The following is a 110,019-nucleotide window of genomic DNA, read 5'->3' as shown; positions in this document are numbered from 1 at the left end:
TCTTCCGGCTCTTCCTCTGCGGCGGTGTCCTCCACCACCGGCGTATCGTCCGCCGTATCGGCGGGCTGCGACATGCAGCCTACGAGGGCGAGCGTCCCGACCAGCGCCACTGCCGCGATTTGCCTTTTCATCAGATTCCATCCTCCTTCTCAGCCTGGAACCAGACCACGACACCAACAAGCCTCACGGGGTCATCCCCGGTCAGAATGATGTCCTCGTACTCGGAAAAGCTGTCAGCCGTGAGCATGAGCGATGACTGGCCGCGATAGTAGCAACGGAGCACGCTGCGACCGTCCTCGAACTCGGCGACCACCGCGCGCCCGTTCGACGGCTCGGCGTCGGGGTCTACGAGCACGTGGCACCCCTCCGGGTAGCGGCGGTTCATGCAGTCTCCCTCGACCTTGAGGGCGAAGCACCTCGGGTGCCGCGACACGACGCCCTCGGGGAACTCGGCCTCGTAGTCGCTCTCGTGCTCGTCCATGCGCTCGCCCGCGTGGGTGCGACCGAGCACGCGGACGGGAACCATCGCGGAGGTGCCGCGCACGGGGATGGCGTTGGCAGGGAGGGCCCTATTCGTTACGAGCATCGAGTCGAGGGTCGTGTGATATAGCTCGGCCAGCTTCATCAAGGAGCCCATGTCGGGATCATTTTGCCCCTGCTCCCACCTTCTGAGCGTTCCGAGCGGGATATCAGCCGCTTCGGCTGCCTGTTTCTGCGTGAGGCCAGCCCTCCTGCGCATCTCTCCCATGTTGTTCTGCGGGGTCTTCTGATTTGACGGCATGGTAATCACCTCGCGCTTTCTCTGTTTGAGTACATATAACCATAAATCGGAGACATTTTTCTCAATTTGGGTTGAAAATATCCGCAAACTGGTTACTATGGTCATCAGTAACCACGCAGTGAGTACTCAGAGGGAGGTGAAGCCGATGAACAACATCGCTTCCGAGCGAGTGAAGCACAACCTCACCCAGGAAGGTCTTGCTGAGCGTCTTGGCGTTGTGTCAAGAACCATTCGAAGCTGGGAGAAGGACGAGACTTCCGTCCCGTCCAGCAAGGCCTGCGAGATGGCGCAGATGTTCGGCTGCTCCGTCGACTACCTGTTTGGTCTGACTGACGAGCGGCTGTCAACCGCCTAAGCACATACCACCACCAAAGACAGACCCCGACCGACGCAAGAGGCGAAGTCCGTGGGCAGGGGCGGATGAATCAGGGCTTGTCGGCTCCCCCAAAGAAGGGAACCGTCGGTGCGGGCTCCGTTGCGACGACCCGCACGAGTCGAGAGCGTCTGGATGGGCGCACGGGCGTTCCCACCACAAGGTGCCGTGCGCCGACCCCGGCGCTCTCGAAGGCGAGAGTGGCGAGGCGGGCGATGGGGATTCGCGCTGACCCACACAGCGCGGCAGGTCATGGCGACGGCCAAGACCGGGGCGTCAGGTACAAGACAAACATCTGTCTCTGCGCGCGCAGCCGTCTCCATCGTCCACCTCGCCGCTCTCGCAAGAACTGCGCGCGCCCGCCACGCTGGCGGCTTGCGGGCGTCGGGTGCATGGATACTGCCATGTCCTCTCCCGCCCGGCGTCACCCCCGACTCGGCGAGCCGTCGGCGTGGTGGGCGCGCAAGGGCGCTACAGGGTGCCCTCCTCCATCGACCACTGCTCGGCGACGGCGCCTAGCGCGCACACGGAGGCCTGCAGGGCCGACCTGCGCAGCTCCGTCACGAGCCAGGAGTGGTAGGCGCGGAGGAGCGCAAGGGCGCCCTCGTCGCGATCAGCGTCGTCGACGAGCGACGCCACGAAGTCCTCGAAGTCCGGCATGGGTTCCCCTTTCTACGTGTCCATCGGACGAGACGAGGCTATCGCAAGACCGGCCCCGCCATCGTCGCCGCCATGGCTCCGCAGTCGCGGGAAATAGGCTTCACGAGACCGGGGCGCGCCGCAACGGCGCTGCGAAGACGGCATGACAAGGGATGCCACCAGCAACGATGGGGACTACTCCTTTCGCCCATCGGGCGCGCGTGACCCGTGGCGGCGGCGGTGGCCGGGCCGGGAGGGCTTGACCAGATTTTCTGTTTATCGATGTAGAGAGCAGAGCGCCCCCGTGGTGCCGGAATCACCACGAGGGCAAAGACCAACGGAGGTCACACATGAGTATACCAGCAACGGAGTGGGGGTGCCCTCCGCCCAAGGACGGCGAGCACCCGGTCAGCGTGGCCGAGGCCGCGCGCCTGACCGGATACAGCAGGGACCGCATCCAGAAGCGCATCAGGCGGGGCATCCTGCCGTCCGTCATGCCGCTGGGCTACCAGCGCGGGCGGATGGTCTTCGTCTCGCAGCTGCGCTACGTCATGGAGAGGCCGGTGGTGGTCAATGTCTAGCGGAGTCGACGCGTTCTTCGAGCGCCACCCGGGCGCCGCGCTCGCCTTCATGCTGCTCTGCGCGCTGGCCGTCATGACGGCGGACGGGTGGTGGTAGCGATGGCGGGGTGGAGGAAGCCTCCCGCCTGCACGACGGGAGAGCCGTTCGAGCGCTGGGCGCACGAGATGCTTCGGCGCGGCTTCACGGCGTGGCAGGTGGCGAGCAAGGCTGGGGTTCCCGAGACGCGCGTGACGCAGGCCTATCACCGCGAGGAGGCGAGGCGCGATGCAGAGCGAGGCTGAGGCGGTGCGCGCGGCGGAGTCGTGCGTGTTGGGCGCGGCGGAGCGGCACATGTGCGCGCAGGATTCGCGCTGCGGCGGCAAGTGCTGGGAGTGCGACAACTACCACGAGATTCAGGTGAGCGACGAGCTGCCACCGGGACTGGCGCGCCAGCTGAGCTTCTGCGGCGCGTGCGTCGCGGACGGCTGCGTGACCGTCGTGGACAGGAGCGAGTGGCACTCGGCAGACGAGTGCTGGGAGGAGGACCGATGGAGCTGACGGACATCCAGCGCCTCGCCGTGGCGGAGGCCATGGGCAAGGCAATCAAGGACATGACCAACCCGCGCGGCGGCGCCCACGGCGCGCCAACGCTGCGCACCGAGTGCGACGACGCGCTCAGGCAGATGTACGAGGCTGAGGGCGTGGACCGCAAGCGCATCGTCATCAACGGCACGGAGGTCGGCACGCTCTCGGCGCGCCTCTCCAAGCCCGAGAGCGGGACGCGCGTCTCCATGAGCGACACGGGAGAGTTCGTCCGCTGGCTGCGCGAGTCCGACGGTGGCTTCGACGCGCTCTGGCGTCTTGTCACTTCGAGCAAGACGAACCAGGCCGTTATTGACGCCGCGACCGCAGACGGCGAGCTGCCGGACGGGTGCCGCGTGGAGGACTACGAGAGGCCGGCGACCTGGCTTGGGACCACCCTGCGCATCTCCGTCCCCAAGGTCGGCGCGGCGCTCGGAGCGGAGCTGCCGTCAGCGGTGATGGGTCTTCTGGGAGGTGGTCAGGAGTGAGCGATAGGCTTATCGGTCAGGCCGAGCGGGACATGCTCGGCAACGACCTGTTCTGGAGATTCCTCAAGTACGACAATGACATGCCCGGACACTTCATAGACCTTAGATGGACCGGCTACAACGACCACGACTGGTGGACGAAGTGGTCCAAGGGCGAAGAGGTCAAGGATCAGGCAGGGCGGAGGTTCCGCATCGACTTCTCGAACTGCAACGTGTACGAGGTGACCGATGCCCAAGACTAAGCCCAAGGCGCTCGGCACCTCGTGGGAGACCGACGTCGTGCGCTACACCAGGGCACAGCTCGACGACGACCGCATCGAGCGCCGCGCGCTCCACGGCTCCAAGGACATGGGCGACATCCACGGCCTCTACGCCCACGGCTTTGAGGGCATCATCGAGTGCAAGCGCGTCCGCGACATGGGAGCCAAGGCGCTCGCGGAGTACCAGAGGCAGACCATCGACGAGCGGGAGAACGCAGACGCCGACTTCGCGCTGCTCGTGGTCAAGAACTTCAACCACTCGGTGGGCGAGGCCTTCTGCTGGGTGACGCTGCGCGACCTCGCGCGCATCGCCCTGCCGCTCATGGTCTGCGACGGGTGGCTCGACGCCGCCGACGAGACGTGGGTCTGCATGCCGCTCTCGACGGCGTGCGCCCTCATGCGGGGCGACGCATGAGCGCCGAGAGCTGGCAGGCCGCGCTCAAGCGACAGGCGAGCAAGCTCCGCGAGAGGGACGCGAGACAGCCAGCCCCGTGGTGGGTGCGCTTCGACGCTCCGTCCAAAGGCATCTTCGCGCAGGGGAATGACGCGCACGTGATCAACCGCACGCTTTACGCCATGCGCGTGCCAGTGCGCCCGGCGCCCACCGACAGGGACGGCGTCACGTTCTACCCGCTGGACGACGCGGAGTTCGTCGTGGCGGAGGAGTCAGACATGCTCGCCGTGATGCGGTGCGTGCGGCTCACCGGGCTGCACGGGAGCTACCGCAAGGCGGGCGAGACAAAGGAGTACAGATTCTGAAAGGGGGAAGGCATGGGAGTACCCGTGCTCATCATCGGGGCGTCAGGCTCCGGCAAGTCAACGAGCCTCCGCAATTTCACGGAGGACGAGATTGGGCTTTTCAATGTCAGCGGTAAGCCGCTGCCGTTTCGCGGCGGCATGAAGTTCGCGCGCATAACCGATGCCGCGAAGATTCGCGCGCAGCTCGCCAAGGGCTCGCGACGCTGCTACGTCATTGACGACGCGCAGTACATCATGAGCTTCGAGGAGATGGACTCCAAGCTCACGGGCTTCGACAAGTGGAACAGCATCGGATACGGCTTCATCGGCCTCGTCCGCAGCGTGCTCGACCTGCCGGGGGACACCATCGTCTACTTCCTCATGCACAGCGAAGTCGGAGACGACGGAAGGCTCAAGGCCAAGACGCTCGGAAAGCTCATCGACAACCACTACACGCTGGAGGGCCTGTTCCCGGTCGTACTCATGGCAAACAGCACCAAGGAGCGCCACTGGTTCACGACCGTCAACGACGGCGGCTCGACCGTCAAGGCCCCCATGGGCATGTTCGAGCAGGCGGAGATTGACAACGACCTCAAGGCCGTTGACGCCGCGATCAGGTCTTACTGGGGGCTCGCGCCCCTCACCGACAACGAGAAGAAGGAGAGCTAGACATGCCCAAGATTTCGTGGAACGACGTCACCGAGAGCCGTGGCGGCGTCGTGAGCACGCTGCCTTCCGGCGCGTACAAGTGCCAAATCACCAAGGCCGAGTTCGTCACGACCAAGAAGGGGGCCGCCGCGCTCGTCGTGGTCTGGGACGTGGCCGAAGGCGAGCACAAGGGCCACTTCTCGGAGGCCTTTTTCGAGGGCAAGGACTTCCGCCACAACGACTACCTCATGCTGGAGGGCAAGGCGCTCGGCATGACCAAGCACAAGCTCCACGCGCTCGCCGACGCCAACCCAGGCTTCAAGCCGACCGCAGCCATCGACTCCGACCAGGCGCAGCCGTTCGTCGGCAAGACGTGCTACCTGCTCCTGCAGGAGCGCAAGTACACCTACAACGGGCGCGACCAGTCCGAGGTCAACGTCGTTGACTGGCTCAGCCCCGACGAGTTCCGTGCGGGAGACTTCAAGGTGCCGGAGACGCTGGACGAGCGCGAGGCGCAGGCAGCGCCCGCGACCATTGCTGCCCCGCAGCCTCCACAGCCAGACCTCTATGACGAAGACGTTCCCTTCTAGCAGGGTAAACACAACCGACTGACGGGGCCTCTTCGGAGGCCCCTCCCATGCCGCGAGGAGGTGCGAGTGGGCGGCTTCTACAAGTTCCGCGAGAGCGACGTGGAGGGCCTGACCCTCATGCTCTCGCACATCCCGCAGCAGAGCTTCGACAGACGGTGCCGGATGGCGCTCACATGCCTTGCCAATACGTGGGCTGACCCGGCTCGCTGCCCAGTACCGTTCTTCTCGCTTGGGCAGAGGACGCTCTCCGAGAGGACTGGCGAGACCCCGCGCGCGTGCCAGAAGTTCTTCGAGCAAATGGAGCGAGACGGATGGATCGTCCGCGTCGGCACGGAGACGAACCGAGGTGGGAGGTTCGTGCTGCGCACGTTCTCGTGGATGGCCGAGTCTGAGGGGGTCAAACCCCAGCACGAGGAAAAAGGGTTTGAGGGGGTCAAACCCTCAAGGGTTGCACCCCTAGCTGAAAGCCCAGCAAAAAGGGTTGCACCGGTCAAACCCTACGCAAGGAAAAAGGGTTGCACATCAGAACTCTCAGAAGAGAGTTCAGAAGGTGGCGGTTCCCCGGCTGACGCCGGGGACCGCCCGACCGTACGAGACACGCTCGCGGAGATCATAAGCGCGAGAGAGAGGGGTGAGGAGCCGGAATGGCTGAGGTAGGGAAGGAGTGGGAGAGGTTCGCCGCGTCCCTGTACGACCCTGAGCAGGACGAGCTGGACTTCGCCGACCCGCCAACCGTGGTGGGGACCGGCGTGCCGTCGCTCGACTTGGTGCTCATGGGAGGGCTCGCGCCTGGGTGCCACGTCCTCATGGCGCAGCCCGGGGCGGGCAAGAGCGCGCTCGCCCTCCACGTGGCAATGTGCGTCGCCGCGCAGGGTGGGCGCGTGCTCTTCGCGTCAACCGAGATGACACGCCAGCAGTGCCTTGCGCGACTGTCGGCTGCCGTTGCGCACTCTACGCCGGGGATACCCGACTTCTACTGGTCGGCATGGGAGCAGATGGGCCGCAACGCCAGGCGCGAGATGGCCTCGTTCGACCTCGACGCGCAGGGGAGGCTCGACTATCTCGGCAACTTCGCCGCGATACGGGCGCTGCGCGAGCTGAGGCGCGCCTGCCCCGGACTCGCCGTCTCGGACGACGGTCGCGTCGCGTCCGTGGCGGCGCTGCGCGAGACGTGCGCGGACGGTCGAGCCGCCGGGATGGACCTGCTCGTCGTTGACTACCTCCAGCGCCTGCGCCCGCCAGAGGGTTGCGAGCGCGAGGACCAGTACAGGCAGGTGACGGAGACGAGCCGCGCCCTCATGGACATGGCGCGCGAGCTCTCGCTGCCGGTGCTCGTCATATCGAGCATGAACAGAGAGGCGATGCGCTCGAAGGAGGCGTCCATGAGCGGGGGCCGTGGGTCGGGTGACATCGAGTTCGACGCCGTGAGCATCTGGCAGCTCATGCGCGACGGCGAGGACGAGGGCGGGTTCCAGCGCGTTTCGCTCCACGTGACCAAGAACCGGCGCGGGCCGACCACGGGCGAGCGCCCGCTGCGCCTGCTCTTTGACACGAGGCACAACACGTTCTCGGAGGTGGGCGAGTGATCAAGCGAAAGAGATTGACGGACGAGGGCCAGCACGGCATCTTCTGCCCGATGCGCTACGAGGGCGAGGGCAAGTGCATGGGCCAGGCGTGCGCGTGGTGGGTTGACGAGGACGAGCGGAGCGGCCACTGCGCCGTGCTCGACTGGGGGAGGCGCGATGGCAGGGATGCCGACTGACCCATTCGCCCGCCGCCGCCAGCGCCAGCGCGACGAGTTCGAGCGGACGTGCTGGGAGATGGCGTCCAAGGGCTACTCGTGGCGTCTCGTGGCAGAGCGCACGGGAGCCACGCCAGACGAGTGCCGCCACGCCGCGCGCTGCCACGAGAGGCGTGAGCGGCGTGGCAGGTGATGGCAGGGCGCGCCGCCGCCACGGCGAGCCGGACTGCATGGGCCTCTACGAGGGCGGCGAGTGCGAGCTGTGCCTCTTCCGCCGCGAGTGCCGCCTCAGGGCGTGGGAGGTCGAGGACGCGCGGGAGCGCGCGACCGAAGCTAGCGAGAATGGCCCTGAGAGCCGCGAGAGCGACCGTAGGGGCGACGAAACGACATAGGCGGCGCGGATTGCCCGCACAGGAGCACAGAGAGCGTCTGACGGGCCTCTAGGCACCGCAGAACACATTTCACCTGATGGAGGTACAAATGACCGGAATCGAGCGCCTGCGCGAGTTCGCCAAGGGATGCAGGCTCATAGGGCAGAGAGCTTACAGCAACGCCATCGGCGACATCGCCGACCAAATTGCCAGCGAGAACATCGAGGACACTGAGGCCGTCGCGTGGGTGCGCGAGCACGGCGGGCTGGATAGCGTCAAGAAGCGGCTCGACTGGGTGGTCGGTCACTGCTCGACTGAGCAGCAGCTCGACTTCGACTTCTGGCTGTCTGGTCGCGTGATGCACGAGCTTGGCTTCGATGAGGACATGGCCGGCCGCGACGAGGTCGAGCGCAGGCTTCTCTCCCGCCTCATGCCCGAGGACAAGGAATGGCCAAGGTACAAGGACGGCGCTCCCGTCAACTTCGATGACGACGTCGTTGACGCGGAGGGCTTCGAGCTCAAGGTCAAGTCGTTCGAGTTCCACCCGAACGGATTCACGCTGCACGGTGAGTTCGATGAGTCGCACTGGTACGAGGAAGACGACCGACTCGACTATCCCGCGCCCAAGGTGCTCGACGCGGACGGGGTGGAGATTCGCGTGGGGGACACGGTGTGCGGCACGCGAGACATGGAGCCTATGCGGGTCGTCGATACCGACTACCGCGAGTGCGGGTTCAAGCGCATCAAGTGCGAGAAAGAGGGCGAAGGGTTCTTTTTCTACTACGCGGACGAACTGACGCACAAGCTGCCCATCCTCGCCGTCGACGACAAGCCGCTGCGCGAGGGGGAGACGGTGTGGAAGCTCGACGATGACAGGCCCTACACGCTGAAGCGATTCGATGGCGAACACGTGTACATCAACGCGGGAGGCAGCTCCTTCGACACTTGGACGTTCCCGAACAAGCTCACCCACGAGCGCCCCGTCGTGGGCACATGGGAGCGGCTGGAGGAGGACGTGGCCGGGGCCTCGTGCCCGGACGTCTACTGCGTGAATCACCACGTCGACGCGAGCGACACGAGCTACGAGTGGGCCATGGCCCGCGACATCGTGCGCCGCGCGAGGGAGCTGGCGGGGCGTGATGCGTCATGAGGGTGCTCTGCGCCTGCGAGGAGTCGCAGGCCGTCACGTCCGAGCTGCGCAGGCTCGGCCATGAGGCGTACAGCTGCGACCTGCTCCCCTGCGGGGGGGGGTTCCCGGAGTGGCACGTCCAAGCGGACGCCCTGGAGGTGGCGAAGCTGGCGTGGGACATGGTCATCGCGTTCCCGCCCTGCACGCACCTCAGCAGCAGCGGGGCGAGGTGGTTCCCGGAGAAGCGTCGGGACGGGCGGCAGCAGATGGGCATAGGGTTCTTCCTCGCCTTCACCGCGCTCGACCACGTACCGAGGGTTGCGATCGAAAACCCTGTTGGCATCATGTCCAAGCTCTATCGCAAGCCAGACCAGATCATCCAGCCGTGGCAGTTCGGGCACCCCGAGACGAAGGCCACGTGCCTGTGGCTCAAGGGGCTCCCGCCGCTGAGGCCGACGAACGACGTGAGAGTGGAGATGGATGCGATGGACGACAGGGACAGGCACCGAGTGCACCACATGCCACCGGGCCCGGAGAGGGCGCGCATGAGGAGCAGGACGTACCCCGGCGTCGCGCGGGCCATGGCCGAGCAGTGGGGTGCGCTGGCGGAGAGTGGGCAGTGATGTGCGAGTTCTGCGAGCAGGGCGAGCACGTCAAAGCTATGACTGGCACTACGACTGGCACCTACAAGTTCGACGTGAGCCTCGTGTGGGAGGGCGGAAAGTGGCGTCTCGTCACCATTGCAAGGACCAATATCGCAGCGCTCTTCACTGAGGTAGAGGCTTCGTTCTCGATTGAGTACTGCCCCATGTGCGGGCGCAGGCTGGCGGAGAGTGGGCAGTGATGGCCGACATCCTCATCGACGACCTTGACATGTCCGAGTGCGGCCTCAGCGTGTGGGACCAGGACAAGAGCAGCTGCCACATGCTGCTCCGCCCGCCGCACACCATGACCCTCACGATCGCGAACGGGCGAAACAGGAAGCCCGGCCCCTGGTACTACGGAATCGAGTTCACGAGCAGGGAGCAGTGGTTCAAGTTCGTGAGGCTGGTCAACGCCATGAACCGGCGAGTCAAGAAGCTGCCGAGGGACGAGCACGGGTTCCCGATTCTCGAGGGGGCGAGCGAGTTATGAACGCCGAGTACGTCTGCCTCGCCGTGCCGCTCATAGAGGTTGACACCGGCCTCATCCACACCGAGTACGTATCGCGCGAGCGCGTCGTGCGGTGCTGGGACTGCAAGCACGCGGAACCGTGCCCGCTCGCGGACAGCGAGAAGCTGATTTGCGCCTTCCACGACGAGATGCTTGTGAATCCAGATGACTTCTGCGCGTGGGGAGAGCCGAGAGTCAAGAGAGACAAGGAGTGAAGCATGGAGCATGTGGTCCAGCTTGGAATCAACATCGACGACGAGGCGATACGCAGGGCAATCGTAGCAGACGCGAAGTCGCAGGTAATCGGCAGAATCGAGAAGGACGTCAGGGCGGAGCTCGGGGTCAAGGGCTCGTCATGGACCCGCTCGCAGTTCGCGGACGAGGTCGCCGACGCCATCATCGAGAGGGCCGGGGGCGACATCGTCGAGCAGACGGTGGCCGCGCTCGTCGACAGGCTCCCGCGCCGAAAGTGGTTCCGCGAGGCCGTGGGCGAGGACGCCTCCAGGGCGATGGCATCCGGGGGCAGCGATGGGGACTAACCACTACCTTCGGCGCGTGAGGCCGCGCGAGGTCCACGACGAGTACCACATCTGCAAGACGTCCGCCGGGTGGGTCGTCCACTTCCAGGACAGCACCGAGTACCAGGACGAGTGGTGCGACGACGGCGAGTGGGCGCCCCCGAGCTTCCACAGCGTCGCCGACATCCGCAACCTCCTCGGGACGGGGGAGTGGCAGATAAGCGACGAGTACGGGCGCGTCTGCGAGCCCGGAGAGGAGAGCCTGATGGAGTTCGACCGGCTGTGCGCGTGGCGCGGCGGCAAGAGCTTCGAGTGCAACCCGCCCAACCAGCGCTACCCGGAGGGCGACCCTCCCTACGAGAACGTCATGCTCCGGGGCACGTACCGCGACCCAGAGGGATACCTGTTCACGACGGGGGAGTTCTCGTGACCGCCGTGGACGCTCGCGAGCGCGTGGGCGAGATACGCGCCGAGCTGCGGCGGGCGATGAGGCTGCTGTGCAGGCGAGACGTGGACTGGGACGCTGCGGCGGGGTGGCTCTACCGCGCCGAGCGGGACTGCCGCGGGCTCGCGACGGACTGCGTGAGACAGGGAGTGGAGGAGGACGAGAGTGGCTACTGACGAGACCACCGTGACGATACCGCCCGTGCGCGCCTTCGCGGGCGTCAAGGCGGACAAGGCGCACGCGCTCAAGCCGCTGGAGGAGGCGTCGGAGGTCCACGGGGCGTGGCAGGCGATGGCCTCTGCCGAGCTGGCGCACGGTGGCGACTGCGTGCTCGCGCGGCTCTGGCGCAAGAGACTCCTCGACGAGTGCGCCGACGTCATCCAGGCCACGATCAACCTGGTGGCCGCGCTGGGCGTGGAGGACTTCCGGCCGTGGATGAAGGCGTGCGAGCGGCGCAACCGGGAGAGGGGGCGGATCACCGATGGCCGATGAGCTGAGGCCGTGCCCGTTCTGCGGGGGAGAGGCCGAGTTCGAGACCTACGGAGGCACCGCCTGCGCCGTCACGTGCCGGAAGTGTCGCTGCGGCACGCCGACCGTGAGACTCGACGACGGCGAACGGGCCGTGGAGGCGTGGAACCGCCGCGCGGAGCGCACGTGGCACGACTTTTCGGACGAGCTTCCTCCGGCCGGTGTAAGCGTCCTATGCAGGGGCAAGAACGGCGCGCTGTACGTCGGCAAGCCCGTGACGTTCAAGGGCAACGGGACGCGCAAGGTGTGGGTTCCTAGGGGCGACCAGTACCGAACGCCCGAGAATTGGATGGAGGTGAGCACATGAGCCACACGAACCTGCTTCTCGGCCACAACTGGGAGCCGAGCGAGTGGCCCGACCACGTCGACGTGAGCCACGAAGGCACCAGAGACAGCGTGCGCTACGTCCCGGAGCTGGGGCGTCGTGACACCTGCACCGTCGAGTCGTCTCACCCCGCATGGGGCGAGGCCGAAACGTGGTACGAGGTCGAGCTGAGCTGCGGCGACAGCTTCCCGTGGTGGGACAGCTGCCCGCCCGACTTCTGCCCATATTGCGGATGCGAGGTGATTATAGATGCCGACTGACACCGAGCGCCGCGAGGTGGCGCAGAACATGAGAGACGGCGTTAAGAGTAAGACCGAGTGCGAGCTGCTGTCTCTCAACGGAAGCAGCGCGGCGATAAGGTGGCTCATCTCCTACGCTGTGTTCGGAGACAAGAAGTATCACAGCGGAGTTGACCTGCTGGACCGCCTCGCCGACCTCATAGAGCCGCCCACGCAGTGCCCGTACTACCACAGCGACCGGCATTACTGCTCGGTGCATGACGACGTGGTAGACCGCGACGCGCTGCTGGCGCTGGCGGAGGAGATGGACGATTTAGCCGAGGCGTGGGGCGGCAAGTACCCGACGAACCGGGTTGCAGCCTACGCCCGCAGCATCCGCGAGGCGTGCAACGTGGTCGATGCTGGTTGAGGGTTCCGCGACATGCCGCCCCACGTGCTACGATGCTCGAAAGCCTAAAGCGGAGGTGGAGGGTTTGGATACGCCGTCATACACGGACTACGCCAGCGCCGAGGACTTCTTCGAGGCCGTCCGCCACGCCTCCCGAGAGGCCGAGCGGACGCGCCTCACCCTGCTCCAGATGGAGGCCCGCGAGGGCGTGCGCGCGCAGGGATACGAGCCGCGCGTGACGGTAGGCGGCGAGCGCGACCGGATGGCCGCGACCGACTCCCGCATCGACTACGAGGCGCGCATGTCCGATCGCATCGAGCAGGACTACCGGCTCCTCGACATGGCGTGCGCGGCGCTCTACGGCCGCGAGTCCGGCAAGGGCGGCGTGGACGCGCTCATGGGCTCGGCGGTGGCGGACTGCATCAGCTTCCGCTACGTGGACGCGCGACCGTGGTCGGAGGTGGCGGCGCTCCTCGGCTACAGCCGGTGGTCGCGGCGCTCGCTGCGCGACCTGTGCCAGCAGGGCTTCGACGCCATCGACTTCTTCGGGTGGGACAACGTTCTGGGAGGGGTGGGTGACGCGACATGACGAAGAGCTTCGAGACGCACCGATGCAGCGCGATGCCCGACGGATTCTCGCTGCGCAGGTACGAGCCGGACGGCTGGGCGCACCAGTACCCCGAGCCGGGCGGGTGGGTGCTCGCGATGCACGACTACGACTGGGAGTGGATGACCGACTTTCTCAACCATCTGACACCGTTCCGAAGCCAGTCCGTACACTTCTGCCCGTGGTGCGGAGAGAGGCTAGATTGACATGAGCCGCAAGCATCCCGACGGATACGAGCGCCGTCTGCCCAACCGCAGGCGCTGGCTGATTCAGATGGTCGAGACTTTGGCAGACTACTGCGACGATCCATACGAGTTCGCCGACTGGTGCGAGTACATGGACGAGCTTGACGATGTGGAGCGCCAGATGCACATCCGCCCGCGCAAGCGGTACAAGAACAGACTGACGCGAGGTGAAGCGACGTGAGCCAAGAGCTGCACCACCTCGTCGTGGAGGTGGACGGTGAGCGCGTGCTCGAGTGCGACGCGCTGCTCGTCAACATCAGGCCAGACGTTGACCGAGAGTTCGTGCGCGAGGCGTTCGGAAGTTTCGAGGGCTACGAACTCGTCTCCAAGCGCGTCGTCATCGAGGCAGAGTGCCCCGGCGAGATTAACCGAGTCGAGAACCTTTTCATCTAACTCATCGCCCCGTTCGGCTTGCCGTTCGGGGCGTTTTTCGTGCATAAGGGACGCCCCGCGCGCGAGCGCGCCATGGCGCAGTACAATCAAATGACCAGTTCCCTCGGCATCTCGCCGAGAGGCCCCGCTGGATGCGTCCGGCGGGGCTTTTTTCATGCGCCGGCTCGCTGCGCTCGCCTGTCCCCCACCTCCACCTCCACGTGGTCGGGGCGCGCGAGGGGCGAAAAATCAGCACCACGCGGAACCATGCGGAACCATCGAACCCCGTATCCCGTGTGATACATATAGGCTGCGCGTGATGCGCGAGACGATGGGGGGCGCGAGGTGTCTGCCAACCGCTACGCCAACGGCGCGCGCCGCCGCGCGCTCGTCGCCCGCGTCCGCGCCATGGGCGAGCCGTGCCACATATGCGGCCTGCCCATCCCGCCCGACGCGCCGCCCGGCACGCCGCTGGCATTCGAGCTTGACGAGCTGGTGCCCGTGAGCAAGGGCGGCTCGCCTATCGACCCTTCCAATGTGGCCCCAAGTCATAGGTGTTGTAATGCATGGCGCGGCAACAAGCCAATGAATCGCGTCGCTTCCATCCGCGCCGAGGTGCGCGCCCGATTCGGGCCGTGGCCGTCGGCGCTGGCGTTCTGCGAGGGCGCGAGGGCCGTTCTGAGGGGCGCAAAGGGGCGCATGGGGCAAGCGCCCGTGAGACACCCAAAGCGCTCGTCAGGCGCGCTCTGAGAAGGCCAGGGGGGCATCCCCTCCCCGTGGGACGACGGCGTGCCCCGCGGCATAGCGCCGATTCACACACAAAGGCATACCAGCAAGGGGGTGGTCCCCACGAAGGACCTCCGCGTCAAGTACGTGCCCATCGGTGACGTGCGCCCGTACGAGGACAACCCGCGCCGCAACGACGGGGCGGTGCAGGCCGTGGCGGCAAGCCTCCGCGAGTTCGGCTGGCGCCAGCCCATCGTGGTGGACGCCGACGGCACGATCGTGGTCGGCCACACGCGCTACAAGGCCGCGCTCGCGCTCGGGATGACCGATGTGCCCGTGGTCGTGGCATCCGACCTCACGCCGGAGCAGTGCGCCGCGTACCGCCTCGCGGACAACCGCGTGGGCGAGCTGGCGGAGTGGGACAGCGAGCTGCTGGCGCAGGAGCTGGACGGGCTGGCCGACCTCGACATGAGCGCCTTCGGCTTCACCGAGCGCGACATGGAGCGGGCATCTGGCGGCGGCGTAGACTTCTCAAACCTCGACGCCATGAGCGGCGAGGGCGACGATGGCTACGACGAGTTCGTGGAGAAGTTCAAGCCAAAGAAGACCACGGACGACTGCTACACGCCACCCGAGGTGTACGAGGTCATAAGGGACTGGGCGTGCAAGGAGTACGGCATCGACCCCGCGAAGGTCGTGCGCCCGTTCTATCCTGGCGGCGACTACGAGAAGTTCGATTACGGCGGCGGCAAGGTGGTCGTGGACAACCCGCCGTTCTCCATCCTCTCGAAGATCGTCCGGTTTTATCTGGACAGCGGAATCCCGTTCTTCCTTTTCTGCCCGTCGCTCACCGCCCTAGGCTCGGCGAGCACCTGCATGGACTGCTGCCACGTCCTGACATACTGCGACATCGAGTACGAGAACGGCGCGGTGGTCCACACGTCCTTCGTCACGAGCTATGACGAGGGAATCGTGGCGCGGACGGCCCCAGACCTCACGAGGCAGGTCAACGACAAGGTCGCGGAGCTTCGACACGAGAAGGCGCGAAACCTCCCGAAGTACGAGTACCCGCGTGAGGTGCTGACAGCCGCAATGCTGTCGAACATGGCAAAGGCCGGAGTCGAGCTGAAGGTGCCAGCGTCCCAGTGCGTGAGAATCGGGCGGCTCGACGCTCAGGAGGAATCTGGCTCGTCGATTTACGGCGGCGGCCTGCTTGTCTCCGAGAGAATCGCCGCCGAGCGCAGGGAGGCAGAGAGAATCGCCGCCGAGCGCAGGGAGGCAGAGAGAATCGCCGCCGAGCGCAACCGCGAGCAAGGGGGGGCGCTGGCAGCGCCTCTGGTATGGGAGCTGAGCGACCGAGAGCGCGAGATAGTGAGGTCGCTCGGTGAGTGCCATGAGTGACGCCCGCCCCCGCGCCGAGGCCATCTGCGCGTCCCTGCAAGAGCCGACCCGCGCCCGCGCGGTGGAGCTGGCGGAGAACGTGCTGTGGATGGAGCAGAAGCTCGCCAACGCCCGAGAGGTCATAGGCCGCAGCTCCGTGGCAATCCCCTACGACAACGGCGGCGGGCAGCGCGGCATCAGGAAGAACCCCGCGTTCGACGGCTACAACTCGCTTATGTCGAGCTACACGAAGGCCCTCAAGCAGCTCTGCGAGATGCTGGGCGTGCAGGAGGTGGATGATGGCGATGACGGCCTCGATTCCATCATCGCCGGCGCCTCTACGACGAGGCCGCGTCGAGCCGGTTAGGTTCATACAGCCTCCGTCGGTCTCCAACCGCTTCGCGGAGATGGAGGCCTTCATGGGCGCTGGCGGCTTCCGCTTCCTAGACTGGCAGCGCATCGTCTGCTCGTCGTGGCTGGGCGTCGACGCCTACGGGCGCTGGGCCGCCAAGTCGTGCGGGGAGCACGTGCCGCGCCAGAACGGCAAGACGCTCGGCACTACCGCCCCGCGCATGGACTACGGCGCGTGCGTGCTGAACGAGCTGGTGCTCTACACGTCGCACCTGCAGAAGACCTCAACCGAGACCTTCGAGGACGTGGCATCCTTCTTCGACCAGCGGATGTTCCACAAGTACCTCAAGGCCATCCGCACCGCGCTTGGCCGCGAGGCGGTGGAGTTCAAGGCGGGCGGCAAGATTAAGTTCCTCGCCCGCACGCGCAACGGCGGGCGCGGCCAGCACGCTGACCTGCTCGTGTTCGACGAGGACCAGGAGCTGACCGACGAGCAGCAGGCATCCTTCATGCCGTGCCTGTCGGCGTCGAGCAACCCTCAGATTCTCTACACCGGCACGCCACCCGACGAGAGCGCTCCCGGCATGGTGGCGCGCCGCATCCGCGACCGAGCGCTGTCCTGCGCGGAGGGCATCGCCTACGCCGAGTGGTCGGTGCCCGAGGTCGGGGACATCAACGACCGCGAGCGCTGGTACGAGACGAACCCCTCGCTCGGCGTCCTGATACTGGAGTCCACCATCGAGGCTGAGGCGCTGGACATGGCCCCAGACAAGTTCGCCCGCGAGCGCCTGGGGTGGTGGAGCCCGACCGAGAGCGCCGTCGAGCACGTCATCGACGTCGAGGCGTGGGCGCTCTGCGAGACCGACGAGCCGCCCGAGCCGTGCATCACGTGCGCGGGCGTCAAGTTCGGTCCCGACCGCGCGACGCTTGCCTACTGCCTGCGCCCCTCCGAGGGCGCGAGCTACGTGGAGTGGGTGGACACCCGCCCGCTCTCCGAGGGTGTCGGCTGGGTGGCCGCGTGGCTGGACGCGCGCCGCGACAAGGTCGCGACCGTCGCCATCGACGGCGGCAGCACGGCGGCACTGATCACGAGGCTCGCGGACGCGGGCTTCCCGAAGAGGGCAATCGTCACGGCGGGCCCGCGCGACATGGCCAAGGCCGTGTCCATGCTCACCAACGCCGTGGCCGAGCACGACCTCGCGCACTACGGACAAGAGGAATTGACCGCCTCCGCGACCCTCACCGCCCGCCGCCGTATCGGGCAGGACGGAGTTGGCTTCGAGGACGCGGGAGGCGCCGACGCGACATTGATTGAGGCCTGCGCGCTCGCGCTGTGGCAGGCCAAGACCACGAAACGCAACCCCGCGAGGAAGCTGAGGATTGGCTGATGAACCTTCCGGGAATCACGAACGCAGCGGGACTGGACGCCGCCGACAGGAACGCGCTCAACGAGCTGGTGGAGGTGGCGCAGGCCGTGGAGCCGCGCAACCACACGCTCGACGCCTACTACGAGGGCGAGCAGAAGACGCCGGACATCGGCATAGACAACATCCCGGACAGCGTGGACCCCAGCGTGCGCAGCGACTGGGCGCGCAAGGCCGTCACCAGCGTCTCGGAGCGCGTCCGCATGGACGGCTTCACCTTCGCCGGGGACTACGAGGACGAGGACTTCGGCCGCATCGAGCTCGAGAACGACCTCTCCGGCGCCTTCAACCGCACCGTGGCGAGCGAGCTGACCCACGGCTGCATGTTCGCCACCGTCCAGCGCGTGAGCGACCGCGCCGTGGTGCGGATGCACAGCGCGGAGAGCGCCGTCGCGACGTGGGACGTGGCCGAGCAGCGCGTTGGGAGCGGCCTCGTTGTCGCCGACATGCGCCGCACGGACTGGGGAGGGCTCAAGCCGGTTCCGGTGCAGGCCAACCTCCACCTGCCGGGGCGCGTTGTCGTGCTCCGGCGCGTCCTCAGCACGTCATGGGTCGCCGAGACCCTGCCCACCCCGCTCGACCGCCCCATGATGGAGGCGTTCTGCTTCCGCCCCACTGGCACCAAGCCGTTCGGGCAGACCAGAATCACCCGCGCGGTACGCTACCTCGTTGACGAGGTGGAGCGGACGCTGCGCTACATGGCGGTGTCGGGAGCCTTCTACGCCGTGCCGATGATGGCCGCGACCGGCCTCACCGACGAGCAGTTCGATGCGATGGCCAAGAGCAAGTGGCTGATGCGCGTGGGCAGCTGGTTCCTCGCCACGAGGGACGAGGACGGCAACGTGCCGAACCTTCAGCAGTTCCCCGGAGTCTCGCCGCAGCCCTACATCGACGCAATCATGACTTACGCCAAGCTCTTCTCGGGCGCCACGGGCGTGCCACTGAACAGCCTGGGCATCGTCCAGGACAACCCGAGCTCGGCGGAGGCGATAGCGGCCCAGCGCGAGGACATATGCGTGGCCGCCGAGGACTGCATCGAGTCCAACCGTGCCTCCATGCGAAACGTCGCCCTCATGGCGATGGCGGTGGCCGGGAACACCACGATCGACGGCCTCACCGACGAGCAGCGCAGCGTCATCCCGCACTTCCGCAACCCCATGCGCCCGTCGCTGGCGTCCACGGCGGACGCCATGACCAAGATCGCCGCCGTCGTGGACGGATTCACCATGACGCGTGAGTTCTGGGCGGGCCAGGGCTTCGACACCGCCGAGGTGGACAGCATCCTCTCGCAGGTCAACGCCAACAGGAACTCGGCCGCCATCATGAGCATCATGGCTGGCGGCACCTCCGGTGGCCCCGGTGCTTCGCAGCAGGCGGAGTAACGCATGGCCGCGACCATACCGCGCGCCGTGCTCGAATTCGTGACCGAGGAGGTCAACGGCATCTCGGCGGACGCGCAGGCGCGGGTGCTGGCGGTGCTGGAGTCCATCACGTGGACGCCCGAGAACATCGCCGAGTGCCGCGACATCGTGATCCAGGCGCTCGCGGCCGTCATGCCCACCTATACCGACTCCGCCGCCCAGGTCGGCGCGGACATGTACGACGCCGTGCGCGAGGCCGCGGTGGGGGAGGCGATGGGGGCTACCGCCATCAGCGGGTACGAGCCTGACGCCACCATCGGGGCCATCAAGGCGTTCGTCCAGGACATCGTGGATGGAAAGCCCGTGGGGCAGTTCAACCGCAAGGTGCTCGCCCGCGTGGACCGCGACATACGGCGCGCCGAGAACGTGAGCGTGGCGGAGAACGCGAGGCGCGACCCGATGAAGCCGAAATACGCCCGCGTGCCCAGCGGCTCAGAGACGTGCGGGTTCTGCCTCATGCTCTCGTCGTTCGGGTTCCACTATTCGGACAAGAGCGCGGCGAGTCATGCGCACGAAAACTGCGACTGCCGCGCGGTGGCCCGGTTCGACAAGTCGGGGGTGGAGGACTACGACCCTGACGAGATGTATCGGCACTACAAGCAGTGCCTCGACTCGCTCGGTGGCACCTCTGGGATACGGAAGCAGTGGAACAGTCTTCCAGAGGGGGAGCGGAAAAGGCTCATCGAGAAGCGCGGGGGCAAGGAGTCCGATGCGTTCCAGGCGTTCCTCAACAGGCGCATGGCGGCGGAGATTGAGACGCGAGACCCCGAGTGGTTCAGGACCGGAAAGGTCCCAGCATACCGTGAGGAGAGCGGGGCGTCCCCTGATAAGTTCGAGAGGGCATGCGGAGAGCTGCTGAGGTCCAACGGGCTTCCTGTCGAGTTCCGAAAGACGAGGGGAGACCAGCCGGGCGGATTCAGGCGCCGGACATCAGACACGTTCATAAAGGGCGTTGCATGGGAGATGAAGAACCCCGCAGGCAACGGCCACCTGACCGTCTGGAACCAGTTCAAGAGTGCTGTATACGGAAACGACAAGAAGACCCCGAACCCGCAGAGCGACAAGCTGATCATCAGCAACGTAAGGAGCGAAAAGACCTTCGGGCAGATGGTCGATGACGCTCGGAAGGTTCTCGATGACGGGGAATTTCCTGAGATAACCGAGGTCATCATCGTCGGGAGGGATGGGTCCATGAGAAGGCTCGAGAGATAGCGAGAAAGCCGACGGTCGTTCCGGCACACTGGCCGGCGCGCATCGGCTTCTCATGAGAAGTATACCCCAGCGGGGCGTGGCGGGAACGGCAGAAGCGCCGGTCTCAGGAACCGGTGGAGGAATCCGTGCGGGTTCGAGTCCCGCCGCCCCGACCAACCATTTTTCAGAAATCAGCCCCGCACGGGGCTTTTTTCATATCTGGCCGCAGAAGTGCGGCCTTTTTCATGCCGCGGCCCCGCACGGGGCTAAGACACGCGCCGCACGGCGCGGGAAGGGGACCTGAATGGCCGAGAACGAACAGGGCGCGCAGCCCACGGAGCAGACGGAGACCGAGGCTGCACAGCCGACGCCCGCCGAGCCTGAGCGCGACTGGAAGGCCGAGTACGAGAAGGTGCTCGCCCAGTCACGCAAGTGGGAGCAGCGCAGCAAGGACAACGCCGCAGCCGCGAAGGAGCTGGAGGCGCTGAAGGACGCCTCCAAGACCGACGCGGAGAAGCTGGCCGACGCCACCAAGCGCGCCGAGAAGGCCGAGGAGAAGCTCGCCGAGTACGAGCGGAAGGCCGAGCGAGCCGCAATCGTGGTAGAGGTCGCGGCGGCCAAGGGCGTGGACGCCGAGTGGCTGGGCCGCATGGCCGGCGATGACCGCAAGGCCATCGAGGCGAACGCGGACTACATCGCCACGAAGCTCAGCGGCGCGCCCATCTACCCGAGCGTGCTCGACAACGGCCACAGCAAGGCCCCAACGAAGAGTGACCCGAAGCACTCGTTCATGGAGTTCGTAAACAAGTCGCTTTCTTAGGAGGCAACAATGGCACTTTCCACCACCGACATTGACGTTTATCGCGGTACCACCGGCGTCGTGACGCCCCAGGACGTCTCCGAGCAGGTCTGGCAGGGCATCCGCCAGAACTCTTTCGTCATGGCCCACGCCAACCGCATCAACCTTCCCGGCACCGGCGTCAAGGTGAACATCATCACCGGCGACCCGACGCCCGCATGGGTCGAGGAGACGCATGAGAAGACCGTCTCCAAGCCGGCCTTCGAGAACAAGACCATCGTCCCGTACAAGCTGGCCGTCATCGTGCCGTTCTCCAACGAGTTCCGTCGCGACGAGGACACGCTCTACGCCGCCGTCATCGACCGCATGCCCTACGCGATGGCCAAGATGCTCGACCAGACCATCTTCTTCGGCACCGCCCCCGGCGCCAACTTCGACACGCTCACCGGCGCCGACGCCGTTGACCTTCAGGCCGACCCCGCCGGTGCCATCAACTCCGCCATCACCGCCATCGGCGTGGCTGGCGGCACGGCCAACGCCATCGCCGTCTCCCCGCAGGGCTACGGCATCCTGACCGGAGCCAAGGACGATTCCGGCTCTCTCCTCTTCGGCGGCTACAACTCCACCGGCAACCCGACCCCGTACGGCCTGCCCACCGAGACCGTCCACGCCGCGTACAAGGCTGGCAGCTCCGCCGCCAATACCGTCGGCTTCATCGGCGACTGGGCGAAGGCCCACATCGGCGTCGTTCAGGATCTCAACATGACGGTCACCGACCAGGCGTCCCTCAACGACGGCACCAACACCATCCACCTGTGGCAGCGCAACATGTTCGCCGTCCGCATGGAGATGGAGGTCGGCTTCGCCACCGAGGGCGATGACTTCTTCCAGCGCCTGACCGACACCTACCCGGCGGTGTAGCCATGCCGCGCATGAGGATGCCCTACACGGGCACCGTCTACGAGGTGGCGCCGCAGAACGTGGCGGCGCGCCTTGCGCGCGGATACGTGCTTATGGAGGACTTCGAGCCGCCCGTCGAGGTGGCCGACGAGCCGGACGAGGAGCTTCCCGAGCCCGAGCCCGTCCACGAGGACGCCGACGCTGACGCACCCAAGCCCACCGCCGAGTCCACCATCGCGGAGATTCGCGCGTGGGCCAAGGCCAATGGCGTGGCGCTCCCCAAGAGGGGCAACAAGGCACAGCTTCTCAAAGCCATCGGCTAGGAGGTGGTCGGATGACGCCCTTCGCGACCGTCGAGGACTACGAGACCCGCTACGGCGAGGTCGAGGACGAGGCGCGCGTCTCCGCGCTGCTTCAGGACGCCACCAACATCATCGCGAGCCAGCCCGGCTTCGCCATGCGCGAGGACGAGACGTGGCAGGGCGTGCTTGAGACGGTCACCTGCGCGATGGTGCACCGCTCGATGATGAGCGGGGCCTACGCGGGGCTGTCCAACGTCTCGCAGGGCGCGGGCGGCTACACGGCGAGCGTGTCTGTCTACAACCCCGGCGGCGACCTGTACCTCACGCGCAACGAGAGGCGCGTGCTGGGGCTCGGCGGAGGGCGCATCGGGCAGACCGACCCATACGGGTGTGATGCCCGATGATCGCGCCGCTCCCCGACCTCGGCCTGATAGCGGGCGAGACCGTCACCGTGCGCACGCCGACCATCGGCTACGACGAGCACATGGAGGAGGTCGTGACGTGGGGCGAGGCCACCGTGCAGAACGTGGTCGTGACCCCAGGTGCGACCTCCGACGTGCTCGACGGCACGCGGCCGGACGGCACGCGCGTGGCCTTCACGCTCGGTTTCCCGAAGTCCTTCACCGCGCCGCTGCGTGGCTGTCGCGTCACCGTGCGCGGCATCGAGTGCGCCGTCATCGGCGACCCGCAGCCCTACACGCCCGAGAACGTGCCGGGAGCTTGGAACTACACGGCGGAGGTGGAGCGCGTCGATGGCTAGGGGAATCCGCGTGGTTCCGAACATGCGCGGCTACCGCGCGCTGCTCAACTCCAAGGACGTCCAGGCCGACATTCAGCGCAGGGCGGAGGCCATCGCCGCGTACGCGGACAGCCAGCTGTCCGGTGACTGGGGCGACCCTCCGAGAGAGGACCACTTCGAGGTCATCGAGTACACCGGCAAGAAGTTCGGCGCCAAGGGTCGGCTCATAGCGACCAACACCGAGCACGCCAAGCGCTCCCAGAACCAGAACGACACGCTTCTGAACGCCATCGATGCCGGGAGGTAGCACATGGACATTGAGGAGGTCGTCATCGACCACCTGAACCACGCGGGCTTGGGAGCCACGGCCTACCCGGACGTGCCGCGCAAGCGCCCCGCCGCCTTCGTGGTGGTCGAGCGCACGGGCGGGCCGCGCGGCGAGGGGGGCACCTTCGAGCCGATGCTCGACATCCAGTGCTGGGCCGAGACGCGCAGCAAGGCCGCTGACCTCGCCCTTCGCGTCGAGGACGCGATGGGGGAGCTTCCCGCGAGCGCTGACAACGTGTCCGGCTCAGACGTCACATCCACCTTCCGCGACCGCGACTTGGAGAGCGGGACGCCCCGCTACCACGTGGTCTGCACCTGCTACTGCAACGGATAAGGAGGGGCAACCATGCCCGAAAACGCAAACAACACCGCAAACGTCAGCTACGGCAAGTTCAAGAGCGGCGGCTACTTCTTCGTCGCGCCCTACGGCACGCCGCTGCCGACCGATAACACCACCGCGCTCAACGAGGCATTCGTCAACATGGGCTTCATGGGTGACGACGGCTTCGTGTTCGACAACTCCGTCACCACCAACACGGCCCAGGACGCCAACGGCGACACCATCGCGTCCGACTCCGCCGCGCCCACCAAGACCATGACCACGACCTTCCGCGAGATCAAGGCCGCGTCGATGAAGGTGGTCTACGGCTCCGGCAACGTCACCGACGCCGACGGCCTGCTCACCGTCCACGACAAGGGCCCCAACAACGAGACCCTTTCCGCCGTCATCGAGATCCTGCTCAAGGACGGCCGCAAGGACCGCAAGGTAATCGAGCAGTGCTCGCCCAACCAGCTCGGCTCCGAGAGCATCGTCTACAGCTCGCTCGTGGGCAAGCCGCTCACGTGGTCGATCATGAAGGGGAAGACGACCGGGGACTACATCACCGACTACATCGACTCCACCGAGACCGAGGAGGCGTGATGGCCGGGGCCAAGGGGCGCGCCGTCGAGGTCGACGGCATCGAGGTCGAGGTCGCCGTCGACCCGGCGGACGACTACGAGCTCATCGAGTGCGCCTGCGTCTCGAGCGACCCGGGCGCGGGCGTGGAGGAGAGGAACCGCGCCTACTTCAGGCGCAACCACATCCTGCTCGGCGACGGGTACGACCGCGTGATGGGCGAGCTGCGCGACGCGAACGGCGGGAGGCTGCCGCGCGACGTCGTGGCGAGCTTCATGTCCCGCGTCGTCGCCGGGGTGGCGGAGGCAAAAAACTCCTAGGGCTCGGCGCGGCGATCTCCCTCCACGAGGGGGCCGTCCGCGCCGACCTCATGCGCTTCTACGGCGCCTCCCTGGACGAGGGCGGCAAGGGCGTGTCGTGGCGCGACATGGCCGCGATGGTGGCCCACCTCCCCTCGGAGAGCGCTCTCAGGCGCGAGGAGGGCGACGGCTGGAGCGAGGCGGAGCGCCTGCTCGCCCAGATAGCCGACAGCACCTACATCGCGTGGTGGCAGCGCATCGACCACGACAATCCCGACGCGCCTCCCCTCAGGCGCGTGCTCTCGCCGCGCGAGCGGGCCGAGAGGGCCGACGCCGCGCGCGAGGACGTGTACACGCGGGCCGACATGGACCGCATCGCCGACGCGCTCGGCATCCCCGAGGACAGGAGGTAGCGAATGGCAAGGGGCAAGGGAACCGAGCTCGCCAACGCCTACGTCACGCTCATCCCGTCGCTCGACGGGGCCCAGAAGGCCATCGAGGCCGACCTCGCGAAGGTGGACGTCACCGGCGCGGGCAAGAAGATGGGCACCAAGCTCGGCGAGTCAATCGGCGACAAGGCGGGCAAGGACGCGTCCGGGGGCATCGAAAGGGGCATCGAGAAGGCGGACGTCAAGTCACGAGGCGGCAGGCTGGGCTCCGCGCTCGGCGGCGCGCTCACGGACGCCCTCTCCGGCTCCTTTGACGCGTCGTCCGTCACGGACGCGCTGGGCGACGTCGTGGCCGACGCCTCCGGCTCGGGCGGCGCCCTCAGCGCGCTCGGCGAGACCGGCTCGGGGGCGCTCGGCGCCATCGCGAAGGCCGCTCCCATCGCGGGCGCCGCAGTCGCCGCAATCGGTGGCGTGGCCATAGACACGGCTGCGGACTTCGAGGTCGCCGAGGCGCGCATCACCGCCGCCGTGGGCGGCGTGGGCGAGGAGGCCGAGGCCCTCACGGAGGCGGGGCGCACCCTCTACAGGGACGGGTGGGGCGAGTCCATGACCGACCTCTCCGACGCCCTCATAACGGCCCGGGAGATTCTGGGCGACATATCCGAGGAGGACATGTCGGCCGCTGTGGAGGGCGCGCTCGCGCTCGAGCAGACCTACGGCAGCGACCTCTCGGAGACCCTGCGCGGCGCGCGCGTGCTCATGGAGCGGTTCGGGCTGTCGGCCGAGGAGGCCATGGACCTCATGGTCGCGGGCACGCAGCGCGGCCTGGACTACACCGACGAGCTCGGCGACAACCTCTCCGAGTACGCGGGCCGCTGGGCGGACGCCGGCATCGAGGCGTCCGAGTACTTCTCGCTGCTCGAGGCGGGCGTCGACAACGGCGCGTACAGCCTCGACAAGGCGGGTGACTTCCTCAACGAGTTCCTGACCAGCCTCACGGACGGCCGCATGGAGGAGGCCATCGGGAGCTTCTCCGAGGGCACGCAGGACACCTTCGAGGCCTTCAAGTCCGGTGGCGCCGACGCGCAGGACGTCCTGAACGCGGTCGTGGGCGAGCTCGCCGAGATGCCGAGCGGCTACGAGAAGGCCCAGATAGCGTCCGGGCTGTGGTCCTCGCTCGGCGAGGACAACGCCATGTCCATGATCGAGAGCTTCGCTGGCGTCGAGGACACCTTCGATGACGTCGCGGGCGCGTCCAAGGATATGACCGACCAGGTGAGCAACGACCTCGGCAGCAGGTGGGAGACCGCCATGCGCAAGTGGCAGGACCTCCTCGCGCCCGCCGGGGAGGCCGTGACCGGCTTCTTCGGCGGCGTCGCGGACGCGGTCGGCGGCGCGGCGGACGCCCTGGACGGCTTCATAAACCAGCAGTCCGCCTACGGCGAGCTCGACTCGTGGTTCGGGCTGGAGAGCAGCCTCTCAGGCGCGCTCGACGACATGGGCGTGAACGTGGACTACCTCAAGCTCAAGCTCTCCGAGGTGGGCGTGGGCATGGAGGAGATGGACGCCATCGGCTCGGGCCACATCCGGGCGCTCGCGACCACCTTCAACGGCAGCGTCCAGACGATGGTCTGGGCCATCGAGAACTACAACGATGTGCCGCTAATCGACAAGGACGGCTCCGTCGACGTCAACGACGCCGAGCTCGTGGACGCCCAGGGCAACGTCTACACCTGGAACGGCTCCGAGCTCGTAGACAAGAACGGAAACGCGGCGGTCAACGACCAGCAGCTCATCGACGCGCAGGGCCGCATCTACGTGTGGAACGGCTCGTCGCTCAAGTGGCAGCAGACCGGCATCACCGTGGACACCTCGTCCATCGACTCGGCAATGGGCAAGTGGGCGCGAACGAACTTCCCGGCGAAGGTGACGCGAGTGGCCGTGCAAGGCGCGACCGTGGGCCAGATAACGCAGGCCGAGGGTGGCATCATCCCGGGCGCGAGCACCAAGGGCTTCATTGCCACAGGCCCGACGCTCCTTGACGGAGGAACGCGCCTCGTGGGCGAGGCCGGGGCAGAGGCCGTCTTCGACTACGGCGGCTCAAACTACGTCGTCCCGCTCACCAACCGCAAGTACAGCGCGCCCTTCGCTGACGTCGTGGCGAAGCAGGTCGCGGGCTACCTCGGCGGCGGCGCCGGGCGCGCGGACCAGTCGGCCGTGGTCGCGGCCATCGCGGCCCTTCGCGCGGACATCGCGCAGATGGGCGTCTACCTCGACACCGGCAAGCTCGTGGGCGGCATATCGCCGCAGGTCAACCGTACGCTCGGCAGGATGCAGAGGAGGGGGTCGCTGTCATGACCCACGACGTCACGTGGGGCGACACGCCCCTGTGCGGGGAGTACGGCCTCATCGTTGAGTACGGCAGCATCAGCTGCCCGCCGCCCTCGCCCAAGCTCTCCATCGTGAGAATCCCGGGCGGCGTGGACCTCGACCTCACGGACGCGCTCACGGGCCACGCGTCCTACGAGCTGCGCACGGTGTCCTTCGCGCTGCGCTACGACGGGCGCGGGGAGCGGACGTGGCAGGAGGTGGCAAACGACGTCACCAACCTGCTCCACGGGGCAGAGTCCGACTTCGAGCTGTCGTGGGACCCCGGCTTCACCTACCACGGGCGCGCGAGCGTCACGGGGGTGACCTTCATCGCGCCCCGATCGTGCCGCATATCCGTCGAGATCACCGCCGAGCCCTGGAAGCTCAGGGAGCTCCACACCGAGACCCTGAGCGCGGCGGGCGGCGTCACGGTCGAGTGCCAGTCCGGCCGCCGCCCCGTCCACCCCCTCATCAGCTGCACGTGGCCGGTGACGGTGGGCTGGCGGGGGGCCGAGTACGTGGTGCCCGCTGGCCAGACCTACCGGCTCGCCGACGTCACCTTCAGCCAGGGCGCGAACCGGCTCTGGCTCTGCACCTACCGCTGGAGGACGGCGACGTGGGCCGACGTCGCGTCGGTCACGTGGGACGACCTCGCGGGCATCGAGTGGGCCAAGGTCGTCGTGGGCGACGACCCGGACCCCTCAGAGGGCGCCCCGGGCAACGTCTCCGTGACCCTCCAGTGGGAGGAAAGCTACCTGTAGACAAGTGAGGGGGTGCGGGATTGTACCGCGTCTACCTTGGCGGCGCGCTGGCCTTCGACGCGCTCGAGGACGACAGCGTGGTCGTCTCAGCGTCGATCTCGCAGGCCGTCAACGCCGCCGCGTACCTCGACATGGAGCTCTCGCCGGCGGCGAGGCCCGAGGCGGGGCAGTCCGCCGAGGTCCTCTGGGACGGCACGCGGCTCTTCCACGGCCGCGTGACCGAGGTGGAGCAGCGCGCCGACGGCACGTGGGCGGCAAGCGCCGTCTCCGACCTCGACAGGCTCAACGACGTGCTCGTGCCGCCGCACTCGACCGACGGAGAGACGGGCTCCGAGTGCCCGGGCACGCTCTCGGGCTACGTGCGGTGGCTCGCGGAGACCTTCAACGCCCGGCAGGGCGGGGGCTTCCGCGTCGACGTCGGAACCAACCAGGCGGACCTGCTGCGGGAGGGCGCGCTCTCGCTCGAGGACGACTCGTGGCCAACCGTGGCGGCGGCCCTCGAGGACCACGTGCTCGCCCTCGGCGGGTACGTGGACTGGGAGCCGCACGCGACCTCGGGCACGCTCTCGGTGTGGTCGGACCTGCACGAGGCGTCCTCGCAGCTCGTCGACCTCGGGGCGAACGTCACTGACATCAGCGTCACGCGCAGCGTCGAGGGCCGCGCCACGGCCATCGTGCCGCACTCCGGAAGCGGCGAGGACGAGGTGACGCTCGCGGGGCTCACGGCCGCCGAGCGCCAGCTCGTGTCCAACGCCGGGATGTCGCTCACGGCCGGCGGCGACGGCATCATGGACCCGGCCTCCGTGTCCGAGTGGGGCTACCGCGAGGAGCGCGTGGAGATAGGGGGCGTGTCGACGCGCGCCGACCTCGTGCGGGCCGCGATAGCGCGCCTGCGCACCATGGCCGGGCCGCAGGTGACGGTCGAGTGCCGCGCCGTGGACATGGCGCTCTACCGCGAGGACATGGCCCACCTGCGCGTGGGGCAGGCCGTCCGCGTGCGCGCCGAGCCGCTGGGCGTGGACGAGTACCTGGCGGTGCAGGAGATGTCGCTCGACCTCATGGACCCCGCGCAGACCACCTACGTCCTCGGCGTCACCTACGACACCCTCACCGGGCGCCAGAGCGCCTTCCTGCGCGGCCTCAACGGCTCCATCAACCACGCCCTCGACGTCGTGACGGGCGTGGAGGACACCATAAACCACGTTGTCAACGACGCGGACACCGACTACTACCTCTCGGACTCCCCGGACGAGCCTGTGGGCGGCGAGTGGGGCTCGGCCAACGTCGTGCCCATCGACAACAAGTACCTCTTCAGCCGCCCCCACAACACGCTCGTGGACGGCTCGGAGGTCATAGGGGAGCCGACGCTGCTCACCCCGTCGGTCCAGCGCTCCCTCAAGCTCCACCGCGACGTGGGCGACGAGCCCGTGTGGGTGGCCTTCGTGGCCGCCAACAGCGACGTGACCGACCCGGACGCCCAGGGCATGTGCCGCATCACCGGGCAGATGGGCGGCTGGGACGCGAGCGAGCAGGGCGCCGTGACGGTCGCCTTCGGCTTCCAGGACAGCGCGTACGCCACGGGCGAGGGCTCGGCGGGCGTGGGCGTCGTGACCGAGAAGAGCGCCGACATCGACACCTCAAAGGTGTCCATCCAGGCCTACGAGTCCCAGGGCCGCGTCGGCGTCTACGTGATGCTCACCGGCAAGGTGACGGTGTCGCTCTACGCGGAGGGCGACGGCTTCTCCACGCCCTTCGTGGAGCAGTCCACGCAGCCCTCCGGCACCAAGGTCTTCGACCTCGCGGACGTGCAGACCACCTACGAGAGCGCCATCCTGCAGGCCGACAACGCCATCCGCGCCTACGTCGCGGCGACCTACGCCACGCAGGGCGCGCTCGGCGAGGTCCAGTCCACCTTCGACATCCGCGCCAACCAGATCCAGGCGCAGGTCGAGGAGAAGATGGACACGGCGGTCGCGGAGACCAGGTTCACCGAGAAGTCCACCTTCAACCAGTTCAGCGACTCCATCTCCGCCGAGGTCGAGCAGGTGCGCGACACGGCGGACGCCACCGCCACCAAGGCCGCGCAGCTCGAGGTGTCGCTCGAGGGCGTGACCACCACCGTCTCAGAGGCCGTCGAGACCGCCGAGGGGGCCATGGCCAAGGCCACCGAGGTGGAGCAGACCGCAGACAGCATCTCCTCCACGGTGACGGGCCTCGACGGGCGCGTGAGCAAGGTGGAGCAGGACGCGAGCGGCTTCGAGGTCACGCTCGGGCAGGTGCGGGGCACGGCGAACAGCGCGCTGAGCGCGGCGAATTCGGCGAAGACGACCGCGAACACGGCCAACAGCACGGCCAACAAGGCTAACGCTGACGTCCTTAACTACGTCATCGACGGAGCCCCGACCGGCTCCGGCTCGCTCTCCGGGTGGACCGTGACCGGCGGCGTCTACCAGAGGACCTTCCCCGGCGGGGAGAACCACAAGGACTTCTCCTCGCAGTCGGCGAGGAGGGCGTGGGGAGTGGGCGCGCGGCTGAGGTTCACCGCAGACTTCAGGGTGGCCTCCGGCACCTTCTCCTCCTCCGACTTCTTCAACATCTACGAGGGCGGCGGAGACTGGGTCAGCGCGAAGATATACCCGTATCAGGCGGCGGGCGGAGGGTGGGTGACGCTCAGCGCCCTCTTCTCTGGCCCCCTCACGACCCAGACGTCGTCGTACGGCTTCTCCTCCTACGTCGGCTCGTCTGGATCGAAGGTCCTCCAGATGCGCAACGTCCGCATCGAGGAGGCGAGCGACGCCACCACCGCCACCAACTACCTCAAGTTCGACAGCTCCGGCCTCGTCGTTGGAAACTTCTCCGGTACGCTCCAGGGCAACGTGCTGCTGAACTCCTCCGGCATGCAGGTGCGCAACGGGACGTCCATCTACGCGACCTACGGGGCGAATCTGATTGAGCTGGGAAGGAACAACTCGAGCTCCAAGATAAGGATATGCGGCGGCGGGGTGGACCTGAGCTACAACACCACCAACAAAGGGCTCAGCATCTCCAAGTCGACCACCGTGAGCGGTTCCGTCTTCTGCACCCAGCTCTCAACCTCGGGCGTCCTCAACGTCGGCGGCACCATGTGGCTGGGGGTGGGCCAGCGCACGCAGATACGCGGCTTCTACCAGGGCACGAAGGTCGTCAACGTCGATACGACCAGCACCAAGCACGTGCTGCTCTTCAACAACAGCCAGTACACGTCGATAGTGGGCCGCGAGTACAAGGTCGGCGACGTGATCCTCGTAAGCAACGGCGACTACAACGCCAAGCCGCGGCACGCGTACGGGACAACGTACAGGGGCGACACCAAGAACTGGTACGTCTGCGTCGAGAGCGGACAAACCGGCTCGATGCGTATCAACTACCTGATAGTTGCGGTCGCGTAGGCCGCGGATTGGAGGTCTCATGTTCTACGGGGTTCTGGCGGCGTCGGGCGTGGTGCTGCTCACTGACGCGGGGCACGGCAAGCCCGTGGTGGAGTGCGCGGGGCCGTCCTCGGTCCCGGACGGCTACCGCGAGGACTGGGTGTGGGTTGACACGGGGGACCAGCTGCTCCACGTGTGCGACGTGGTGCCCGTGGAGGGCACGCCGGAGGAGGCGGCGCTGGCGCTCAGCCGCATGCAGTTCGCCAGCCTGCCGGACGAGTACGCCTACGAGTTCCGCGCGCTCGCCGACGAGTGGGTGGCGGGCGTCTCCTACGCCGCGGGCCAGCGCGTGAGGCACGCGGGCGAGCTGTACCGGTGCCTCCAGGCGCACGTCTCGCAGGAGGACTGGTCGCCGGGCGCGGCGCCGTCCCTGTGGGCGCGCATCCTGCCGGGGCAGGAGGGCAGCGGGGCCGAGGTCGGCGAGTGGCAGCAGCCAGAGAGTACAAATGGCTACTCCACGGGCGACCGTGTGACCCACGAAGGCCACCTGTGGGAGTCCACCGCCGACGACAACGTGTGGGAGCCGGGCGCCGTGGGCGCCCCGTGGAAGGACCTCGGCCCCGTGGAAGGCGGTGAGGCGTAGTGGCGACCACGAACCTCGGCCTCGAGACCATCCAGCCGAGCGAGCGCGTCTCCCCGGACAAGATCAACTCAAACATGGAGAGGCTGGACAAGCTCGGCGTCGACTACGTCACTCAGTCAGGCGCGACCGGCTCGTGGTGGTGGAGGCGCTGGAAGAACGGCCGCTTCGAGTGCTGGGCCCGGCTCATCCGCCAGTCGCTCGCCCCGACGCTCGAGGGCTACTCGGAGCAGGGCTACGCGCAGGTCACCGAGACCTACCCCGTGACGTTCACGACGCCGCCGCTCCTGTTCGCCACCGCCCGCGCCGACGGCAACCCCAAGGCCCACGTCGCCTACGTCGAGCACGCCAAGGACCAGGCGCAGCTCTACGTGGGCGGCCTCGACTGGGGCAAGCCCGGCGTGGACGTGGAGGTCAACCTCTACGCGATGGGGACGGTGTGACGTGGAGCCAACGCAGGACTTCTGGTCCGGCGTTGGCGCGGGCATTGCCAACTCGCCCGGGTGGATGCTCGTGACCGCGCTGCTCGTCGCATGCGTGACGCTCATCGTCGCAAAGTACGTCGTGCCGAGCCACGAGCGCGTCCGCATGAAGCGCATCGAGATAGAGCAGCGGCAGGCAGAGACCGACGCGGAGAGGGTCAGGGCGAACGCGATGCTCGCCGAGCAGCAGCGCCAGACGAACGTGCTCATAGACGGCATGAGGCAGAGCCTCGACGCCTCGACCGCCCACACCGACGTGCTGGTGGCCGAGCTTCGCGGCTCGCGCGACCGCAGCCACGAGATGGGCGAGCGCGTCGAGCGCATAGACCAGACCACGAGCCACACAGACACGCTCGTTGAGGACATCCACCGACACATCATCGGCGGGGAAGGGACGGACTGACATGCTTGACCACTTTCTGAAGGACGAGTCCACCGAGATGCGGCTCGCGCGAAGCGTCGTGCAGGGCCTCGTGTCCGTGCTCATCGTCGCGCTGCCGCTCGTGCTCGGCGGCGTCATCGAGGACGCGACGTGGGCCTCCATCGCGACCGCCGCCATCATGTGCGTGCTCTCGCCGCTCATGGCGATGTTGCGCACGGGCGACCCCGAGGACGGCACCGTCGACGCGACGGGCGGTGACGCCGAGTGACCGGGATCGAGCGCGGCATCGCGACGATACTCCAGTATGCCGCCGACGACGGCCACGGCTACGTCCTCTGCTCGGGGCACCACGCCACGTACGACCCCGGGACCGACTGCGCGGGCCTCGCGAGGCTCTACGCGGCAACGGTCGAGGGCGTGGGCGTGAGGGGGTATCCGGACTTCGGCACGTGGTCGCTGAGGGCCGCGCTGACCGCGCGCGGCTGGAGGGCAATCCCCTTCGCCAAGTCCAAGCTGCGTCGCGGCGACCTGCTGCTCCGCGAGCGGCGGGACGGCACCGGGCACGTGGTCGTGTGGCTCGGGAACAACCGCATCGTCGGCGCGGAGGGCAACTGGGACGGCAGGCGCGGCGACGGCTCTGGCCGCGAGGTCTGCGAGCGGTCCTACTACGACTACGGATACAACTGGGTCCTGCGCCCGCCCGCGTGGTGCTCGCAGGATCCGGAAGGGGAGGAGCCAAAGGTGGCAATCGAGAGGGTCGAGGGCGGCGTCTACCGCCTGTACAACGCGAGCGGCGGCCAGCACATGTACACCTCCGACCACGGCGAGGCCGAGGCGCTGGCCACCGCCGGCTGGTCCTACGAGGGCGCGCCGTACAGGCAGGGCTCGGGCGCCGAGGTCTACCGCCTGTACAACCCGTACACCGGCGGGCACAACTGGACGACCTCCGCGCTCGAGGTCGGCCAGAGCGTAATCTCAGGCTGGGCATACGAGGGCGTGGCGTGGCGCGCGGGGACCAGGGTCGAGCTGCGCCGACTCTACAACCAGTGGAGCGGCGACCACGTGCTCGCCGCGCAGCCCGAGGCGGCGTCGCTCGTCACGTCCGGCTGGACCGACGAGGGCGTGCTTTGCATGGTCGACTAGAGGCTGGCCCCTCTCTCGCTTCGGCGGGGGAGGGGCCTTTTCGTGTGTCTATGCGGTTAAGAGTTTGATACGATTTACGCGTCCCAGGATTGTCCATAGTTGCCGCTTATTGCGGCTCTTGCGGATGCTGTGGCGCTAAAACCGCAGCTAGTCGCATGTGTGACTCAAGCGGCGTGCTATGAAGTATACTCAAGGAGTCGAGAGGGGGAGCCATGCCAGACGCAGGCCAGAGAATGCGCGCCGCCGAGAACGCCGCCCGGGTTCCGGACGTCGTGGTCATCACGGGCATGTCCGGCTCGGGACGCACTCAGGCGCTCCACGTCTTTGAGGACATGGGCTACTTCTGCATCGACAACCTCCCGCCGCGCCTGCTCCTGCAGCTCGCGGACCTGGTGGGCATCAACTCGGGCGTTGGCCGCCACCTCGCCGTGACCTGTGACCTGCGCAGCCTCGGCCTCTTCAACGAGCTCAACGACTCCCTCACGCAGCTCCGCGAGCACGAGCTCACGGTGAGCCTCGTCTTTCTGGACACCTCCGACGAGGTCCTGCGCCGCCGCTATGACGAGAACCGCAGACGCCACCCCCTGGCGCAGCCCGGTGAGTCCGTCGCCTCTGCGATCGAGCGCGAGCGCGAGCAGCTTGCCGGCGTCCGCGAGTCCGCCGACCTCGTCATAGACACGAGCCACCTGCGTACGAGCGCCCTGCGCAGCCGGCTGCGCCGCGCGTACTCCGAGCTCACGGACCAGCAGCTCATGGAGGTCTCGGTCTTCTCGTTTGGCTTCAAGCACGGCATGCCGGTCGAGGCCGACCTGATGATTGACGTGCGCTTTCTGCCCAACCCGTTCTATGACCCCGAGATGCGCACCCTCACGGGCAACGACCGGCTCGTCTCGGACTTTGTTCTCAAGAACCCCACCACCGAGAAGTTCCTCGATGCGTGGTATCGCCTGCTCGACGTCGCGATGCCGGGCTACGTGGCCGAGGGCAAGAGTCACCTCTCCATTGCCGTGGGCTGCACGGGGGGCCAGCACAGGAGCGTGGCCATTGCCTCCGCCACGGCTGCCTACCTCGAGAAGAGCGGCTATCACGTGAGCCTGTCCCACCGCGACCTTTCGCTCGCCAACGTGAGGACGAGCTAGCATGTCGTTTACCGCCGAGGTGAAAGACGAGCTCTCACGCGTTGAGGCGCCGACTGCGGCGGCCGAGCTCGCGCAGCTCTCGTCGCTCATCCGCGTGTGCGGGACGATGTCGTTTAGGGGCTCCGGGCGCTACTCCATCCGCATTGCCACCGAGACGGGCGCCGTGGCGCGCACGGTCATCAAGCTCACGCACAAGATCTTCGACCTCGAGACCTCGCTCACGGTGCGCCGTTCCGTTCTCCACAAGACGAGAAACTACCTCATTGAGATGCCCGAGCAAGACGAGCTTGCCGCGGACCTCGTGAGGCTCGGCATCCTCGTCCCGGGGCACGGCCTTGCCACCGGGGTTCCCACGGCGCTTCTCGGCACGCGCCCGGCGCGCGAGGCCTTCGTGCGAGGCGCCTTCATGGCAGGTGGTTTCATCGCCGACCCGCGCGGGGACTTTCACCTGGAGATTGCGGTGACGGGGGAGGACTTTGCCCGCGGACTGGTGGCGCTCATCGACTCCTTTGGGGTCTCGGCGCGCCTCAACCGCCGCCGCGGCGCCTATGCCATCTATCTCAAGAGCTTTGACGACGTGATCGCGCTCCTGCGTGCGATGGGGGCGCGGCGCATGGCGCGCGTGGTGGAGGTCGCCCGCGCCAAGAAGTCCGTCAAGAACGACGTCAACCGACGCGTCAATGCAGAGATGGCCAACCAGGCGCGCTCGACGGACGCCGCCGCCTCGCAGCTTGATCTCATCGAGCGTGCCGAGAAGAGCGTGGGGCTTGGGTCGCTGCCCCCGGCGCTCAGGGCCTTCTGTGCGGCACGACGAGCTCACCCCGAGCTCTCGCTCGCCGCGCTGGGGGAGGAGCTCGACCCGCCCGCATCCAAGTCCGCGATGTACCATCGCGTCCTCAGGCTCCAGGAGATCGTCGAGGAGGCCGAGCGTTCCTGATCGGGACGGTGGGCGGTCCAAACCTGAGCGTGCGCGGCTTAAATTCGGACGCGCCTCAGTTTTAGGGATACGACGCGTCGCGCGTGGGGTACACTATCGGGTGGTTAGGGCATCGTGCCCGTCTGCTTTGGTTCGTCGGGGGAGGTCCCCGACGGCACCGTGAAAGGAGAAAGCATGGCAGTAAAGGTTGCTATCAACGGCTTTGGTCGCATCGGCCGTCTGGCTTTCCGTCAGATGTTCGGTCACGAGGGCTCCGAGATCGTCGCCATCAACGACCTCACCTCCCCCGACATGCTCGCGTACCTCCTGAAGTACGACACCACGCAGGGCAACTACGCGCGTGACCACAAGGTCGAGGCCGGCGAGGACTCCATCACCGTCGACGGCAAGAAGATCACCATCTACAAGGAGGCCGACGCCTCCAAGCTCCCCTGGGGCGAGCTCGGCGTTGACGTCGTCCTCGAGTGCACCGGCTTCTACACCTCCAAGGCCAAGGCCCAGGCTCACATCGACGCCGGCGCCAAGAAGGTCGTCATCTCCGCTCCCGCGGGCAACGACCTTCCCACGATCGTCTACAACGTCAACCACGAGCAGCTGACCGCCGATGACAACATCATCTCCGCTGCCTCCTGCACCACCAACTGCCTTGCCCCGATGGCCAAGGGCCTGAACGACTTCGCGCCGATCGTCTCCGGCATCATGACCACCATCCACGCCTACACCGGCGACCAGATGCCGCTCGACGGCCCGCAGCGCAAGGGCAACAAGCGCCGCTCCCGCGCCTGCGCGCAGAACATCGTCCCCAACTCCACGGGTGCCGCCAAGGCTATCGGCCTGGTCCTCCCGGAGCTCAACGGCAAGCTGATCGGTGCCGCCCAGCGCGTCCCGACGCCCACCGGCTCCATCACCAACCTCTACTGCGTGGTTGACAAGGTCGTCACCAAGGACGAGGTCAACGCTGCCATGAAGGCCTACGCTGAGACCATCCCCGAGACCTTCGCCTACAACGAGGACGACATCGTCTCCTCCGACATCATCGGCGAGACCCACGGCTCGATCTTCGACGCCACCCAGACCATGGTCCAGGACCTCGGCAATGGCCAGAGCCTCGTTCAGGTCACCTCTTGGTACGACAACGAGAACTCCTACACCTCCCAGATGGTCCGCACCATCAAGTACTTCGAGAAGTTCGTCGCGTAGCTCTCGCTTCGCATCAGCTTTTCGCATGGGGCGCGGTCGCAGCTCACGGGGCCGCGGCCGCGCCCCCTTTTCGGAAGATATCGTCAAAGGAGTGAACATGGCCTTCACCAAGAAGACCGTCCGTGACGCCGACGTCGCGGGCAAGCGCGTTCTCATGCGCGTGGACTTCAACGTCCCCCTGAAGGACGGCGTCGTGACCGACGACACCCGCGTCCGCGCCGCCATCCCCACCATCGAGTACCTCAAGGACAAGGGCGCCAAGATCATCCTCATGAGCCACCTCGGCCGCCCCAAGGGCGACGGCCCCGAGCCCCAGTTCTCCCTCAAGCCGGCCGCCGACAAGCTCGCCGAGCTCACCGGCTATGACGTGAAGTTCGTCGACGACACCTATGGCGAGAAGGCAAAGGCCGCCGTTGACGCCCTCGCCGACGGCGAGATCCTCGTCCTCGAGAACGTCCGCTTTGACAAGCGCGAGAAGAAGAACGACCCCGAGATCGCCAAGATCCTCGCCTCCTACGGTGACATCTTCGTCCTCGACGCCTTCGGCACCGCGCACCGCGCGCAGGGCTCCGTCGTTGGCCCCGCCGCGTATCTCCCCGCCTACGCCGGCTTCCTGCTCGAGAAGGAGGTCGACACCCTGACCTCGATCTTCGCCGAGCCCGAGCGTCCCTTCGTCGCCATCGTCGGCGGCTCCAAGGTGTCCTCCAAGATCGGCGTCCTCGATCACCTCATCGACTCCGCTGACACCCTCATCATCGGTGGCGGCATGGCCTACACCTTCTTCCTCGCCCAGGGCATGAGCGTTGGCATGTCCCTCAAGGAGGAGGACTGGGTCGAGCGCGCCGGTGAGATGCTGAAGAAGGCCGAGGAGAAGGGCGTCAAGATCCTCCTCCCGATCGACAACCGCGTTGCCGATCACTTTGGCGAGGACGCCGTGCCCGAGATCGTTGCCTCCGACGCCATCCCCGATGACCGCGAGGGAATGGACATCGGCCCCGAGACCGAGAAGCTCTACGCCGAGGCCGTCAAGGCCGCCAAGACCGTCTTCTGGAACGGCCCGATGGGCGTCTTCGAGTTTGACAACTTCGCTCACGGCACCGAGGCCGTCGCCCGCGCCATCGCGGACTCCGACTGCACCTCGATCATCGGCGGTGGCGACTCCGTCGCGGCCATCAACAAGTTTGGCCTGGCCGACAAGATGAGCTGGATCTCCACGGGCGGCGGCGCCTCCATGGAGCTCGTCGAGGGCAAGGCCCTTCCCGGAGTGGAGGCGCTTCTCGATGCGTAAGAGGATGATCGCTGGCAACTGGAAGATGAACAAGACCTACAGCGAGGGCGTCGTCCTCGCCCAGGGCCTTGCCGACGAGCTCAAGGACGGCACCGGCGACGTTGACGTCGTCGTCTGCCCGCCCGCCGTCGACCTCAAGGGCGTCTCCGAGGTCATCGAGCAGACGAGCGCACCGTTTGCGCTCGGCGCGCAGAACGTCTACTGGGAGGAGTCCGGCGCCTACACCGGCGAGACCGCTCCCAGCATGCTCGAGGCCGTGGGCGCCACCCACTGCATCATCGGCCACTCCGAGCGCCGCGACTACTTCGGCGAGACGGACGAGGACGTGAACAAGAAGGCAAAGGCCCTCATGGCTCACGGCATCGTGCCCATCTCCTGCTGCGGCGAGTCCCTCGAGGTCCGCGAGGCGGGCAAGCACGTCGAGTTCGTGGTCGACCAGATCAAGAAGGACACCGAGGGCCTTGAGATCACCGACCCGTCCAAGTACGTGATCGCCTACGAGCCCATCTGGGCCATCGGCACCGGCAAGACCGCCACGGCCGACGACGCCCAGGAGGTCTGCGGCGCCATCCGTGCCACCCTCGTCGAGGTCTTCGGCGAGGAGATCGCCTCCGGCATCCGCGTGCTCTACGGCGGCTCCGCCAAACCCGAGAACATCGCCGGCTTCCTCGAGAAGGAGGACGTCGACGGTGCCCTCGTGGGCGGCGCCTCCCTCAAGGCCGACAGCTTCGCGGCCATGGTCAAGAGCGCCATGGCGTAGCCTCTCATCCTCTCAGATGTGGAGACTGGGGCCCGGACGAGCGTCCGGGCCCCTTTGTGTTATCATTACCGATTGTTATGCACCTGTTCCTAAAGGAGACCTCGTGGGCCCGCTCAACATCATTCTCACCGTTCTGCTGTTTCTCTCCGGCATTCTGACGGTCATTCTCGTTCTCATGCACTCCGGCAAGGGCACGGGCGTCTCTGACATGATCGCGTCCTCGCTCTACAACTCCGGCACTGGCTCGGGCGTTCTCGAGAAGAACCTCAACCGCCTCACGGTGATCACCACCACGGTCTTCATCCTTTGCGTCGTGGTGATGGCCCTGACGTTCCCCACGGGTACCCTCGGCTAGTCTTCTCGACATAGGAGCGTGACGGTGAGGCGTCCCACGGGGCGCCTCTCTTCATGTGCGGTGACAAGGGCGGCCCGTCTCGTGCCGATCGAAAAAAGTCAAAAATGGGGCTTGCATCGGTTTGGCGAGTAGTGCATACTACTCCTTGCGCGAAAGCGCGGTGAACGTCGGAGTGGCGGAATTGGCAGACGCGCTAGCTTGAGGTGCTAGTGACTGACTAAAAGGTCGTGCGGGTTCAAGTCCCGCCTCCGACACCACGAGGTGTCAGCGGGCCTCCCAAATTGGGAGGCCCGCTTCTTTATGTCGATTGTTGTCCGGGCCTCGTGGTAGGCTGGTCGTGTTACCGGGCGAGGGAGCGCACATGGCCAAGGCGGGACTCAGCACGCGGCGCGTCGAGGGCATCGGCGAGGGGAGCCTCGTCGGCACGCTCTCGCGGCTCCTTCAGCTCACCGCGGAGGCCGTGCTCGTCTTTGACGGGCTGGGGCGCGTTCTTCTCGCCAATGACGAGGCTACGCAGCTCTTTGTGGGCGGAGAGGAGCTCGTTGGCTCTGACGTGCGCGCGCTCTTTCCTGCGGGGGAGGACGTTGACGACCTCTCCGTCTTTGATGTTGCCGACCTCCCGTTTCCGATGGACGGCTCTCTGGCGCTCGTCACCTGCCTCTGCGCTGACGGGCGCCTCTCGTCTGTCCGCGTGCGCTGCGACGCCGTCAACGCGCCGGGGGAGACCTATCTGCTCGTTGCCCTTGCCGCCGAGCACGAGAGTCGGCTCGACCGCGAGCGCGCCCGCGACCTCGAGGACCTGAGGCGCGCCAACCACCGTCTCTCCGGCACGCTCAAGATCGTGCTCGACACCATAGACTCCAGCGACCTCGGTGCCCTCTTCGAGCGCCTGCTCGAGGAGCTCACGGAGACCATGGATGCCGACGGCACCATCGTCTACCTTGCCGAGTCCGATGGCTTTCACCTGAGGGGCCTCTCGAGCGGCCTTGCGGGCGAGAAGATCGCGCGCTTCATGCCCTTTGGGCGCAGCGTGGAGCGCCTCGCCGTGCGCGAGGGCAAGGCGGTGCGCCTGCGCGTGCGTGCGCCCTCCGGGGACGACCTCAGGCAGGGCCGGCTCACCACGCGCGAGGTCGTGGACGAGGACACCCACGAGGTGCTGCGCATGCGCGCGGGCATGCTCCCGCCGTTCACGAGCTTCATCGCCGTTCCCGTGTGGTTTGGCGGGCACATCATCTCGATCATCGAGGTGGGCTGGCGCAGGATGCATCCGCTGCTCAAGGATGACGCGCGGCTGCTCGACTCCGTGGCCCACTACCTCTCGGTGCAGCTCGCCGCCGCCTTCACCACACTGCGTGACCGGCGCGCGGACCGCCTTGCCTCGCTGGCAACGGAACTCCGCGAGGAGCTGCTCAACATGGGCTCGGGTGACATTGACGACAAGGACGCCGCGGTCGAGCGGTTCTATTCGATTCTCGCCGAGGCGAGCGACGAACTTGACGCGGGCGTCGTTCGCATGCGGGTTGGGGAGCAGCCCCCGGTCATTCTCGCCGACCTTCCGCTCACCGGGCCGAGTGAGCTCCCCGTGAGCCTACGGGGCGTCCCCGGCACCCTTGAGCGCTCCGGCATAGCCGTGGTGCCCATCGTTCCGGATTCCGAGCTCTTCTCGCTGCTTCGCGACAAGGGCGAGCCGTGCCTCGGGGCGCTTATGGACCTCGGCGTGCTCGCGGGGGAGCGCCGCTGCGCGATGCTGCTGCGCCCGGATGGGGCGGAGCCCTTTGATGACCTGGAGCTCGAGTTTCTGGTGGGCCTTGCCGAGGACATCCGTGACATCGTGCTGGGCGCGGTGGCGCGCGAACAGGACAAGCGCATCTCCCAGGCGCTCCAGACGGGCATGAGAAACGAGCTCCAGCACGTGGAGGGCATCACCGCCCAGGCCGTCTACTCATCTGCCACCAAGGCCGCCTCCGTGGGCGGGGACTTCTACGACCTCATCCGCCTGCCCGATCGGCGCGCGTGCGTCATCATGGGCGACGTCTCGGGCAAGGGCGTCGAGGCGGCCTCGGTTTCCGCAGCGGTCAAGACGGCGCTCGGTGCGTACTCGTGGGAGGGGCTCGCCCCCGCGCGCATGGTGCGCTCGCTCAACGACTTTCTCCTGGGCTTCTCGCGGCTCGAGACCTTTGCGACGCTCTTTGTGGGCATCGTCGACCTTGCGGCAGAGACGCTCACGTACTGCTCGGCCGGGCATCCCCCCGCGCTGCTCATGAGCCCCGGCGCGGACGAGATCTCCATCCTTGACGTTCAGTCGGGCGTGGTGGGCGCCTTCCATGATATCGCGTACCGAGACGGTCACGTCCACCTTGAGCGTGGGGACGTGCTGCTGCTCTACACCGACGGCACGACGGAGGCGCGCGACCCCTCTGGGGCCTTCTTCGGCGAGGAGGGCCTGCGCGACATGGTCATGCGCGAGTCCGCGGGCGACAAGCCCTTTGAGGGCTTCGTGGAGCGCCTCCTGGGGACGCTCGACGCCTTCACCGGTCACAACCTCGAGGACGACGTTGCCATCGTCGCCCTGCGCTACGACGGGCTTGGGTGACGCCCGGGACGTCCCGTGCCCCCGGTGAGGCGTCGGCCGCCGCGCGCTGCGTTGAAGAGCGGTAGTTTTGGGAATAAGTCCAGCATGGCTGCCAAGGTGAACATAGTGCTCTTCTCTGTGGTGGGAGACCTTGACGTGACGACCGTCCCCGGCGTTCGCGCGCGCATCGACCGGCTCATAGAGAGCGGGTGCCGGCGCATCCTCGTGAACATGGAGGGCGTCTCTCACGTTGACTCCGCCGGCATGGGGCTCATCCTCACCGAGCTCAGGCGCATGAGGCGCGAGGGCGGCCTCATCTCCCTCGTCAACGTGTCTCCGCAGGTCTACCGTTCGCTCCGGCGCATGCGGATGCTCGACTACATGCCCGTCTCGCGCTCCGGTGACCGACGGCGCGTGGCGGAGCTTGACCCCTCCGTTCTCCCCAGCTGGCGCACGACGTTTCGCGTGGACGAGGGAGCGCTGTCAGATGCGCGCGAGCGCGTGGGCGCGCTGCTCTCCTCACTGCCCTTCTCGCCGGACGGGGTGTTTGACATGACGCTCGCCTCGGGAGAGGCGCTCGGCAACGCCGTGGACCACACGTGCGGGGGAGGGGTCCTCGTCACGGTCGCCGCCTACCCCGACCGTGCGATCGTTGACGTGGCGGACTGCGGGGCGGGCTTCTCGCTGGGGGCTGACGAGGAGGCGCCCGAGGTTGCGGCCGACGCGGAGCGCGGGCGGGGGATTCGCCTGATGCGCCTCCTGGCGGACTCGGTGAGCATCGAGCAGAAGAGCACGGGGGAGGGCACCGTGGTCAGGCTCGTGAAGCTCTTCGATGCTTCGGGCTCGCTCGACGCCCCCGGCTCGTCCGTCCTTGCATAGGCTGCTTCGTGGGGCTTCACAGTTTCTTCACGTCTCTTGGGGTTCTCGCTTGCGCGCGGCACGCTCGCCCCGTATAGTATCCCTTGCTTTTGCGGGCTTAGCGCAGTTGGTAGCGCGCAACCTTGCCAAGGTTGAGGTCGCGGGTTCGAACCCCGTAGCCCGCTCCATGAAGCTTCGGGCCGGTCTCGATCGGCCTTTTTCATACGGCGAAGTGGCCAAGTGGTAAGGCACGGGCCTGCAAAGCCCTGACCCCCGGTTCGAATCCGGGCTTCGCCTCCAGGATATGACGGGCGCCCCACGGGGCGCCCTTTTGCATACAACGGACGTCTCACGCCAACTGACGGGCGGCGAGAAGAACGGCGAAAATTGCCCCTTGCATTCCGGGGAAGGTTCCCGTAATATATCTCCTTGCGTCGCGGGCTTAGCGCAGTTGGTAGCGCGCAACCTTGCCAAGGTTGAGGTCGCGGGTTCGAACCCCGTAGCCCGCTCCATGAACTTTCGAGGGCCGGTCATTGACCGGCCCTTTTGCTATCCTTAGGCGCTGACGAACGCTTTTGTTCCGAGGAGTTTTCGCCCGATGTTTCTCTCGCTCATCTTTGTCGTCTTTCTCTTCCTTGTGGTCCAGGGCTTTGTGCGGGTGATCGTCTTCTTCTGGGAGTGGCTCTCGCACGGGGACCGCCTTGACGAGGAGAACGTGGAGCGCGCGCAGGAGGCCCTCGAGGAGTCCGAGGACGTTCTCGAGCGCGAGCTTGCGCATGCGGAGCGCCAGCGCGGCCTGGGACGCCTCTTTGCGCGCTGGCACGCCTCCAACGAGGCGGTCGACGAGTACCTCGACCACCTTCACCTCAGCTGGTACCAGGTGATCATCATCTTCTTCGTGGGCTCCATGGCGGGGCTTCTCATCGAGGAGGTCTGGATGCTCGCCACGGCCGGTCTCACGGAGAGTCGCGTGGGCCTGGTGTGGGGACCCTTCTCGCCGCTCTATGGCTTTGGCGCCGTCCTTCTTACGCTGCTGAGCTTCTTCCTGCGCCGCCGCGGCGCAAGGGCGTGGCAGATCTTCGTTGTCTCCGCCCTCATCGGCGGGGTGCTCGAGCAGCTTGCCGGCTGGGGCATGTCCACGTTCTTCGACGCCGAGAGCTGGACGTACCTGCACCTGCCCGACCACATCACGCAGTGGGTCGCCTGGCGCTTCCTCGTGTTCTGGGGGCTTTTGGGGCTGGTGTGGGGCCGTGCCGTCATGCCGCGCCTGCTCTACCAGATTGGCATGCCCACCACGCGCCGCCAGGCGATCTTTGTGACCCTCGTGGCGGTGTACCTGGTGGCGGACGTGGCCATGACGCTCGTGTGCTTCAACCGCAAGACGGAGCGCGACGCGGGGCTTCCGCCCTCCAACGCCTTTGAGCAGTGGGTGGACACCAACTACTCCGACGAGTTCATCGCCGGGCGCTTCCAGAACCTCAAGATCGGGAAGGACCGCGACCTGGTGGACGAGAACGGCAACCTCGTGCTTGACGAGAACGGCAACACCATGACGGAGGGGGAGGGCCAGTGATGACATGCGAGCGCGAGGTCTACCTCGACTACGCGGCGGCGACCCCCGTTGACCCCGCCGTTGTCGAGGCGATGCTGCCGTACCTCACCGAGCGGTTCTGGAACCCGTCCGCGCCCTACGCCCGCGCCCGTGAGGTACGCGACGACGTCGAGCGCGCCCGCGGCACCGTGGCCCGGCTCATCGGGGCCCAGCCGGACAGCATCGTCTTTACCGCCGGCGCCACCGAGGCCAACAACCTCGCCTTTGCCGCCGTGGACGGGCACGTGGTCGTGGACGCCATCGAGCACGAGAGCGTCCTTGCCTGTGCGGGCACCCACGAGCGCCGCACGGTGCGCGTGGGGACGGACGGCATCGTGGACCCCGCGGCGGTGGCGCGCGCCATTCGTCCCGAGACCGAGCTCGTCTCCATTGAGCTCGCAAACGGCGAGATAGGCACCATCCAGCCCGTGCGCGAGATGTCTCGCCTGGTGGCCGCCGAGCGCACGCGCCGGCTCGAGGCGGGCGAGAAGCGCCCCATTCTCCTGCACTCGGACGCGTCCCAGGCGGCGGGCACCCTCTCGGTAAACGTGAGCTCGCTCGGCGTGGACCTGCTTACGCTCTCAGCCGCCAAGATCTACGGCCCCAAGCAGGTGGGGCTGCTGTGGGCCTCCGACGACGTGCGCCTGCGACCGCTCGTCTACGGCGGCGGCCAGGAGGCGGGCGTCCGCTCCGGCACGGAGAACGTCGCTGGCATCGTGGGCTTTGCGCGCGCCCTCGAGCTTGCCTGTGAGCGCCGCGGCGAGGAGGCGCGGCGCCTTGCGGGCCTTCGCGAGCGCCTTCGCGCCGCGATCGTGAGCGAGCTGCCGTGGGCTGTCGTTGCGGGGCCGAGAAACGCCAAGCGTCGGCTGCCGGGGCTTCTCCACGTGTCCTTTGCGGGCATTGAGGCGCGCCGTCTCGTGATCGCCCTCGAGCGCGTTGGCGTCTCGGTGGGCACGGGGTCCGCCTGCGCCGCGAGCCGCATGCGCGTGAGCCACGTGCTCGAGGCCATCGGCATGCCGCGACGGCTTGCCGAGGGCAGCCTGCGCCTCACCCTGGGGCGCGGCCTTAACGAGGCGGACGTGGACTATGCTGCCGCTGCCATCGTGCGTGTCGTCAGAGCCGAGATGACACGCTTGGGGCTCGACGACGCCACCCAGGCGGCGCACGTGGCGGAACTCATGGGGACGTGGCGCTGATGGCACGTGTCTTCTGCGGGCTCTCCGGAGGAGTTGACTCGGCGCTCGCCGCGGCGCTTCTCGTTGAGCAGGGCTATGACGTCACGGCCGTCTACATGCGCAACTGGTCGCGTGACCTGCCAGGCTTTCGCTGCCCGTGGGCGGACGACCTGGCGGACGCGGAGCGCGTGGCGGTGACGCTGGGCATTGACCTTGAGGTCTGGGACTGCGAGGCGGAGTACAAGGCCACGGTGGTGGACTACCTCGTTGACGCCTACGCGCACGGGCGCACGCCCAACCCGGACGTCATGTGCAACCAGACGATCAAGTTTGGCACGTTCGCGGAGCGCGCCCTCGAGCGCGGGGCGGACTTCGTTGCCACGGGGCACTACGGCCGCATCGTGCGCGAGGGGGGCCGAACGTGGCTCCTTCGCGCCTTGGACGAGCACAAGGACCAGACCTACTTTCTGTGGCGCGTGAGCGAGGAGGCGCTCTCCCGCGCGCTTCTGCCCGTGGGAGAGATCGCGGACAAGGCCGAGGTGCGCCGCATGTGCGCCGAGCGCGGGCTCGGCGTGGAGGCAAAGCCTGACTCGGACGGCATCTGCTTTGTGGGGCAGGTGGGCATCCGGACGTTTCTCCTCGACGAGCTCGAGCGCCGCGCGGGCGACGTGGTGGAGTGGGAGACCGGGCGCGTGCTCGGGCACCACGACGGCGCGTTTCTCTTCACGGTGGGGCAGCGCAAGGGGCTTGACCTCGGTGGCGGCCCCGCGCGCTACGTCGTCTCCACGGACGTCGAGAAGAACGTGGTCTACGTGACGGCCGACCGCATGAGCCCCGCGCTCTTCACGCAAGAGATCCGGCTCGAGGACATGCGGTGGATCTCCGGCGAGCACCCGGCCGACGGGCGCTACCTCGTGCGCACGCGCCACACCGGCGAGCTGCGCGAGGTCGAGCTTCTCGGCAGCGTGTTGCGCTTTGACAAACCCGTGCGCCGCGTGGCGCCCGGGCAGTCGGCCGTGCTCTATGATGGCGTCCACTGCCTTGGCGGCGGCATCGTACGGGCGGAGGAGGGACAGCCCCCCTTCCGCAGTTAAGGAGGGCAAGATGTCCATAGAGAGGGCTCGCGCGCACCTTGCGCAGTTTGGGCTTGCGGAGCGCATTCGGGAGTTTGACGCGTCGAGCGCCACGGTGGAGCTTGCGGCCGCGGCGGTGGGCGTGGAGCCCGCGCGCATTGCCAAGACGCTCAGCTTCATGGTGGGGGAGACGCCCACGCTCATCCTCTTTGCCGGCGACGCCCGCATCAACAACCAGGCGTTCAAGGCGACCTTCCACACCAAGCCCAAGATGCTCTCCGCCGAGCAGGCGGCCGAGCTCGTGGGCCACGCCGTGGGCGGGGTGTGCCCGTTTGGCGTGAACGACGGGGTTGAGGTCTTTCTCGACGAGTCGCTCCGGCGCTTTGAGACGGTCTGGCCGGCGGCCGGCAGCTCCAACTCCGCCATCGAGCTCACCTGCGACGAGCTCGAGCGCGTCTCCGGGGCCCGCGGCTGGGTGGTCGTGGGCCGCGGATGGAGAGACGGAGAATAAGGGGATGCGGCCGCTCGCCGCTCTCCCGGTCCCTCAGCGTCGCCCTCGCGCGCTACACTAGACAGACGGACCCGTTGGCATGACGTATGGAGCGCGCGTGGCAGAAGAGCAGGACACTCAGAAGGCGGCCAAGGCGCCCAAGAAGGTGGCGCTCAAGGTCTCTGCAGTCCGCACGGTCTCCCCGGCGGACAACGCCGCCGACAAGAAGTCGATGGGGCAGGTCAGAAAGACCGTCATCTTTCTTGGCTTTGTTGCTGTCGCCTATGCGCTCTACCTCGTCTTCACCGGTCAGGTTGACGAGTTTGTGACGTCGCTTGCCGGCGTTGACACGGCCTGGATCGTGGCGGGCGTGGTCTGCTTCCTCTTCTACTACGTCTTTGGCATCCTGGCCTACGTGCTCTCCGTTGCGGCGGACCCGGACTGCCCCGTGGGCATTCGCGACCTCATGAGCGTCGAGGCGTCCGGCGTCTTCTTCATGCGTCTCACGCCCAACAGCGCGGGCGCCCCTCCCGCTCAGATCTTCCGCCTCACGCGCGCGGGCATGTCCGCCGGCGCCGCGAGCGCCCTCAACTTCACGCGCACCATCATCTACGAGACGGGCGAGGGCGTCTTTGCCGCCATCATGCTCATCTTCTGCGGCGGCTACTTCTACGAGACCTTTGGCGACGTCACCCTCATCGGCCTCTTCCTCTTTGGCTTCAAGGTGGTGCAGGTGGCGGGCTTCATCGCGCTCTGCCTGCTCCCCAAGCCCGTTATGGCGGTGGGCAACTGGGCGCTGCGCTTTGCCAACCGCCGCAAGTGGATCAAGGACGACAAGTACGAGAAGTACTACGAGGTCGTCAACACCCAGGTCATGGAGTTCTCCCGCGCCTTCAAGAAGGCCGCGGCCAACGTGCCCGAGATGCTCGCGACGATGGGCGTGACGCTGCTGCAGCTCGGCTGCATGTACGCGCTGCCGTATTTCGTGCTGCGCTCCTTCGGCGAGCCCGCGGACTTCATGGTGTGCCTCGCCTCTGGCTCGATGCTCGAGCTGCTCGTGAACGCCGTCCCGCTGCCCGGCGGCGCCGGCGGCGCCGAGGTGGGATTTGCCTACCTCTTCAAGGGCATGTACGGCGTGCACCTCACGGCGGGCTTTGTCATCTGGCGTGCGATCGAGTACTTGCTGCCCGTCCTCATTGCCGCCCCGTGCATGGGCCTTCGCTCCACGAGCGGGGAGTCCATCAACCGCCGCGCTAAACGTGCCTGGAAGCGCGTTCGCGGCTTTGTGGGCGGTGCCAAGAGCGGCAAGAAGGCCGCGGCACGTGGTGGCGTCACGGTGAAGCCGGGTGCCAAGAAGAAGGTCACGGTCTCCGGCGGTGCCGGGTCTGGCAAGAAGGATGGCTCCGACGTGGCGGCTCGCATTGCGGCGGGCAAGGCCGCGGCAGCCGCGAAGAAGGCCGCCGCTGAGGCGCCCAAGCAGGCAGGCGACGAGAGCCCCCGGGTGGCGACGGCAAACCTTGCCAAGCTGTGCCGAAAGAGGGAGGCCGAGAAGGGTGCGGGGAAGTAGGGCCTCTCGCGCTGCCGTGTGCCCTGGGCCCCAATTTCAAGAAAGTCAAAATTGGGGCTTGCGCTTTCGGTGGGTTCCTTGCTAATATATCCCTCGCGCTGCGGTCCCCAGCAGTGCATCACATAAGGGCGTTTAGCTCAGGGGGAGAGCGCTTCCCTGACACGGAAGAGGTCACAAGTTCAAATCTTGTAACGCCCACCAACTTGACGCAGGCCGTCGGGAAGTCCCGACGGCCCATTTTCGTATTGCCTATGCTTCATCAATGGGCGACGCCGAGAAAGGCCGGCCTCTGTACCAGTTTTGCCGGAACGCGCCGAGAAGAGCGCTCCTCTGTACCAGCGTCCCCATGGGGAGGGGGACTCAGGATGGTTCGGCCGCCCGTGTTTCTCGGCGCGTTTGGTACATGAGACGGCATTTCTCGGGGGTTTGATTGTGCAGCTGGTACAGATGGCGCAATCTCTCGGCCGTGCGCAGTCGTGACGTGTACAGAGGCGGGATTCTCTCGGCGGGTATCGGGAAAACTGGTACAGACCCTGGGCTTTCTCGGCAGGCACGACCCGCGCAGCCGTCGGCACGCCTACTCCAGCTTGCTCGCAAACTCCAGATAGGAGATGTGCGCGAGGTCGTCGAAGGCACCCGGCACGTTGACCTCGTCATCGAGCGTGCACCACGCCCCGTCCGCGTCACACACGCCAACAAGGCTCACCGCCGGCATCTCCTCGCGCGCGACAAGCTGCGACTTCTGGAAGTCCGTCAGGGGCGCGCCGATCTTCTCGGCGAGCATTGCACCAAGGTAGGCGGGGCTCGCGTCGTCCTTCTCGCCGTCCTGGGCGCTTCCGGCAACGTCGTAGTTTGCCCAGATGAAGTAGATGGTCTCGTGCGTGCGCAGGTTGTGCGCGAGCTCGTCCTGCTCGTCTGGGTAGAGCGCGTCGTTCACGATGGAGGAGAGCGCGGGCTGGTGGTCGCCAAAGAAGACCACGATCACGGGCTGGTCGAGCTCGCGCAGCTCATCGAGAAACTCCGCGAGCGCGCGGTCGGACTCGTCGATGCAGCCCAGGTACTCCGAGAGGCGCCCGTTGTCGTAGTCGCTCACGCCGTCGACCTCGTACTGGTCAACGCGCCCGATGTTCCCCTGGTCGTAGCCGGAGTGGTTCTGCATTGTAACGTCGAAGATGAACTGCGGGGTGTCGCTGCCCATGAGCAGTCCGAGGACCTTGTCGTAGGTCTCCTCGTCCGAGACGCCGCTGTGAAACTCCTCGGCGCCCTCAAAGTCCTCGATGTCGAGAAACTCGTCAAAGCCCATCGCCTCGTAGACGCGGTCGCGGTTCCAGTTGCTGGCGTAGTTGGGGTGCATGGCCGTGGTGTCATAGCCGAGCCCGGAGAACTGGCGGGCAAGGCTCGGCGCCTCGGAGAGGTCGTAGAGCGAGTAGGGGTACTTGCCGTCGCCCACGTAGGCGAGCGAGACGCCCGTGAGGAACTCGAACTCGGAGTTGCACGTCCCGCCGCCGATGACGGACACGTTGAGGGTGCCGTCGGCGAGCGTGTCGACCATGGCCCGGTACTCCCGCGGGCCCTCGTAGCCCCAGCTCTCGCCATCGAGCACCGTGAGGTCGGAGAAGGTTTCGTTCATGATGCACACGACGCTCGGCAGCTCCTCGGCAAACTGCTCCTCGGCGGCCACCCTCTCGGAGGTGGAGCCGCGCGTCTCGTCGTAGGCTGCGACGTAGGAGGCCTCGAGTTCCGTGGCGCCGGCCTCGCTGTAGCCCTCGGGCGCCTCGATGGGGAGGTCCTGCGCCACGGCTATGAAGGAGGTGAGAAACCCCTGCTTACGGTAGTAGTCGAGCGAGTACCAGTACTCCATGCCCACGCCAAGGTCGTCAAAGTAGCTGGGGATGGTCACGCCGCACCAGAGCAGGGCAAAGGCGAGCGCGGCAACGCCGAGGTTGGTCGCGGTCCTTCTCGCCCGCGCTGCGGGGGAGGTCGCGGGCTCGGGGACAACCCCCGCGTACATGGCCTCAGCGAGCAGCAGGCAGGAGAGGCCGAGAAGCACCCAGCCGTCCACGGCATAGACGTAGCCGCCGCTCACTGCCGCGGCGGTGCCCAGGACGAAGAGGTCATTGGGGAGAATGGCCGCGTACTTGAAGCTTGCGACGAAGAACTGCGCGAGGCCGATGAAGAAGCAGGCGCCCACGCCGAGCACGATGCCCGCGCCGCGGCGCTGGAAGAGAAAGTACAGGAGCGTCAGCGCAACGAGGATGATGAGCAGCTCGATGCCCACGCAGCCGGGGCTCATCCACGGCACGTACGAGTTGTAGGGGAGCTCCAGGGCAAGAAAGCCGAGCACGGTGCAGAGAAGGAGCGCCGTTGCGGGAACGGCGGCATGGCGCAGGCGCGGAGGGACGAGCGTGTCCGCGAGCTCACGGACCTTCTCGGCAAGGGAGCGCCTTGCGAGGACGGCGTGCCCGCAGAGAAGGGATGCGGCGTCGAGCGCGAGAAGGCCGAGCGCCGCGCCGCCGTAGAGCCCCGCGGCGCACCAGAAGGTGGCGGCGAGAAGGGCGACGCCCGGGAGCGCGAGCCAGCAGAAGGTGCTCGGGAGGGTGAGGTGGCGCTCGCCGAGGTCCGAGCGAAGGTGGCGCACGACGTTACAGACGAGCAGGACGAGGGCGATGAGGGGAATCGAGGTCTGCAGCAGCGACATGCCGCTCCTAGCGTTACAGGGGGTTTACGTGCCCCTTATCATACGGCAACGCGCCTTTGGCCGCCTTGTGTCTGATAGCATGAGCACATGGATGTGGGAAGACTGACATATCGCGAGTACGCCGCCTTTGCGCGCATGAGCAGCGAGGAGCTTGCGCGCGACTGCGAGATGCAGGCGTTTCGGGCGAGCGGACCGGGCGGGCAGGGCGTGAACACCACCGACTCGGCGGTGCGGGTGCGTCATGTGCCCACCGGGATCGTGGTGGTCTCGCGCGAGGAGAGAAGCCAGCTGCGAAACCGCGAGCGCTGCATCGAGAAGATCCGAGAGATCTGCCGGCGGCGCGGTCGGCCCCCGAGACCCCGCAAGAAGACACGCGTCTCGGCTGCGCAGAAGCGCCGTCGCCTGGAGGCCAAGCGCGCCCGAGGCCAGCTGAAGCAGCTGCGCCGTCGTGTTGACGGCGAGTAAACCTGACAATGATGACAATCTACCCTGTCACCATTGTCATGATGACAAAGGTGACAGGGTAGATTGTCATGAAAGGAGCCCACTATGCCCGTCGTGCACACGTATTGCTCAGCGCCCATCGCGCCCGAGGCGCGCGAGGTGCTCAAGTCCGCCTACGGCCGTGCCATCGAGGCCGTGCCGGGAAAGTCCGAGGCTTGGCTCATGTGCCTCTTTGAGGACGACGCCCACATCTACTTTGCCGGGGACGACTCCGAGCCGTGCGCCCTCGTCGACGTGAGCGTGTTCGCGCGCTCCGAGGTGCCCGCGAGCGCGTGGGAGGCGTTCACCGAGGAGGTCACGCCCGTGATCTACCACGAGCTGGGGGTTGACCCCTCCCGGCTCTACATCCGCTACGGCTGGACGCCGAGCTTTGGCTGGAACGGAGCCAACTTCTAATGGGCGAGAAGGACCTGGACGCCGAGGCTCGTCTCGCCGCCTACGACGCGTTTGCCGCGGGCGTGCGCGACGAGCTGGCCGCTGCGGTTGCCCGCATGGACGAGCTCGCGGCCGCGGGCAAGGTGAAGACGGCCACGTATCGGCAGCTCTTTGCCGCGCGCATCACGCTCAAGGAGATCGACGCCCGCTTGCGCGAGCGCGGGCTGTAGCGCTACTCCGTCGGCGCGAATTGCGACTCGTAGATGTGCTTGTAGCGCCCGCCGGCGGCCAGCAGCTCGTCGTGGGTGCCCTGCTCGGCGATGACGCCGTCTGCCATCACGCAGATGAGGTCGGCGTCGCGCACGGTGGAGAGGCGGTGCGCCACCACAAAGCTCGTGCGCCCTCGCATGAGGTTGGCGAGCGCGCGCTGGACGAGAAGCTCGGTGCGGGTGTCGATGTTCGACGTGGCCTCGTCGAGGATGAGCATCGCCGGTCGGGCGAGAATGACGCGCGCGATGCACAGCAGCTGCCGCTGGCCCGCGGACAGGGCGCTCGAGCCGTCGAGCACCGTGTCGTAGCCCTGCGGCAGGCGGCTGATGAAGTCGTCCGCGTACGCCTCGCGGCACGCCGCGCGCACCTCCTCGAGCGTGGCGTCGGGACGGCCCATGCTCACGTTCTCGCGCACCGTGGCGCGTCGCACCCACGTGTCCTGGAGCACCATGCCCCAGCCCGCGCGCAGGCTCTCGCGCGTCCAGTCGCGCACGTCGCGCCCGTCCACGCGCACGGAGCCCGACGTCACGTCATAGAAGCGCATGATGAGGTTGATGAGCGTGGTCTTGCCGCAGCCCGTCTCGCCCACGAGGGCGATGCGCATGCCGGGCCGCACGGAGAGATCGACGTCGCGCAGCACCGGGCGGTCCTTCTCGTAGCCAAAGGCAACGTGCTCCAGTCGCACCTCGCCGCGCGGCTCTTCCAGGACGGCGGCGTCCGCGGCGTCGGGCTCCTCGGCCGGCTCGTCGAGCAGGGCAAAGAGGCGCCGCGCGCACGCAACGGAGTTCTGCAGCTCCGTTGCCACGCCGGAGATGTCGTTGAAGGGCTTGGCGTACTGGTCCGCGTAGCCGAGAAACGCCGAGAGCCCTCCCACGGTGATGCCGCCCGCCATGGCCACGAAGGCGCCAAAGATGCCGATGGCGGCGTACACGAGGGCGTTCGCAAAGCGCGTGGTGGGGTTCACCAAGGACGAGAAGAACACCGCCTTGAAGCTCTCCTGCCCAAGTGCGGCGTCGGTCTCGGCGAAGCGCGCCGCAACGTCCTCCTGCATCTCAAAGGTCTCGACCGCGGATATCCCGCCGACCATCTCCTCCACGTAAGAGGTGAGCTCGCCGCGCAGGCGCGTCTGGCCCGAGAAGTGCTTGGCGCTATGCGTGGCGATGAAGCGCGCCGTGAAGATGGATATGGGCGTGAGCAGTGCCACGACGGCTGCGATGGCGGGGTTGAGCACAAACATGAAGACGAGCGTCACCACGATGGTGAGCACGCCAACGGGCAGCTGCTGGAAGGCCATGAGCAGGCCGTTCGTGAGCATGTCCGCGTCGGTGACGATGCGGCTGGCAAGGTCTCCGTGGCCATGGGAGTCAAGGTAGGAGAGCGGGAGCTCCTGCAGGTGGTCGAAGCAGCGTCGCCGCAGGTCGAGGGCCGCGTCGAAGGCGAGCCGGTTGGTGGTGGCGGTGAGCGCCCACTGGAAGGCGGCCGTGGCAACGAGCACGACAGCTATCCAGGCAAGCGAGCGGGTGAGACCGCCAAAGTCAACCTCGCTGGGGCCCACCACGCAGTCGACCGCCTGGCCGGAGAGCACGGGCAGCGAGAGCGTGCACACCACGACCGCCACCGTGAGCAGCGCCGCGAGCACCAGGGTGCCGCGCCGGGCGGAAAAGAGGCCGATCATGCGGCGCACGGTGCCGTCAGGCGCGACGCCGCGCGCGATCTTCTCGCTCATCGGGCCACCTCCTCTGCGGTGAGCTGGGACTCGCAGATCTCACGATAGACGGGACAACCCGCGAGCAGCTCCTCATGGGTGCCCAGGCCCACCTGTCGCCCGCCGTCGAGCACGAGGATCTGGTCGGCGTGGCGCACGGCGGTGACGCGCTGGGAGATGGTGATCACGGCGGTGCCGGCGCAGTCGCGCGCGATGGCGCGCCTCAGCGCGGCGTCCGTGGCAAAGTCGAGGGCTGAGGAGGAGTCGTCGAGGATGAGGACGCCCGGGCGTCGCGCGAGGGTGCGCGCGATGGCGAGGCGCTGACGCTGGCCGCCGGAGAAGTTGCGCCCGAACTGCTCGACCTCCGCGGTCAGGCCGCCCTTGCCGTCAACGACGCCCGCGGCCTGCGCGGTTGCGAGCGCGGCCTCGAGGTCCTTCTCGCCCGCGTTGGGGCCGCCCCAGCGCAGGTTGGAGGCAATGGTTCCCGAGAAGAGCGTGGCACCCTGCTCGACGAGCGAGACCACGTGCCGCAGACTCGCGCGCGTGAGCTCGCGCACGTCCGTGCCGCCCACGCGGACGGCGCCCTCCGTGGCGTCGTAGAAGCGCATCGCGAGGCTCGCGAGGGTGGACTTGCCCGAGCCCGTGCCGCCGATGACGCCGAGCGTTCTGCCGGGGGCGAGCTCAAAGCTCACGTGGCTGAGGGCGTGGCCGGCGCCGTCCGCGTAGGTGAAGCTCACGTCGTCAAAGGCGAGGGCGGGCGCACCCGGCGCGAGGATGGCCTCGCGAGGACCGTCGGCCATGGAGGGGCGCGTCTCGAAGACCTCGTTGATGCGACGGGCGCAGGCGGAGGCCTTGGAGAGCAGGACGATGAGGTTCGTGAGCTTGAGGAGCTCCACGAGCGCCTGGCTCACGTAGCTCACGAGGGCCACGAGCTGGCCCTGGGTGAGGTTGCCCACGTTCACCTGGAAGCCGCCAAACCATAAGAGCGCAATGAGCCCGCAGTTGATGGCCACGTAGGTGAGGGGGTTCACGAGGGCGGAGATGTCACCGGTTGCCACCTGGCGCGAGCGGACGGTCTCCGCCGTCCTGGAGAAGGCGGCGCGCTCGGCATCCTCGCGGCGGAAGGCACGCAGCACGCGCACGCCCTCGAGGTTCTCCGTGGTGGCGAGCAGGACGTCGTCGAGCCCGCGCTGGATCTCGCGGTAGCGCTTCGTGGTCACGCGCATGAAGCCCATGACAATGGCGCCCGAGACGAGCACCGCGACGAGCAGCGCCGCTCCCTCGATGCCGTCAACGAGGAAGGCGGCCACCACGGTGCCAAAGGTCACGAAGGGGGAGCGCAGGATGAGCCTGAAGAACATGTTGAGGCCGTCTTGCACCTGCTGGGAGTCGTTGGTGATGCGCGTGACGAGCGTGGCCCTGCCCAGGCGCTCCACGTCCTCGCGCGAGAGGCTGAGCACGTGGCGGAAGAGGTCGTCGCGCAGCGCCGTGCCAAACGCGGAGGCAAGCTTGGAGCAGAAGTACTGCGCCGTCACCGCAACGGCCCAGGCAAAGACGCCCATGACCACGAGAAGCGTACCGTGCCAGAGCACGTAGCCCGCGTCGCGCGTGGCAATGCCCACATCGATGACCTGCGCCATCACGAGTGGGACGAGGAGCTGCAGCAGCGCCTCGAGCATCTTGAAGAGCGGTGCCAGCACGCACTCGGCGTAGTGGCCCGCGAGGTAGCGTCTGAGCTTGAACATTTGGCCTCCGGGCAAAACGGTCAACCGCCTGATTCTACCGCGAGCGGCGCTCGCAGGTTCTTCTTGGCGTGGCAGGTCTGCGTAAGGTTATCCCTCCCAAACCCACGATCTTCTCGCCAGAAACGTAGGTTTGGGAGGGCGTAAGACAAGAAGACCCTCCCAAACCTACGTTTTAGGGGGAGGGTCCGTAGGTTTGGGAGGGTCTAAGAGCCGGGCGAGAAGAACGCAAGCAGCGCTACTCGCCGAGAAGCACCTTACTCGGGGTGATGGGCAGGCTGCGGACGTAGCGGCCCGTGGCGTGGGCGACGGCGCTCATGACCGCGGGGGAGGGCGTGTTGATGACGACCTCGCCGATGGACTTGGCGCCGAAGGGGCCCGTGGGCTCGAAGCTCGGCATGAACTCGACGCGCATCTCGGGCACGTCCATGCGCGTGGGCACCTTGTAGGTCATGAAGTTGCTCGTGCGCAGGCCACCGCGCTCGTCGCGGACCACGTCCTCGGTGAGCGCCATGCCAATGCCCTGGGAGATGCCGCCCTCGGCCTGGACGCGGGCGAGGGCCGGGTTGATGACGGTGCCGCAGTCCACGACGGCGGCGTAGTCCGTGACCTCCACCTTGCCGGTGGCCTTGTCGACCTCGACCTCGGCGATGCCGGCCATGTAGGGCGGCGGCGAGGTGGGCTGCGTGTTGGAGCCGTGGCCCTCGAGCATGCCCGGCTGCAGGCCAAAGCCGATCATCTGGTTGGCCAGCGCGGCGACGGTCATCTCGTTCTCGCCGCAGCGGACGCACTCGCCGTCAAACTCCACGTCCCCGGCCTCGACGCCCCAGACGTGCGCGGCCTGGGCGCGGATCTTGGAGATGAGGTCCTCGGCCGCGCGCAGGACGGCGCCGCCGGTGATGTAGGTGCCGGAGGAGGCGTAGGCGCCGGTGTCGAAGGGGGAGGTGTCGGTGTCGACGCCCTTGGTGACGATGCGGTCGACGTCGCAGCCGAGCGCCTCGGCGGCCATCTGGGCGAGGATGGTGTCCGCGCCCGTGCCCACGTCGGTGGCGCCGATGGAGAGGACGTAGAAGCCGTCGTCCTCGAGGCGGATGTCGACGTTGGCGATGTCGAGGTGGGAGATGCCGGAGCCCTGCATCGTGAGGGCAACGCCGATGCCGCGCACGCGGGCGCCGAGGTCCTCGGAAAGCGGGCGGCCCTTCCAGCCCACCATGTCCATCGCGCGCTCGAGGCACTCGTCGAGGCGGCAGCTGTTGAGGTGCTCCTGTCCCAGCTGCCAGAGCGTCTCGCCGGGCTTCACGAGGTTCTTGAGGCGCAGCTCGCACGGGTCCATGCCCAGCTCGTCGGCAAGCTCGTTGATCGCGGACTCCACGGCAAAGCAGCCCTGCGTCGCGCCATAGCCGCGATACGCGCCGCCAGGCGTGGTGTTGGTGTAGACCACGTCATAGGCAAAGCGGCTGGCGGCGGCGTGGTTGTAGATGGGTAGGGTCTTCCCGCCCACGAGCGTGACCGTGGTGGTGCCGTGGTAGCCGTAGGCGCCGGCGTTGGAGAGCGCGTAGAGGTCGATGGCCTCGATCGTGCCGTCGCGGCGCGCGCCCACGCGCACCTTCATGACCATCTCGTGGCGCGTGTTGGAGCAGCTCATCGTCTCCTCGCGCGTGTAGGAGCAGATGCAGGGGCGCCCGGTCTTGAGCGCGGCGAGCGCGGCATAGGCCTCGTTGCAGCCGCTCTGCTTGGCGCCAAAGCCGCCGCCCACGCGCGGCTTGATGACGCGCACCTGGTGCTTGGGGAGGCCGAGCGCGGTGGCAACCTGTCGGCGAATGTGGAAGGGCACCTGCGTGGAGCTCACCACGGTGAGACGGCCAAAGGCGTCCGTGTAGGCAAAGGAGCGGAAGGTCTCCATCATGGCCTGCTGCGTGGCCTGCGTGCGGTAGGTGCGCTCGATCACCACGTCGGAGGCGGCAAACGCGGCGTCAAGGTCGCCGTGGACGGTCTCGCCGTGCGCCACGAGGTTGCGTGCGGCGTCGCCGGTGGTGTCGCTGCCGTGCTTCCAGTCGTCCTCGTCGTGGACCACGACCTCGTTGTCGAGCGCCTCCTCCACGTCCAGGACGGCGGGCAGCTGCTCGTAGGTCACCTTGACGGCGCGCACGCCCGCGGCGGCCGCGGCCTCGCTCTCGGCGACAACCATCGCGACCTCGTCGCCCACGTAGCGCACGTGGCGGTCCAGGATGACGGTGTCATAGGGGCTCGGCTCGAGGAAGCTCTGGCCCGCAAGGGTAAAGCGGTGGTGCGGCACGTCGTCGGGCCCAAAGACGGCCACGACGCCCGGAACCTCGAGCGCGCGGCTCTTGTCGATATCTGTGACGAGGGCGTTAGCGTGACGCGAGCGCACGAGCTTCACCACGAGCGCGCCCTCGGGCGCAAGGTCGGCGGTGTAGACCGGCTTGCCGGCAAGGAGCGCGCCCGAGTCCTTCTTGGCAACGGGGCGTGCCACCTGCTCGTGCTTCTCGCCGCCCTGCGTGGTGGGATCGGCCGGGACGTCGCGCGGGGGCAGCTCGCCGCCGTTCTTGTGGCGCGCGAGGAAGCGACGGATGGCGCGCATCTGGCTCGCGTAGCCGGAGCAGCGGCAGAGGTTGCCGGAGAGGTAGCGGCGGATGGTCTCGTCGTCCGTGCCCGCGTGCGCGGCGTCCATGGCAAGGACCGCCATCTCAAGGCCGGGCGCGCAGAAGCCGCACTGCTCGGCACCCTCCTCGGCGAGGCACTGGGAGAGCAGCTCGCGCTCGGGGCCCATGCCCTCGAGCGTGGTGACGTCGTGACCGTCGGCGCGCGCCATGAGGACGGAGCAGGAGAGCACGGGCTCGCCGTCGAGCAGGACGGTGCACAGGCCGCAGTTGCTCGTCTCGCAGGCGCACTTGACGGACTTGTAGCCGTGCGCGCGGCAGAAGTCGAAGAGGGTCATGTCGGGGCGGACGTCCTCGGAGAGGCGGGCGCCGTTGAGGGTGAGGGTGACTAGCATGCGGCGACCTCCTTGGCAGACGCGCTCTCGATGGCGCGGCGGATGAGCACGGGTGCCACGGCCCGGCGCCACTCGGCGGTGCCGCGCAGGTCGGAGCCGTAGTCGATGTCCTCCGCGAGGTCGCACACGGCGTCAAGCTCGGCGGGGGAGAAGTTCTTGCGCAGCGGGGTGAGCTCGTCGCCGCCGGTGAGCAGCACCGCCTTCTTGGGGCGCGCGCCCACGGCAACGTGCCAGGAGCCGCGCCAGAGGCCCGCAGCCGCGTTGAGTGCGGAGAAGTCCGTCGCGGCGTTGCGCACGGAGGCAAAGGCCGCGCGGTAGTGGTGCTTGCGAACAAACACGTGGGTGAGGACGTCGCGCCCGGCGCCGCGCTCCACGAAGGGAAGAAGCGGCATGGTTCCCGCGCCCACGAGCTCGACCTCGGTGTCCAGCACCAGAAGCGCCGTCACAATGTCCGAGAAGCCCATGCGGGCGAAGACCGAGCCGCCCACGGTGGCGGTGTTCCTGAACTGGGTGCCCACGATGTCGCGGACCGCCTCGGTGAAGATGCCACCCGTCGCGGCCGCAAAGCCGGCGTGGTTCTCGAGCTGGCCCAGCGTCACCATGGCGCCGATCCTGAAGCCCCCCTCCGTCTCCTCGATCTGGTCAAGGCCGCAGCGGGAGAGGTCGATGCCGAGCGGCGCCACGCGGTCGGCGAGGCGCAGCCACATCATGCCGCCGATGACGGTGGCAAGGCGATTCTCCCGCACGAGGTCGTAGGCCTCCTGCGGCGTGGTGGGGCAGACGTACTTCTCAAAGGTGAGCACGTGTCCTCCTCTGTGCACTTGTCGCTAACCTCATAAGGATACCGCAGGTAAGAGGTGGTTTTGTGGTGCGCGTTATGGTTTTGAAGAAATAACGCCGTTCCCGCCGCGTGGCGCCGGTGTGAGAGCGCCCCTTCTAAGGGTATGCGCGCGGTTGCATGATTGATGCTCTTCTCGGCAGGCCGTGACCTGCGGTTTTGACGTCAGGTGTATTCATCAAACCTGCAATCGCGTACATACCCTTGTGAGGGAGCTCTCGGGACGTTTGCGCTACAATTACTGACGCCGTGTCAATAACGGGAGGGGGGCGAGATGGGCGAGAAGGTCGTGGAGGCGCGCGGTGTCTCCCACGCGTACGTGCGCAAACGTCCCACCCTGAAAGACGTCTCCCTGGACGTGGCGCCGGGGGAGCTCGTTGCCATCGTGGGCGAGAACGGCTCCGGAAAGACCACGCTCGCCCGTCACCTCAACGCCCTCATTCCCCTTCAGGAGGGCGAGCTGCGCGTGGTCGGCATCGACGTGCGCGACGCCGCCAACGTCTGGGAGCTGCGTCGCCTGTGCGGCATGGTCTTCCAGAACCCGGAGAACCAGTTCGTCTCCTCCGTGGTGGGGGAGGACGTGGCGTTTGGGCCCAAAAACTTTGGCGCCGGCGAGAAGGACGCGCGTCTCGCGGCCTCATCTGCCCTGGCGGCGGTGGGCCTGGAGGGCCTTGAGCGCCGCGACGTTCACGCGCTCTCGGGCGGGCAGCAGCAGCGCGTTGCGCTCGCGGGCGTCCTTGCGAGCGGCCCGCAGGTCATCGTGCTTGATGAGGCCACCTCGATGATCGACCCGCGCGGTAGGGACGAGCTCGTCCGCACCGTCCTCGCGGCGCGATCGGAGCGCGGCGCAGCCATCATATGGATCACGCACGACATGGAGCTCGCTGCCCGCGCGGACCGCGTCGTCGTCATGCGCGAGGGGGAGGTCGTGGCCCAGGGTGCGCCCGAGGACGTCCTCACGGACGAGGACCTCCTCTCAAGCGCGGGGCTGGAGCCGCCGCTCGTGGTGCGCACGTGGCGCGTGCTCCAGGCTGCCGGTGCCGTTTTGGGCCCCGCGCCCGTGACGGTGGAGGGGCTGGTGAGCGCACTGTGCGCGTGACGCTCGATGGGGTGACGCTTGCCTACGAGGGAGCGCCGGGCGAGAAGGTCCGCGCGCTCGACGCCGTCTCCCTTGCGGTGGAGGGCGGCGTGACGGGCGTCATGGGCCAGACAGGATCGGGCAAGTCCACGCTGCTCGAGGTGATGGCGGGGGTGCTCGCGCCGGACGCGGGGCGCGTCCTCGTAGACGGGCGGGATGCCTCGGGCGGCGCGGGAGCGCGCCTGCTCGCGGCATCCGTAGGGCTTGTCCTGCAGCTGCCGGAGCGCCAGTTCTTTGAGTCGACGGTCGAGCGCGAGGTGGGCTTTGGCCTGCTCGCCCGGGGAATCAGCACGCGAGAAGTGCGTAGGCGCTCCGAGCGCGCGCTTGCCCTCATGGGGCTCTCCCTCGACGAGCTGGGGGGACGCTCGCCCTTCTCGCTCTCCGGGGGCCAGCAGCGCCGCGTTGCCATCGCCTCGGTGCTTGCCCTTCGCCCCTCGCTTCTGCTGCTCGACGAGCCGACGGCGGGCCTTGACCCGCGCGCCCGACGGGCGTGCCTCGAGGCGATTCGCGCTGCCGCCCAAGAGGGTGCGACCGTTGTGGTTGCGAGCCATGACGCCAACGCCCTCGCTGCCGTCTGCGACTGCGTGGTTGCGCTCGAGGACGGTCGCGTGACGCTTGACGGCACGACGCGCGAGCTTCTGGGGAACGCGGCGCTCATGCGCGAGCACGGTCTCGAGGGCGCCTGCGCCGCGCGGGCCGCCTCTGCCCTGCGCCGCGCCGGCGTGGCCGTTTCGGGCGCGCCGCTCACGGCGGAGGAGCTCGCCGCCGCCATCGTTGCCGGGAGGTCGTCATGAGGGCGCCCGTCGGGTACGTGTGGGCGGACTCGCCCCTGCACCGCATGGGCGTTCCCGCCAAGCTGCTCGGGCTTCTCGCCTGCGTGGCGCTGGTGGTCTGGGCGAGCGCGCCGCTCGAGCTGCTCACGGTGGCGCTCGTCGTGGCCCTGCTCGTTGCCGCCTCGCGCGTGGGGTGGCGCGCCGCCTGCCGCGCGGCATGGGGGCTCAGGTGGTTTCTTGCCATGGTGCTTGCGTTCAACGCGCTGCTGTTCAGCGCGGCCGACCCGCTCTTCTCGCTGGGGCCCCTGCACCTCACGGCGGCGGGCGTCGCCCAGGGTTTGCGCGTTGTGGTGCGCACGCTGCTCGTGGTCGTCCTTGGCACGCTGCTCACCTGCACCACCCGACCGCAGGAGCTCGTGGACGGGGTCCGGCGCCTCCTTCGCCCGCTGGGGCGCCTGGGCGTGCCCGTGGAGGCCGCTGCGCTCGCGGTTGGCGTGACGGTGCAGTTTGTTCCCACGCTGCTGCGAGAGAGCCGGCAGCTCATGCGCGCCCAGGCGCTGCGTTGTGGCGACGTCGCCTCGCGTGGTATCGTGCGTCGTGCCGCAAGCTACGTGCGGCTCTTGGTTCCCATGTTCGTGTCCGCGCTGCGGCGCGCCGACGAGCTCTCCCTTGCCATGGAGGCTCGCGGGTATCGCCTTGACGGAGGGGCCGCCTCCGTGCGCGGGGGAGAGGAAGAGTAGCTATGAGCCAGGTCAAGAAGGTCGTCATCGCCGCGGTGTGCGCCGCGCTCGGCATCGTGCTCCCTATGGCGTTTCACTCCGTGCCCAACGCGGGCGCAACGTGGCTGCCCATGCACATCCCGGTGATGATCTCGGGGCTCGTGGCCGGACCCGCCTCGGGCCTTGCCACCGGCGTGCTTGCCCCCGTGCTCTCGAGTCTTCTCACGGGCATGCCGGCTGCGGCGATGGTGGTGCCCATGACCTGCGAGCTTGCCGTTTACGGCCTGGTCTCGGGGGCTCTCTCGCGGGTCGTGCGCACCGGCAGCGTCAACGCCGACCTCTACGTCTCGCTCATCGGTGCCATGGTTGCCGGGCGCGTGGTGAACGGCGTCCTGCGCGCGCTGATCTTCTCACCGGGCGCCTATACGCTCGAGGCGTGGCTTGCCGCCTCCTTCCTCACCTGCATCACGGGCATCGTCCTGCAGCTCGCCGTGGTGGTGCCCATCGTGGTCTCCCTCGAGCGCGCTGGACTTGTTCCGCCCCGCTACCCGGAGGAGTAGCGTCCGCTTTGTCCGCTTTGTGCCGGGTGCAAAGCGGACGCTCTACAATGTGCGGCGAGAAGAACGTGGGAGAGGGGATGGCATTGGGTCGCTATCGGCTTGTGGCGAGTGACATAGACGGCACGCTGCTCTTCAACTGGAACCCCTCCGGGATAGACCCGCGCGTCTTTGCGTGCGTGAGGGAGCTCGTGGCGCGCGGCGTCGTCTTTCTTGCCTCGAGCGGGAGGCAGCACGCCAACCTCCGCCGGCTCTTTGCGCCCGTGGCGGATGACATCTGCTACCTCTGCGAGAACGGCGCCCTCGTCGTGTGGCGGGGCACGACGCTCGTCCGCCACGAGATGCCGCGTGACCTGGCGCTTGAGGTGTGCCATGCGATCATGGACGTGCCCGGCTGCGACCTGCTCGTCTCCGGCGATCGGACGCACTACGTGCTCGAGGGGGAGGACGCCTTTCTCGACCACATGGTGAACGTCGTGGGAAACGACGTCGAGACGGTGCGGCGCCCCGAGGAGGTGGCCGAGCCCATCCTCAAGGTCTCCTATCACGCAAGCGACGAGGTCATGCGCGCAACTTCCAAGGCGTTCTCGGGGCGTTTCTCGGGGCGGTGCAAGGTCGTGACCTCGGGCGCCACCTGGATGGACGTCATGGCGTCCGGCGTTGACAAGGGCGTGGCCATGCGCGAGCTCGGCGAGGTGCTGGGCATTGCTCCCGCGGAGATGATGGCTTTTGGCGACAACCTCAACGACGCGGAGATGCTCGACCTCGTGGGCGCGCCCTACCTCATGGAGTCCGGAAACCCCGCCCTGTTGGGGCTCAATGACCGGCTGCGCACGTGCGCGAGCGTCCATGGTACCCTTGAGGACCTTCTCGCCGCTGACGTCTTTTAGGGTGTGTACACAGTTGCAAGTCTGATGCTAGCTGCGCACGGTTCTGACCTGCGGTTCTTCTCGCTGGCGTGGCGAGAAAAACTTTTAACTGTGCGCATACCCTGGAGAGCTGGCTCGCGCGAGGCGTTGCCAGGGCCCGTCAGTATAATGGGTCGGCACTGTCTGAAGTCGAAAGGAACCCCATGACGCGCGTTGCGCTTCTCTTTGGCGGCATCTCCACGGAGCACGACATCTCGTGCACGTCCGCCGATAACGTCATCAATGCTCTGAACGACCGCTTTGACCTCGTGCTCATTGGCATCACGCGAGAAGGGCGCTGGGTCCTGTGCCCCTCTGGCACCAACGTGACGGAGGGCGGCTGGGAGGCCGACGCCACCCTCTCCCCGGTGGTCGTTCTCCCCGGTCGCGGCCTTGCCGTGGCGGGAGAGAAGGGCGAGCTTCGTCCACTTTCGGTTGACATTGCCTTCCCCGTTCTGCACGGTCAGGGCGGCGAGGACGGCACGCTGCAGGGCGCGCTCGAGGTTGCCGGCGTGCCGTACGTGGGCTGCGGAGTCATGGCGAGTGCTGTCTGCATGGACAAGGACGCCGCGCACCGCATCGCCGCCGCGGCGGGCGTGCGCTCCCCGCGCTGCGAGGTGCTCAGGCGCGGCTGCACGGCGGAGGCCCGCGAGGCGGCCGTCAGCGCCTGCGGCGGCTTCCCCGTCTTTGTGAAGCCCGCGCGTGGCGGCTCCTCGATCGGCGTGTCCCGCGCGGAGGATGCCGCTGCCTACGCGGCCGCCCTTGACGTCGCCTTTGCCCTTGACGAGAAGGTCGCCGTTGAGGAGGCCATCACGGGCGTTGAGGTGGGCTGCGCCATCACGGGCGACGCGGTGCGCGGAACGCGCATGGGCGAGGTCGACGAGATCGTGGTCTCGGGCAACGGCTTCTTCCGCATTCACCTTGAGGACGACCCGGGCGCCAACACGCAGCTCCGCTGCCCCTCCGAGCTCTCCGAGGATCTTCTCGCCCGCGTTCGTGCGGCCGGGACCGCCGTCTACGAGGCCCTTGGCTGCGAGGGCCTGGCGCGCGTGGACCTCTTCGTGACGCCTGAGGGGGAGGTTGTCTTCAACGAGGTTAACTCCATGCCCGGACTCACGTACTACTCGCGCTTCCCCCAGATGATGAGCGTTGCCGGCCACGAGCTCGGCGACGTGCTTGCGGGGCTCATCGCCGACCGACTTTCCCGCGCGTAGGGGAGAGGGGAGAAGACATGCTGAGAAACGCTTCAATGACCAGGCGTGACGCAGTGATCTCCGCCGGGGCGCTCGCCGCCCTCGCCCTTGCGGGCTGCTCGCAGGAGAAGGCGCCCGCTGAGCAGAGCAATCAGGGCGTCGTGAGCGACGTTCCCTCGACCGAGCCCGAGGATACGCCCTCCGCCGAGCCCGATGGCGCGCTGCAGCCCGACCCTGAGGCCCCCGTCTCCGAGGTTGACGAGAAGGTCGCGTCCATGACGCTCGAGCAGAAGGTGGCGCAGCTCTTCATCGTGCGCCCCGAGGCCGTGACCGGCGTGAGCGTTCAGACCGCCGCGGGTGACGCCACCCGTACCGCACTCGAGCAGATGCCGGTGGGCGGCATCTGCTACTTTGCCGCCAACCTCCTGGACACCGACCAGACGCGCGAGATGCTCTCCAACACGATGCGCTACGGCGAGGAGATCAGCGGCCTGCCGATGTTCCTCTGCGTGGACGAGGAGGGCGGCACCGTCTCGCGCGTGGGCGGCAACCCCGGCTTTGGCGTGGACAACGTCGGCGACATGTGCGACGTGGGTGCCACCGGCGACACCGAGTACGCCTACGAGGTGGCCAAGCACATTGGCACCTACCTCGAGTACCTTGGCTTCAACGTTGACTTTGCGCCGGACGCGGACATTGCCAACAACCCCAACGGAACGATGGGCAGGCGCTCCTTTGGCGCCACGGCGGACGTGGTGGCCCCCATGGTGGCGGCGCAGGTTCGCGGCTTTGCCGACGGGGGTGTGCTCTGCTCGGCCAAGCACTTCCCGGGCATTGGCGGCGCGGCGGGCGACTCGCACGACGGTCGCATCTACTCCGAGAAGACCCTCGACGAGATTCGCGCCGAGGAGCTGCGCCCGTTTGAGGCGGCCATCGAGGAGGACGTGCCGTTCGTGATGGTCGGTCACCTCTCCGTGCCCAATATCACGGGCGATAACGACCCCGCCTCAATGTCCAGCGAGATTGTGACCGACCTGCTCAGAAACGACCTCGGCTTCCAGGGCCTCATCATCACCGACTCGATGGGCATGGGTGCCGCCACGGATTCGCTGCCCGCTGAGCGCCTCGGTGTGGAGCCGCTTAAGGCGGGCGTCGACATCGTGCTCATGCCCGCGGACCTTCAGGCCGCCTACCAGGGCGTGCTTGACGCCGTCGCCTCCGGTGAGCTTACCGAGGAGCGCATCGACGAGTCCGTCCGCCGCATCGTCAAAACCAAGTTCGAACGTCTGTAAATAGGGGAAAACACGTCCCCTATTTACACCAATTTACACATCGACACGCATGCAGCGCATGGCGTTGAGAATGGCAATCATCGCAACCCCCACGTCGCCGAAGACCGCGAGCCACATGTTGGCGATGCCAAACGCCGCGAGGACGAGGATGAGGATCTTCACGCCCAGGGCAAAGACGATGTTCTGCCACACGATGCGCATCGTCTTTCTCGCCACGCGCATGGCCTTTGCGATCTTGGAGGGGTGGTCGTCCATGAGGACCACGTCCGCCGCCTCAATGGCCGCGTCGGACCCCATGGCGCCCATGGCGATGCCCACGTCCGCGCGCATGAGGACCGGGGCGTCGTTGATGCCGTCGCCCACGAAGGCGAGGCGCGCGCCGTCCTTCTCGGCAGAAAGAAGCTCCTCGACGGCAGCCACCTTGTCCTGCGGGAGGAGCTGCGCGCGCACCTCGTCGATGCCCAGGCGTGCGGCCACCGCCTCCGCCACGTCCTTTCGGTCGCCCGTGAGCATGACGCAGCGGCGGACGCCCGCGTCGTGCAGGCTGGCGATCGCGGCCTCGGCGTCCTCCTTCACCACGTCCGCGATGACGATGTGCCCCACGTACGCGCCATCAACGCAGACGTGCAGAATGGTGCCCTTGAGGTCGCAGTCGTGCCAGCTCGCGCCGTGCGCTGCCATGAGCTTGTCGTTGCCCACCAGAACCACGTGCTCGTCCACGCGCGCAGAGACGCCGTGGCCGGACTCCTCGCTGACCTCGCCGATCTTTGCCTGGTCGATCTCGCCCGAATAGGCCGCGCGCACGGAGACCGCGATCGGGTGGTCCGAGAAGGACTCGGCGTGCGCGGCCATGGACAGCACGTAGTCGGGGTTCACGCCAGCCTCGGGGTGGATTGCCACGACGTTGAAGGTGCCGCTCGTGAGCGTGCCGGTCTTGTCAAAGACCACGGTGTCAACGTGGGCGAGAAGCTCGAGATAGTTGGAGCCCTTGACGAGGATGCCGAGCTTGGACGCGCCGCCGATGCCGCCGAAGAAGCTGAGCGGGACGGAGATGACGAGCGCGCACGGGCAGCTCACCACGAGGAAGGTGAGGCCGCGCAGGACCCAGTCGGCCCAGGCGCCCATCCCCAGAAGCGGCGGTATGACGGCGAGCGCGAGCGCCGAGAGCGTGACGGCCGGCGTGTAGACGCGGGCGAAGCGGGTGATGAAGTTCTCGGCGCGCGCCTTCTTCTCGCTGGCGTTCTCAACGAGCTCGAGGATGCGGGCAACTGTGGACTCGCCGTAGGGCTTGGTCGTGCGCACATGCAGGAGGCCCGTCATGTTGACGCAGCCGGAGATGACGCCGGCGCCCGGCTCCACATGGCGCGGAACGGACTCGCCGGTGAGGGCGGCGGTGTCGAGCTGGCTTGCGCCCTCGACGACCACACCGTCAAGGGGGACGCGCTCGCCGGGCTTGACCACGATCGTGGTGCCGGGCGTCACCTCGGCGGGATCGACCTGCGTAAGCTCGCCGTCCTTCTCGACGTTGGCAAATTCCGGCGCAATGTCCATCATGGCCGCGATGGACTTCCTGCTCTGGCCCACGGCATAGCTCTGGAAGAGCTCGCCCACCTGGTAGAAGAGCATGACGGCCGCGCCCTCGGCCATGTGGGGCTCCGTCAGGGGGAAGAGGACCATCGCAAAGGCGCCCAGCGACGCCACGGACATGAGGAAGGCCTCGTCAAAGGGGTCGCCGCGACGGATGTTGCGCGCGGCCTCGAGGAGGGTCTTGTATCCCGCGATGAGGTAGGGGATGAGGAAGAGGACAAAGCTGGCGTAGACGTCGCCGGGCGTGCCAAAGAGCGTGGCGAGAAGACCGCTCTGCTCGACGGCCATGACCACGGCAAAGATGACGAGCGCCACAATGATGCGGTTGCGCCACCGTCTCTGTTTCTTGTTCATAACGTGCTCCCTCGATGTTGGCTGTCAAATTGGGACGTGTTTTTTCTCTCAGAGAATTTGGGACAGGTTTTGGCTACCTGGTGCACGCTCCGCCGCGCGCCCGTAACCTGTCCCAAAAACTCTGAGCAAAAAAACACGTCCCCAATTAGCAGACGATGTCGCAGTCGGGTTCGATTTGGGCCGTGCGGGCAACGACGCGCTGGAGCACGTCGTCAAAGCGGTCGTCGGCGGCCGTGAGCGTGAGCTTTTGCGTCAGGAAGTTAACGGACACCGCGTCCACGCCGTCAATCGACGCGAGCTCGTCCTGAAGCTTGCGGGCGCAGTTGGCGCAGTCGATCTCGTCGAGCTTGAATGACTTTCTCATCGTGAGTCCTTTCGCTGATGAAACGTATCGGTCACCTTTCATCACTCGCAGATGTGGGAGAGGCCCTGGTTGAGCATCGTGTAGACGTGGTCGTCGGCAAGCGAGTAGACCACGTTGCGACCGTCGCGCTGAAACTTCACCAGGTGCGACTGCTTGAGCGTGCGCAGCTGGTGGGAGACGGCGCTCTGGGTGGTGCCGGTCTGCTCAGCGATGTCCGCCACGCAGAGCTCGCGGCCCATGAGGGCAAAGAGGATCTTGATGCGCGTGGTGTCGCTGAAGACCTTGAAGAGGTCCGCAAGGTCGTAGAGCAGCTCCTCGTCCGGCATCTCGTCGGGTTTCTCCCCGATGGCGAGCCCGTCAGCCATGGTGCTCCTTTCTGAACGTATGAGCACATGCTCATGTGTTATCTGAGATTGATTATATGAGCATGTGTTCATATGTCAATAGAAAATATGGGAACGGGGACGTCAAGATAGTTGAGCCCTCCCAAACCTGCGTTTCAACGAGAAGAACGTGGGTTTGGGAGGGCTCAGCAGGACGAGATGGCGCAGAGCCTACGCGAACTCGATCTGGCCCGTCTCGGCGTCCATCGACTTCACGACGGCGAGCGACTCAACCTGGTAGCCGCGCTCGCGCAGACTGGAGCCGCCGGGCTGGAAGCCCTTCTCGATGGCGATGCCGATGCCCTCGACGATCACGCCGGCCTCCTCGCAGATCTCCAAGAGGCCGTTCATCGCGCAGCCCATGGCCATGAAGTCGTCGATGATGAGCACGTGCTCGCCGGGCGTGAGGAAGCGCTTGGCCACGATGACCTGGTACTCGCGACCCTTGGTGTAGCTCGTGATGTTGGTGCGGTACTGGTCGCCGTCCATGTTCTTGGACTCGGTCTTGCGGGCAAAGACCACGGGCACACCGCCAAAGTGCGTGGCAGCTACGCATGCGATGCCAATGCCGGAGGCCTCGATGGTGAGGATCTTGTCGATGCGCCTGCCCGCAAAGAGGCGCGCCCACTCGGCGCCCATGTGGTCGTAGAGTGCCACGTCGCACTGGTGATTGAGGAAGTTGTCGACCTTGAGGACATTGCCCTCGCGAACGATTCCGTCCCTGCGGATGCGGTCCTCAAGCTCCTGCATGCGTGCCCCTCTCGCGTCGTGGAAGTATTTCCCCCCATTATGCATGCTCGGAGCGCATTCTGTACCGCTCGCCTGAAAACTTCCTTCGTCTTCTTTGGGCTTGGGAGGGTCTTTGATGGCTCTGGGGGCTCAGGTGCCGAGAAGGACGCGCACTCGCTACCGCGCGCGGCGGCCGAAGAACGGCAGGCGGGGCAGGCGGCCGCGGTACGGGCTCACGAAGTCCTCCTCGCCGATCTGCACGGCCTTCTCGACCTCGGGCGGCACGCTCTCCACAACGCCGGTGGGCACGTCGGCAACGGGCATGTCCGTGATGTCGGGGACGACGGTGGCGACGGGGCGCTCCTCGCCGGCCTCCTCTGCCGCGGCTTCCGCCTTCTCGCGGTAGCGCACCATCATGTCGCGCTGCAGCTCAACAACGCTGGGCGGCGCCCAGATGAGCGCGTTGGCCCCGGCAGCGATGGTTGCGGCCGCGGTCTCGTCGTCCTTGCCGCCCGTTGCGATGATGGGCAGCGCGGGGAAGGCGGTGCGCAGCTCGGCGATGACCTCGGGCGTGCGCCGACCGGCCGCGACGTTGATGATGCGCGCGCCGGCCTGGACCTTCTCGGCGGCGTCGTTGTCAAAGCGCGTGATCGTTGCCACCACGGGGATGTCCACGGTGGAGACCACCTGGGTGACCATCTCGACCGTGGCGGGGGAGTTGAGGACAACGCCCGCGGCGCCCTGCATCTCGGAGACGGCGGCGAGCTCCGCCGCGCGCCTTCCCGTGGTGGTGCCGCCCCCCACGCCCACAAAGAGCGGGGCCTCGGCAACGGTGAGCAGCGCCGCCGTGATGGCGGGCTGCGCGGTGAAGGGGTAGACGGCAAAGATGGCGTCCGCGTTGGAGTTGCGGATGGCGGCGACGTCCGTCGAGTAGAGCAGCGTGCGGATGCGCCGTCCAAAGAGCGTGAACCCGCTGCACTCCTCGTAGTTCTCGGGCACGCGCAGCGGCGCCTTGCGAAGGCGGCCCTCTATGGGCAGGGGACCGTCGGCGGCGGGGACCAGCTCGTGATGGTTGGCGCCCACCTCAAAGATGCCGGGGGCCGGAAAGCTGCCGCTGAGCTCGGGGGCAATGCTCTTCTCGTTGTTCATCTCGTCCATCGGGCCTCCCGGGTCTCCTGGTTGTTCAGACACTTTTTTGTTCCCCGCTCAGCCCGCTCGTATTCACGCGCGAGAAGAACGTGACCCATTTGTCACGCGCGTCACGCGTCCTGCTGCTCGGTCTCAAACTCGGCGGCAACCTCGCGCAGCAGCTCGCGGATGGGCAGGTGCTGCGGGCACGCGCGCTCGCAGGCGCCGCAGCCGATGCACTCGGAGGCAAGTCCGTGGCCGTGGCCCGTGTGGACGGACTTGTAGTAGAACTCGGCCGAGCTCTCGCCGTAGGCGCGCTTGGCGTTGAGGCAGGAGAAGACGTCGGGGATGTTGATCTTCTTGGGGCAGCCGTCCACGCAGTAGCGGCAGGCGGTGCACTCGATGGTGTTCTGACCGCGCAGGATCTGCGTCACACGTGCAACGGCGTCTCGCTCGGCAGGGGAGAGCGGCACGAGCGGCGAGAAGGTCGCGACGTTCTCGGCGATCATCTCTGGGGTGCCCATGCCCGAGAGCACCATCTCCACGCCGGGGAGCCCCGCCGCGAAGCGCAGCGCGTAGCTCGCGGGCGAGCCGGGGCCCGCGGCGGCAAGGACCTCACGCGCCTCGTCGGGCAGGTTGACCAGACGCCCGCCCTTGACGGGCTCCATCACGATGACGGGCTTGCCGTGCGCGGCGGCAACCTCGCAGCACTCGCGGCTCTGGATGACTCCGTTCTCCCAGTCGAGGTAGTTGACCTGCAGCTGGACAAACTCCACGTTCGGGTGGTCGGTCAGGATGCGGTCGAGGAAGGCCGCGTTGCTGTGGAACGAGAAGCCCACGTGACGGACGAGCCCCGCGTCGCGCGCGGCAAAGGCCTCCTCATAGGCGTGCTCGCGCTGGTACTTCTCGTAGTTGCCCATGCCCTGGGAGTGCATGAGGTAGAAGTCGAAGTAGTCCACGCCGCAGGCGCGCAGCTGGTCCTCGATGAGCGGGCGGATGTCCTCGCGGTGCTCAAAGCCGTTGGGGGAGAGCTTGTCCGCGAGCAGGAACTCGGAGCGGTCGTGGCGCGAGGTGAGCGCCTGGGCAAGCGCGGGCTCGGAGCCGCCGGAGTGGTAGGGGCGCGCCGTGTCAAAGTAGTTGAGGCCCGCGTCCAGGAAGGCATCGACCATCTGTGTGAACGTGGCCATGTCGATGGTGCCGTCCTCGAGCTTGGGAAGGCGCATGCAGCCAAAGCCGAGCTTGCCGCGGGCGTCCTCAAAGGGTGCGACGTGCGTGGTGGTGGGTGCAGCTGCCATGGGTTCCCCTCTCGTTGGTTCTAGCCGAGAGACATTTTACGCCTTGCCCCGCCGTTTGGAGCGCCGATGGGCAAAGGAGGGGTTTTGGGCAAAATCTTTGATGGAGAGAGCTTCTTGACATCAAGGATGTTGCCCAAAACCAGGCAAAACGCAACACGGCGAGAAGAACCCGCAGGTTCCGTCTCGGTTCGTCAGGCCCGCTCTCGAAGCCATATCAAAAGTGTTGCCCAAAACCACCCGATTCTTCTCGCAAGCGGCATCGAGAAGAGCGCGACGGCGTCCAAAACCCAAAACTAGGCGTTTTCGTGCGCGCGCCTGCGGCAGGACCGGGCCGCGCCTAGAAGAGCGAGTAGATGCTCTCGTAGGCCTCTGCGAGCGCCTCGTCGCTAACGACCCACTCGTCGCCCTGGCGCGTCACCTCGATGCCGCAGTAGACGACGTCTCCCTCGCCGAGCTCGTAGCTCTCCAGCAGGTCAGCGTAGACGCCCTGGACATAGGCAACGTGCTCGGCGGAGAGCGGCTCTCCGTAGCCAACGCCCTCGTCGATGAGGTACTCAAAGTACGCGTCGCTCAGCCCCCACATGAAGGAGTTTGCGTCCGGGGCGCTCCCGCACACGTAGACCGTGCCCGTACCGTCGTCGTACGTGTAGGCGCCGTCAAGCGAGAGGGACGTGTTCTCGATGGTCCACGTGGCCCAGGTGCCCGCGTCAATCCCGAGCTCGCTCGTCGTGTAGCCGTCGATTTCATAGAGCTTGTCGTCCATGAAGGAGACGAGCTGCTCGTAGAGCGCGCCGGACTCAGGCGACGAGAGCGCGGAGGAAAGGGCCCCCTCAACGGCCGCGGCAGCCGCCTCGTCCTGCCCCTCGGACTCCTCGGGCTCGATTTCGTAGTTGTCGAAGTCGGAGTCGTCCTCGAGGTCGTCGTAGCCCGAATCGTCCTCGAAGATGGCCCCCACGCCATCGATGGCGCTCTCTCCCAGCGAGGAGACGCAGCTCACGACGGCGCCCCCAAGCCCGCTGAACGCAATGATAACGACGATGAGGGCAATCAGGCAGCCACGGTTTCTGCCGCGTTGGCCAGACGTTGCCTCGGGCGGCGCGGGCGCCTGCCCGCCGGGACGCGCGGTTCTTCTTGGCGGTCTTGCTGCCTTTCGTTTTGGTCCGGGCGCCGCGTGGCCGTCAATGGACGGGGCGTCGTAGTCGTGACCGCGCGTCGTGGGCGCCTGGTAGTTGTCCTCGTCTTTGTGGGGCGTGCCGCCCTTCTCGCCGTGGGCCACGTACTCGGGCTCGTCGTAGGCGTCGTGCTCATCGGGGGGCTCCTCGCTCCCAAGGGGCTCGGGCTCTTCCCACGGCAGCGTGGGCTCCCCGGCGTTGAAGGGGTTTACCTGCTCGTCTTCCGGGCGATACGAACCTAGAACCGACATAGGGCCCCCTCTCAAGAAAAACTTGTGTCCCAGTATAGTCGCGGGGCCCTCATATGGGTATGCTGAAGAGCAACTACCGGCCGTTCTAAGGAGCGCCCATGCCCTTTCTTGGCAGCCTCTTCGGCATCATCGTGTTTGTCGTCGTCATCTTTGCGATTGTGGGCATTGTGACCGGCAACCTCTTCTACGTGGTCAAGCAGCAGCACGCGGTCATCATCGAGCGCCTGGGCAAGTTCTACCGCATCGTGGGCGCGGGCTTCCACGCCAAGATTCCGTTCGTGGACCGCAAGGCCGCCACGGTCTCCCTGCGCACGATGAAGAACGGCTTCAACATCGACGTCAAGACCGAGGACAACGTCACCATTGGCCTCGAGATCTCCGCGCAGTACCACGTGAGCTACGAGACCGGTGAGCGCCCGCAGGACTCCGGCGTCTACAAGAGCTACTACATGCTCCAGCAGCCCGTGGCGCAGATGCGCGACTTCATCACGGACGCGCTGCGCTCCTCGATTCCCGTCTACACGCTCGACGAGGTCTTCGCCAAGAAGGACGACATCGCGCGCGACGTCAATGACACCGTGTCCGAGCAGATGACCGCCTACGGCTTCACGCTCGTCTCGACGCTCATCACCAAGATTGCGCTGCCGGCCGAGGTCGAGGACTCGATGAACCAGATCAACGCCGCCCAGCGCACCAAGGCCGCCGCTCAGGACCTGGCCGAGGCCGACCGCATCCGTCGCGTGACCGAGGCCCAGGCCGAGGCCGAGGCCATGGAGAAGTCCGGCGAGGGCATCGCCAACCAGCGCAAGGCCATCGCCGCGGGCATCTCCGACTCTCTTGCCACGATCCAGGAGACGGGCGTCTCCGCGGCCGAGGCAAACCAGCTCTTCATGTTCACGCAGTGGACCGAGATGATGGGGGAGTTCGCCAAGGCCGGCAAGGCCTCCACCGTGGTGCTCCCGAGCGACTTCACGCAGACGAGCTCGATGTTCGAGCAGATGCTCGCCGCGGGCTCGGCGGGCGCGGACGCCAAGATGCCGCCGGTGGAACCGCAGAAGTAGCGCTCCTCGCGCTTTTGAGTCGGCCGCGGGTCGCGCCCTGTTGGTGGGGCGCGGCCCGCTTGCCGTTCTCGGCTGACCTCGTTCTTCTCGGCTTCTGACGCGTTTCTTGTCCCTGGCGCCTAAAGGAGGTTTTGGGCAAAACGTTTGATGGAGCAGCGTCGTCTGCATCAATGATTTTGCCCAAAACCAAGAAGAAACGTGTCATATGGCGAGAAATGCGCTCTTGGGATGGGCGAGAAGGGCTCGGCGCATAAAACGTTTTGCCCACAACTTGCCAAAAGGCTCACGAAAGGGCATGCCGAGAAGCGCGAGGGGGCGAGAAACCCAAAAGTGCCCACTTTTGGACAGGACGGGGGCGAGAAGAGCGACTAGCGCCCCAGCACCAGGGCGGGCAGCTCGCTCAGGCTTCCCAGCATTCCGGCGCAGCGCTTGGTGAGCTCAGGGGTGGGGGTTGCCCACTCGGGCACCATGAAGGTCGTCATGCCCGCAGTGAGCGCCGCCAGGGCGCCGTTGACCGAGTCCTCAACGGCCACGCAGGCCACGGGGTCCAGCCCCAGCCTTCGCGCGGCCTCAAGGTAGATGTCCGGCGCAGGCTTGGGGTGCGCGATCTCGTCTCCAAAGGTCATGGACGAGAAGAACGGCGTCATGCCAAAGCGGTCCATGAGCGGAATTGCGTGCTCGCGGATGGTGGTCGTCGCAAGCGCCACGGTGACGCCCGCCTCGGCGAGCGCGCGCAGGGCGTCGAGGGCACCCGTGCAGGGCTCGAGTGCCTGCTCGCGGATCTCGTAGTAGAGGTCAACCTGATGGGCAAAGAGGCGGTCGGTGAGCGCCGGGTCGCCAAACTCCTCGTCGACCATCGCGTGCGCGTCGGGCATGCTGCAGCCCACAAAGGCGTTCCAGATGCGCTCGGGGACGTCGATGCCCAGGTCGGCGGCAGCGCGGCGCCATGCCGTCTGGCTCACGCGCTCGGTGTCGATGAGCGTGCCGTCCATGTCGAAGATCACTGCCTGCGGTGAGTGCATGCCCGTCCTTTCCCGTCGATGCTTCCGGCGGGGTATTGTAGCGGATGCCTTGCTGCGTGCGGGCGGCGGGCGGACGTTCTTCTCGGCAAATCCGTCCTAAAGACGCCCCAACGAGAAGGACGGGCGGCGTGAGGACGTTTCTACGGCCCAAACCGTCCGGAACCCGCCCGCTCACAAAACAGGGGCGCCGCCCGAACGGAATCAGCCAGCAGACCGTCCGGATGGCGCCCCAACAGGAGGAAGGGCAACGCCCTACGTTACAGCACGTCAGCGCGCAAGGCCTCCACGAGGTTCAGCGCGTGCGTCTTGTGCAGCGCGTAGCCAGCGCTCGCGGCGAGCACGACGGCAACCACGGCAAACGCCAGCGCCACGTGGCCCCACGGCATCTCAAAGGCGAGCGTGGAGACGGAGTTCGAGAGCGCCGCAAAGAAGCCCCAGTTCACGAGCGTCGCCAGCGCCACGCCGCCCACAAGGCCCTTGACCGCGAAGTCCGCGCACTCAAGGAAGATCATCCGGCGGAACGCGCGCCTGCCCATGCCCACGGACTGCAGCGTCGCAAACTCGCGCGTGCGCAGCATGAGGCCAGAGGCAATGGTGTTGAAGACGTTTGCCACGGCAATCGCCATCGTGATCGCAATGAAGCAATAGAGGAAGACGTTCACGGTGAAGATCATCGCGTTGTATTCGCGCAGCGACTCGCGCAGGTTGTTGATGGTCACGGTGTCGATGTCGCCGCGCGCGCCGTGCGCCTTCTGGATGCCCTCGATGACGGCGTTCTCGTCAGCGCCCTCCGCGAAGCTCGCGAAGTACTGGATGATCGACGTGCTCATCGCGCCCTCGAGCTCGCTCCCAAAGACGGCGCTCGCCGGCATCACGAGCGTGAGCCCTGTGGTCTGGTCCATCATGGCGCTGCCGATGGGAAAGCTCTCTCCCAGGTTGTCGGTGTAGGCGACCACGGGCACGCTCATCGTCTTGAGTCCCAGATCAGAGGCAGGCGAGACGAACGTCACCTCGTTGGTCTTCTCGTCACGCTCGAGCAGCCCGTAGACGCTGCCGTCGTCGCTCATGGCGAGCCACTGGTTGTCCTTGAGGTCGGGCAGCAGCACATCGAGCGTTCCGTCGCTTCCCGTGAAGGGCTCAACGGCACCGTACGTGCTCCCGTTTTTGACGCTCACGCGATTGAAGGCCACGCAGGAGACGTGCTCGGGGTCCGTGGCGTCTCCGGAGAGGCCGAGGTCGGACGCGAGCGCACGCCAGGTGGCGTCGTCTACGAGATAGAAGTCAGCGCTGCCATAGCCGTTGCGGTCGAGCTTGAAGCAGCTTCCGTTGGGCGGGTTCGCGTCATAGGCGTCCACCGCATCCCAGTTCACGCCGGCGGGGTCCACGTGCACGGAGCCGTAGGTGCGCACGAGGCCGCTCGCGCTGCCCTCCTTGACGCCGCTCACCTTTGCGATGTCCGCCGTGATGTCGTTCACGTTGACGGCGGCAGGGGAGTCTGCGAGCTCGCTCGAGGTCTCGGACATGGAGACCCACATCTGCATGTCGGCGCTGCCGCCGTAGTCGATGTAGCTCGTCGTGCCCCTCAGGTAGTCCGACACGAGCCCGGCCGTCACGAGCAGCGCCACGGAGACGGCGAGCGCCATCGCGGCCGCACGGGACTTGCCGGCAGAGACGGCGAGCGTGCGGCGGGCGAGAAACGCCGGCATGCCGCCAAGGCGCGCAGCCATCCCGCGCGGGCGGCGCCCGTTCGCCGAGAAGTCGTCCATCGCGGTGTGGCGGCGCCGGAACACGCGCAGGAGCCGCCTGCTCGGTCGCACGTCCTGCGACTGCCGGATGGCGTCCACGGCGGAGACGCGGCTCGCGCGCAGCGAGGGCGCGAGCGCGCTCACCAGAAGCGCGAGGATGCCGAGTGCGATGGCCGCCACCGCGTCGAGCGGCCGGAGCACGAGGCCCACCGTGACGCCGTTGCCCACGATCATGGACCAGCCCTCAGCGGTGAGCGCAAAGGCCACGGCCGCGCCGCCAATGCCGAGCGCCACGCCGATCGGGATGCCGATGAGCCCGATGATGCCTGCCTCCACGTAGACCGTGCGCCTGAGCTGCCGGCGCGAGGCGCCGAGCGATGCCAGCAGGCCGAACTGCCGCGTGCGCTCCGAGATGGAGATCCTGAACGCATTGGAGATGAGCGAGACGGCCGCCACCACGATCACCGCGGCGAGCACGCCCGCGAAGAGAACGAGCGAGGTGGTGATCTGGCGCCCCGTGTCGAGCCCCTGGTACGTGAGCAGGGAGGAGTTGGTTGCCCAGCTGCCGTCCTCGCCGAGGAGACGCACCATGAGCTGGTCGAGCTCGTTCTCGCTCGTATATCCGGTGGTCGAGAAGAACGCGTTGCCCACGGCGCTTCCGGAGGCGGTCATGGCCGGCTCGTCGGGGCTGACGTAGGCCACGTTGCCGTCTTGATAGCTGGTGCTCACGAAGCCGACCACGGTGTAGGTGCGCGCCTCGCCGACGTCGGCCAGGGTCTCGAGGACCGTCTCGCCCTCGTTGATGGAGCCGTCCTCGCCGGTCTCGTAGCTGTACTCAACTTGGAACAGGGCACCGGACTTGATGGGGGTCTGCGGCTCGCTCGCCCACACGCGCCGGCCGGCGGCAAGCGTGACCTCGCTCCCAAGCTCGATCTCGCCCGCCGAGGTGGCGCCGCCGTTAACGCCGGAGAGCTGCGACGCCCCGGAGACGAGCGTCTCGCCGCGCAGGTACGCGGGGAGCGCGATCTCTCCGGGCTTCTCGGGAAGGCGCCCCTCGTCGAGCTCCGGGGCGGGGTAGACCGCGTAGTCGGTGTCTCCCGCCGCGCGCGGGGTGCTCGCGCTCTCCGCGGGCAGGTCATAGATGCCAAGGTAGGCGCCAGCGTACTCGGCGTTCTCCTCCGAGAGCGCCACAGCGCCGAGGTCGCGGCGGGTGGCAAGGCGGTCGAGGTGGTCGCCGGCGAGCGTGCGGAGGTTGCCGAGCGTGGCGTCGTCGGTGTAGTCGAAGGACTCCTGCCAGACGCCGTCTATGGAGCGCATGTAGTTCACGATGGCGGCGTGCAGGCTCGTCACGCTGGCGAGCACGGCCATGAGCAGGCCCGTCGCGAGCGCGACGCCCACGATCGTGACCGTGGTCCGCACGCGGTTTGCCCTGAGCGAGCGCACCGTGAACCTCGTGAACACGTTGTGATTCAATTGGGGACAGACCCCTTTTGAATCATTAGGGCGATGATTCAAAAGGGGTCTGTCCCCAATTGAATCACGCAGATGCTTTGCGGCCATGGCTACCTCTCCCTTGTGTCGGAGGCGATGCGGCCGTCCTCGAGCGAGATCACGCGGTCCGCGGTGAGCGCGATGTCCTCGTCGTGCGTGATCACGATGAGCGTCTGCCTGAGCTCTCGGTTGGACTTGCGCAGCAGGGCCATGATCTCGGCAGAGTTCTTGGAGTCGAGGTTTCCGGTCGGCTCGTCGGCCAGCACCACGGCAGGTGCGTTCATGAGGGCGCGCCCAATTGCCACGCGCTGCTGCTGGCCTCCGGAGAGCTGGTTGGGCAGGTGGTGCTCGCGGCCCTCAAGGCCGAGCGTGTGCAGCAGTCCCGTGAGGCGCTTCTCGTTGACGGCGCGTCCGTCCATGAGCACGGGCAGGCACATGTTCTCCACCACGTCGAGCACCGGCACGAGGTTGTAGAACTGGTAGACCAGCCCCACCTCGCGGCGCCTAAACACCGCGAGCTGCTCGTCCGAGCGCTCAAAGACGTTCTCGCCGTTCAGAAACACCGTGCCGGATGTGGGGCGGTCCACGCCGCCTATCATGTGCAAGAGCGTCGACTTGCCCGATCCCGAGCTGCCGATGATCGCCACGAACTCGCCCGCGGCCACCGAGAAGCTCACGTCGTCGAGCGCGCGCACGGCGGTGTCACCCGAGCCGTACGTCTTGGTGATGTGTTCAATTCGCAGAATGTCCATGCTGCCTCCTTGTGGCTATCGTCAATTCTATGGTGGAGGAGGCGTCCTGCGTGCGCGTGACGCGCACATGACGAATCTGTCATTTATGACAATGGTGACAGGCACTTTTGTCACTACGGAATGTGTTTTTGAGAGGGATTAAGCTACTTGAACCCTCCCAACTCCACGTTCTGGCGAGAAAAACGTGCGTTTGGGAGGGGCTAACGTGGCGAGAAGAACGCGCGTGCTACACCGTGGCCTTGAAGAAGACGATGTCGAAGCGCGCTCCGCCGCCCGCGGCGTTGCCGGCGCGGATGGAACCGCCCTGTGCGGTGACGAGGCTCTTTGCGAGCGCGAGGCCAATGCCCACGCCTCCCGGATCAACCTCGGAGGGCACGTTCTTCTCGCCCCCGCGGTAGAAGCGCTCAAAGACGTGCGGGAGGTCGTCCGGCGCAATGCCGGGGCCGGTGTCCTCAACGCGCAGACGGAAGGCGAGCGCGTCCTCCGCGCAGCTCACGCGCACCGTCCCGCCGGCAGGCGTGTGCTCGAGGCAGTTCTTGAGCACGTTCTCGAGGGCCTCGGCCGTCCAGGCGAGGTCTCCCTCAAAGCCGGCACCGTCCTGGACGCTGCGCTCGAGCGTTACGTCAGCGAGGTCAAATGCCACCGCCAGCGGCTCGGACGCGCGCGCCACGAGCTCCGCCCCGTTTACGTGGGTGCGGACAAAGTGCACCACGCCCGCGTCGATGCGTGCGAGCTTGAGCAGGGACGAGACAAGCCACTCCACGCGGTCCTCGAGCCGCTCCATCGTGCGCAGGCGAGCGAGCTCCGCCTCGTGGCCGCCCGTCTCCGCAAGCTGACCGCGCACGAGCGACGTCATGAGGGCCAGTGAGGTGAGCGGCGTCTTGAGCTGGTGCGAGATGTCTGCCAGGGCGTCTGCCAGGGCGTTCTTCTCGCGCTCAAGCTCCTCGTTGGCAAGCGCCAGCCGGTTGGTCATCTTGTCCAGCTCCGAGGCCAGAATCGCAAGCTCGCCCTCGCGCATGCGCTCGAAGCTCACGTCGCGCGACCCGTGCAAAACGTCATCGATCTGCGACGCCATCCTGGCAATCGCCCGGTAGCGGTGCCACGTCACAACGAGAAGGACCACAAGCAGCGCCCCCGCCACGCCCGCAACGCAGAGCGCGGCAGCCGTGCCCGCAAGGCGCCAGGCAGCAACGGACCCAATCGCGACCACCGCAAGAAACGCGATCACGGTGCGCCAGACCTCGCGGTTCCTTAGAATCACGCCACCCCTCCCTTGCTGCGCGCCTTGTAGCCCAGGCCGCGCACGGTGACGATGATCTCGGGTGCCGTGGGGTCGTCCTCGAGCTTGTCGCGCAGGCGCTTGATGTAGACGGATAGGGTGTTCTCCTCCACGTAGGCGCCGGCGTCGTCCCAGAGGGCGTCGCGCATCATGTCGCGCGTGACGAGCTTGTCGGCGTTCTTTGCAAAGAGGAGCAGCAGGCGGTACTCAAGGGCGGAGAGCAGGACCTCGCGCCCGTCCTTCTCAACGTAGGCCCGGTCCGGGTCTATGGTAACGCGGCCAATGCGCAGCGTCGCGCGCCCCGGGTGCGCGCGACGTATGGCCGCCTGGATGCGCGCCACGAGCTCGCGCGGGCGGAAGGGCTTGGCCACGTAGTCGTCCGCGCCCATGGAAAGGCCGGTAACGGTATTGAGCTCGTCGTCCGCTGCGGTGAGAAAGATGACGGGGACGTCCGGCGTCACGCGCTTGACGGCGTTGCAGACGGCAAAGCCGTTGCCCTCGGCAAGCGTGAGGTCAACGAGGACGAGCGCGTAGTCTGCGCCCGGCCTGCACGCCAGCTCGACGGCACCCTTCTGGGTGGGGGAGGAGTCAACCACAAAACCCTCGTTTGCGAGCAGCTCGGAGAGACCCTCCACGATGAGCGGGTCGTCCTCTGCGAGCAGGATCTTCTGCCGTGTCATTTTGCCCCCTTCGTCAACACCCGAGTATACGTGCCGGGGCGGCCGGGATAACGTGACGGTTTGGTCACGTTGGGGTGCGGGATCCGTTGTGTGCGGTTTTCTAAAGGGAGCCTTAGTACTACCGAATTGGTGACATTTATCTACCTCGTTGTTTGCTCGGCAGATGCGGTCCGATGCTCTGCCCCCCCTTTGGAAATCCACACACAACGTTGTGCCACGTCACTCGGCGCGCCTGTCGCGGCCCTTCCCGGCAGTCTCCCAGTCGATGAACGGTATGTTTCTTGGCGGTTAGCGGTCAGAAACCATGTGGGAACTGTGGAGGGGATTCAGATGTTAAGCGCGCAACATGTCCGACGTTCCATAGCTCTGCAAAGGGGGAAACATGAACGGAATCGTTATCGTGCTCGTTGCGGCCGTGGTGCTGGTCGTCGGGTACCTGCTCTACGGTCGCTGGCTTGCGCGCACGTGGGGCATCGACGAGCAGGCCCTCACGCCCGCCCGCCGCATGGAGGACGGCAAGAACTTCTCGCCCGCCTCGTGCTTCACGACCTTCTCGCACCAGTTCAGCTCCATCTGCGGCGCCGGCCCCGTCACGGGAACCATCGCTGCCATGATGTTCGGCTGGCTGCCGGTGCTGCTGTGGGTTCTCGTGGGCGGCATCTTCTTTGGCGCCGTGCACGACTTTGGCGCGCTCTACGCATCCGTGCGCAACAACGGCAAGTCGCTCGCGCAGCTTATCGAGAAGTACATCGGTCGCACCGGGCGTCGGCTCTTCCTCCTCTTTAGCTGGCTTTTCACCATCATCGTTATCGCGGCATTTGTGGACATGGTCGCGGGCACGTTCAAGGCCACCTTTGACGCCGCGGGCGCGGTGGACGCCGCCGCCTCGTACGCTGGCGGCGCGGCGGGCACCATCTCGATTCTCTTCACCTTTGTTGCCATCGCCTTTGGTTGGATCAACCGCCGCTTTGGCCTTAAGGGCTGGAAGGAGCTTCTGCTTGCCGTGGTGCTCTTTGTGGCGATGTTCGCCGTGGGCATGCAGTTCCCGGTGTACCTCGACAAGCTCGGCTGGTTTGCCGTCATCACCGTCTACCTGCTCTTTGCTGCCGCAATGCCCATCCAGACGCTCAAGCAGCCGCGCGACTACCTCACCTCGATCATGATGCTCGTCATGATTGCGTGCGCCGTGGTGGGCGTCTTTGTGCTCGGTGCCGCCGGTGAGGCGGAGATGACCGCCCCCATGGTGGCCGACCTCGGCGCCCTCGCGGACAAGGGCAGCTATCTCTTCCCGCTGCTCTTTGTCTCCGTGGCGTGCGGCGCGCTCTCCGGCTTCCACAGCCTTGTCTCCACCAACACCTCCTCCAAGCAGCTCTCCAACGAGAGGGACGCGCTTCCCGTGGGCTACGGCGCCATGGTGCTCGAGTCCTTCGTGGGCGTGCTCGCCATCGTCTTTGCGGCGATCATGTTCTCCGACCTCAACACCGCCGGGACCGGCCTGCTCAACAACGGCGCCGCGGCAACGCCGTTCCAGATCTTCTCGCAGGGCGTTGCGCGCGGCATGACCGCCTTTGGCGTGGACTCCACGCTCGCCACCGTGTTCATGACGATGTGCGTCTCAGCGCTCGCGCTCACCTCCGTCGACGCCGTGGCGCGCATCGGGCGCCTCTCGTTCCAGGAGTTCTTCTCCAAGAGCAACGACGCTGCCGAAGAGGCGGGTGCGGGCACCGAGGGCGCGGCCAGGTTCTTCTCTAACACCTGGGTCGCCACCGTGCTTACGCTGGCGCTGGGCCTCGCCCTCGCCTTCGGCGGCTACAACAACATCTGGCCTCTCTTCGGCGCGTCCAACCAGCTGCTCGGTGGCATGACGATGATCATGCTGGCGGTCTTCTGCAAGTGCACGGGACGCAAGGGCTGGATGCTTTACGTCCCCGTGGCGTTTCTGCTGGTTTGCACGTTCACTTCGCTCGTCCAGAGCATCATCGGCTGCGTGAACGCGCTTGCCACGAGTGGTGCGGCGGTGATCGCGACCTCCGGCCTGCAGCTCGTCTTTGCAATCCTGCTGGTGGTTCTTGGCCTCATCGTGGCATACAACTGCCTTCGCGAGCTCTTTACCAAGAACGCAGGCTCCATTCCCGACGAGGAGCCCGAGTGGTCCGAGCTTGGCCGTGATCACTGCGGCAAGTAGCTGCTCGCTTTAGCTGGCACGGGCGGCTCCCGGAGGTTTTTCAGGTCAGAAACGTCCTGGAGCCGCCCTTTTCCCAAGCACGGGCAGCTCTCGGACGATTTTTACCCCAGGGCCGCTACGGCACACAGGCGTCCCGAGGGGACGTCCGGAGAATGGCCCTGGCGCGCTTCTCGTGAGGGTATGCGCGGGCGAGAAGATCGTGAAAGCGCGCGTTGTGGCTGGGCTCGAGCAGGTGGGTGAGCTCGTGGGCCACCACGTACTCTAGGCAGCTGGGGGGATATGCCGCCAGACGCACGTTGATGCGAATGCGTCCCGTCTTTGGGGTGCATGAGCCCCAGCGCGTTGACATCGCTCGCAGCTGCCAGCCGCTCGCGTGCGCTCCGACGGCTTCCTCCATGCGAGAGATGGCATCTGGCAGCCGCGCCGCCAGCTCCCTGCGGTAGAGCTCGTCGGCCGAGGTTCCCTCCGGCAGGCTTACGAGCTTTCCCCAGAGCGGAACGAACCCGTCCTCAGGCTCCGCGGCGCGCTTCTCGCGGCAATCAATTCTCGCGCGCAGCCAGTCCTCGTGGTCATCGAGAAAGCGCTGGGCGGTTTCCAGCGAGGTGCGGAGGGGGACGGAGAGGTGCGCCGTTCCGTCCGAGCGCACGCGCAGGTTGAGCCGCCGAACGCGCCTGCGCTCGACCTCCACCGGGATTCCTCCCGGTCCGCCTGCCATAAGCGTTCTCTTCATGGCGTCCATTCTACGGGTCAAACGACCGCCCGCCTCGGCACGTAAGTTTTTTGGAGGCACGGCAACAGGCGCACCCAACATCGTTCCACGACCAAAGCCCGTGCTGCAGTGTACCCGAGTTGTGCGAGGTGGGTTTGGCGAGGACGGGTTTGGGTACCATGAAAGCGTCATAAAACGCTATCCAAGGAATCCCATGCTCGAGCTCAACGACATCTGCAAGCGCTACACCACGGGCTCCTTCACTCAGGTCGCACTCGACCACGTCTCCGTTGCCTTTCGGGACAATGAGTTTGTTGCGGTTCTGGGCCCCTCGGGCTCCGGCAAGACCACGATGCTCAACATCGTGGGCGGCCTCGACCACTTTGATGAGGGTGACCTCGTGATCGATGGCATCTCCACGCGCAGGTACAAGGACCGCGACTGGGACACCTACCGCAACAATCGCATCGGCTTTGTGTTTCAGAGCTACAACCTCATTCCGCACCAGACCGTCCTCGCCAACGTGGAGCTCGCGCTCACGCTCTCGGGCGTGGGTCGCTCCGAGCGCCGTCGTCGCGCGCTGGACGCCCTCGCGCGCGTGGGCCTCGCTGACCATGTGAACAAGAAGCCCAGCCAGCTCTCCGGCGGCCAGATGCAGCGCGTGGCCATCGCCCGCGCCCTCATCAACGACCCGGAGATCCTGCTTGCCGACGAGCCCACGGGCGCCCTTGACTCGGCTACGTCCGTGCAGGTCATGGATCTCCTCAAGGAGGTCGCGCAGGACCGTCTGGTCATCATGGTCACGCACAACCCGGAGCTTGCGCACCAGTACGCCACGCGCATCGTCGAGCTCTCAGACGGCCACATCACCTCAGACTCCGACCCCTTCGACCCCGCAACGGCCCCGCGCCGCGAGGCCAAGCGGGCCCGGCGCACCTCCATGAGCTTCCTCACGGCCCTTGGCCTCTCGTTCAACAACCTCATGACCAAGAAGGGCCGCACCATCATGACGGCCTTCGCGGGCTCGATCGGCATCATCGGCATCGCGGCCATTCTCGCCCTGGCAAACGGCGTGAACGAGTACATAGCCCGCGTTGAGGAGGACACCCTCTCCAGCTATCCGCTCACCATCAGCAAGCAGAGCATGGACATCTCGGGCATGCTCTCCGAGGACCCTGGCGCAACCGAGCAGTCTTCCCGCGAGAAGGACGGCGATGCCGAGGACCCCGCCCAGATCCCCGAGTTCATGATGCTCACCGACATGTTTGCCTCCGTTGGCAGCAACGACCTCTCCGGCCTCAAGAGCTACCTCGAGTCCGGCAAGGCGGGCATCGAGGACTACGTCAACGCCATCCAGTACGACTACGGCATTACGCCGCTCGTCTACGCTGCCGACACCTCCGACGGAGTCACGCAGCTCAATCCCAACGCGCTCTCCACGGCCATGACCGGCGGCGCCTCGGGGACGGCTACCGCCGGCATGTCCACGGGCGGCATGTCCGTCTTCAACGAGATGATCGACGACCAGGAGCTCCTTGACTCGCAGTACGACGTCGTTGCCGGCCGCTGGGCCACGGAGGCCGACGAGTGCGTGCTCGTGCTCACGCAGAGCGGTCGCATCAGCGACTACACGCTCTACGGCATCGGCGTGCTCGACCCTGCCGATCTCACGGAGATGGTGAGCTCGGCCATGAGCGGAACGGCGGGGGAGACCGAGATTGCCGAGACGGACGTTGACTTCACGTACGATGACGCGCTCGCGCTTGACTTCAAGGTGATCAGCCCCGCCGACGTCTACCGCAGGAACGCCGAGACGGGTGGTTGGACGGACATGTCCTCCGATGAGGAGTTCATGACAGACGCCGTGAACAATGGCCTTGACCTGCATGTGGTTGGTGTCGTGCGCCCCAACGAGAGCTCCGATGCCAAGGCGCTCTCGGCCGGCATCGCCTACACGCCCGAGCTCACGCTTGAGCTCATGGACCGTTCCGACAATTCCCAGATCGTTCAGCAGCAGCTCGAGGACCCCGAGGTCGACGTCTTCACCGGCAAGACGTTCGACACCCTCCAGGAGGAGGCCAAGAAGGGCGTTGACCTCGAGAGCCTCTTCAGCGTGGACGAGGACACCATGCGCTCGGCCTTCTCGTTTGACACGAGCGCCATTGCCGCGGGGTTTGACCCCTCGGGCATCGACCTCTCCGGCATCTCCGTTGACCTCACGAGCGTTGCCAACTCGGTTGACGTGGAGTCGCTCGTCGCGGGCGCCCCCGCCCCGGACTTCTCGGCGATTCTCGACCAGGAGCTGGAGGACCCAACGCTCACGACCGAGCAGCTTGAGGAGGTGGCGCAGCTCGGCGGCCAGCTCAGCCAGGGCTTTGTGGCCTGGTGGGGAGAGAACGCCGGAGCCATTGACCCGGATGACCCCGAGTTTGTCCAGAAGCTCGCAGGCTACTTTGACCAGTACCTTGAGACGGAGGGTGCCCAGGCAATTCTTGCCCAGGTGGAGGCCGTCGCCGGCCAGCCCGTGCGCGACCGCGTCCAGCAGATCGTCTCGGACTACGTCTCCAACAGCCTCGCACCCTATCTGCAGAGCTTCCTCCAGAGCCTGACCTCGCAGATCAGCTCTGCCATCTCCTCCCAGCTCCAGAGCGCCATGGCGAGCGTGCTCGAGCAGTACGCGTCGCAGGCCGTGGCAAGCCTCTCCAACCTCCAGAGCTCCTTTAGCGTCAACGCCGACATGCTCGCGAGCTCCATCCACTTCAACATGGATGCCGAGGACCTTGCCTCGCTCATGGAGAGCTACGCCAACGCGTCCCAGCTCACCTATGACAACAACCTCCAGACGCTCGGCTATGCCACTGCGGACGACCCCGCCGCTATCCAGATCTACCCCAAGGACTTTGAGGCAAAGGAGCATGTGGTCGATGCCATTGACGTCTATAACGACGAGCAGCGCGCCGCCGGAAACGACGACGCCGTCATCAGCTACACGGACTACATGGGCGTCATCATGGGCAGCGTCACGGACATCGTGAACATGATCTCGCTCGTGCTCATCGCCTTCGTCTCCATCTCGCTCGTGGTGAGCTCAATCATGATCGGCATCATCACCTACATTAGCGTCCTCGAGCGCAAGAAGGAGATCGGCATCCTGCGCGCCATCGGCGCCTCCAAGGGTAACGTTGCCAACGTCTTCAACGCGGAGACCTTCATCGAGGGCCTCATCTCGGGCGTCTTTGCCATCGCCGTGGTGGTGGCGGTCTCTGTTCCCGTTAACGCCTGGGTGCTCAGGGACTTTAACGTCGAGAACATCATGAGCCTGCCGTGGACCTCCGCCGCGGTTCTCATCTGCATCTCCGTTGTGCTCACCCTTGTGGCGGGCCTCATCCCGAGCTCCGCCGCCAGCCGACGCGACCCGGTCGAGGCCCTGCGCAGCGAGTAGCGCGGAGGCCGGCCATGAGCGCCTTCGCCACAGGAATCGTGAGAAGCGTCCGATCGTCGCTCGGGCGCTTTCTTGCCATCATGGTGATCGTGGCGCTGGGATGCGGCTTCTTCGCGGGCCTGAGCATGAGCGGCCCGGACATGCGCGCCGCGGCGGATGCCTACTACGACAACACGGGCCTCTGGGACCTGCGCGTCATCTCAACCCTTGGATTTGGCGAGAAGGACGTGGGGCGCCTCGCCTCCGTTGACGGCGTTGACGCTGCGGCTGGGGTCATGTCCGTTGACGCAATGGTGCGCGTTGACACCGAGCAGGTTGCCGCGCGCGTGGCATCGCTCCCTGATGAGTACCTGAGCGGGGAGGAACCCTCGCTCGACCAGCTCATCCTGCGCGAGGGGCGCTACCCCAGCGCAGCGGGGGAGTGCGTTGTCTCCGCCGACGCCCCCGGGCTGGGGCTCAAGCCCGGTGACACCATCGAGGTGCTCTACGAGTCTGGCGAGAATGACGCGCTCTCCGTGCACGAGCTCACCGTCGTGGGTACCGTGAGCTCCTCGAACTACCCCTATACCATCAGCTTTGGATCCACCACGCTCGGCTCGGGCATGCTCGACCAGTACCTTTACGTCTCTGAGGACACCTTTGTTGAGGGCACGCCCTTCTCGGAGATACACCTGAGCGTTGCCACTGCCGAGGACGCGCTGAGCGGGTCCGACGAGTACTGGGACGTGGTGGACGAGGTTAGGGGTCGCATTGAGGCTGATGCTGAGGGCCTGTCCGAGGCTCGCCTGGATGATCTGCGCTTGGAGGCGCAGGACGAGCTGGACGAGTCCCGCGCGGAGTACGAGCGCGAGCGCGCAGACGCGGAGGAGGAGCTTGAGACGTCTCGTGACCAGCTTGACGAGGCCGCGTCACAGATCTCTGCGGCAGAGGAGGAGGTCGCCGCGGCGGGGGCGGAACTCGAGTCGGGCAGGTCCGAGCTCGCATCACGACGTCAGCAGGCCGAGGACGAACTCGCTGCGGCGCTGGCAGCCATTGACTCCTCCCAGAGCGAGCTTGATGCAAGGCGCTCCGAGCTTGAGGCACAGGCATCGCAGGTCGAGCAGGCTCGCTCCTCTTGCGAGAGCGGAGTGAGCGTGCTTCTCGTCGCACTCTCTGAGCAGGGGATCGAGGCGGGGAACCTCGACGCTGCCGTCCAGGCACTCGACGCCGCCATCTCAGAGCAGCGGGCGGCCAAGGAGCAGCTCGTCTCTGCTGTGGAGCAGCTTGCCGCGCTCGAGACCGCCGGCGCGCTCACGGACGAGCAGGCTACCCAGCTTGAGTCCGCGCGGTTCCAGCTCGTCTGCTTGGACACCACGCTGCCGCGGCTCTCCTCCGCGCGCGAGCAGGCCTCTCAGCTCGTCTCCGCGCGCGATGCGGTGAGCGCCTACGATGAGGGCGTGACACAGGTCAAGGCGGCGCAGGCACAGATTGACGCAGCCCGTCAGGAGCTCGCCGAGCAGCGCTCGTCTGCCGAGTCCCAGCTTGACGAGGCGCAGGCGCAGCTTGACGCTGCCGAGGCGGAGCTCGAGCAGGGACGCTCGCAGCTCTCATCCTCTCGCTCCGAGTACGAGGAGGGCCTCGACGCGTGGGAGGACGCGCGGGAGGAGGCCGACGAGCGCTTTGCCGAGGCGGAGGCAGAGCTCAACGACGCCCAGTCCGAGATTAACTCCCTTGAGGCGCCGAGCCTCTACGTGCTGGACCGCTCGCAGAGTGAGGGCGCAGCAACCTATCAGGCGGACTCCGAGCGCATGGACACCATCTCGACGGTCTTTCCGTTCATGCTCTTCCTCGTGGCCGCGCTTGTTGCGCTCACCACGATGACGCGCATGGTCGAGGACGAGCGCGTCCAGATGGGCACATACAAGGCTCTTGGTTACAGCGCGGGCCGTATCGCTGGCCGCTACCTCGCGTATGCCGCGCTGGCTTCCATAACGGGGGCCGTCCTGGGCATTGCCGTGCTCTCCCAGGTGCTCCCGTACGTGGTGATGTATGCCTACGCAATCATCTACGCCGTTCCCCAGCTTCCGCTCCCGCTGACCGTTGACCCGCTCATCGCGCTCACCTCGGGCGGCCTTGGCGTGGGCGTGACGCTCTTTGCCACGCTTGCCGCCGTTGGATCCGCGCTCCGGGAGACTCCCGCCCAGCTCATGCAGCCGCGCGCGCCCAAGGCGGGCCGTCGCATCCTTTTGGAGCGCGTGCGCCCGCTCTGGAGTCGCCTCTCGTTCTTGCGCAAGGTTGCCGCCCGAAACCTCTTCCGTTACAAGAAGCGCCTGCTCATGACCGTCATTGGTGTGTCCGGATGCACCGCGCTCCTTCTGGTGGGCTTTGGCCTTCATGATGCCATCTGGGACATCATCGACAACCAGTTTGGCCCCATCATGCACTACAACACCACTGTCACTCTCGCAGATGACGCTGGCGAGAAGGACGGCGAGCTCGTCGAGGGCCTGCTCGACGATGCCGGCGTGGACCTGCTTTCGCGTGCGAGCCTTCTGAACTTGCGCGCGGGCTCGGACTTCTCTGGGGAGACGCTCTCCATTCAGGTCGTGGTGCCAGAGGACGCCACAGAGTTTGGTCGGGCCCTCTCGCTGCGGGAGCGTGTTTCCCAGAAGCCCCTCTCGCTTGAGGGGGACGGCATCCTCCTTTCCGAGAAGGCTGCGGGCAAGCTTGGGGTCGGCGTTGGTGACGAGCTCGTGCTCTACGCCCAGGATGCGATTGGCAACGCAACGGGCGACGGCGTTGCCCTGCGCGTTGACGGCGTGGTCGAGAACTACGTGGGCAACGTCGCCTATCTCTCTCCCGCGTGCTGGGACGTCCTGGCGCGCGCCGGTGTCTTTGACGATGACGCCCCGTCCTTCTCGACGCTCTATCTCAACGTGAGCGAGGACGCGGGGCTCCGTGACGAGCTTGCCGAGGAGCTTGAGGCGACGGGCGCCGTCTCGACGGTCGTCTTCACGGACGAGACCGTTGAGATGTATCGCGACATGCTCTCCGCCGTTGACCTCATCGTGGTGGTGCTCATCGTCTCTGCAGCGGCGCTCGCGGCGGTGGTGCTCTACAACCTGACGAACATCAATATCGGCGAGCGCGTTCGTGAGATTGCCTCGCTCAAGGTGCTTGGCTTCAAGCGCGGCGAGGTCTATGCCTATATCTTCCGCGAGGTGCTCATTCTCACGCTCCTGGGTGACGTCGTGGGTCTTGTCCTGGGCACGTGGCTCGAGGGCTTTGTCATCGTGACCGCCGAGGTGGACGTGGTGATGTTTGGTCGCGTGATTCACCCTGCCAGCTACGTCTACGCGTTTGTCCTCACGCTGGTCTTCTCCGTGCTTGTGATGCTGATGATGCGCCGCAAGCTCGACCGCATTGACATGGTGGAGAGCCTCAAGTCAGTGGATTAGCGTTCGAGGGCTATACTGGGCGCAGGAGATGGGAGGATCCATGCTGCAGCGTGACTACATCCTGGAGATTATCGGCGAGTTTGTGGGCGGGATTACCGATGCCCTTGGCCGTGCGCTGAGGGGAGATCAATCCGGCTACGCTGACGCGGAGCATGAGATTGCCGACCTCCTTGAGCTCGAGCCCACCACGGCGCTTGCGCTCTCGCCAGACTCGCTCGTCACGATGATGGTGCTCTCCGGCATGGGGGACTCCGTTGCCGCCTACGTGTGCTATGCGCTCGAGCGCCTGGCCGTGCTCTATGAGCGCGAGGGCAATGAGGACCTTGCCGGCCTTAGGCACCTGCAGGCCCGCGCCGTTGGGGAGTCCTTTGGCTGCGATCCCGCGAGCGTTCCCGAGGAGCTCGTCTCGCTCGACGCGGAGCTTTCTTCATAGGCTGACTTCACTCAGCGGCTGCCGGCACCTCTACCTGGCTCATCTCATCACGGTTCCCTCTGTCCCTAAGGCGCGCTTTCACAGAGGCCATCGTGACATAGGTGTTTCGACCTTCTCGGTAGCCCTCAAGAAGGGATGCTCCAAGCAGCTGGGTAATTCGAGCCCTCGATATCCCTAGAAGTCTCGCAGCCTCTGTTGCCGTTATCTTCTCAACGGTTTCCCTGCCCGCCTGAACGGCAAAGACCATGTTAAATCCTCCGTAGCGCGGCGCGTTGCCAAAGGTTGCCGTTGGAAGGGAAAGCCCCTTCATGTCATAGTCCTCAAGGGTCATCTTGAGCCAGTCGACAACCATATGGCACAGCTCGTCCATGCTGTCGCCCTGTGTGGCGCCCCCAAGATCGTACGGAATGGCGACGTAGCCGCTATCGTCTTTCACGATTTCAAATTCAAAGACTCCAAGCAACACGGTTACCTCCGAGGAAGATGAATGTGAGATTGCTGCATGATGAGCCTAAACGTGAGCTCCTTGATTTCTCGATGTCGCGGAACAATCGTTGACCTACCATCCTTATGAATATACTTCTCGTGATTTGTTCCGCCTGCGCTTTCAAAACCATGTATCTCTAGTAGCTTTACGACCTCTCTTCGCTTTACCATGAGCTCTCCCAAAGTATAAAGTCACTTTATAGGTAATTCAATGCCCCAAGGCGTATTGACCTATTAAGGGGTGAGCACATGCTAGTCGGAGGGAATATTCCTTGCTTTGCCGTCATCTTCCACTTGTCTTCACGCGCAGCTAGATGGGACTGAACTATTGAGAAGCACCGGCAAACGGATGGAAAGTCGCCAATGAGCGGTCTAATTGGGGAGTAGCTTGCAAATTACCCTGAACCGAGGCGTTCTGCCCCCCCTCCTTTGTGGTTCGAGGACATATCTCGCATTTTTGTCATCTCGCTGTCACGAATGCGTAAGGAGCTATAAACTCTTGGAATTGCTGAATGTTATCTGACGGGGGTGGGGATGGAGCTCGTAGCGTGGCTGATTCGCGTGTTGTTCCGCGCCCTGAGCCTCTTTCCGCAGCAGCGGAAGATCGTCCTGCTCTCTCGCCAGGCGGCGCGCCCCTTTGACTTCTCGCTCATCGAGCCCGAGCTCGCTCGTCGCTTTCCCAACCATCGCATCGTGTGGTCCTGCGTTGCCACCATCGGCGAGATGAGCGTCCCGCTCATGCTCCAGCAGCTGTGGCACGTTGCCACGGCAGACCTCTGCCTGGTGGACGGCTACGTTCCCGCCGTCTCGCTGCCACGACGCCATCGCGCGCTCGTGGTCCAGGAGTGGCACGCCCTCGGGGCCATCAAGAAGTTTGGCTATCAGTCCCTGGACACCGCGGCCGGGCGCTCGACGCACGCGGCGAGCGCGCTCAGGATGCACCGCGGCTACGACTTTGTGATTGCGGGCATGCCCGGTGCGGTCGAGGCGTTCTCCGAGGCCTTTGACGTGCCCCGGGAGAAGATCGTTCCACTCGGCCTGCCGCGCATTGACTACCTCTGCTCTGATGCGCTCGCCTCCGCGCGAGCCCGCCGCTTCGCCCGAGCCGATAAGGCGCTCAAGGAGGCGTTCTTCACGTACCCCGACGCTTCCTCGTGCGCGCGCACCGTGCTTTACGCGCCCACCTTCCGTAAGGGAAACGACGACCCCCAGTGGCTCGAGCACGCGGTCCTGGCCCTGTGCAGTGCCCTCTCGGGCACCTCAACGAGGCTCGTCGTTGCCGAGCACCCGCTCGACGGCGTCCACGAGTGCGCCCGCGCGCTCGGGACGCCCGTTGCCTTCATGCGCGGCGTGCCCACGATTGACCTGCTCCACACTGCGGATTACGTCATTACGGACTACTCGACCGTTGCCTTTGAGGCGGGCTTTGCTGGCAGACCAACGCTCTTCTACGTCCCGGACATCGAGGAGTACCGCGTATCTCCCGGCCTTAACATCGATCCTCTGCGCGAGCTGTCCACGATCTCCTTTACCGACGCGCACGAGCTTGCCGAGGTCCTTCTCGGCGCGCGGCCCTATGACGCAGAGGCGTTTTCTGCCTTCATGGACGCGAGCTCCCAGGGCGTTCGCGAGGGCTCAATCACCCGGATCGTCGACGCCCTTGAGGACGCGCTTGCTCGCCCCAAGATGCTGGAGTCCGCATGAAGACCATAGGTTCCGCACGAAGGCTCGTTCGCTCCGCGGGGCTTGGCGTGCTCAGGCACCTGCCGCGCACGCGCCTGCTCGTCCGCAAGGCCTACTGGGCCCGTCAGGGGAGGAGCTACCAGCGCCTTGCCGCCAACGTTGAGGTTGACGAGCGGCTCGTGTTCTTTGAGTCCTTTGGCGGGCGCTCCCTCTCGTGCTCGCCGTGCGCGATCTACCTGGCCATGCTCGGCCAGGAGCGCTTTGTGGGCTATCGCTTTGTGTGGAGCTTCAAGGGTGCCGAGAAGACCGCGGAGATGCGCTCGGCCGAGGCGCTCGCGGACCCGCGCGTCTCGGTCGTTCAGCGCGGCTCCGAGGAGTACTTTCGCGCGCTTGCCGCCGCCAAGGTCCTCGTGCTCAACACGCGCCTTCCCGAGTACGTGACGCCCAAGCCCGAGCAGGTCTTTGTCCAGTGTTGGCACGGGACGCCCCTCAAGCGCCTTGGCTATGACGTTGAGATTGAGACCACCAACGCCCTCAACACCACCTCCGAGCTTGCCGACCGCTTTGGCATGGACGCCGCCAAGTGGACCTACCTGCTCTCTCCCTCGCCGTACACCTCGCAGCACCTGGCGGACGCCTTTGGCCTTCCCAAGGAGCGACGCGCCGAGGTCATTCTCGAGGAAGGCTATCCCAGAAATGACGAGATAGCCCTTGCGGCGGCCGATCCCACGCAGGCGAGAAGGGCCCAGGTGCGAAAGCTTCTCGGCATCCCGGGGGGCAAGCGTGCGCTGCTCTATGCCCCCACATGGCGCGACGACTCCTACCAGGCGGGCGTTGGCTACACCTTTGACTACCTCATCGACTTTGATCTCCTGCGCCGCGAGCTGGGGGAGGAGTGGGTGGTGCTCTTCCGCCCGCACTACTACATCGCCAACCACTTTGACTTCACGGCGTACGAGGGCTTTGTCATTGACGTCTCTGCCTGGAACAACGTGAACGACCTCTATATTGCCGCGGACGCCCTGGTGACGGACTACTCCAGCGTGATGTTTGACTATGCCATCCTGCGCCGACCCATCATGCTCTTCGTCCCGGACTACGAGACCTATGCCAACGACATTCGCGGCTTCTACTTTGACCTTGCGGAGATTCCTGGCCCGCACTGCCGCGAGACGGCGGAGCTCGTGCGCACGCTCAAGGACCCGGAGGGGTACTGGGCCCGCTACGGAGAGGCGTACGACGCGTACGTGCAGCGGTTCTGCCCCAAGGACGACGGCCACGCCGCCGAGCGCGTGATCGATCGCATCTGGGGCTAGGCGAGAAGGGCCGGCAGTTCCGTGGACCCGCGCCGACGCTTCTGGCTTTATTGGTGTCGCCAGTGGTCCACGAGTCCGGGTTTGGGGACCTGCACCGTCATTCTCGGCTGAGAAACCGTCGGTTGCGGTCCCCGAATAAGCTGGGGACCGATTCCGACACTTTGGCGAGAAGAACCGTCGGCCAGCGTCCCCTATTTCGGGACCGTGGACCCGCGCCGACGGTTTCTCACACGGTGCCATGTGCAAATCATCCCCTCATAAGTACAATGTAATTCGTCTGTAAGAGACCCGAGTGGGGGAGCGCATGGCTGACATTCCAAACGTTCACTTTTCCTCCGGCGATGACTACAAGGGCATTCGCCGCGTGCTCACGTACGGCACCTTTGACCTGCTGCACTACGGGCACATCCGGCTGCTGCGCCGCGCGGCCGCGCTGGGGGACTACCTCGTGGTGGCCCTCTCGACCGACGAGTTCAACGCCTCCAAGGGCAAGCAGAGCTTCTACTCCTACGGCGTGCGCAAGGAGATGCTTGAGGCCATCCGCTACGTTGACCTCGTGATTCCCGAGGAGAGCTGGGAGCAGAAAATCTCCGACATCCAGACCTACCACATCGACACTGTGGTCATGGGCGCCGACTGGGCGGACAGCCCCCGCTTTGACTACCTCAAGGACTACTGCAACCTCGTCTTCCTCGACCGCACGGACGGCATCTCCACCACGGACGTGAAGAAGGAGCTCAAGGAGTAGCTCGGGCTTGGTGCGCTTACCAAGAGGCGGGGCAAGGCGCAACGTGGCCTCGCCCCGCCTTCTTCGTGAGAAGCCTGCAGTGCATTCGTTAGGCGAGAAGTGCGGAGAGACCGTCCTTCTCGGCGCCTCGCCAGTGCCGCACCTGTGCGGTTATCCCCTCGGGAATGCCGCAGTTCTGGGGGAGCACGATTGTCGAGAAGCGATTGAGCAGCCACCGAGGGATGTGCTCGATGAGACTCGGGTCGTGAATCGTGTCGAAGGCAAGAACGCAGCTGTCTGCCACGCATGTTGCAAGGATGAGGTTGTTGAGCGAGTCCGGGCCGTAGACGATCGCCCTTTCAAAGGACACGTTTGGCCAGGAGCGCTGTGCCTCGCGACGCGCAATCCCGCAGAGCTCGTCGATGTGCCTTTCCGAGAGACTGGGGCTAAGCTCCAAGTCTGCGAGAAGCGCGCGCTCCTTCTGTGTGGTGGCGGTGAGCGGGTAGGATCTGCCGAACAGCCTGACGGAGCGGTCAACGTCCTTGAGCAGCGAGAGGTTGCACGAGACGTTGACGTCGTAGGTAAGGCAGAGCGTCTCGCTCGCCGGCACCTCATCGAGCATGCTGCGCACGGCCCGTGCGGTGAGGGATGACCTTAGGTCTCCGCAGAACAGAACCGTAGCGTTCTCCACAGGGGCGGCGGGCACCTCGGCTCGCAGACCACGCTCTTGGCCAAGACATGCCCCAACGAGCCTCCTTGAGCAAGAGGAAGACTCATAGGGCGAGAAGCGCCCCGCAAGGGCAGCGGCCTCTTCCGAGCGCTCGCCGCAGCTGGAGAGAAGCTCGACAAGCTCTTCGGCCGTGTTGGCGCAGGGGAGCCCGAGGTCGTCAATGTCAAGGTAGAGGCCGCGCTCGCGCAGGTACTCCTCGCGGTCGTACGTATAGAGGGCGATGGGCTTCCCGGTGACGGCAAAGTCGAAAAACACGCTCGAATAGTCTGTCACGAGCACGTCGCACAGGGAAAGCACGGCGTACGTCTCCCCACATTTGGGGAAGGGGCGAACGTGGCGGTAGGAGGCAAAGGAGACGCGCGAGCCGTCGTAGGGGTGAAGCTTGACGTACATGACCTGATGGTCGTCAAGGCGCTCGTCAATCTCCCGAAGAAGCTCGGCGACGTCGGTCTTCTCGGCAACGTTGGTTGCGGCAGATCCGCGCCACGTGGGAAGGTACGCGATGCGCTGGAGGTCGGAGGGGCCGTCGCCAGCTTCGCCTTCGAGCGAGAGGAACGCTTCCCTTACCTCGTCTGACACACGTGATGGATCGGCAAATGGCTCGTTTCTCGGGTACCCCTCGAGCAGCGTCGTTGCGTGCGTGAAGCCGTCGTACATGTAGGCGCTCTTCATGCACTCGCTCATGTAGGGGCTCTGGAACGCGAGGTAGTCCGCGGCCATGAAGTTCTTGGTGAGGTTGGCGGTGCCCGCAAAGCCCTCTTCCATGTCTCGGCCCAGGCACTTGAGCGGGGTACCGTGCCACGTGTTGAGATAGGTCTGGCCAGCCCTCTTGAGGTAGTAGACCGGAAGGCTTGTATCCGTGAAGACGAGGCGTGCGGTGGCGAGGTTCTGGGCGTAGGTCACGCTGTTGTACTTCTGCAGCTTGATGCGGCTCAGATCGAGGCCGGACGCGTTGATGAGCGCCACGAAGGCACGCCTCGACGCCGCGGTTCGATAGGTGACGCAGATGGTCCATTCTAGGGAGCGCTCTTCCTCAAGGAAGTAGCGGAGCAGGTAGAACATATTGCCGTTGAGGTTGTCACCACGCTGGGAGTCGAGTACGACCTTCGTCTGGTCGATCTCCTGCGTCTGCATGGTCTCGACAAAGACGCGACCCGCGCGCGAGCGACCGGCCCAGCGCCGGCGTGCCTTCCTTTGCTTGAGAATCCGAAAACGGGCTCCTTCGGGGGCGTTGAGCAGGGCCTTGATAAACAGGCGGCTCCCATAGAGCGTCTGGGGGCGCTTTGTCTGCTTGAAGAAGACGTCGAAGTGCCTCCACCAGGGGAAGTGCTCGTCAAGAAAGTCAAAGCACTCCGTCGTAAAGAGCCTCGCCTCGGGACTTCTGAGGGAGCTGAGCGAGCTGTTTTCGAGGACCACGTAAAAGTGCGTGAGGAAGCAGCGGAGAAGCTCCTCCTCAACGTGGAGGAACAGGCCGCGACGCTGGTACGTCTCAATGAGCTTGGTGAAGGCGGGAACAATGTCCAGGCGCTTCTCGGAGAAATCGACGGTAAGCGAGTTCTCTCGGGCAAAGTTGTAGACATAGAGCGTCTCGTGGACGCGCACAACCTTGTTTGCACAGGCAAAGGCGGTATAGGTGAAGAGCAGGTCCTCGTAGATTCTGAGGGTCTCATCAAAGCGGAGCTCGTTTTCCAAAAGGAAGTCTCGCCTGAAGAGCTTGTTCCAGATGTAGGGGACGTTTCGGCGTATGAGCGAGGGCGCCTGAACGAGAGGGTAGCCAAAGCAGGGCCTGCGAGCATAGTCCCTGCGCTGGACGTCATCGCCCTCAACGCGCAGGTAGCCACACGTTGCGATGTCAGATTCCTCGCTGCGGGCCAGCTCGAGGAGCTTCTGGAACATGGTCGTGTCAACGGAGTCATCACAGTCGAGAAACCCCACGTATTCGCCCTCGGCATGTTCAAGTCCAACGTTTCTCGCGTGGGCCGCGCCGGAGTTCTCAATGTGAAGCGCCTGGATGCGAGTGGGGTAGCGCGCTGCAAAGGAGCTGATGATCTCGAGCGACGAATCAGTGCTTCCATCGTCCACAACGACGATCTGCAGGCGGTCGCCAAGGGTCTGGCCAAGAAGCGCATTCAGGGCCTCGCGAACGGTTTTCTCGCCGTTGTAAACCGGAACGATTACAGAGACGTCAAACATGAGCTATCCCTCGATTCCCAAAATACAGCGCTCCGCGACGCGCAGACCGGCATGGGCGTCGTCGAGGTAGTCATAGGTGTCAATGAAGGTCTGGTACTTGTCGGCATATTGCCGGGCAATCTTCTCTGTGTTGGCAAGAGCGTCGATGAGCTCCTCCTGGGTCTCGATGATGGGGCCCGGGAGCTCGTCAAGATCAATGTAGAAGTCACGCACGGAAGAGCTGTACTCCTGGAGGTCGTACATATAGAAGAGGATGGGCCTGCGCAGGTTGGCGTAGTCAAAGAAGACGCTCGAGTAGTCCGTTATGAGAACGTCGCTCACAATGTAGAGGTCGTTGATGTCCTCCCAGCGCGAGCAGTCGATGACCTTGCCGCGATAAGCGCTCAGATTGACCTTGTTTGCAACCAGGTAGTGCAGGCGAACGATGACCATGGAGTCGTCGGGCACGCTGTCGAGGAAGCGCTCGAGGTGCTCGACGGGGTCAAAGGTGTACCCGACGCCCAGGGTGTGCTGGTTGTCGCGCCACGTGGGGGCATAGAGAATGACGCGCTTGCCCGGCTCGATGCCCAACCGCTGCTTGATGTCGTCAACGTCTTCCCGGCTAAACGAGAAGAGGCGGTCGTTGCGCGGGTAGCCCGTCTCCACGAGCACGTTCTCCTTGCCGAGCTGCGTGAGGCCAAACGCACTCGCAAAGACCCTGGTGCAGAACGCCGAGGGGGAGACGAAGAAGTCGTACTTCTTGGCGTCGTTGAGGTAGGAGCGGTGGCCCTTGCGCTGCGAGGTCGTGGCGTTGCCCTCGATGGTGAGATCCATGCCGATCTTTTTGAGGGGCGTTCCGTGCCAGGTCTGAATGACGACCTGTCCCTCTCGCTTGCAGAGCCCCGCGGGCAGGCGCCAGTTGGTGACCCAGAACTTGGCGCGCGCGTAGGCTCTGAGATAGCTTCTGGTGAGGTACTTTACGACGGTGGTCCGCTCGTCCCCTATGCGCTTTCTCAGGTCATCGGGCTTGCGAGAAACCCAGATGAAGCGGTAGTCATCAAAGCGGGGGTCTGACCTCATCGCCTCGTAGATGGCACGGGGGCTGCAGGCATACTGCCTTCCGAGGAAGGACTCAAAAATCACGAGCTTGTCGTCTATGGGAATGTCCTTTGCCACGCTTCTGAAGTAGCGCCGGCGACGGTAATCCTGCAGCGAGTTGAACGTTGAGCGTGCGAAGTACGACGTCTTCGCAAGGCTCTTGACCCTTTTCTTAAGGGCGGCTCTGGATAGTGCCACGTGTTACACCTCATATGATGGGGGAGCGTATCAAACAAGTTTTAATATTAGCCGATATGCTGTGCTCCGCAAGGTAGTGGCCCTTCCCCTTGGTGGCTATAATCACCTACGCTGGTCAAGGCCAAAAGAAGGCGGTGGTCAATGGCGGAGAGGGGCATGGTGGCGCCCACAAGCGCTCCGGGACGTCGAATCGAGTGGATGGACGCTCTCAAGGGCATCCTCATCCTTCTGGTTGTCATCGGCCATGTTCTCTTGCCGATACACACCGAGAGGCCCTACGTCTCTGGCGTGTATGACCTCATCTACCTCTTTCACATGCCGCTGTTCATCTTCGTCTCGGGCTTTTTCGCCAAGCATGCCGTGGACGGGGAGGGGCGCCAGCGGGTGGATCGGGTGCTCACCTACGCTGCGCTGGGCATTGCGTTTAACGTTGCGCTCCGGCTCTTTGCCGGACAGAGCCTCACCCTCCTGCGAGTTCTCGACCTTCCCTCGGCCCCCTGGTATCTCGTTTCGCTCGCGACCTGGTATCTGCTCGTCCCGTTCTTCGCACGGCTCAAGCCTGCCCCTGGCCTTGTTTTCGCGGCGCTGATAAGCATTGCTGCGACCGTCATCCGCGATCAGACGGATGTCCTCGCGCTCAGCCGTAGCGCACATTTTCTTCCGTACTTCTTTGCGGGCTACTATCTGAGCGCGGCCTCGCTCGAGCGTCTGAGAGCGCCGCGGGTGCGCTGCGTGCTGGTGTGCGCGGGCATCGCCGCCGCCCTGTGCTATCTCGCTTTTCAGGATGAGCTCGCGGGGATTTACCCGTTTGTGTATGGCAACAGCGTCTGTCGGATGAGGCTGCTCGTCGCCGTTCCGGGGTATCTGCTGATAAGCGCCCTTGGCATCGTGCTCGCGCTCTGTTGCATGGCCCTCGCTCCCGCTGGCACGCGGGGCACCGGTCGTCTCATTTCTCGCCCGCTCTCCTTCCTGGGGAGAAGGACGCTGCAGATCTACATTTGCCACCGCTTTGTCCGCGAGGCCATGGCCCAGATGGGATTCTACGATTGGGCGGTGGGGCTTGATCAGCCGGTGCTTCTCGCTCTTCTTGTGGCCATCGCGCTCGTCATCTGCCTGGTATTCTCCTGGGGTGGTTTTACCTGGGTCACCAACAAGCTCATCTCGCCGCGCTGGTCATTCATGACGCGGCCTTAGGGGGCGGTCCCGTCATCCCCGGAGATTTTGCGAGAGTTGGCCCTTATCGCCTGCTGACCGTAAACTGTTGACGTAATGCACATATCGCAAGGGAGCATCGTGCTTTCAACCCTCAAGCAAATACTCTCCGACAACTGGCAGTGGCGCCATCAGATCTGGGACCTCGCCAAGATGGATTTGGTGAAGACCTATCGCGGCGCGGCGCTCGGAAAGGTGTGGCTCTTCACCAAGCCCGCCGTCTACATCCTTGTCTACTGGTTCACGCTCTCGGTGGGCATGCGGCACTCCTCCGACGTCAACGGCCAGCCGTTTCTGCTCTGGCTTGCCGCGGGCGTCTTCCCGTGGTTCTTCATGTCAGATGCCATCAACCGCGGCAGCGACGTCTACCACCGCTACTCCTACCTCGTGAACCGCATCAAGTTTCCGCTCTCGGTCATCTCCACGTTCTACACGCTCTCCATCATGATCATCTTTGCGTGCACGATGCTCTTCACCATCGTGGTCTGCCTGCTCACGGGCGTGCACCTCTCGCGCTACCTCCTGCAGCTGCCGCTCGTCATGCTCGTGATGTTTGTCTTCTGGGTGGCATGGTCGATCATGCTCTCGCCGCTCAGCGCCGTCTCGAAGGACTTTGCCAACCTCATCAAGACGCTCTCGATGCCCTTCTTCTGGCTCTCGGGCATCCTCTTCCAGCTGGACGCGCTCCCGCCCATCGGGCAGAAGATCATGGCGTTCAACCCCGTTGCCTGGTGCGTCGAGGCCGTGCGCGACTGCTTTGTCTACAAGCAGTGGTTCTGGCAGCGCCCCGACGAGCTCATACCGTTTCTCATCGTCTTTGCCGTGGTGGTGCTTCTCGCCGTGCGCAACTACCGCCGTCTGCACAAGGAGGTGCCCGATGTCCTCTAGGCAGACTGTCTCGGCCGTCGACCTTGGCGACGCTGTCGTGATCAGGGACGAGGATCGCGAGAACCCCGTTGCGGTGCGTTTTGACCACGTGCGCAAGACCTACAAGCTCTACAAGAACGACCGCCAGCGCCTCTTGGCGTCCTTCTCAAACCACGTGAGGTACGACACAATCAACGCGAGCGACGACCTCTCATTTGAGTGCCGCCGCGGCGAGGCCCTGGCCTTTCTGGGGGACAACGGTGCGGGAAAGTCCACCGCGCTCAAGATGATCACGGGCGTGTGCTTTCCCACGTCCGGAACGATTGAGGTCCACGGGCGCGTCTCGGCGCTGCTGGAGCTCTCGGCGGGCTTTGACATGCGCCTCTCCGGCATGGAGAACATCCAGATGCGCTGCCAGCTCTGGGGGCTCTCGGACGAGGAGGCCTCCGAGATCATCCCGGGCATCGTGGAGTTCTCCGAGCTCGGCAAGTACATCGACCAGCCCATGCGCACCTACTCGAGCGGCATGCGCGCCCGCCTGGGCTTTGCCTTTGCGTCCTCCATCCGCCCGGACATCCTCGTTGTGGACGAGGCGCTCTCGGTGGGGGACCGCAAGTTCTCTGCCAAGTGCAGGAAGCGCGTGCAGTCCATCATCGAGAAGGAGAACGTGACCGTGCTCTTCGTCACGCACTCCACCGCGCAGGCCCAGCAGTTCTGCACGCGCGGGATTGTGCTCAGTCACGGCAAGACGCTCTTCTCAGGAGACATCGAGGAGGCCGTGTCGTTCTACGAGAGCACCTAAGGGCCGCGGTGGGGGCGATGGCAGAGGTGACAGAGGTGATGACAAAGGTGACAGGGTAGATTGTCACCATGAGCATCATGGTGACAATCTACCCTGTCACCTTTGTCATCACCTCTGTCACCTCTGCCCTGGTCAGTCGCGCAGGGCCTCGTCCTGCACCAGGGCGATGAGCTTCTTCTTGAGCTGGCAGATCTTCTGGTCCTGCGAGAAGGTGCGCACGAGCAGTACGATGATGCCGCAGAAGAAGACAAAGTTCACGGGCGCGTCAAAGCCAAGCAGATCAGACGCCCAGTACGCGATCTGCGGGAACACCGCGATGACGATGAGCACGAGCGAGAGCGCAAGCCAGAAGATGGAGTCGGAGATCTCGAGCCCGGCCTTGCGGATGCGCCGCATCACAAAGAAGAGCACGAGAACCGAGCATACGAGCAGGGACGCCCTGAGCGCAACAGACATGCAGATCACCTGAACCACTGGGCGAGAAGAACCGAGGTGCAGATTCTCGCCATGTACGAGATGGACTTCGCGGCGCTGAGATAGCTCTCCCCGGCCTGGCGCTCGCGCATGCTCACCTGGACCTCGCTCACGCGGGCGCCGCGGCGCATGAGGTAGGCGAGGGAGTCCGGCTCGGGGCCAAAGTCAAAGCGCCGGGCGAACTCCTCCATCATGGGTCGGTCGTAGAGGCGAAGGCCCGAGGTGGGGTCGTTGATGCGCTGTCCGGTGGTGAGGCGGATGATCGCGGAGATGAGGCGTGAGCCGATCATGCGCGCGGAGTGCGGCTTCTTCTCTGTCACAAAGCGCGATCCGATGACGATGTCGGCGCCCGTGGCCTCCATCTCCTCGATTAGCCGGGGAAGAAAGCCCGGGACGTGCTGCCCGTCGGCGTCAAACTGCGCCACCGCGTCATAGCCATGCGCAAGGGCGTACTTGACCCCCGTCTGGAATCCTCCCGTGAGCCCCAGGTTGGTGGGGTGGCTCACGAAGCGGTAGCCGCGCTCGCGGCAGATGCGCTCCGTCGCGTCCGAGGACCCGTCGTTGACCACGAGGTAGTCGCAGCCCGTGCGCGCGGCGAGAAGCTCCTCGACCGTCGGGGAAATCGACTCCTCCTCGTTATAGGCGGGGATTATGGCAAGTACCTTCATAGACGCTCGTTCCCGGGGGCCGGTTGTTCTTCCGGCATTATAGTTAATGACGTGGGTGCTGTCCCGGTGCACCGGGCGGTATAGTGTCTTGCGTTCGTAAGCCGTCATCGCTTGAGGTCGCACATGAAGGAGCCCTCGCTCAAGGCCAACATGCTCTGGAACTCCGTGGGCTCGCTCATGTACTCGAGCTGCCAGTGGCTGCTCACGGTGCTCGTCGTCCGCCTCTCCACGAGTTACGACGCCGCGGGCACGCTCGCGCTCGCCATGGCCCTCTCCAACGTCTTCGTGCCCATCGCGCTCTATCGCATCCGCTCCTATCAGGTCTCGGACATCCACGAGGAGACCTCGTCGGGGGAGTACGTGGGCCTGCGCTTTGTCACCATAGCCGCCGGCCTTGCCATAACGGGCCTCTACGCGCTCGCGAGCTGCGACGCCGCCGCGCTGCCGGCGGTCATGCTCTACCTGCTCTACCGGGCTGGAGAGGTCTTCATCGACGTGCTGCACGGCGTGGACCAGCAGCACCTGCGCATGGACTACTGCGGCGTCTCGCTCTTCGCGCGCGGGCTGCTCTCCGTGGCGCCCTTCTCGGCGGTGCTTGCCCTCACCAACAGCCTGGAGCTCGCCGTGCTCTCCATGGTGGTGGCAACCTACCCGGTCATCCTCTGGGACGCCCGCAAGGCGTCGCGCTTCTCCTCCATTCGCCCCATCTTCTCGCGCGCCTCGATCGCGCGCCTGCTCGTGGCGTGCCTTCCCGCCGTGATCGGCAACGCGGCGTGCAACTTCACCGTGACCTTTGCCCGGCAGTACCTGAGCCTGAGCGCGGGCGAGGAGGCCCTGGGCATCTACGCCTCGGTCTGCACGCCCATCGTGCTCATCCAGGCCTGCGCGAGCTACGTCTATGCCCCGCTGCTCGGCGTCTTTGCCGAGCGCCTGGACAGGGGCGACGCCGCCGGCTTCCGAGCGCTGCTCGCCAAGGTGGTCGTGGCGCTCGGCGCCGTCTTTGCCCTGGGGGCGCTCGCCTTTGCGCTTGTCGGCGACTGGTTCATCGGCCTGGTCTTTGGCGCGGGGATGGTGCCCTACGCCTACCTCATGTACGCGGGCATCCTCTGCTCGGCGCTCACGGCGTGCATGGCGTTTCTCGGCGACCTGCTGGTGACCATGCGCGCCATGCGCACCAACCTCGTGGGCAACGTGGTGGCGTGCCTGCTCTCCCTGCCGCTCTCCGTGGTCCTGGTGGACGCCTGCGGCATGAACGGCGTGAGCCTCTCCGTGAGCGCCGCGTTTGCGGTGGGCATCGCGCTGATGGGCTGGGGCGTGCTCGCGCGCTGCGGCCGCGGGGCGGGTGAGGCCTGATGGCGCCGCGCTCGTATGCCCTCTTCTCCGCGCTCTACCCGCCCCATATGGGCGGCGTGGAGCGGTTCACCGCCAACGTGGCGCGCCTGCTCGCGGCGCGCGGCAACGCGGTCACCGTGGTGACCAACGACACCGAGGGCCAAGGTGCCGGCGAGAAGGACGAGGACGGCGTGAGCGTCGTGCGCCTGCCGTGCCACCCGCTTGTCTCCGGCCGCATGCCGCTGCCGCGGCCGTGCGCCCTGCGCTCCCGGCTGCTCCGCGAGGTCTCGTCCCGGCGCTTTGACGGCGTGCTCGTGAACGCCCGCTTCTACGCCCACTCGATCACGGGACTGCGCCTGGCGCGCGCGCAGGGGCTGTGCCCCGTCCTGCTCGACCACGGCTCGGCCTACCTCTCGATGGGGAGCCCCGCGCTCGACTGGCTCGTGCGGCGCTACGAGGACGGCGTGACCGCCCTGGGGCGGCGCTACGACCCCGCCTACTTTGGCATCTCCGAGCGCAGCGCCGCGTGGCTCGGCCACTTTGGCATCGAGGCGCGCGGCGTCATCCCAAACGCCATCGACGCTGCTGCGTACCGCGCTCAGGCATCCGCGCGCGACTTCCGCGCCGAGCTGGGGCTCTCCGCGGAGACGTTGCTCGTTGCGTTTGTCGGCCGCCTTGTTGCCGAGAAGGGCGTGCGGCAGCTGCTCGACGCCGCCCGCGACGCCCGCCTTGCCGGCCGTGACGTGGTCTTTGTCCTGGCGGGGGAGGGCCCGCTCGCCCTGGAGGTGGCGGGCGCCGCCGCGGCGACGCCCGACCATGTGCGCTGGGCGGGCGCGCTCGGCGTCCCGGACGTGGCGGCGCTGCTCCTGCAGGCAGACGCGCTCTGCCTGCCCACGCGCTCCGAGGGCTTCTCGACGGTGCTGCTTGAGGCTGCGGCGTGCGGGTGCTCGCCCATCGTTACGGACGTGGGCGGCGCACGGGAGGTCGTTGCCGGGCCGGAGTTTGGCCGCATCATCGCATCGATGTCCGCCGATGAGGTGGTTCGCGCCGTCATGGAGCTTGATGACGACCGCTCCCTCGTGAGTCTTCGCTCCCGCAACTGCCGCGAGCGGGCCGAGCTCTTCTCCTGGAACCGTACCGTCGACGCCTTGGAGCGCGCCCTGCTCACCTCATAGGCGCCCTCGTGCGCGACCCATTGCTTTGAGGTACCATTCAGGCTACTCACTCAAGAGAAGGTTGGTCCCCATGGCTTCCTCACCAAAGCGTGGTCGTCTCCTCGTTGTTCTTGCGCTGGCGCTTGCCGCGCTCGTTCCGTGCGGTGCCGCCGCCTACGCCGCTCGTGTTCGCCTGGACGTCTGGTATGACGGCCTTAGCATCTCCGACAGCAGCATCCTCGTGGGGGAGAGCGTCACGCTCGACGCCTCCGTCTCGGGCGAGGACGTGGACGGCGTGCGCTACAACTACGGCTGGAGGCGCGACGGCTCCTGGGACAAGGGCAGCTGGAGCACCTCGCTCCAGAACGGCTCTGGCCTCCAGTCCAGCCCAGAGTGGACCTTCAAGCCGCCCGTGGCGGGAACCTACGAGGTCTTTGTTGACGTGGTCCGTCCGGACGGCATCGCCGTGGGCACCAAGGTGGTCTCGCTCTCCGTTGACCGCGGCTGGACCATTCCCTCCGAGCTCTCCCTGAGCGCCACGTCCCCACAGAACACGGGCACCAAGATCGTCATGAGCGCACCTGCCACCGGCACGCGCGCCGATCGCGTTGAGTATCGCTACTCCTGGACGCGCGACAACGGTGCGGACTCGTTTGCCACCTCGTACGTCTCTGACAAGAGCTATGCCTTCACGCCCACCCACAGCGGTGACTACACGCTCTCCGTGGACATTCGCGACAAGGACACCGGGCAGGTCGTCACCCTCAAGAAGAACTTCCGCGTCAACCGTGGCTGGGAGCTTACGGGTCTTGACCTCTCCTACTCCAAGCCCCTGCGCCCAGGGACCAAGGTGACCTGGACCGCGCGCGTCTCCGGCAACACCCAGGGCCTCAAGTACAACTTTGTGTGGGAGCGCGACAACTGGGCGGAGTGGGGCTCCACGGCCCGCTCCGGGGACTGGGCCACCACCAACTCCAAGACCTACACCATCGGCGGCTCGGGGCGCTACTCGTTCTACGTGGACGTTGAGGACCAGTACGGAGAGAAGGAGACCGTCTCGGTGACGGGCGTGCGGGGCTTCTCGGCAAGCGACGCCCGGGATCGCGTGATCAGCGTGGCCCGCGGTGAGCTCAACCCCTATGAGTCCGGCTACAAGTACGAGAACGCGCTCACGGCAGCGGGCGGTACGCTCTGCAACTACCGCCACGGCTGGTGGTGCGTCAACTTCCTGTGGTGGTGCTTCCGCGAGGCGGACCAGCAGGACATCTACGGCACCTCCGGCATGGCCGTCGAGCCCGACTACCTTGCCAACGAGTTCAAATCTCTGGGCGCGTTCAACGGCTCCTCCGGGCTCCAGGGCATCAAGGTGGGAGACATCGCCTTCTCCCTCTACAACGCCTGGAGGCCCGGCCAGACGATTGGGCACGGCGCACTCGTCGTGGGCGTCACCGACACCACCGTGACGGTGATCGAGGGCAACGGAGTGGGCGGCGGCGTGCGCACCAACACATGGTCGCGCTGGGAGTCTCGCTGGCGCGGTTACGCCCGTCCGGCCTACTAGCGCTCATGAAAGCCGCCGAGAAGGACGCTCGTTCCGGAGAGCACATGGCTCCCGCCTCCCGCGGCGTGCGCTATCCCCTCGTTGACGTGGCGCGCGTCGCAGCGTTTGCCGGTGTGCTCGTCCTGCACGTCATCTCACCTGCGGGCGTGGGCATCACGGCGAACATCCTCTCTCGTTGGGCGGTTCCGTACTTCTTCATGGTTGCCGGGTTTTTCTCGTTTGGGAAGGAGCCGAGAAAGCTCGGAAAGGGCCTGCGCCACGCGCTCTTTCTGGCGCTCGTGGCGGCTGGGCTCTACATTGCGCTGCAGCGCTGTGGCCTGTGGTGGAGTGGCGGCGCGCTCGTCACGGCCGAGTACCTGGGCCAGCTTGTGCTCACACCGTCCTTCTTTGTCTATAACAGCGTTCCCTTTGCCTATCACCTGTGGTTTCTCTTCTCGCTTGTCTATGTCTACGCGTTCTACGTGCTCTGGGAGTCATGCGGCTATCCGCGCTGGGCGCTCTACCTGCTCGCCGTGCTGCTCTTTGCCCTGAGGACCAACCAGTTTGAGCTTGCGGGGTCTCCCGAGCCCCTGGGCGACCTTGGTGAGGTCTCTCACTGCTCGTACTACGTCGGCATCCCCATGTTCGCCGCCGGCCTTGCCCTCCGCGGCATCAGGGAGCGGGGTGTCGGGCTGCCCGTCCTTCTGCTCGTGGTCGGGCTCGTCCTGGGCGTGTGGCTCTCGTTTGCGGAGTACGAGCGCTTTGGCCTGCAGGAGGTCTACGTCGGCACGCCGATCGTCGCCTTCTGCGCGCTCGGCGTGTGCACGCGCTTCTCGCTCCCGTCCCTTGGGCGCGTTCCGGTGCTCGGGCGGCTCCTCGCCCTGGGCAGCGCCCCCACGATGTATGCCTACGTCGTCCACCTTGTTGTCCTGGACTGGGTGCGTTATCTCTGGCCCGCCGAGGCCGCGAGCGAGTGGTGGACCTACGGCGTCACGCTCGCAATCTCGCTTGGAGCAGGCTTTATCCTTGCCGCTTTTGCCTCCGGCGTCAGGCTTGCCGCGTCCAAGGTTGCCCAGTTCGTTGGGGTCGCGGATTAGTCACAAACTATTTTGTACAGGCGAAGTACCCCATCCGAGAGAACGAGCTCAAAGCCCTGCGTGTCATCGTCTACATTAAGTCCCGCCCAGACGTCTGCCCTATAGTCACCTAGCATTGTGTAGACATCGCCCTCCGTGTGTTTGGGGCCGTCGAGCAGCAAGAGATAGCGAGCCCCCGTT

120 protein-coding genes, 6 tRNA genes and 1 pseudogene (2 of these 127 only partly in view) are annotated in these 110,019 nt (G+C 66.1%); 99 read left to right on the top strand and 28 right to left on the bottom strand.

Annotation, left to right across the window (positions count from 1 at the left end; all coding sequences use genetic code 11):
• Positions 1-131 carry the 5' portion of a hypothetical protein gene (locus QUW25_RS02650; protein ID WP_289510684.1) on the bottom strand. Its footprint begins 463 nt before the window's first position, so the window shows 131 of its 594 coding nt (coding positions 1-131); it begins with the start codon at positions 129-131; the stop codon falls past the left edge of the window.
• Positions 131-781, bottom strand: coding sequence for a LexA family protein (locus tag QUW25_RS02645; protein WP_289510683.1), 651 nt, complete (start codon positions 779-781; stop codon positions 131-133). The genes QUW25_RS02650 and QUW25_RS02645 overlap by 1 nt, the downstream gene beginning before the upstream one ends.
• Before the next feature lie 145 nt (positions 782-926).
• Between QUW25_RS02645 and QUW25_RS02640 the strand changes: the two genes are divergently transcribed.
• Entirely contained in the window at positions 927-1,136 is a 210-nt protein-coding gene (locus tag QUW25_RS02640) for a helix-turn-helix transcriptional regulator (protein ID WP_289510682.1), read from the top strand.
• Positions 1,137-1,625: 489 nt separating this feature from the next.
• Here the strand turns inward: QUW25_RS02640 and QUW25_RS02635 are convergent, their stop codons facing one another.
• Positions 1,626-1,814 (bottom strand): hypothetical protein, encoded by a 189-nt coding sequence (locus QUW25_RS02635; RefSeq protein WP_289510681.1) that lies wholly within the window; start codon positions 1,812-1,814, stop codon positions 1,626-1,628.
• Positions 1,815-2,143: 329 nt separating this feature from the next.
• Between QUW25_RS02635 and QUW25_RS02630 the strand changes: the two genes are divergently transcribed.
• The 73 genes from QUW25_RS02630 to QUW25_RS02270 all read left to right on the top strand — a co-directional run bounded on the left by QUW25_RS02630 (position 2,144) and on the right by QUW25_RS02270 (position 49,257).
• Positions 2,144-2,374, top strand: a complete 231-nt coding sequence (locus tag QUW25_RS02630) for a hypothetical protein (protein ID WP_289510680.1) — start codon at positions 2,144-2,146, stop codon at positions 2,372-2,374.
• A gap of 99 nt (positions 2,375-2,473) precedes the next feature.
• A complete protein-coding gene (locus QUW25_RS02625) occupies positions 2,474-2,656 on the top strand; it encodes a hypothetical protein (protein WP_289510679.1) in 183 nt (60 codons plus the stop codon).
• Positions 2,640-2,912, top strand: coding sequence for a hypothetical protein (locus QUW25_RS02620; protein WP_289510678.1), 273 nt, complete (start codon positions 2,640-2,642; stop codon positions 2,910-2,912). The genes QUW25_RS02625 and QUW25_RS02620 overlap by 17 nt, the downstream gene beginning before the upstream one ends.
• A complete protein-coding gene (locus QUW25_RS02615) occupies positions 2,903-3,424 on the top strand; it encodes a hypothetical protein (RefSeq protein ID WP_289510677.1) in 522 nt (173 codons plus the stop codon). Before QUW25_RS02620 ends, QUW25_RS02615 begins: the two co-directional genes overlap by 10 nt.
• Complete coding sequence (locus QUW25_RS02610; protein WP_289510676.1) at positions 3,421-3,666, top strand: hypothetical protein; 246 nt, start codon at positions 3,421-3,423, stop codon at positions 3,664-3,666. The genes QUW25_RS02615 and QUW25_RS02610 overlap by 4 nt, the downstream gene beginning before the upstream one ends.
• Positions 3,653-4,099, top strand: coding sequence for a hypothetical protein (locus tag QUW25_RS02605; RefSeq protein WP_289510675.1), 447 nt, complete (start codon positions 3,653-3,655; stop codon positions 4,097-4,099). The genes QUW25_RS02610 and QUW25_RS02605 overlap by 14 nt, the downstream gene beginning before the upstream one ends.
• Positions 4,096-4,443: a hypothetical protein gene (locus tag QUW25_RS02600; protein ID WP_289510674.1), complete on the top strand. Its 348-nt coding sequence runs from the start codon at positions 4,096-4,098 to the stop codon at positions 4,441-4,443. Before QUW25_RS02605 ends, QUW25_RS02600 begins: the two co-directional genes overlap by 4 nt.
• 12 nt (positions 4,444-4,455) lie before the next feature.
• Positions 4,456-5,091, top strand: coding sequence for a hypothetical protein (locus tag QUW25_RS02595; protein WP_289510673.1), 636 nt, complete (start codon positions 4,456-4,458; stop codon positions 5,089-5,091).
• Positions 5,092-5,093: 2 nt separating this feature from the next.
• Positions 5,094-5,660 (top strand): hypothetical protein, encoded by a 567-nt coding sequence (locus QUW25_RS02590; RefSeq protein ID WP_289510672.1) that lies wholly within the window; start codon positions 5,094-5,096, stop codon positions 5,658-5,660.
• A gap of 66 nt (positions 5,661-5,726) precedes the next feature.
• Positions 5,727-6,317, top strand: a complete 591-nt coding sequence (locus tag QUW25_RS02585) for a hypothetical protein (protein ID WP_289510671.1) — start codon at positions 5,727-5,729, stop codon at positions 6,315-6,317.
• Positions 6,305-7,246 carry a DnaB-like helicase C-terminal domain-containing protein gene (locus QUW25_RS02580; RefSeq protein ID WP_289510670.1) on the top strand — a complete coding sequence of 314 codons (942 nt, stop codon included), beginning with the start codon at positions 6,305-6,307 and terminating at the stop codon, positions 7,244-7,246. The genes QUW25_RS02585 and QUW25_RS02580 overlap by 13 nt, the downstream gene beginning before the upstream one ends.
• Positions 7,243-7,422 carry a hypothetical protein gene (locus QUW25_RS02575; RefSeq protein ID WP_289510669.1) on the top strand — a complete coding sequence of 60 codons (180 nt, stop codon included), beginning with the start codon at positions 7,243-7,245 and terminating at the stop codon, positions 7,420-7,422. The genes QUW25_RS02580 and QUW25_RS02575 overlap by 4 nt, the downstream gene beginning before the upstream one ends.
• A complete protein-coding gene (locus tag QUW25_RS02570; protein ID WP_289510668.1) occupies positions 7,403-7,594 on the top strand; it encodes a hypothetical protein in 192 nt (63 codons plus the stop codon). The genes QUW25_RS02575 and QUW25_RS02570 overlap by 20 nt, the downstream gene beginning before the upstream one ends.
• Positions 7,584-7,793, top strand: a complete 210-nt coding sequence (locus tag QUW25_RS02565; RefSeq protein ID WP_289510667.1) for a hypothetical protein — start codon at positions 7,584-7,586, stop codon at positions 7,791-7,793. The genes QUW25_RS02570 and QUW25_RS02565 overlap by 11 nt, the downstream gene beginning before the upstream one ends.
• A gap of 88 nt (positions 7,794-7,881) precedes the next feature.
• Positions 7,882-8,922 (top strand): hypothetical protein, encoded by a 1,041-nt coding sequence (locus QUW25_RS02560; protein ID WP_289510666.1) that lies wholly within the window; start codon positions 7,882-7,884, stop codon positions 8,920-8,922.
• The gene (locus QUW25_RS02555) at positions 8,919-9,524 is read left to right on the top strand and encodes a hypothetical protein (protein ID WP_289510665.1); all 606 of its coding nucleotides are present in this window, start codon (positions 8,919-8,921) and stop codon (positions 9,522-9,524) included. Before QUW25_RS02560 ends, QUW25_RS02555 begins: the two co-directional genes overlap by 4 nt.
• Positions 9,521-9,745, top strand: a complete 225-nt coding sequence (locus QUW25_RS02550; RefSeq protein WP_289510664.1) for a hypothetical protein — start codon at positions 9,521-9,523, stop codon at positions 9,743-9,745. Before QUW25_RS02555 ends, QUW25_RS02550 begins: the two co-directional genes overlap by 4 nt.
• Positions 9,745-10,035 carry a hypothetical protein gene (locus QUW25_RS02545; RefSeq protein WP_289510663.1) on the top strand — a complete coding sequence of 97 codons (291 nt, stop codon included), beginning with the start codon at positions 9,745-9,747 and terminating at the stop codon, positions 10,033-10,035. Before QUW25_RS02550 ends, QUW25_RS02545 begins: the two co-directional genes overlap by 1 nt.
• Positions 10,032-10,268 (top strand): hypothetical protein, encoded by a 237-nt coding sequence (locus QUW25_RS02540; protein WP_289510662.1) that lies wholly within the window; start codon positions 10,032-10,034, stop codon positions 10,266-10,268. Before QUW25_RS02545 ends, QUW25_RS02540 begins: the two co-directional genes overlap by 4 nt.
• A 3-nt stretch (positions 10,269-10,271) precedes the next feature.
• Positions 10,272-10,592, top strand: a complete 321-nt coding sequence (locus QUW25_RS02535; RefSeq protein ID WP_289510661.1) for a hypothetical protein — start codon at positions 10,272-10,274, stop codon at positions 10,590-10,592.
• A complete protein-coding gene (locus tag QUW25_RS02530; protein WP_289510660.1) occupies positions 10,582-11,001 on the top strand; it encodes a hypothetical protein in 420 nt (139 codons plus the stop codon). The genes QUW25_RS02535 and QUW25_RS02530 overlap by 11 nt, the downstream gene beginning before the upstream one ends.
• On the top strand, positions 10,998-11,192 hold the full coding sequence (locus tag QUW25_RS02525) for a hypothetical protein (protein WP_289510659.1): 195 nt from the start codon (positions 10,998-11,000) through the stop codon (positions 11,190-11,192). Before QUW25_RS02530 ends, QUW25_RS02525 begins: the two co-directional genes overlap by 4 nt.
• Entirely contained in the window at positions 11,182-11,508 is a 327-nt protein-coding gene (locus tag QUW25_RS02520; protein ID WP_289510658.1) for a hypothetical protein, read from the top strand. Before QUW25_RS02525 ends, QUW25_RS02520 begins: the two co-directional genes overlap by 11 nt.
• Positions 11,498-11,851 carry a Lar family restriction alleviation protein gene (locus tag QUW25_RS02515; RefSeq protein WP_289510657.1) on the top strand — a complete coding sequence of 118 codons (354 nt, stop codon included), beginning with the start codon at positions 11,498-11,500 and terminating at the stop codon, positions 11,849-11,851. Before QUW25_RS02520 ends, QUW25_RS02515 begins: the two co-directional genes overlap by 11 nt.
• Entirely contained in the window at positions 11,848-12,129 is a 282-nt protein-coding gene (locus tag QUW25_RS02510) for a hypothetical protein (RefSeq protein WP_289510656.1), read from the top strand. Before QUW25_RS02515 ends, QUW25_RS02510 begins: the two co-directional genes overlap by 4 nt.
• Entirely contained in the window at positions 12,119-12,517 is a 399-nt protein-coding gene (locus QUW25_RS02505) for a hypothetical protein (protein ID WP_289510655.1), read from the top strand. Before QUW25_RS02510 ends, QUW25_RS02505 begins: the two co-directional genes overlap by 11 nt.
• A gap of 64 nt (positions 12,518-12,581) precedes the next feature.
• Positions 12,582-13,085 carry a hypothetical protein gene (locus QUW25_RS02500; protein ID WP_289510654.1) on the top strand — a complete coding sequence of 168 codons (504 nt, stop codon included), beginning with the start codon at positions 12,582-12,584 and terminating at the stop codon, positions 13,083-13,085.
• Complete coding sequence (locus tag QUW25_RS02495) at positions 13,082-13,309, top strand: hypothetical protein (RefSeq protein ID WP_289510653.1); 228 nt, start codon at positions 13,082-13,084, stop codon at positions 13,307-13,309. The genes QUW25_RS02500 and QUW25_RS02495 overlap by 4 nt, the downstream gene beginning before the upstream one ends.
• A gap of 1 nt (position 13,310) precedes the next feature.
• Complete coding sequence (locus QUW25_RS02490; protein WP_289510652.1) at positions 13,311-13,529, top strand: hypothetical protein; 219 nt, start codon at positions 13,311-13,313, stop codon at positions 13,527-13,529.
• The gene (locus QUW25_RS02485; protein ID WP_289510651.1) at positions 13,526-13,741 is read left to right on the top strand and encodes a hypothetical protein; all 216 of its coding nucleotides are present in this window, start codon (positions 13,526-13,528) and stop codon (positions 13,739-13,741) included. Before QUW25_RS02490 ends, QUW25_RS02485 begins: the two co-directional genes overlap by 4 nt.
• A 324-nt stretch (positions 13,742-14,065) precedes the next feature.
• Entirely contained in the window at positions 14,066-14,470 is a 405-nt protein-coding gene (locus tag QUW25_RS02480; RefSeq protein ID WP_289510650.1) for a hypothetical protein, read from the top strand.
• Positions 14,471-14,560: 90 nt separating this feature from the next.
• The gene (locus QUW25_RS02475) at positions 14,561-15,847 is read left to right on the top strand and encodes a ParB N-terminal domain-containing protein (RefSeq protein WP_289510649.1); all 1,287 of its coding nucleotides are present in this window, start codon (positions 14,561-14,563) and stop codon (positions 15,845-15,847) included.
• Entirely contained in the window at positions 15,840-16,193 is a 354-nt protein-coding gene (locus QUW25_RS02470) for a hypothetical protein (protein WP_289510648.1), read from the top strand. Before QUW25_RS02475 ends, QUW25_RS02470 begins: the two co-directional genes overlap by 8 nt.
• Positions 16,194-16,245: 52 nt before the next feature.
• Entirely contained in the window at positions 16,246-17,565 is a 1,320-nt protein-coding gene (locus QUW25_RS02465; protein WP_289510647.1) for a hypothetical protein, read from the top strand.
• Positions 17,565-18,983, top strand: a complete 1,419-nt coding sequence (locus tag QUW25_RS02460) for a hypothetical protein (protein ID WP_289510646.1) — start codon at positions 17,565-17,567, stop codon at positions 18,981-18,983. Before QUW25_RS02465 ends, QUW25_RS02460 begins: the two co-directional genes overlap by 1 nt.
• Before the next feature lie 3 nt (positions 18,984-18,986).
• Positions 18,987-20,234: a hypothetical protein gene (locus tag QUW25_RS02455; protein ID WP_289510645.1), complete on the top strand. Its 1,248-nt coding sequence runs from the start codon at positions 18,987-18,989 to the stop codon at positions 20,232-20,234.
• 70 nt (positions 20,235-20,304) lie between these two features.
• Positions 20,305-20,389 (top strand) — tRNA-Leu (locus QUW25_RS02450).
• A gap of 128 nt (positions 20,390-20,517) precedes the next feature.
• Positions 20,518-21,033, top strand: coding sequence for a hypothetical protein (locus QUW25_RS02445; protein WP_289510644.1), 516 nt, complete (start codon positions 20,518-20,520; stop codon positions 21,031-21,033).
• Positions 21,034-21,042: 9 nt separating this feature from the next.
• Positions 21,043-21,933 (top strand): phage major capsid protein, encoded by an 891-nt coding sequence (locus QUW25_RS02440; RefSeq protein ID WP_289510643.1) that lies wholly within the window; start codon positions 21,043-21,045, stop codon positions 21,931-21,933.
• A 2-nt stretch (positions 21,934-21,935) separates the two neighbouring features.
• Positions 21,936-22,235, top strand: a complete 300-nt coding sequence (locus tag QUW25_RS02435; protein ID WP_289510642.1) for a hypothetical protein — start codon at positions 21,936-21,938, stop codon at positions 22,233-22,235.
• 11 nt (positions 22,236-22,246) lie between these two features.
• A complete protein-coding gene (locus QUW25_RS02430; RefSeq protein WP_289510641.1) occupies positions 22,247-22,618 on the top strand; it encodes a Gp19/Gp15/Gp42 family protein in 372 nt (123 codons plus the stop codon).
• The gene (locus QUW25_RS02425; RefSeq protein ID WP_289510640.1) at positions 22,615-22,974 is read left to right on the top strand and encodes a hypothetical protein; all 360 of its coding nucleotides are present in this window, start codon (positions 22,615-22,617) and stop codon (positions 22,972-22,974) included. The genes QUW25_RS02430 and QUW25_RS02425 overlap by 4 nt, the downstream gene beginning before the upstream one ends.
• Positions 22,967-23,260 (top strand): hypothetical protein, encoded by a 294-nt coding sequence (locus tag QUW25_RS02420; protein ID WP_289510639.1) that lies wholly within the window; start codon positions 22,967-22,969, stop codon positions 23,258-23,260. The genes QUW25_RS02425 and QUW25_RS02420 overlap by 8 nt, the downstream gene beginning before the upstream one ends.
• Positions 23,261-23,263: 3 nt before the next feature.
• Positions 23,264-23,614 carry a hypothetical protein gene (locus QUW25_RS02415; RefSeq protein WP_289510638.1) on the top strand — a complete coding sequence of 117 codons (351 nt, stop codon included), beginning with the start codon at positions 23,264-23,266 and terminating at the stop codon, positions 23,612-23,614.
• 12 nt (positions 23,615-23,626) lie between these two features.
• Positions 23,627-24,202 carry a hypothetical protein gene (locus tag QUW25_RS02410; protein ID WP_289510637.1) on the top strand — a complete coding sequence of 192 codons (576 nt, stop codon included), beginning with the start codon at positions 23,627-23,629 and terminating at the stop codon, positions 24,200-24,202.
• Positions 24,202-24,498: a hypothetical protein gene (locus QUW25_RS02405; RefSeq protein WP_289510636.1), complete on the top strand. Its 297-nt coding sequence runs from the start codon at positions 24,202-24,204 to the stop codon at positions 24,496-24,498. The genes QUW25_RS02410 and QUW25_RS02405 overlap by 1 nt, the downstream gene beginning before the upstream one ends.
• A gap of 50 nt (positions 24,499-24,548) precedes the next feature.
• On the top strand, positions 24,549-24,890 hold the full coding sequence (locus QUW25_RS02400) for a hypothetical protein (protein ID WP_289510635.1): 342 nt from the start codon (positions 24,549-24,551) through the stop codon (positions 24,888-24,890).
• Between the two features lie 3 nt (positions 24,891-24,893).
• Positions 24,894-27,224, top strand: a complete 2,331-nt coding sequence (locus tag QUW25_RS02395) for a phage tail tape measure protein (RefSeq protein WP_289510634.1) — start codon at positions 24,894-24,896, stop codon at positions 27,222-27,224.
• Positions 27,221-27,997 (top strand): hypothetical protein, encoded by a 777-nt coding sequence (locus QUW25_RS02390; protein WP_289510633.1) that lies wholly within the window; start codon positions 27,221-27,223, stop codon positions 27,995-27,997. The genes QUW25_RS02395 and QUW25_RS02390 overlap by 4 nt, the downstream gene beginning before the upstream one ends.
• 20 nt (positions 27,998-28,017) lie before the next feature.
• Positions 28,018-31,425: a phage tail protein gene (locus QUW25_RS02385; RefSeq protein ID WP_289510632.1), complete on the top strand. Its 3,408-nt coding sequence runs from the start codon at positions 28,018-28,020 to the stop codon at positions 31,423-31,425.
• Between the two features lie 19 nt (positions 31,426-31,444).
• Positions 31,445-32,047, top strand: coding sequence for a carbohydrate-binding protein (locus tag QUW25_RS02380; RefSeq protein ID WP_289510631.1), 603 nt, complete (start codon positions 31,445-31,447; stop codon positions 32,045-32,047).
• Positions 32,047-32,487, top strand: coding sequence for a hypothetical protein (locus QUW25_RS02375; protein WP_289510630.1), 441 nt, complete (start codon positions 32,047-32,049; stop codon positions 32,485-32,487). The genes QUW25_RS02380 and QUW25_RS02375 overlap by 1 nt, the downstream gene beginning before the upstream one ends.
• Before the next feature lies 1 nt (position 32,488).
• Positions 32,489-32,929, top strand: coding sequence for a hypothetical protein (locus QUW25_RS02370; protein ID WP_289510629.1), 441 nt, complete (start codon positions 32,489-32,491; stop codon positions 32,927-32,929).
• A 1-nt stretch (position 32,930) separates the two neighbouring features.
• Positions 32,931-33,176 carry a hypothetical protein gene (locus tag QUW25_RS02365; RefSeq protein ID WP_289510628.1) on the top strand — a complete coding sequence of 82 codons (246 nt, stop codon included), beginning with the start codon at positions 32,931-32,933 and terminating at the stop codon, positions 33,174-33,176.
• Positions 33,173-34,051, top strand: a complete 879-nt coding sequence (locus QUW25_RS02360) for an NlpC/P60 family protein (protein WP_289510627.1) — start codon at positions 33,173-33,175, stop codon at positions 34,049-34,051. Before QUW25_RS02365 ends, QUW25_RS02360 begins: the two co-directional genes overlap by 4 nt.
• Positions 34,052-34,263: 212 nt before the next feature.
• Positions 34,264-35,190, top strand: a complete 927-nt coding sequence (rapZ, locus tag QUW25_RS02355; RefSeq protein ID WP_289510626.1) for an RNase adapter RapZ — start codon at positions 34,264-34,266, stop codon at positions 35,188-35,190.
• A gap of 1 nt (position 35,191) precedes the next feature.
• The gene (gene whiA / locus QUW25_RS02350) at positions 35,192-36,127 is read left to right on the top strand and encodes a DNA-binding protein WhiA (RefSeq protein ID WP_289510625.1); all 936 of its coding nucleotides are present in this window, start codon (positions 35,192-35,194) and stop codon (positions 36,125-36,127) included.
• Between the two features lie 174 nt (positions 36,128-36,301).
• Positions 36,302-37,327 carry a type I glyceraldehyde-3-phosphate dehydrogenase gene (gap, locus tag QUW25_RS02345; protein ID WP_075279897.1) on the top strand — a complete coding sequence of 342 codons (1,026 nt, stop codon included), beginning with the start codon at positions 36,302-36,304 and terminating at the stop codon, positions 37,325-37,327.
• Between the two features lie 97 nt (positions 37,328-37,424).
• Positions 37,425-38,615, top strand: coding sequence for a phosphoglycerate kinase (locus tag QUW25_RS02340; RefSeq protein WP_289510624.1), 1,191 nt, complete (start codon positions 37,425-37,427; stop codon positions 38,613-38,615).
• Positions 38,608-39,375 carry a triose-phosphate isomerase gene (gene tpiA, locus QUW25_RS02335; RefSeq protein WP_289510623.1) on the top strand — a complete coding sequence of 256 codons (768 nt, stop codon included), beginning with the start codon at positions 38,608-38,610 and terminating at the stop codon, positions 39,373-39,375. Before QUW25_RS02340 ends, tpiA begins: the two co-directional genes overlap by 8 nt.
• 103 nt (positions 39,376-39,478) lie before the next feature.
• Positions 39,479-39,730, top strand: a complete 252-nt coding sequence (gene secG / locus QUW25_RS02330) for a preprotein translocase subunit SecG (protein WP_289510622.1) — start codon at positions 39,479-39,481, stop codon at positions 39,728-39,730.
• Positions 39,731-39,896: 166 nt separating this feature from the next.
• Positions 39,897-39,987, top strand: a tRNA-Leu gene (locus QUW25_RS02325).
• Positions 39,988-40,091: 104 nt separating this feature from the next.
• Positions 40,092-42,323 (top strand): SpoIIE family protein phosphatase, encoded by a 2,232-nt coding sequence (locus QUW25_RS02320; protein ID WP_289510621.1) that lies wholly within the window; start codon positions 40,092-40,094, stop codon positions 42,321-42,323.
• Positions 42,324-42,407: 84 nt separating this feature from the next.
• A complete protein-coding gene (locus tag QUW25_RS02315) occupies positions 42,408-43,181 on the top strand; it encodes an anti-sigma factor antagonist (protein ID WP_289510620.1) in 774 nt (257 codons plus the stop codon).
• A 91-nt stretch (positions 43,182-43,272) separates the two neighbouring features.
• A tRNA-Gly gene (locus QUW25_RS02310) sits at positions 43,273-43,348 on the top strand.
• A gap of 38 nt (positions 43,349-43,386) precedes the next feature.
• Positions 43,387-43,460 (top strand) — tRNA-Cys (locus QUW25_RS02305).
• Positions 43,461-43,596: 136 nt separating this feature from the next.
• A tRNA-Gly gene (locus QUW25_RS02300) sits at positions 43,597-43,672 on the top strand.
• 86 nt (positions 43,673-43,758) lie between these two features.
• Positions 43,759-44,733 carry a putative ABC transporter permease gene (locus QUW25_RS02295; protein WP_289510619.1) on the top strand — a complete coding sequence of 325 codons (975 nt, stop codon included), beginning with the start codon at positions 43,759-43,761 and terminating at the stop codon, positions 44,731-44,733.
• Positions 44,733-45,947, top strand: a complete 1,215-nt coding sequence (locus tag QUW25_RS02290; protein WP_289510739.1) for a cysteine desulfurase family protein — start codon at positions 44,733-44,735, stop codon at positions 45,945-45,947. The genes QUW25_RS02295 and QUW25_RS02290 overlap by 1 nt, the downstream gene beginning before the upstream one ends.
• Positions 45,947-47,020 (top strand): tRNA 2-thiouridine(34) synthase MnmA, encoded by a 1,074-nt coding sequence (mnmA, locus tag QUW25_RS02285; protein WP_289510618.1) that lies wholly within the window; start codon positions 45,947-45,949, stop codon positions 47,018-47,020. The genes QUW25_RS02290 and mnmA overlap by 1 nt, the downstream gene beginning before the upstream one ends.
• Before the next feature lie 10 nt (positions 47,021-47,030).
• Positions 47,031-47,510 carry a YbaK/EbsC family protein gene (locus QUW25_RS02280; protein ID WP_289510617.1) on the top strand — a complete coding sequence of 160 codons (480 nt, stop codon included), beginning with the start codon at positions 47,031-47,033 and terminating at the stop codon, positions 47,508-47,510.
• Positions 47,511-47,607: 97 nt separating this feature from the next.
• On the top strand, positions 47,608-49,056 hold the full coding sequence (locus QUW25_RS02275) for a lysylphosphatidylglycerol synthase transmembrane domain-containing protein (protein WP_289510616.1): 1,449 nt from the start codon (positions 47,608-47,610) through the stop codon (positions 49,054-49,056).
• A 126-nt stretch (positions 49,057-49,182) separates the two neighbouring features.
• Positions 49,183-49,257, top strand: a tRNA-Val gene (locus QUW25_RS02270).
• Positions 49,258-49,633: 376 nt separating this feature from the next.
• On the opposite strand, the gene QUW25_RS02265 is transcribed toward QUW25_RS02270, so the two are convergent.
• A complete protein-coding gene (locus QUW25_RS02265; RefSeq protein ID WP_289510615.1) occupies positions 49,634-51,754 on the bottom strand; it encodes an LTA synthase family protein in 2,121 nt (706 codons plus the stop codon).
• A gap of 177 nt (positions 51,755-51,931) precedes the next feature.
• On the opposite strand from QUW25_RS02265, the pseudogene QUW25_RS02260 reads away from it, so the two are divergent.
• From QUW25_RS02260 to QUW25_RS02250, 3 genes and pseudogenes are all read left to right on the top strand, one after another.
• Positions 51,932-52,219 (top strand): annotated as a pseudogene (locus tag QUW25_RS02260) (peptide chain release factor-like protein); the annotation flags it as partial.
• Between the two features lie 84 nt (positions 52,220-52,303).
• On the top strand, positions 52,304-52,654 hold the full coding sequence (locus QUW25_RS02255) for a hypothetical protein (protein WP_289510613.1): 351 nt from the start codon (positions 52,304-52,306) through the stop codon (positions 52,652-52,654).
• Positions 52,654-52,863: a hypothetical protein gene (locus tag QUW25_RS02250; RefSeq protein ID WP_289510612.1), complete on the top strand. Its 210-nt coding sequence runs from the start codon at positions 52,654-52,656 to the stop codon at positions 52,861-52,863. Before QUW25_RS02255 ends, QUW25_RS02250 begins: the two co-directional genes overlap by 1 nt.
• A 2-nt stretch (positions 52,864-52,865) precedes the next feature.
• On the opposite strand, the gene QUW25_RS02245 is transcribed toward QUW25_RS02250, so the two are convergent.
• The 4 genes from QUW25_RS02245 to QUW25_RS02230 all read right to left on the bottom strand — a co-directional run bounded on the left by QUW25_RS02245 (position 52,866) and on the right by QUW25_RS02230 (position 60,169).
• Positions 52,866-54,629, bottom strand: coding sequence for an ABC transporter ATP-binding protein (locus QUW25_RS02245; protein ID WP_289510611.1), 1,764 nt, complete (start codon positions 54,627-54,629; stop codon positions 52,866-52,868).
• Positions 54,626-56,353 carry an ABC transporter ATP-binding protein gene (locus QUW25_RS02240; protein WP_289510610.1) on the bottom strand — a complete coding sequence of 576 codons (1,728 nt, stop codon included), beginning with the start codon at positions 56,351-56,353 and terminating at the stop codon, positions 54,626-54,628. Before QUW25_RS02240 ends, QUW25_RS02245 begins: the two co-directional genes overlap by 4 nt.
• A 235-nt stretch (positions 56,354-56,588) precedes the next feature.
• Positions 56,589-59,366: a molybdopterin-dependent oxidoreductase gene (locus tag QUW25_RS02235; protein WP_289510609.1), complete on the bottom strand. Its 2,778-nt coding sequence runs from the start codon at positions 59,364-59,366 to the stop codon at positions 56,589-56,591.
• Positions 59,360-60,169: an FAD binding domain-containing protein gene (locus QUW25_RS02230; RefSeq protein WP_289510608.1), complete on the bottom strand. Its 810-nt coding sequence runs from the start codon at positions 60,167-60,169 to the stop codon at positions 59,360-59,362. The genes QUW25_RS02235 and QUW25_RS02230 overlap by 7 nt, the downstream gene beginning before the upstream one ends.
• 309 nt (positions 60,170-60,478) lie before the next feature.
• Here QUW25_RS02230 and QUW25_RS02225 point away from each other — a divergent pair, with 309 nt between their 5' ends.
• The 7 genes from QUW25_RS02225 (at position 60,479) to QUW25_RS02195 (ending at position 66,784) form a co-directional block, all read left to right on the top strand.
• The gene (locus tag QUW25_RS02225) at positions 60,479-61,303 is read left to right on the top strand and encodes an ATP-binding cassette domain-containing protein (protein WP_289510607.1); all 825 of its coding nucleotides are present in this window, start codon (positions 60,479-60,481) and stop codon (positions 61,301-61,303) included.
• Positions 61,294-62,136, top strand: a complete 843-nt coding sequence (locus tag QUW25_RS02220) for an ATP-binding cassette domain-containing protein (RefSeq protein ID WP_289510606.1) — start codon at positions 61,294-61,296, stop codon at positions 62,134-62,136. The genes QUW25_RS02225 and QUW25_RS02220 overlap by 10 nt, the downstream gene beginning before the upstream one ends.
• Positions 62,133-62,855: an energy-coupling factor transporter transmembrane component T family protein gene (locus QUW25_RS02215; protein WP_289510605.1), complete on the top strand. Its 723-nt coding sequence runs from the start codon at positions 62,133-62,135 to the stop codon at positions 62,853-62,855. The genes QUW25_RS02220 and QUW25_RS02215 overlap by 4 nt, the downstream gene beginning before the upstream one ends.
• Positions 62,856-62,857: 2 nt before the next feature.
• A complete protein-coding gene (locus QUW25_RS02210; protein ID WP_289510604.1) occupies positions 62,858-63,394 on the top strand; it encodes an ECF transporter S component in 537 nt (178 codons plus the stop codon).
• A gap of 77 nt (positions 63,395-63,471) precedes the next feature.
• Positions 63,472-64,281 carry an HAD-IIB family hydrolase gene (locus QUW25_RS02205; RefSeq protein ID WP_289510603.1) on the top strand — a complete coding sequence of 270 codons (810 nt, stop codon included), beginning with the start codon at positions 63,472-63,474 and terminating at the stop codon, positions 64,279-64,281.
• A gap of 182 nt (positions 64,282-64,463) precedes the next feature.
• Positions 64,464-65,513, top strand: coding sequence for a D-alanine--D-alanine ligase family protein (locus QUW25_RS02200; protein ID WP_289510602.1), 1,050 nt, complete (start codon positions 64,464-64,466; stop codon positions 65,511-65,513).
• A 17-nt stretch (positions 65,514-65,530) separates the two neighbouring features.
• Positions 65,531-66,784: a glycoside hydrolase family 3 protein gene (locus QUW25_RS02195; protein ID WP_289510601.1), complete on the top strand. Its 1,254-nt coding sequence runs from the start codon at positions 65,531-65,533 to the stop codon at positions 66,782-66,784.
• A 33-nt stretch (positions 66,785-66,817) separates the two neighbouring features.
• Here QUW25_RS02195 and QUW25_RS02190 read toward each other — a convergent pair whose 3' ends face one another.
• The 7 genes from QUW25_RS02190 to QUW25_RS02160 form a co-directional block, all read right to left on the bottom strand.
• Positions 66,818-68,725, bottom strand: a complete 1,908-nt coding sequence (locus QUW25_RS02190) for a heavy metal translocating P-type ATPase (protein ID WP_289510600.1) — start codon at positions 68,723-68,725, stop codon at positions 66,818-66,820.
• 145 nt (positions 68,726-68,870) lie between these two features.
• Positions 68,871-69,089 (bottom strand): cation transporter, encoded by a 219-nt coding sequence (locus tag QUW25_RS02185; RefSeq protein WP_289510599.1) that lies wholly within the window; start codon positions 69,087-69,089, stop codon positions 68,871-68,873.
• A 41-nt stretch (positions 69,090-69,130) separates the two neighbouring features.
• A complete protein-coding gene (locus tag QUW25_RS02180) occupies positions 69,131-69,454 on the bottom strand; it encodes an ArsR/SmtB family transcription factor (protein ID WP_289510598.1) in 324 nt (107 codons plus the stop codon).
• 189 nt (positions 69,455-69,643) lie between these two features.
• Positions 69,644-70,222 (bottom strand): xanthine phosphoribosyltransferase, encoded by a 579-nt coding sequence (locus tag QUW25_RS02175; RefSeq protein ID WP_289510597.1) that lies wholly within the window; start codon positions 70,220-70,222, stop codon positions 69,644-69,646.
• A 156-nt stretch (positions 70,223-70,378) separates the two neighbouring features.
• A complete protein-coding gene (locus tag QUW25_RS02170) occupies positions 70,379-71,359 on the bottom strand; it encodes a hypothetical protein (protein WP_289510596.1) in 981 nt (326 codons plus the stop codon).
• Positions 71,360-71,460: 101 nt separating this feature from the next.
• Complete coding sequence (locus tag QUW25_RS02165) at positions 71,461-72,624, bottom strand: aldo/keto reductase (RefSeq protein ID WP_289510595.1); 1,164 nt, start codon at positions 72,622-72,624, stop codon at positions 71,461-71,463.
• 337 nt (positions 72,625-72,961) lie between these two features.
• Positions 72,962-74,047: a hypothetical protein gene (locus tag QUW25_RS02160; protein ID WP_289510594.1), complete on the bottom strand. Its 1,086-nt coding sequence runs from the start codon at positions 74,045-74,047 to the stop codon at positions 72,962-72,964.
• Between the two features lie 98 nt (positions 74,048-74,145).
• Between QUW25_RS02160 and QUW25_RS02155 the strand changes: the two genes are divergently transcribed.
• On the top strand, positions 74,146-75,108 hold the full coding sequence (locus QUW25_RS02155) for an SPFH domain-containing protein (RefSeq protein ID WP_289510593.1): 963 nt from the start codon (positions 74,146-74,148) through the stop codon (positions 75,106-75,108).
• Between the two features lie 368 nt (positions 75,109-75,476).
• Here QUW25_RS02155 and QUW25_RS02150 read toward each other — a convergent pair whose 3' ends face one another.
• The 5 genes from QUW25_RS02150 to QUW25_RS02130 all read right to left on the bottom strand — a co-directional run bounded on the left by QUW25_RS02150 (position 75,477) and on the right by QUW25_RS02130 (position 82,077).
• Positions 75,477-76,130 carry an HAD family hydrolase gene (locus QUW25_RS02150; RefSeq protein ID WP_289510592.1) on the bottom strand — a complete coding sequence of 218 codons (654 nt, stop codon included), beginning with the start codon at positions 76,128-76,130 and terminating at the stop codon, positions 75,477-75,479.
• Positions 76,131-76,387: 257 nt separating this feature from the next.
• A complete protein-coding gene (locus QUW25_RS02145) occupies positions 76,388-79,348 on the bottom strand; it encodes an ABC transporter permease (RefSeq protein ID WP_289510591.1) in 2,961 nt (986 codons plus the stop codon).
• A gap of 89 nt (positions 79,349-79,437) precedes the next feature.
• Positions 79,438-80,118, bottom strand: a complete 681-nt coding sequence (locus QUW25_RS02140; protein WP_289510590.1) for an ABC transporter ATP-binding protein — start codon at positions 80,116-80,118, stop codon at positions 79,438-79,440.
• A 226-nt stretch (positions 80,119-80,344) separates the two neighbouring features.
• Positions 80,345-81,379 carry a sensor histidine kinase gene (locus tag QUW25_RS02135; protein WP_289510589.1) on the bottom strand — a complete coding sequence of 345 codons (1,035 nt, stop codon included), beginning with the start codon at positions 81,377-81,379 and terminating at the stop codon, positions 80,345-80,347.
• Complete coding sequence (locus tag QUW25_RS02130) at positions 81,376-82,077, bottom strand: response regulator transcription factor (protein WP_289510588.1); 702 nt, start codon at positions 82,075-82,077, stop codon at positions 81,376-81,378. The genes QUW25_RS02135 and QUW25_RS02130 overlap by 4 nt, the downstream gene beginning before the upstream one ends.
• A gap of 382 nt (positions 82,078-82,459) precedes the next feature.
• Between QUW25_RS02130 and QUW25_RS02125 the strand changes: the two genes are divergently transcribed.
• Complete coding sequence (locus tag QUW25_RS02125) at positions 82,460-84,262, top strand: carbon starvation CstA family protein (RefSeq protein ID WP_289510587.1); 1,803 nt, start codon at positions 82,460-82,462, stop codon at positions 84,260-84,262.
• Positions 84,263-84,377: 115 nt separating this feature from the next.
• Here QUW25_RS02125 and QUW25_RS02120 read toward each other — a convergent pair whose 3' ends face one another.
• Positions 84,378-84,992, bottom strand: a complete 615-nt coding sequence (locus QUW25_RS02120; RefSeq protein WP_289510586.1) for a M48 family metallopeptidase — start codon at positions 84,990-84,992, stop codon at positions 84,378-84,380.
• A gap of 193 nt (positions 84,993-85,185) precedes the next feature.
• Between QUW25_RS02120 and QUW25_RS02115 the strand changes: the two genes are divergently transcribed.
• From QUW25_RS02115 to QUW25_RS02105, 3 genes are read left to right on the top strand one after another with little or no spacing between them, the layout of a single operon-like run.
• Positions 85,186-88,413 carry an ABC transporter ATP-binding protein/permease gene (locus QUW25_RS02115; RefSeq protein WP_289510585.1) on the top strand — a complete coding sequence of 1,076 codons (3,228 nt, stop codon included), beginning with the start codon at positions 85,186-85,188 and terminating at the stop codon, positions 88,411-88,413.
• A gap of 14 nt (positions 88,414-88,427) precedes the next feature.
• Positions 88,428-91,850 (top strand): ABC transporter permease, encoded by a 3,423-nt coding sequence (locus tag QUW25_RS02110; protein WP_289510584.1) that lies wholly within the window; start codon positions 88,428-88,430, stop codon positions 91,848-91,850.
• A gap of 40 nt (positions 91,851-91,890) precedes the next feature.
• A complete protein-coding gene (locus tag QUW25_RS02105) occupies positions 91,891-92,283 on the top strand; it encodes a hypothetical protein (protein WP_289510583.1) in 393 nt (130 codons plus the stop codon).
• 7 nt (positions 92,284-92,290) lie between these two features.
• On the opposite strand, the gene QUW25_RS02100 is transcribed toward QUW25_RS02105, so the two are convergent.
• Positions 92,291-92,749, bottom strand: a complete 459-nt coding sequence (locus QUW25_RS02100; RefSeq protein ID WP_289510582.1) for a helix-turn-helix domain-containing protein — start codon at positions 92,747-92,749, stop codon at positions 92,291-92,293.
• A 2-nt stretch (positions 92,750-92,751) separates the two neighbouring features.
• Positions 92,752-92,940 (bottom strand): type II toxin-antitoxin system HicA family toxin, encoded by a 189-nt coding sequence (locus QUW25_RS09975; protein WP_354003619.1) that lies wholly within the window; start codon positions 92,938-92,940, stop codon positions 92,752-92,754.
• 363 nt (positions 92,941-93,303) lie between these two features.
• Between QUW25_RS09975 and QUW25_RS02095 the strand changes: the two genes are divergently transcribed.
• The 3 genes from QUW25_RS02095 to tagD all read left to right on the top strand — a co-directional run bounded on the left by QUW25_RS02095 (position 93,304) and on the right by tagD (position 96,516).
• Positions 93,304-94,473, top strand: a complete 1,170-nt coding sequence (locus QUW25_RS02095) for a CDP-glycerol glycerophosphotransferase family protein (protein ID WP_289510581.1) — start codon at positions 93,304-93,306, stop codon at positions 94,471-94,473.
• Complete coding sequence (locus QUW25_RS02090) at positions 94,470-95,768, top strand: CDP-glycerol glycerophosphotransferase family protein (protein ID WP_289510580.1); 1,299 nt, start codon at positions 94,470-94,472, stop codon at positions 95,766-95,768. The genes QUW25_RS02095 and QUW25_RS02090 overlap by 4 nt, the downstream gene beginning before the upstream one ends.
• 304 nt (positions 95,769-96,072) lie before the next feature.
• The gene (gene tagD, locus QUW25_RS02085; RefSeq protein ID WP_354003618.1) at positions 96,073-96,516 is read left to right on the top strand and encodes a glycerol-3-phosphate cytidylyltransferase; all 444 of its coding nucleotides are present in this window, start codon (positions 96,073-96,075) and stop codon (positions 96,514-96,516) included.
• Between the two features lie 88 nt (positions 96,517-96,604).
• Here the strand turns inward: tagD and QUW25_RS02080 are convergent, their stop codons facing one another.
• Both QUW25_RS02080 and QUW25_RS02075 read right to left on the bottom strand, forming a co-directional pair.
• The gene (locus QUW25_RS02080) at positions 96,605-99,418 is read right to left on the bottom strand and encodes a CDP-glycerol glycerophosphotransferase family protein (RefSeq protein WP_289510579.1); all 2,814 of its coding nucleotides are present in this window, start codon (positions 99,416-99,418) and stop codon (positions 96,605-96,607) included.
• Between the two features lie 3 nt (positions 99,419-99,421).
• On the bottom strand, positions 99,422-100,693 hold the full coding sequence (locus tag QUW25_RS02075) for a CDP-glycerol glycerophosphotransferase family protein (RefSeq protein ID WP_289510578.1): 1,272 nt from the start codon (positions 100,691-100,693) through the stop codon (positions 99,422-99,424).
• A gap of 141 nt (positions 100,694-100,834) precedes the next feature.
• On the opposite strand from QUW25_RS02075, the gene QUW25_RS02070 reads away from it, so the two are divergent.
• The 3 genes from QUW25_RS02070 (at position 100,835) to QUW25_RS02060 (ending at position 103,574) form a co-directional block, all read left to right on the top strand.
• On the top strand, positions 100,835-101,887 hold the full coding sequence (locus QUW25_RS02070) for an acyltransferase family protein (protein WP_289510577.1): 1,053 nt from the start codon (positions 100,835-100,837) through the stop codon (positions 101,885-101,887).
• Positions 101,888-101,986: 99 nt separating this feature from the next.
• Positions 101,987-102,793 carry an ABC transporter permease gene (locus QUW25_RS02065; RefSeq protein WP_289510576.1) on the top strand — a complete coding sequence of 269 codons (807 nt, stop codon included), beginning with the start codon at positions 101,987-101,989 and terminating at the stop codon, positions 102,791-102,793.
• A complete protein-coding gene (locus QUW25_RS02060) occupies positions 102,783-103,574 on the top strand; it encodes an ABC transporter ATP-binding protein (protein WP_289510575.1) in 792 nt (263 codons plus the stop codon). Before QUW25_RS02065 ends, QUW25_RS02060 begins: the two co-directional genes overlap by 11 nt.
• A 132-nt stretch (positions 103,575-103,706) precedes the next feature.
• On the opposite strand, the gene QUW25_RS02055 is transcribed toward QUW25_RS02060, so the two are convergent.
• Both QUW25_RS02055 and QUW25_RS02050 read right to left on the bottom strand, forming a co-directional pair.
• Positions 103,707-104,030: a DUF2304 domain-containing protein gene (locus QUW25_RS02055; protein WP_289510574.1), complete on the bottom strand. Its 324-nt coding sequence runs from the start codon at positions 104,028-104,030 to the stop codon at positions 103,707-103,709.
• A 5-nt stretch (positions 104,031-104,035) separates the two neighbouring features.
• Entirely contained in the window at positions 104,036-104,716 is a 681-nt protein-coding gene (locus QUW25_RS02050; protein WP_289510573.1) for a glycosyltransferase family 2 protein, read from the bottom strand.
• A 123-nt stretch (positions 104,717-104,839) separates the two neighbouring features.
• On the opposite strand from QUW25_RS02050, the gene QUW25_RS02045 reads away from it, so the two are divergent.
• The 4 genes from QUW25_RS02045 (at position 104,840) to QUW25_RS02030 (ending at position 109,839) form a co-directional block, all read left to right on the top strand.
• Positions 104,840-106,069, top strand: coding sequence for a lipopolysaccharide biosynthesis protein (locus tag QUW25_RS02045; protein ID WP_289510572.1), 1,230 nt, complete (start codon positions 104,840-104,842; stop codon positions 106,067-106,069).
• A complete protein-coding gene (locus QUW25_RS02040) occupies positions 106,069-107,223 on the top strand; it encodes a glycosyltransferase family 4 protein (protein ID WP_289510571.1) in 1,155 nt (384 codons plus the stop codon). The genes QUW25_RS02045 and QUW25_RS02040 overlap by 1 nt, the downstream gene beginning before the upstream one ends.
• A 70-nt stretch (positions 107,224-107,293) precedes the next feature.
• Complete coding sequence (locus QUW25_RS02035; protein WP_289510570.1) at positions 107,294-108,763, top strand: CHAP domain-containing protein; 1,470 nt, start codon at positions 107,294-107,296, stop codon at positions 108,761-108,763.
• A gap of 44 nt (positions 108,764-108,807) precedes the next feature.
• The gene (locus tag QUW25_RS02030) at positions 108,808-109,839 is read left to right on the top strand and encodes an acyltransferase family protein (protein WP_289510569.1); all 1,032 of its coding nucleotides are present in this window, start codon (positions 108,808-108,810) and stop codon (positions 109,837-109,839) included.
• Here the strand turns inward: QUW25_RS02030 and QUW25_RS02025 are convergent.
• Positions 109,836-110,019, bottom strand: the end of a protein-coding gene (locus QUW25_RS02025; RefSeq protein WP_354003617.1) for a DUF6541 family protein. Its footprint extends 1,865 nt past the window's final position; the window shows 184 of its 2,049 coding nt (coding positions 1,866-2,049); its start codon lies off the right edge, out of view — the gene reads right to left on this strand; its stop codon occupies positions 109,836-109,838. The genes QUW25_RS02030 and QUW25_RS02025 overlap by 4 nt on opposite strands.

Origin of the sequence: Thermophilibacter provencensis (assembly GCF_030372065.1) — a bacterium.
GTDB classification, from domain to species: domain Bacteria; phylum Actinomycetota; class Coriobacteriia; order Coriobacteriales; family Atopobiaceae; genus Thermophilibacter; species Thermophilibacter provencensis_A.
This window is presented reverse-complemented; position numbering and strand designations above follow the sequence as displayed.

What these genes read in the sequence shown, in the direction of transcription:
- QUW25_RS02645 (WP_289510683.1), bottom strand. Translation starts at nt 781, where the DNA reads ATGCCGTCAAATCAGAAGACCCCGCAGAACAACATGGGAGAGATGCGC.
- QUW25_RS02640 (WP_289510682.1), top strand. Translation starts at nt 927, where the DNA reads ATGAACAACATCGCTTCCGAGCGAGTGAAGCACAACCTCACCCAGGAA.
- QUW25_RS02635 (WP_289510681.1), bottom strand. Translation starts at nt 1,814, where the DNA reads ATGCCGGACTTCGAGGACTTCGTGGCGTCGCTCGTCGACGACGCTGAT.
- QUW25_RS02630 (WP_289510680.1), top strand. Translation starts at nt 2,144, where the DNA reads ATGAGTATACCAGCAACGGAGTGGGGGTGCCCTCCGCCCAAGGACGGC.
- QUW25_RS02625 (WP_289510679.1), top strand. Translation starts at nt 2,474, where the DNA reads ATGGCGGGGTGGAGGAAGCCTCCCGCCTGCACGACGGGAGAGCCGTTC.
- QUW25_RS02620 (WP_289510678.1), top strand. Translation starts at nt 2,640, where the DNA reads ATGCAGAGCGAGGCTGAGGCGGTGCGCGCGGCGGAGTCGTGCGTGTTG.
- QUW25_RS02615 (WP_289510677.1), top strand. Translation starts at nt 2,903, where the DNA reads ATGGAGCTGACGGACATCCAGCGCCTCGCCGTGGCGGAGGCCATGGGC.
- QUW25_RS02605 (WP_289510675.1), top strand. Translation starts at nt 3,653, where the DNA reads ATGCCCAAGACTAAGCCCAAGGCGCTCGGCACCTCGTGGGAGACCGAC.
- QUW25_RS02600 (WP_289510674.1), top strand. Translation starts at nt 4,096, where the DNA reads ATGAGCGCCGAGAGCTGGCAGGCCGCGCTCAAGCGACAGGCGAGCAAG.
- QUW25_RS02595 (WP_289510673.1), top strand. Translation starts at nt 4,456, where the DNA reads ATGGGAGTACCCGTGCTCATCATCGGGGCGTCAGGCTCCGGCAAGTCA.
- QUW25_RS02590 (WP_289510672.1), top strand. Translation starts at nt 5,094, where the DNA reads ATGCCCAAGATTTCGTGGAACGACGTCACCGAGAGCCGTGGCGGCGTC.
- QUW25_RS02580 (WP_289510670.1), top strand. Translation starts at nt 6,305, where the DNA reads ATGGCTGAGGTAGGGAAGGAGTGGGAGAGGTTCGCCGCGTCCCTGTAC.
- QUW25_RS02570 (WP_289510668.1), top strand. Translation starts at nt 7,403, where the DNA reads ATGGCAGGGATGCCGACTGACCCATTCGCCCGCCGCCGCCAGCGCCAG.
- QUW25_RS02560 (WP_289510666.1), top strand. Translation starts at nt 7,882, where the DNA reads ATGACCGGAATCGAGCGCCTGCGCGAGTTCGCCAAGGGATGCAGGCTC.
- QUW25_RS02555 (WP_289510665.1), top strand. Translation starts at nt 8,919, where the DNA reads ATGAGGGTGCTCTGCGCCTGCGAGGAGTCGCAGGCCGTCACGTCCGAG.
- QUW25_RS02545 (WP_289510663.1), top strand. Translation starts at nt 9,745, where the DNA reads ATGGCCGACATCCTCATCGACGACCTTGACATGTCCGAGTGCGGCCTC.
- QUW25_RS02540 (WP_289510662.1), top strand. Translation starts at nt 10,032, where the DNA reads ATGAACGCCGAGTACGTCTGCCTCGCCGTGCCGCTCATAGAGGTTGAC.
- QUW25_RS02535 (WP_289510661.1), top strand. Translation starts at nt 10,272, where the DNA reads ATGGAGCATGTGGTCCAGCTTGGAATCAACATCGACGACGAGGCGATA.
- QUW25_RS02530 (WP_289510660.1), top strand. Translation starts at nt 10,582, where the DNA reads ATGGGGACTAACCACTACCTTCGGCGCGTGAGGCCGCGCGAGGTCCAC.
- QUW25_RS02515 (WP_289510657.1), top strand. Translation starts at nt 11,498, where the DNA reads ATGGCCGATGAGCTGAGGCCGTGCCCGTTCTGCGGGGGAGAGGCCGAG.
- QUW25_RS02510 (WP_289510656.1), top strand. Translation starts at nt 11,848, where the DNA reads ATGAGCCACACGAACCTGCTTCTCGGCCACAACTGGGAGCCGAGCGAG.
- QUW25_RS02505 (WP_289510655.1), top strand. Translation starts at nt 12,119, where the DNA reads ATGCCGACTGACACCGAGCGCCGCGAGGTGGCGCAGAACATGAGAGAC.
- QUW25_RS02495 (WP_289510653.1), top strand. Translation starts at nt 13,082, where the DNA reads ATGACGAAGAGCTTCGAGACGCACCGATGCAGCGCGATGCCCGACGGA.
- QUW25_RS02490 (WP_289510652.1), top strand. Translation starts at nt 13,311, where the DNA reads ATGAGCCGCAAGCATCCCGACGGATACGAGCGCCGTCTGCCCAACCGC.
- QUW25_RS02470 (WP_289510648.1), top strand. Translation starts at nt 15,840, where the DNA reads ATGAGTGACGCCCGCCCCCGCGCCGAGGCCATCTGCGCGTCCCTGCAA.
- QUW25_RS02465 (WP_289510647.1), top strand. Translation starts at nt 16,246, where the DNA reads ATGGGCGCTGGCGGCTTCCGCTTCCTAGACTGGCAGCGCATCGTCTGC.
- QUW25_RS02460 (WP_289510646.1), top strand. Translation starts at nt 17,565, where the DNA reads ATGAACCTTCCGGGAATCACGAACGCAGCGGGACTGGACGCCGCCGAC.
- QUW25_RS02455 (WP_289510645.1), top strand. Translation starts at nt 18,987, where the DNA reads ATGGCCGCGACCATACCGCGCGCCGTGCTCGAATTCGTGACCGAGGAG.
- QUW25_RS02445 (WP_289510644.1), top strand. Translation starts at nt 20,518, where the DNA reads ATGGCCGAGAACGAACAGGGCGCGCAGCCCACGGAGCAGACGGAGACC.
- QUW25_RS02440 (WP_289510643.1), top strand. Translation starts at nt 21,043, where the DNA reads ATGGCACTTTCCACCACCGACATTGACGTTTATCGCGGTACCACCGGC.
- QUW25_RS02435 (WP_289510642.1), top strand. Translation starts at nt 21,936, where the DNA reads ATGCCGCGCATGAGGATGCCCTACACGGGCACCGTCTACGAGGTGGCG.
- QUW25_RS02430 (WP_289510641.1), top strand. Translation starts at nt 22,247, where the DNA reads ATGACGCCCTTCGCGACCGTCGAGGACTACGAGACCCGCTACGGCGAG.
- QUW25_RS02425 (WP_289510640.1), top strand. Translation starts at nt 22,615, where the DNA reads ATGATCGCGCCGCTCCCCGACCTCGGCCTGATAGCGGGCGAGACCGTC.
- QUW25_RS02420 (WP_289510639.1), top strand. Translation starts at nt 22,967, where the DNA reads ATGGCTAGGGGAATCCGCGTGGTTCCGAACATGCGCGGCTACCGCGCG.
- QUW25_RS02415 (WP_289510638.1), top strand. Translation starts at nt 23,264, where the DNA reads ATGGACATTGAGGAGGTCGTCATCGACCACCTGAACCACGCGGGCTTG.
- QUW25_RS02410 (WP_289510637.1), top strand. Translation starts at nt 23,627, where the DNA reads ATGCCCGAAAACGCAAACAACACCGCAAACGTCAGCTACGGCAAGTTC.
- QUW25_RS02405 (WP_289510636.1), top strand. Translation starts at nt 24,202, where the DNA reads ATGGCCGGGGCCAAGGGGCGCGCCGTCGAGGTCGACGGCATCGAGGTC.
- QUW25_RS02400 (WP_289510635.1), top strand. Translation starts at nt 24,549, where the DNA reads ATGCGCTTCTACGGCGCCTCCCTGGACGAGGGCGGCAAGGGCGTGTCG.
- QUW25_RS02395 (WP_289510634.1), top strand. Translation starts at nt 24,894, where the DNA reads ATGGCAAGGGGCAAGGGAACCGAGCTCGCCAACGCCTACGTCACGCTC.
- QUW25_RS02390 (WP_289510633.1), top strand. Translation starts at nt 27,221, where the DNA reads ATGACCCACGACGTCACGTGGGGCGACACGCCCCTGTGCGGGGAGTAC.
- QUW25_RS02380 (WP_289510631.1), top strand. Translation starts at nt 31,445, where the DNA reads ATGTTCTACGGGGTTCTGGCGGCGTCGGGCGTGGTGCTGCTCACTGAC.
- QUW25_RS02365 (WP_289510628.1), top strand. Translation starts at nt 32,931, where the DNA reads ATGCTTGACCACTTTCTGAAGGACGAGTCCACCGAGATGCGGCTCGCG.
- rapZ (WP_289510626.1), top strand. Translation starts at nt 34,264, where the DNA reads ATGCCAGACGCAGGCCAGAGAATGCGCGCCGCCGAGAACGCCGCCCGG.
- whiA (WP_289510625.1), top strand. Translation starts at nt 35,192, where the DNA reads ATGTCGTTTACCGCCGAGGTGAAAGACGAGCTCTCACGCGTTGAGGCG.
- gap (WP_075279897.1), top strand. Translation starts at nt 36,302, where the DNA reads ATGGCAGTAAAGGTTGCTATCAACGGCTTTGGTCGCATCGGCCGTCTG.
- QUW25_RS02340 (WP_289510624.1), top strand. Translation starts at nt 37,425, where the DNA reads ATGGCCTTCACCAAGAAGACCGTCCGTGACGCCGACGTCGCGGGCAAG.
- tpiA (WP_289510623.1), top strand. Translation starts at nt 38,608, where the DNA reads ATGCGTAAGAGGATGATCGCTGGCAACTGGAAGATGAACAAGACCTAC.
- QUW25_RS02320 (WP_289510621.1), top strand. Translation starts at nt 40,092, where the DNA reads ATGGCCAAGGCGGGACTCAGCACGCGGCGCGTCGAGGGCATCGGCGAG.
- QUW25_RS02315 (WP_289510620.1), top strand. Translation starts at nt 42,408, where the DNA reads ATGGCTGCCAAGGTGAACATAGTGCTCTTCTCTGTGGTGGGAGACCTT.
- QUW25_RS02295 (WP_289510619.1), top strand. Translation starts at nt 43,759, where the DNA reads ATGTTTCTCTCGCTCATCTTTGTCGTCTTTCTCTTCCTTGTGGTCCAG.
- QUW25_RS02290 (WP_289510739.1), top strand. Translation starts at nt 44,733, where the DNA reads ATGACATGCGAGCGCGAGGTCTACCTCGACTACGCGGCGGCGACCCCC.
- mnmA (WP_289510618.1), top strand. Translation starts at nt 45,947, where the DNA reads ATGGCACGTGTCTTCTGCGGGCTCTCCGGAGGAGTTGACTCGGCGCTC.
- QUW25_RS02280 (WP_289510617.1), top strand. Translation starts at nt 47,031, where the DNA reads ATGTCCATAGAGAGGGCTCGCGCGCACCTTGCGCAGTTTGGGCTTGCG.
- QUW25_RS02265 (WP_289510615.1), bottom strand. Translation starts at nt 51,754, where the DNA reads ATGTCGCTGCTGCAGACCTCGATTCCCCTCATCGCCCTCGTCCTGCTC.
- QUW25_RS02255 (WP_289510613.1), top strand. Translation starts at nt 52,304, where the DNA reads ATGCCCGTCGTGCACACGTATTGCTCAGCGCCCATCGCGCCCGAGGCG.
- QUW25_RS02250 (WP_289510612.1), top strand. Translation starts at nt 52,654, where the DNA reads ATGGGCGAGAAGGACCTGGACGCCGAGGCTCGTCTCGCCGCCTACGAC.
- QUW25_RS02245 (WP_289510611.1), bottom strand. Translation starts at nt 54,629, where the DNA reads ATGAGCGAGAAGATCGCGCGCGGCGTCGCGCCTGACGGCACCGTGCGC.
- QUW25_RS02240 (WP_289510610.1), bottom strand. Translation starts at nt 56,353, where the DNA reads ATGTTCAAGCTCAGACGCTACCTCGCGGGCCACTACGCCGAGTGCGTG.
- QUW25_RS02235 (WP_289510609.1), bottom strand. Translation starts at nt 59,366, where the DNA reads ATGCTAGTCACCCTCACCCTCAACGGCGCCCGCCTCTCCGAGGACGTC.
- QUW25_RS02225 (WP_289510607.1), top strand. Translation starts at nt 60,479, where the DNA reads ATGGGCGAGAAGGTCGTGGAGGCGCGCGGTGTCTCCCACGCGTACGTG.
- QUW25_RS02215 (WP_289510605.1), top strand. Translation starts at nt 62,133, where the DNA reads ATGAGGGCGCCCGTCGGGTACGTGTGGGCGGACTCGCCCCTGCACCGC.
- QUW25_RS02210 (WP_289510604.1), top strand. Translation starts at nt 62,858, where the DNA reads ATGAGCCAGGTCAAGAAGGTCGTCATCGCCGCGGTGTGCGCCGCGCTC.
- QUW25_RS02205 (WP_289510603.1), top strand. Translation starts at nt 63,472, where the DNA reads ATGGCATTGGGTCGCTATCGGCTTGTGGCGAGTGACATAGACGGCACG.
- QUW25_RS02200 (WP_289510602.1), top strand. Translation starts at nt 64,464, where the DNA reads ATGACGCGCGTTGCGCTTCTCTTTGGCGGCATCTCCACGGAGCACGAC.
- QUW25_RS02195 (WP_289510601.1), top strand. Translation starts at nt 65,531, where the DNA reads ATGCTGAGAAACGCTTCAATGACCAGGCGTGACGCAGTGATCTCCGCC.
- QUW25_RS02190 (WP_289510600.1), bottom strand. Translation starts at nt 68,725, where the DNA reads ATGAACAAGAAACAGAGACGGTGGCGCAACCGCATCATTGTGGCGCTC.
- QUW25_RS02185 (WP_289510599.1), bottom strand. Translation starts at nt 69,089, where the DNA reads ATGAGAAAGTCATTCAAGCTCGACGAGATCGACTGCGCCAACTGCGCC.
- QUW25_RS02180 (WP_289510598.1), bottom strand. Translation starts at nt 69,454, where the DNA reads ATGGCTGACGGGCTCGCCATCGGGGAGAAACCCGACGAGATGCCGGAC.
- QUW25_RS02175 (WP_289510597.1), bottom strand. Translation starts at nt 70,222, where the DNA reads ATGCAGGAGCTTGAGGACCGCATCCGCAGGGACGGAATCGTTCGCGAG.
- QUW25_RS02170 (WP_289510596.1), bottom strand. Translation starts at nt 71,359, where the DNA reads ATGGACGAGATGAACAACGAGAAGAGCATTGCCCCCGAGCTCAGCGGC.
- QUW25_RS02165 (WP_289510595.1), bottom strand. Translation starts at nt 72,624, where the DNA reads ATGGCAGCTGCACCCACCACCACGCACGTCGCACCCTTTGAGGACGCC.
- QUW25_RS02160 (WP_289510594.1), bottom strand. Translation starts at nt 74,047, where the DNA reads ATGTCGGTTCTAGGTTCGTATCGCCCGGAAGACGAGCAGGTAAACCCC.
- QUW25_RS02155 (WP_289510593.1), top strand. Translation starts at nt 74,146, where the DNA reads ATGCCCTTTCTTGGCAGCCTCTTCGGCATCATCGTGTTTGTCGTCGTC.
- QUW25_RS02150 (WP_289510592.1), bottom strand. Translation starts at nt 76,130, where the DNA reads ATGCACTCACCGCAGGCAGTGATCTTCGACATGGACGGCACGCTCATC.
- QUW25_RS02140 (WP_289510590.1), bottom strand. Translation starts at nt 80,118, where the DNA reads ATGGACATTCTGCGAATTGAACACATCACCAAGACGTACGGCTCGGGT.
- QUW25_RS02130 (WP_289510588.1), bottom strand. Translation starts at nt 82,077, where the DNA reads ATGACACGGCAGAAGATCCTGCTCGCAGAGGACGACCCGCTCATCGTG.
- QUW25_RS02125 (WP_289510587.1), top strand. Translation starts at nt 82,460, where the DNA reads ATGAACGGAATCGTTATCGTGCTCGTTGCGGCCGTGGTGCTGGTCGTC.
- QUW25_RS02120 (WP_289510586.1), bottom strand. Translation starts at nt 84,992, where the DNA reads ATGAAGAGAACGCTTATGGCAGGCGGACCGGGAGGAATCCCGGTGGAG.
- QUW25_RS02115 (WP_289510585.1), top strand. Translation starts at nt 85,186, where the DNA reads ATGCTCGAGCTCAACGACATCTGCAAGCGCTACACCACGGGCTCCTTC.
- QUW25_RS02110 (WP_289510584.1), top strand. Translation starts at nt 88,428, where the DNA reads ATGAGCGCCTTCGCCACAGGAATCGTGAGAAGCGTCCGATCGTCGCTC.
- QUW25_RS02105 (WP_289510583.1), top strand. Translation starts at nt 91,891, where the DNA reads ATGCTGCAGCGTGACTACATCCTGGAGATTATCGGCGAGTTTGTGGGC.
- QUW25_RS09975 (WP_354003619.1), bottom strand. Translation starts at nt 92,940, where the DNA reads ATGGTAAAGCGAAGAGAGGTCGTAAAGCTACTAGAGATACATGGTTTT.
- QUW25_RS02095 (WP_289510581.1), top strand. Translation starts at nt 93,304, where the DNA reads ATGGAGCTCGTAGCGTGGCTGATTCGCGTGTTGTTCCGCGCCCTGAGC.
- QUW25_RS02090 (WP_289510580.1), top strand. Translation starts at nt 94,470, where the DNA reads ATGAAGACCATAGGTTCCGCACGAAGGCTCGTTCGCTCCGCGGGGCTT.
- tagD (WP_354003618.1), top strand. Translation starts at nt 96,073, where the DNA reads ATGGCTGACATTCCAAACGTTCACTTTTCCTCCGGCGATGACTACAAG.
- QUW25_RS02080 (WP_289510579.1), bottom strand. Translation starts at nt 99,418, where the DNA reads ATGTTTGACGTCTCTGTAATCGTTCCGGTTTACAACGGCGAGAAAACC.
- QUW25_RS02070 (WP_289510577.1), top strand. Translation starts at nt 100,835, where the DNA reads ATGGCGGAGAGGGGCATGGTGGCGCCCACAAGCGCTCCGGGACGTCGA.
- QUW25_RS02060 (WP_289510575.1), top strand. Translation starts at nt 102,783, where the DNA reads ATGTCCTCTAGGCAGACTGTCTCGGCCGTCGACCTTGGCGACGCTGTC.
- QUW25_RS02055 (WP_289510574.1), bottom strand. Translation starts at nt 104,030, where the DNA reads ATGTCTGTTGCGCTCAGGGCGTCCCTGCTCGTATGCTCGGTTCTCGTG.
- QUW25_RS02050 (WP_289510573.1), bottom strand. Translation starts at nt 104,716, where the DNA reads ATGAAGGTACTTGCCATAATCCCCGCCTATAACGAGGAGGAGTCGATT.
- QUW25_RS02045 (WP_289510572.1), top strand. Translation starts at nt 104,840, where the DNA reads ATGAAGGAGCCCTCGCTCAAGGCCAACATGCTCTGGAACTCCGTGGGC.
- QUW25_RS02040 (WP_289510571.1), top strand. Translation starts at nt 106,069, where the DNA reads ATGGCGCCGCGCTCGTATGCCCTCTTCTCCGCGCTCTACCCGCCCCAT.
- QUW25_RS02035 (WP_289510570.1), top strand. Translation starts at nt 107,294, where the DNA reads ATGGCTTCCTCACCAAAGCGTGGTCGTCTCCTCGTTGTTCTTGCGCTG.
- QUW25_RS02030 (WP_289510569.1), top strand. Translation starts at nt 108,808, where the DNA reads ATGGCTCCCGCCTCCCGCGGCGTGCGCTATCCCCTCGTTGACGTGGCG.